This window comes from Xanthomonas sp. CFBP 7698 (assembly GCF_003600855.1).
Lineage (GTDB): Bacteria > Pseudomonadota > Gammaproteobacteria > Xanthomonadales > Xanthomonadaceae > Xanthomonas > Xanthomonas cannabis.
Window position 1 is genome coordinate 1 of record NZ_PRDN01000005.1, and the last position, 115,343, is coordinate 115,343.

Annotated in this window: 82 protein-coding genes, 2 pseudogenes and 1 riboswitch (1 of these 85 running past the window's edge); of the genes and pseudogenes, 52 read left to right on the top strand and 32 right to left on the bottom strand. The window is 66.5% G+C overall.

Going from position 1 to position 115,343, the window contains the following annotated elements:
- The first annotated feature begins 964 nt into the window (after window positions 1–964).
- From ttcA to XnspCFBP7698_RS17155, 3 genes and pseudogenes are all read left to right on the top strand, one after another.
- Window positions 965–1,882 (top strand): tRNA 2-thiocytidine(32) synthetase TtcA, encoded by a 918-nt coding sequence (gene ttcA, locus XnspCFBP7698_RS17135; RefSeq protein ID WP_123137635.1) that lies wholly within the window; start codon window positions 965–967, stop codon window positions 1,880–1,882.
- A 60-nt stretch (window positions 1,883–1,942) separates the two neighbouring features.
- Window positions 1,943–2,848, top strand: a complete 906-nt coding sequence (locus XnspCFBP7698_RS17140; protein WP_047694179.1) for a recombination-associated protein RdgC — start codon at window positions 1,943–1,945, stop codon at window positions 2,846–2,848.
- 883 nt (window positions 2,849–3,731) lie between these two features.
- Window positions 3,732–4,654 (top strand): annotated as a pseudogene (locus XnspCFBP7698_RS17155) (IS110 family transposase).
- 491 nt (window positions 4,655–5,145) lie between these two features.
- Here XnspCFBP7698_RS17155 and XnspCFBP7698_RS17160 read toward each other — a convergent pair.
- Complete coding sequence (locus XnspCFBP7698_RS17160) at window positions 5,146–6,960, bottom strand: GspE/PulE family protein (RefSeq protein ID WP_104581509.1); 1,815 nt, start codon at window positions 6,958–6,960, stop codon at window positions 5,146–5,148.
- 89 nt (window positions 6,961–7,049) lie between these two features.
- On the opposite strand from XnspCFBP7698_RS17160, the gene glyQ reads away from it, so the two are divergent.
- The 3 genes from glyQ to XnspCFBP7698_RS17175 all read left to right on the top strand — a co-directional run bounded on the left by glyQ (window position 7,050) and on the right by XnspCFBP7698_RS17175 (window position 12,073).
- A complete protein-coding gene (gene glyQ / locus XnspCFBP7698_RS17165) occupies window positions 7,050–7,958 on the top strand; it encodes a glycine--tRNA ligase subunit alpha (RefSeq protein WP_104581508.1) in 909 nt (302 codons plus the stop codon).
- Window positions 7,959–8,252: 294 nt separating this feature from the next.
- On the top strand, window positions 8,253–10,493 hold the full coding sequence (gene glyS, locus XnspCFBP7698_RS17170) for a glycine--tRNA ligase subunit beta (protein ID WP_104581507.1): 2,241 nt from the start codon (window positions 8,253–8,255) through the stop codon (window positions 10,491–10,493).
- Window positions 10,493–12,073 (top strand): sulfotransferase, encoded by a 1,581-nt coding sequence (locus XnspCFBP7698_RS17175; RefSeq protein ID WP_104581506.1) that lies wholly within the window; start codon window positions 10,493–10,495, stop codon window positions 12,071–12,073. Before glyS ends, XnspCFBP7698_RS17175 begins: the two co-directional genes overlap by 1 nt.
- Window positions 12,074–12,321: 248 nt before the next feature.
- Here XnspCFBP7698_RS17175 and XnspCFBP7698_RS17180 read toward each other — a convergent pair whose 3' ends face one another.
- Complete coding sequence (locus XnspCFBP7698_RS17180) at window positions 12,322–15,021, bottom strand: TonB-dependent receptor (protein WP_184375723.1); 2,700 nt, start codon at window positions 15,019–15,021, stop codon at window positions 12,322–12,324.
- Window positions 15,022–15,257: 236 nt separating this feature from the next.
- Between XnspCFBP7698_RS17180 and XnspCFBP7698_RS17185 the strand changes: the two genes are divergently transcribed.
- From XnspCFBP7698_RS17185 to XnspCFBP7698_RS17205, 5 genes are all read left to right on the top strand, one after another.
- Window positions 15,258–17,039 (top strand): autotransporter assembly complex family protein, encoded by a 1,782-nt coding sequence (locus XnspCFBP7698_RS17185; protein WP_104581505.1) that lies wholly within the window; start codon window positions 15,258–15,260, stop codon window positions 17,037–17,039.
- Window positions 17,036–20,893, top strand: coding sequence for a translocation/assembly module TamB domain-containing protein (locus tag XnspCFBP7698_RS17190; protein WP_104581504.1), 3,858 nt, complete (start codon window positions 17,036–17,038; stop codon window positions 20,891–20,893). Before XnspCFBP7698_RS17185 ends, XnspCFBP7698_RS17190 begins: the two co-directional genes overlap by 4 nt.
- A gap of 289 nt (window positions 20,894–21,182) precedes the next feature.
- Window positions 21,183–21,611, top strand: a complete 429-nt coding sequence (locus XnspCFBP7698_RS17195) for a hypothetical protein (protein ID WP_047697873.1) — start codon at window positions 21,183–21,185, stop codon at window positions 21,609–21,611.
- Window positions 21,612–21,621: 10 nt separating this feature from the next.
- On the top strand, window positions 21,622–22,071 hold the full coding sequence (locus XnspCFBP7698_RS17200; protein WP_199680217.1) for a 3-dehydroquinate dehydratase: 450 nt from the start codon (window positions 21,622–21,624) through the stop codon (window positions 22,069–22,071).
- Window positions 22,052–22,279: a hypothetical protein gene (locus XnspCFBP7698_RS17205; RefSeq protein WP_104581503.1), complete on the top strand. Its 228-nt coding sequence runs from the start codon at window positions 22,052–22,054 to the stop codon at window positions 22,277–22,279. Before XnspCFBP7698_RS17200 ends, XnspCFBP7698_RS17205 begins: the two co-directional genes overlap by 20 nt.
- Window positions 22,280–22,671: 392 nt before the next feature.
- Here the strand turns inward: XnspCFBP7698_RS17205 and XnspCFBP7698_RS17210 are convergent, their stop codons facing one another.
- On the bottom strand, window positions 22,672–24,402 hold the full coding sequence (locus XnspCFBP7698_RS17210) for a PQQ-binding-like beta-propeller repeat protein (protein ID WP_146093275.1): 1,731 nt from the start codon (window positions 24,400–24,402) through the stop codon (window positions 22,672–22,674).
- 683 nt (window positions 24,403–25,085) lie between these two features.
- Entirely contained in the window at window positions 25,086–25,670 is a 585-nt protein-coding gene (locus tag XnspCFBP7698_RS17215) for a gluconokinase (protein WP_104581501.1), read from the bottom strand.
- 157 nt (window positions 25,671–25,827) lie between these two features.
- Here XnspCFBP7698_RS17215 and XnspCFBP7698_RS17220 point away from each other — a divergent pair, with 157 nt between their 5' ends.
- The 3 genes from XnspCFBP7698_RS17220 to XnspCFBP7698_RS17230 all read left to right on the top strand — a co-directional run bounded on the left by XnspCFBP7698_RS17220 (window position 25,828) and on the right by XnspCFBP7698_RS17230 (window position 34,142).
- Entirely contained in the window at window positions 25,828–27,210 is a 1,383-nt protein-coding gene (locus XnspCFBP7698_RS17220) for an MFS transporter (protein WP_104581500.1), read from the top strand.
- 2 nt (window positions 27,211–27,212) lie between these two features.
- On the top strand, window positions 27,213–29,612 hold the full coding sequence (locus XnspCFBP7698_RS17225) for an NdvB protein (protein ID WP_104581499.1): 2,400 nt from the start codon (window positions 27,213–27,215) through the stop codon (window positions 29,610–29,612).
- 1,080 nt (window positions 29,613–30,692) lie between these two features.
- Complete coding sequence (locus XnspCFBP7698_RS17230; RefSeq protein ID WP_123137637.1) at window positions 30,693–34,142, top strand: PAS domain-containing hybrid sensor histidine kinase/response regulator; 3,450 nt, start codon at window positions 30,693–30,695, stop codon at window positions 34,140–34,142.
- 181 nt (window positions 34,143–34,323) lie between these two features.
- Here the strand turns inward: XnspCFBP7698_RS17230 and XnspCFBP7698_RS17235 are convergent, their stop codons facing one another.
- Both XnspCFBP7698_RS17235 and XnspCFBP7698_RS17240 read right to left on the bottom strand, forming a co-directional pair.
- Window positions 34,324–34,908, bottom strand: coding sequence for a manganese efflux pump MntP family protein (locus XnspCFBP7698_RS17235; RefSeq protein WP_123137638.1), 585 nt, complete (start codon window positions 34,906–34,908; stop codon window positions 34,324–34,326).
- A 46-nt stretch (window positions 34,909–34,954) separates the two neighbouring features.
- A riboswitch (yybP-ykoY riboswitch) is annotated at window positions 34,955–35,081 on the bottom strand.
- A 355-nt stretch (window positions 35,082–35,436) separates the two neighbouring features.
- Window positions 35,437–36,213, bottom strand: coding sequence for an IclR family transcriptional regulator (locus XnspCFBP7698_RS17240; protein WP_047697881.1), 777 nt, complete (start codon window positions 36,211–36,213; stop codon window positions 35,437–35,439).
- A 180-nt stretch (window positions 36,214–36,393) separates the two neighbouring features.
- On the opposite strand from XnspCFBP7698_RS17240, the gene fucP reads away from it, so the two are divergent.
- Window positions 36,394–37,695: an L-fucose:H+ symporter permease gene (fucP, locus tag XnspCFBP7698_RS17245; RefSeq protein WP_104581497.1), complete on the top strand. Its 1,302-nt coding sequence runs from the start codon at window positions 36,394–36,396 to the stop codon at window positions 37,693–37,695.
- Between the two features lie 2 nt (window positions 37,696–37,697).
- Window positions 37,698–38,057 (top strand): L-fucose mutarotase, encoded by a 360-nt coding sequence (locus XnspCFBP7698_RS17250; protein ID WP_166744534.1) that lies wholly within the window; start codon window positions 37,698–37,700, stop codon window positions 38,055–38,057.
- A gap of 826 nt (window positions 38,058–38,883) precedes the next feature.
- On the opposite strand, the gene XnspCFBP7698_RS17255 is transcribed toward XnspCFBP7698_RS17250, so the two are convergent.
- From XnspCFBP7698_RS17255 to XnspCFBP7698_RS17275, 5 genes are all read right to left on the bottom strand, one after another.
- On the bottom strand, window positions 38,884–40,206 hold the full coding sequence (locus tag XnspCFBP7698_RS17255; RefSeq protein WP_047697884.1) for an L-fuconate dehydratase: 1,323 nt from the start codon (window positions 40,204–40,206) through the stop codon (window positions 38,884–38,886).
- A 529-nt stretch (window positions 40,207–40,735) separates the two neighbouring features.
- Complete coding sequence (locus tag XnspCFBP7698_RS17260) at window positions 40,736–41,593, bottom strand: fumarylacetoacetate hydrolase family protein (protein ID WP_047697885.1); 858 nt, start codon at window positions 41,591–41,593, stop codon at window positions 40,736–40,738.
- A 167-nt stretch (window positions 41,594–41,760) separates the two neighbouring features.
- Window positions 41,761–42,531, bottom strand: a complete 771-nt coding sequence (locus tag XnspCFBP7698_RS17265) for an SDR family oxidoreductase (RefSeq protein ID WP_104581496.1) — start codon at window positions 42,529–42,531, stop codon at window positions 41,761–41,763.
- Entirely contained in the window at window positions 42,528–43,400 is an 873-nt protein-coding gene (locus XnspCFBP7698_RS17270) for an amidohydrolase family protein (protein WP_104581495.1), read from the bottom strand. The genes XnspCFBP7698_RS17265 and XnspCFBP7698_RS17270 overlap by 4 nt, the downstream gene beginning before the upstream one ends.
- Window positions 43,397–44,407 (bottom strand): aldo/keto reductase, encoded by a 1,011-nt coding sequence (locus XnspCFBP7698_RS17275; RefSeq protein WP_104581494.1) that lies wholly within the window; start codon window positions 44,405–44,407, stop codon window positions 43,397–43,399. The genes XnspCFBP7698_RS17270 and XnspCFBP7698_RS17275 overlap by 4 nt, the downstream gene beginning before the upstream one ends.
- A gap of 635 nt (window positions 44,408–45,042) precedes the next feature.
- On the opposite strand from XnspCFBP7698_RS17275, the gene XnspCFBP7698_RS17285 reads away from it, so the two are divergent.
- A complete protein-coding gene (locus tag XnspCFBP7698_RS17285; protein ID WP_104581492.1) occupies window positions 45,043–46,665 on the top strand; it encodes a family 43 glycosylhydrolase in 1,623 nt (540 codons plus the stop codon).
- 208 nt (window positions 46,666–46,873) lie between these two features.
- Here XnspCFBP7698_RS17285 and XnspCFBP7698_RS17290 read toward each other — a convergent pair whose 3' ends face one another.
- The 4 genes from XnspCFBP7698_RS17290 to acs all read right to left on the bottom strand — a co-directional run bounded on the left by XnspCFBP7698_RS17290 (window position 46,874) and on the right by acs (window position 51,261).
- Complete coding sequence (locus XnspCFBP7698_RS17290) at window positions 46,874–47,077, bottom strand: hypothetical protein (RefSeq protein WP_005922076.1); 204 nt, start codon at window positions 47,075–47,077, stop codon at window positions 46,874–46,876.
- Window positions 47,078–47,080: 3 nt separating this feature from the next.
- A complete protein-coding gene (locus tag XnspCFBP7698_RS17295; protein ID WP_184372400.1) occupies window positions 47,081–47,644 on the bottom strand; it encodes a TlpA disulfide reductase family protein in 564 nt (187 codons plus the stop codon).
- A gap of 708 nt (window positions 47,645–48,352) precedes the next feature.
- A complete protein-coding gene (locus tag XnspCFBP7698_RS17305; protein ID WP_039566073.1) occupies window positions 48,353–49,018 on the bottom strand; it encodes a response regulator transcription factor in 666 nt (221 codons plus the stop codon).
- 299 nt (window positions 49,019–49,317) lie between these two features.
- Window positions 49,318–51,261, bottom strand: coding sequence for an acetate--CoA ligase (gene acs, locus XnspCFBP7698_RS17310; protein ID WP_039404992.1), 1,944 nt, complete (start codon window positions 51,259–51,261; stop codon window positions 49,318–49,320).
- Between the two features lie 295 nt (window positions 51,262–51,556).
- Here acs and XnspCFBP7698_RS17315 point away from each other — a divergent pair, with 295 nt between their 5' ends.
- The 5 genes from XnspCFBP7698_RS17315 to XnspCFBP7698_RS17335 all read left to right on the top strand — a co-directional run bounded on the left by XnspCFBP7698_RS17315 (window position 51,557) and on the right by XnspCFBP7698_RS17335 (window position 56,662).
- Window positions 51,557–52,948, top strand: a complete 1,392-nt coding sequence (locus tag XnspCFBP7698_RS17315) for a DcaP family trimeric outer membrane transporter (protein ID WP_047697892.1) — start codon at window positions 51,557–51,559, stop codon at window positions 52,946–52,948.
- A gap of 69 nt (window positions 52,949–53,017) precedes the next feature.
- Window positions 53,018–53,335 (top strand): DUF485 domain-containing protein, encoded by a 318-nt coding sequence (locus tag XnspCFBP7698_RS17320; RefSeq protein ID WP_047697893.1) that lies wholly within the window; start codon window positions 53,018–53,020, stop codon window positions 53,333–53,335.
- On the top strand, window positions 53,332–55,059 hold the full coding sequence (locus tag XnspCFBP7698_RS17325; RefSeq protein WP_104581489.1) for a cation acetate symporter: 1,728 nt from the start codon (window positions 53,332–53,334) through the stop codon (window positions 55,057–55,059). The genes XnspCFBP7698_RS17320 and XnspCFBP7698_RS17325 overlap by 4 nt, the downstream gene beginning before the upstream one ends.
- A 389-nt stretch (window positions 55,060–55,448) precedes the next feature.
- Entirely contained in the window at window positions 55,449–56,228 is a 780-nt protein-coding gene (gene xth, locus XnspCFBP7698_RS17330) for an exodeoxyribonuclease III (protein ID WP_104581488.1), read from the top strand.
- The gene (locus XnspCFBP7698_RS17335; RefSeq protein WP_104581487.1) at window positions 56,225–56,662 is read left to right on the top strand and encodes a GFA family protein; all 438 of its coding nucleotides are present in this window, start codon (window positions 56,225–56,227) and stop codon (window positions 56,660–56,662) included. Before xth ends, XnspCFBP7698_RS17335 begins: the two co-directional genes overlap by 4 nt.
- Before the next feature lie 52 nt (window positions 56,663–56,714).
- Here XnspCFBP7698_RS17335 and XnspCFBP7698_RS17340 read toward each other — a convergent pair whose 3' ends face one another.
- Entirely contained in the window at window positions 56,715–56,966 is a 252-nt protein-coding gene (locus XnspCFBP7698_RS17340) for a GlsB/YeaQ/YmgE family stress response membrane protein (RefSeq protein ID WP_039404974.1), read from the bottom strand.
- Between the two features lie 126 nt (window positions 56,967–57,092).
- Here XnspCFBP7698_RS17340 and XnspCFBP7698_RS17345 point away from each other — a divergent pair, with 126 nt between their 5' ends.
- Complete coding sequence (locus XnspCFBP7698_RS17345; protein WP_104581486.1) at window positions 57,093–57,719, top strand: 4'-phosphopantetheinyl transferase superfamily protein; 627 nt, start codon at window positions 57,093–57,095, stop codon at window positions 57,717–57,719.
- Here XnspCFBP7698_RS17345 and XnspCFBP7698_RS17350 read toward each other — a convergent pair.
- Window positions 57,674–59,260, bottom strand: a complete 1,587-nt coding sequence (locus tag XnspCFBP7698_RS17350) for an alkaline phosphatase D family protein (protein ID WP_104581485.1) — start codon at window positions 59,258–59,260, stop codon at window positions 57,674–57,676. The genes XnspCFBP7698_RS17345 and XnspCFBP7698_RS17350 overlap by 46 nt on opposite strands.
- A 193-nt stretch (window positions 59,261–59,453) precedes the next feature.
- On the opposite strand from XnspCFBP7698_RS17350, the gene rsmG reads away from it, so the two are divergent.
- From rsmG to rpmG, 8 genes are all read left to right on the top strand, one after another.
- Window positions 59,454–60,092 (top strand): 16S rRNA (guanine(527)-N(7))-methyltransferase RsmG, encoded by a 639-nt coding sequence (rsmG, locus tag XnspCFBP7698_RS17355; protein ID WP_047697899.1) that lies wholly within the window; start codon window positions 59,454–59,456, stop codon window positions 60,090–60,092.
- 580 nt (window positions 60,093–60,672) lie between these two features.
- Window positions 60,673–62,487 (top strand): DUF885 family protein, encoded by a 1,815-nt coding sequence (locus tag XnspCFBP7698_RS17360; RefSeq protein WP_104581484.1) that lies wholly within the window; start codon window positions 60,673–60,675, stop codon window positions 62,485–62,487.
- A 515-nt stretch (window positions 62,488–63,002) separates the two neighbouring features.
- Window positions 63,003–63,386 carry a hypothetical protein gene (locus XnspCFBP7698_RS17365; RefSeq protein WP_039404961.1) on the top strand — a complete coding sequence of 128 codons (384 nt, stop codon included), beginning with the start codon at window positions 63,003–63,005 and terminating at the stop codon, window positions 63,384–63,386.
- Window positions 63,387–63,441: 55 nt separating this feature from the next.
- The gene (locus XnspCFBP7698_RS17370) at window positions 63,442–64,713 is read left to right on the top strand and encodes a TolC family protein (protein ID WP_104581483.1); all 1,272 of its coding nucleotides are present in this window, start codon (window positions 63,442–63,444) and stop codon (window positions 64,711–64,713) included.
- Window positions 64,714–64,904: 191 nt separating this feature from the next.
- On the top strand, window positions 64,905–66,176 hold the full coding sequence (locus tag XnspCFBP7698_RS17375; RefSeq protein WP_104581513.1) for an efflux RND transporter periplasmic adaptor subunit: 1,272 nt from the start codon (window positions 64,905–64,907) through the stop codon (window positions 66,174–66,176).
- A 176-nt stretch (window positions 66,177–66,352) separates the two neighbouring features.
- Entirely contained in the window at window positions 66,353–69,568 is a 3,216-nt protein-coding gene (locus XnspCFBP7698_RS17380) for a CusA/CzcA family heavy metal efflux RND transporter (RefSeq protein ID WP_104581512.1), read from the top strand.
- 478 nt (window positions 69,569–70,046) lie between these two features.
- Window positions 70,047–70,283, top strand: coding sequence for a 50S ribosomal protein L28 (gene rpmB, locus XnspCFBP7698_RS17385; protein ID WP_002809459.1), 237 nt, complete (start codon window positions 70,047–70,049; stop codon window positions 70,281–70,283).
- 13 nt (window positions 70,284–70,296) lie between these two features.
- Window positions 70,297–70,464: a 50S ribosomal protein L33 gene (rpmG, locus tag XnspCFBP7698_RS17390; RefSeq protein ID WP_002809462.1), complete on the top strand. Its 168-nt coding sequence runs from the start codon at window positions 70,297–70,299 to the stop codon at window positions 70,462–70,464.
- Between the two features lie 325 nt (window positions 70,465–70,789).
- On the opposite strand, the gene XnspCFBP7698_RS17395 is transcribed toward rpmG, so the two are convergent.
- The 3 genes from XnspCFBP7698_RS17395 to XnspCFBP7698_RS17405 all read right to left on the bottom strand — a co-directional run bounded on the left by XnspCFBP7698_RS17395 (window position 70,790) and on the right by XnspCFBP7698_RS17405 (window position 73,607).
- Complete coding sequence (locus XnspCFBP7698_RS17395; protein ID WP_104581482.1) at window positions 70,790–71,812, bottom strand: amidohydrolase family protein; 1,023 nt, start codon at window positions 71,810–71,812, stop codon at window positions 70,790–70,792.
- 75 nt (window positions 71,813–71,887) lie between these two features.
- A complete protein-coding gene (locus XnspCFBP7698_RS17400; RefSeq protein WP_047697904.1) occupies window positions 71,888–72,943 on the bottom strand; it encodes a 4-oxalomesaconate tautomerase in 1,056 nt (351 codons plus the stop codon).
- The gene (locus XnspCFBP7698_RS17405; RefSeq protein ID WP_047697905.1) at window positions 72,936–73,607 is read right to left on the bottom strand and encodes a 4-carboxy-4-hydroxy-2-oxoadipate aldolase/oxaloacetate decarboxylase; all 672 of its coding nucleotides are present in this window, start codon (window positions 73,605–73,607) and stop codon (window positions 72,936–72,938) included. Before XnspCFBP7698_RS17405 ends, XnspCFBP7698_RS17400 begins: the two co-directional genes overlap by 8 nt.
- Before the next feature lie 101 nt (window positions 73,608–73,708).
- On the opposite strand from XnspCFBP7698_RS17405, the gene XnspCFBP7698_RS17410 reads away from it, so the two are divergent.
- The 6 genes from XnspCFBP7698_RS17410 to XnspCFBP7698_RS17435 all read left to right on the top strand — a co-directional run bounded on the left by XnspCFBP7698_RS17410 (window position 73,709) and on the right by XnspCFBP7698_RS17435 (window position 82,240).
- The gene (locus tag XnspCFBP7698_RS17410) at window positions 73,709–75,019 is read left to right on the top strand and encodes a LysR family transcriptional regulator (protein ID WP_199680218.1); all 1,311 of its coding nucleotides are present in this window, start codon (window positions 73,709–73,711) and stop codon (window positions 75,017–75,019) included.
- A 13-nt stretch (window positions 75,020–75,032) separates the two neighbouring features.
- The gene (gene cls / locus XnspCFBP7698_RS17415) at window positions 75,033–76,451 is read left to right on the top strand and encodes a cardiolipin synthase (protein ID WP_047697907.1); all 1,419 of its coding nucleotides are present in this window, start codon (window positions 75,033–75,035) and stop codon (window positions 76,449–76,451) included.
- A gap of 226 nt (window positions 76,452–76,677) precedes the next feature.
- A complete protein-coding gene (locus tag XnspCFBP7698_RS17420) occupies window positions 76,678–78,114 on the top strand; it encodes an FAD/NAD(P)-binding protein (RefSeq protein WP_104581481.1) in 1,437 nt (478 codons plus the stop codon).
- A gap of 80 nt (window positions 78,115–78,194) precedes the next feature.
- Window positions 78,195–80,381, top strand: coding sequence for a DNA helicase II (uvrD, locus tag XnspCFBP7698_RS17425; protein ID WP_047697909.1), 2,187 nt, complete (start codon window positions 78,195–78,197; stop codon window positions 80,379–80,381).
- A 529-nt stretch (window positions 80,382–80,910) separates the two neighbouring features.
- Window positions 80,911–81,492 (top strand): sugar O-acetyltransferase, encoded by a 582-nt coding sequence (locus XnspCFBP7698_RS17430; RefSeq protein ID WP_104581480.1) that lies wholly within the window; start codon window positions 80,911–80,913, stop codon window positions 81,490–81,492.
- 301 nt (window positions 81,493–81,793) lie between these two features.
- Entirely contained in the window at window positions 81,794–82,240 is a 447-nt protein-coding gene (locus XnspCFBP7698_RS17435) for a universal stress protein (RefSeq protein ID WP_039405036.1), read from the top strand.
- Window positions 82,241–82,435: 195 nt separating this feature from the next.
- Here XnspCFBP7698_RS17435 and tagK read toward each other — a convergent pair.
- Together tagK and XnspCFBP7698_RS21440 are read right to left on the bottom strand one after the other, a co-directional pair.
- Window positions 82,436–83,094 (bottom strand): annotated as a pseudogene (gene tagK, locus XnspCFBP7698_RS17440) (transcriptional regulator TagK).
- Between the two features lie 34 nt (window positions 83,095–83,128).
- The gene (locus XnspCFBP7698_RS21440) at window positions 83,129–83,398 is read right to left on the bottom strand and encodes a hypothetical protein (protein WP_146093273.1); all 270 of its coding nucleotides are present in this window, start codon (window positions 83,396–83,398) and stop codon (window positions 83,129–83,131) included.
- A gap of 215 nt (window positions 83,399–83,613) precedes the next feature.
- Here XnspCFBP7698_RS21440 and XnspCFBP7698_RS17445 point away from each other — a divergent pair, with 215 nt between their 5' ends.
- The 4 genes from XnspCFBP7698_RS17445 (at window position 83,614) to XnspCFBP7698_RS17460 (ending at window position 89,126) form a co-directional block, all read left to right on the top strand.
- Window positions 83,614–84,627 (top strand): patatin-like phospholipase family protein, encoded by a 1,014-nt coding sequence (locus XnspCFBP7698_RS17445; RefSeq protein WP_104581479.1) that lies wholly within the window; start codon window positions 83,614–83,616, stop codon window positions 84,625–84,627.
- A 240-nt stretch (window positions 84,628–84,867) separates the two neighbouring features.
- Window positions 84,868–85,293, top strand: a complete 426-nt coding sequence (locus XnspCFBP7698_RS17450) for a hypothetical protein (RefSeq protein ID WP_052077110.1) — start codon at window positions 84,868–84,870, stop codon at window positions 85,291–85,293.
- 813 nt (window positions 85,294–86,106) lie between these two features.
- Entirely contained in the window at window positions 86,107–86,646 is a 540-nt protein-coding gene (gene ecfK / locus XnspCFBP7698_RS17455) for an ECF-type sigma factor EcfK (RefSeq protein ID WP_047697913.1), read from the top strand.
- Window positions 86,625–89,126, top strand: coding sequence for a serine/threonine-protein kinase (locus XnspCFBP7698_RS17460; protein WP_104581478.1), 2,502 nt, complete (start codon window positions 86,625–86,627; stop codon window positions 89,124–89,126). The genes ecfK and XnspCFBP7698_RS17460 overlap by 22 nt, the downstream gene beginning before the upstream one ends.
- 438 nt (window positions 89,127–89,564) lie before the next feature.
- Here the strand turns inward: XnspCFBP7698_RS17460 and XnspCFBP7698_RS17465 are convergent, their stop codons facing one another.
- On the bottom strand, window positions 89,565–89,855 hold the full coding sequence (locus XnspCFBP7698_RS17465) for a DUF2782 domain-containing protein (RefSeq protein ID WP_104581477.1): 291 nt from the start codon (window positions 89,853–89,855) through the stop codon (window positions 89,565–89,567).
- 77 nt (window positions 89,856–89,932) lie between these two features.
- Here XnspCFBP7698_RS17465 and polA point away from each other — a divergent pair, with 77 nt between their 5' ends.
- Window positions 89,933–92,713 (top strand): DNA polymerase I, encoded by a 2,781-nt coding sequence (gene polA, locus XnspCFBP7698_RS17470; protein WP_104581476.1) that lies wholly within the window; start codon window positions 89,933–89,935, stop codon window positions 92,711–92,713.
- Between the two features lie 582 nt (window positions 92,714–93,295).
- Here the strand turns inward: polA and hemF are convergent.
- The 4 genes from hemF to XnspCFBP7698_RS17495 form a co-directional block, all read right to left on the bottom strand.
- Window positions 93,296–94,195, bottom strand: coding sequence for an oxygen-dependent coproporphyrinogen oxidase (gene hemF, locus XnspCFBP7698_RS17475; RefSeq protein WP_104581475.1), 900 nt, complete (start codon window positions 94,193–94,195; stop codon window positions 93,296–93,298).
- Between the two features lie 1,112 nt (window positions 94,196–95,307).
- Window positions 95,308–95,874 carry a hypothetical protein gene (locus XnspCFBP7698_RS17485; protein ID WP_104581344.1) on the bottom strand — a complete coding sequence of 189 codons (567 nt, stop codon included), beginning with the start codon at window positions 95,872–95,874 and terminating at the stop codon, window positions 95,308–95,310.
- Window positions 95,871–96,587, bottom strand: coding sequence for a hypothetical protein (locus tag XnspCFBP7698_RS17490; protein ID WP_104581345.1), 717 nt, complete (start codon window positions 96,585–96,587; stop codon window positions 95,871–95,873). The genes XnspCFBP7698_RS17485 and XnspCFBP7698_RS17490 overlap by 4 nt, the downstream gene beginning before the upstream one ends.
- A gap of 546 nt (window positions 96,588–97,133) precedes the next feature.
- A complete protein-coding gene (locus XnspCFBP7698_RS17495; RefSeq protein ID WP_146093268.1) occupies window positions 97,134–99,494 on the bottom strand; it encodes a S9 family peptidase in 2,361 nt (786 codons plus the stop codon).
- An 818-nt stretch (window positions 99,495–100,312) separates the two neighbouring features.
- Here XnspCFBP7698_RS17495 and XnspCFBP7698_RS17500 point away from each other — a divergent pair.
- Complete coding sequence (locus XnspCFBP7698_RS17500; RefSeq protein WP_047697918.1) at window positions 100,313–101,656, top strand: AMP-binding protein; 1,344 nt, start codon at window positions 100,313–100,315, stop codon at window positions 101,654–101,656.
- A 95-nt stretch (window positions 101,657–101,751) separates the two neighbouring features.
- Here the strand turns inward: XnspCFBP7698_RS17500 and XnspCFBP7698_RS17505 are convergent, their stop codons facing one another.
- Both XnspCFBP7698_RS17505 and XnspCFBP7698_RS17510 read right to left on the bottom strand, forming a co-directional pair.
- Complete coding sequence (locus XnspCFBP7698_RS17505; protein WP_199680219.1) at window positions 101,752–102,759, bottom strand: pteridine-dependent deoxygenase; 1,008 nt, start codon at window positions 102,757–102,759, stop codon at window positions 101,752–101,754.
- Window positions 102,756–104,090: an FAD-dependent oxidoreductase gene (locus XnspCFBP7698_RS17510; protein ID WP_104581347.1), complete on the bottom strand. Its 1,335-nt coding sequence runs from the start codon at window positions 104,088–104,090 to the stop codon at window positions 102,756–102,758. Before XnspCFBP7698_RS17510 ends, XnspCFBP7698_RS17505 begins: the two co-directional genes overlap by 4 nt.
- 301 nt (window positions 104,091–104,391) lie before the next feature.
- Here XnspCFBP7698_RS17510 and xanC point away from each other — a divergent pair, with 301 nt between their 5' ends.
- The 9 genes from xanC to fabG all read left to right on the top strand — a co-directional run bounded on the left by xanC (window position 104,392) and on the right by fabG (window position 111,847).
- Entirely contained in the window at window positions 104,392–104,661 is a 270-nt protein-coding gene (xanC, locus tag XnspCFBP7698_RS17515; RefSeq protein WP_011260626.1) for a xanthomonadin biosynthesis acyl carrier protein XanC, read from the top strand.
- 28 nt (window positions 104,662–104,689) lie between these two features.
- On the top strand, window positions 104,690–105,373 hold the full coding sequence (locus XnspCFBP7698_RS17520; protein WP_179456880.1) for a ketosynthase: 684 nt from the start codon (window positions 104,690–104,692) through the stop codon (window positions 105,371–105,373).
- A gap of 53 nt (window positions 105,374–105,426) precedes the next feature.
- Window positions 105,427–106,176 carry a lysophospholipid acyltransferase family protein gene (locus XnspCFBP7698_RS17525; protein ID WP_104581348.1) on the top strand — a complete coding sequence of 250 codons (750 nt, stop codon included), beginning with the start codon at window positions 105,427–105,429 and terminating at the stop codon, window positions 106,174–106,176.
- Window positions 106,177–106,247: 71 nt separating this feature from the next.
- Window positions 106,248–106,475 (top strand): hypothetical protein, encoded by a 228-nt coding sequence (locus XnspCFBP7698_RS17530; RefSeq protein ID WP_233549022.1) that lies wholly within the window; start codon window positions 106,248–106,250, stop codon window positions 106,473–106,475.
- Complete coding sequence (locus XnspCFBP7698_RS17535) at window positions 106,472–107,446, top strand: acyltransferase (RefSeq protein ID WP_104581350.1); 975 nt, start codon at window positions 106,472–106,474, stop codon at window positions 107,444–107,446. The genes XnspCFBP7698_RS17530 and XnspCFBP7698_RS17535 overlap by 4 nt, the downstream gene beginning before the upstream one ends.
- Window positions 107,370–108,017 (top strand): LolA-related protein, encoded by a 648-nt coding sequence (locus tag XnspCFBP7698_RS17540; protein WP_104581398.1) that lies wholly within the window; start codon window positions 107,370–107,372, stop codon window positions 108,015–108,017. The genes XnspCFBP7698_RS17535 and XnspCFBP7698_RS17540 overlap by 77 nt, the downstream gene beginning before the upstream one ends.
- A 138-nt stretch (window positions 108,018–108,155) precedes the next feature.
- Window positions 108,156–110,522 carry an MMPL family transporter gene (locus tag XnspCFBP7698_RS17545; protein WP_104581399.1) on the top strand — a complete coding sequence of 789 codons (2,367 nt, stop codon included), beginning with the start codon at window positions 108,156–108,158 and terminating at the stop codon, window positions 110,520–110,522.
- A complete protein-coding gene (locus tag XnspCFBP7698_RS17550; RefSeq protein WP_104581400.1) occupies window positions 110,509–110,949 on the top strand; it encodes a phosphotransferase in 441 nt (146 codons plus the stop codon). The genes XnspCFBP7698_RS17545 and XnspCFBP7698_RS17550 overlap by 14 nt, the downstream gene beginning before the upstream one ends.
- 160 nt (window positions 110,950–111,109) lie before the next feature.
- Window positions 111,110–111,847, top strand: coding sequence for a 3-oxoacyl-ACP reductase FabG (gene fabG, locus XnspCFBP7698_RS17555; protein ID WP_104581351.1), 738 nt, complete (start codon window positions 111,110–111,112; stop codon window positions 111,845–111,847).
- A 542-nt stretch (window positions 111,848–112,389) separates the two neighbouring features.
- Here fabG and XnspCFBP7698_RS17565 read toward each other — a convergent pair.
- The 3 genes in view from XnspCFBP7698_RS17565 to XnspCFBP7698_RS17575 are tightly spaced (each overlapping or abutting the next) and all read right to left on the bottom strand, a layout consistent with a single transcriptional unit that may run on beyond the window.
- Window positions 112,390–114,012, bottom strand: coding sequence for an NAD(P)/FAD-dependent oxidoreductase (locus XnspCFBP7698_RS17565; protein WP_104581353.1), 1,623 nt, complete (start codon window positions 114,010–114,012; stop codon window positions 112,390–112,392).
- Window positions 114,009–114,830, bottom strand: coding sequence for a glycosyltransferase family 2 protein (locus XnspCFBP7698_RS17570; protein ID WP_039414444.1), 822 nt, complete (start codon window positions 114,828–114,830; stop codon window positions 114,009–114,011). The genes XnspCFBP7698_RS17565 and XnspCFBP7698_RS17570 overlap by 4 nt, the downstream gene beginning before the upstream one ends.
- Window positions 114,827–115,343: the 3' portion of a beta-ketoacyl synthase chain length factor gene (locus tag XnspCFBP7698_RS17575; RefSeq protein WP_104581354.1), read on the bottom strand. It continues 257 nt past the right edge of the window; only the last 517 of its 774 coding nucleotides appear in the window; its start codon lies off the right edge, out of view; it ends in the stop codon at window positions 114,827–114,829. The genes XnspCFBP7698_RS17570 and XnspCFBP7698_RS17575 overlap by 4 nt, the downstream gene beginning before the upstream one ends.

Below are 115,343 nucleotides of genomic sequence, written 5' to 3' on the forward strand. Positions count from 1 at the left end.
TCATAGACCTTGAACGCGAGCGGGTTGTCGGAGTCGCGGCCTTCGAAGCCGATCTTGCCGATGCCGGGGAAATACTCTTTGGCGCCGATGTAGACGGTGTTGCTCATGGGGTGGAACTCCTGCAAGGAGGCGAGGGAAGGCAAGGGTGTTGCAAACGAGTGGCCAGTCGCACAGCGCGGCAGTCGCCCATGTGCACTGCCGCTGCGCCAGCAGCGCGCGCGGCCGGCACCAAGGGGGACTGCGCGCGCAAGATCTGACTCACACCACGCAAAATGTTAGCGCTACCACAATTGCGACCGAAAAAAGCCGCGCGATGAAGCGAAGCTGGAGATTCCATGCCGATTCCGAGTGAAGCGGTCTGCCCGACTTTACCCAGCCCGGCGCCGAAAGGCTTGCTGCGCTGCGAGATACGTAGTTTGGCGTGGCGGCTAGGTGTGGTGCTGGCCGGTTGTGGGTTGGCCGTGGCGTACGGCCCTCACCCGCCCTTCGGGCACCCTCTCCCGCATGCGGGAGAGGGAATCGCCGAGCGGGGGAGCTGCTGGGGTGAAAGGAAGCTGCCACGAAAGGGAATCGCCAGGAGAAGGAACCGCTGGGCGAGGGATAGCCAGGAGAGGGATCGCCAGGAGAGGGAGCTGCCGGGGGGAGAGGGAGTTGCCAGGAGAGGGAGCCCAGAGAGGGAGCAGCCCGGAGAGGGAGCTTCCAGGAGAGGGAGCTTCCAGGAGGGGGAGCTGCCACGAGAGGGAATTGCCACGAGAGGAACCGCCGGGGTGAGGGAGCTGCTGGGGCGTAGGGAGCTGCTGGGAGAGTGCCGCCCGGAGAGCGCCGGTGGGAGGCGTCCCCCAGAAACAAGGGCTTGCTCCCTTCCCCCGTTTACGGGGGAAGGTGCCCGAAGGGCGGATGGGGGCAGCCACCCCTGACCTCACGACCCAATCCCAATCCCCCCGGCAGCTACAATGGCCGGCTTATGACCGCTGTCCTGCCGCTGCCGCAACCCCTGGCCGACCCCGCGCCGCGCAACCCGCGCCAGCGGCCGATGCCCGAACAGCTGCGCCTGGGCAAACGCCTACAACGCCAGGTGGGCCAGACGATTGCCGACTTCGGCATGATCGAAGCCGGCGACAGGGTCATGGTCTGCCTGTCCGGCGGCAAGGACAGCTACACCCTGCTGGACATGCTGTTGCACCTGCAGCGCAAGGCGCCGGTGCCGTTCACGCTGGTGGCAGTCAACCTGGACCAGAAGCAGCCGGATTTCCCCGCCCACGTGCTGCCCACCTATCTGCGCGCGCTGGGGGTGCCGTTCGACATCGTCGAGCAGGACACCTATTCGGTGGTCAGCCGGGTGATTCCGGCCGGCAAGACCATGTGTTCGCTGTGCTCGCGGTTGCGTCGTGGCGCGCTGTATGCCTACGCGCAGGCACATGGCGTGACCAAGATCGCGCTCGGCCATCACCGCGACGACATCGTCGCCACGTTTTTCATGAACCTGTTTCACCACGCACGCCTGGCGGCGATGGCGCCCAAGTTGCGCAGCGACGACGGCGCGCATGTAGTGATCCGCCCGTTGGCCTACGTGCGCGAGGCCGACATCGCCGACTACGCGCAGGCGCGGCAGTTTCCGATCATTCCCTGCAACCTGTGCGGCAGCCAGGAAAACCTGCAGCGCCAGCAGGTCGGCCGCATGTTGCAGCAATGGGATCGCGAGCAACCCGGGCGGGTCGATCAGATCGCGCGCGCGCTGGGCGATGTGCGCCCCGAGCAACTGGCCGACCGCCGCCTGTTCGATTTCCTGAGCCTGGGCCGCGCGCCCGGGGCCGCTGCGGCCGTGCCCGACGCCAGTGACGATTGGCTGGCCGCCAGCGACACCCCACACAACAGCGACTGACGCGCCCGCCCGGTCGCCGTCGGTCTTCCACCTCCACGTTTGTCTTCATCGGTCTTACGCATGTTCTTTCGCAATCTCACGTTGTTCCGTTTCCCGACCACGCTCGATTTTTCTGAAATCGAAACGCTGCTGCCGCCAGTGCAGCTCAAGCCGGTCGGCCCGCTGGAAATGAACTCGCGCGGTTTCATTTCGCCGTTCGGCCGCGATGAGCAGGAAGTGCTTTCGCACCGCCTGGAAGACTTCCTGTGGCTCACCGTCGGTGGCGAGGACAAGATCCTGCCCGGCGCGGTGGTCAACGATCTGCTCGAGCGCAAGGTCGCCGAGATCGAGGAAAAGGAAGGCCGTCGCCCCGGCGGCAAGGCCCGCAAACGCCTCAAGGACGACCTGATCCATGAGCTGCTGCCGCGTGCCTTCGTCAAGAGCTCGCGCACCGACGCCATCCTGGATCTGCAGCACGGTTACATCGCGGTCAACACCTCCAGCCGCAAGAGCGGCGAGAACGTGATGAGCGAGATCCGCGGCGCGCTCGGCAGCTTCCCGGCGCTGCCGCTCAATGCCGAAGTCGCCCCGCGCGCCATCCTCACCGGCTGGATCGCCGGCGAGCCCTTGCCAGAAGGCCTGAGCCTGGGCGAAGAATGCGAAATGAAGGACCCGATCGAAGGCGGCGCGGTGGTCAAGTGCCAGCATCAGGAACTGCGCGGCGACGAGATCGACAAGCACCTGGAAGCCGGCAAGCAGGTCACCAAGCTGGCGCTGGTGCTGGATGACAACCTCTCATTCGTGCTCGGCGACGACCTGGTGATCCGCAAGCTCAAGTTCCTTGACGGCGCGCTGGATCAGCTCGAACACAGCGAAGACGACGGCGCGCGCGCCGAACTTGACGCACGCTTTACGCTGATGAGCGCCGAAATCCGCCGGCTGTTCCTGTTGCTGGAAACCGCGCTGAAGCTCAGCAAGGCGGAGTAACCAGGTTTCGAACTTGTGGCGGCATTTGGCAGGCGCGAGTCGATGCGTGCGTCAAAAGCGCGGTGAGTCGAGTGCGCGGTGCCCTCACCGCTCGCGGGACACGCCGTTAACCCATCCATGGGGGCTCGATGGCGGCATCCATGCCGCCATCGAGCCCGCAATCGGCGAGGACATCGCACCAGAAATTTGGCTGGTGGTTTTACTGAAGAGCGAAGACACCGCGTCGCCGATCCGCTGATCGCTGTTCTGAAAACTCTGCGCACCGACCATCTCGACTGGTCCTTGCCCGCCCACCGTCGCGGGACCTTGAGCGGCCTGGATGCCGCGCCAGAGCCTCCATGGACGGATTCACGGCGTGTCCCGCGATGGTGGGCGGGCAAGGGCCCCGCAGCAAACGCGCAGCCTCGGTCGAGTGCGCGGCGCCCTCACCGCTCGCGGGACACGCCGTTAACCTATCCATGGGGGCTCGATGGCGGCATCCATGCCGCCATCGAGCCCGCAATCGGCGAGGACACCGCACCAGAAATTTGGCTGGTGGTTTTACTGAAGAGCGAAGACACCGCGTCGCCGATCCGCCGATCGCTGTTCTGAAAACTCTGCGCACCGACCATCTCGACTGGTCCTTGCCCGCCCACCGTCGCGGGACCTTGAGCGGCATGGATGCCGCGCCAGAGCCTTATCTGTTCGGAATGTGGCAGCGTAGGTGTCGAGAGCCGGCGTGGGCTGCCGTATGAGCCTGGATCTGAGCGATCGCCTTGGAGCTTGGCACCCACGCCGGAATCTCCCTTGTTTCGCCCGAACAGTTGCCCGAGGTGACACTCGAAACGATAAGACTGGGCAGGCGAGGGAGCTCTCGACATTTCCAGCCTAGCGGAGATCTCCCATGAGCGGAATCGGGATCGATGTGTGCAAGAAGTCCCTGGATGCGGCTGTCTTTCAAGGTGAGGCCCGCCAGTTCAGTAACACGGCAAGCGGGCACTGCAAGCTCGTCCACTGGCTGAGGACACTGCCAGTTAGGCAGGTGGTGCTGGAGGCGACCGGTGGCTACGAGCTGGCCGCGCTGGACGCGCTGCATCAGGCGGGAATCCCGGTGGCACGCGCCAATGCGTCTCGGGCGCGTCACTTGGCCAACGGCTTGGGACTGGCAAAAACCGATCGGCTGGACGCGGGCATGCTGGCGTGTATGGCCGAGAAGATGGAGCTTCATCCCTATGTTCCACTGCCGCCGTGGCAGCGTCATCTGGGCGAGCATGTCCGCGCCCGCCGCCAGCTCATCGATCTGCTGAAGACGGCCAAACAGCAGCTGTTGCAGGTGGCGGACAAACCGCTACGCAAGCTGCTGCAGGCCAACGTGAACCAGCTCGTGCGCAGTGTGGCGCGGCTGGATGAACTGATCGCCGGGCAGCTAAAGACGCTGCTCATCGAGCAACCGCACCTGGCGGCGTTGAAGACGCTCAAAGGGGTCGGTCCGGTATTGCTGGCCGTGTTGGCGTGCCGGTTGCCGGAGCTTGGGACGCTCAACGGAAAGCAGATCTCCCGATTGGTGGGGGTTGCCCCGCTATCGCGCGACAGTGGCAAGATGCGTGGGAAACGAGGGATCGGCGGAGGCCGTGCCGATATCCGGCAAGCGCTGTACATGGCGGCGATGTCCTCGGCGCGTCACGAGCCTCGCCTGCGTGATTTTTATAGAGCGTTGCGGACACGCGGCAAGAAGGCAAGGTCGCGATCGTGGCGGTGATGCGCAAGATGCTGGTCATCCTCAATGCGCGCGTGCGCGATGAAAGAGCCGCCACGCAGCCAGCCTGAGCATGCTCGACGGCCATGAGCAGACGCAAAAGCGTGCCGGCCAGCAGCCGCCACCTATGGATGAACACGTCTGAAGGAAACCGATCAGAGCTCGCGGATCGAGATCCTGATCAACACAGTTGCTCCAGGGACGGATTCACGGCGTGTCCCGCGAGCGGTGAGGGCACCGCGCACTCGACATCCTTGCGTTTTCTGCAGGGTCCTTGCGCCCACCATCGCGGGACACGCTGCAAGTGCGTTCCTGTAGCTCTGGCGCGGCAACCATGCCGCTCAAGGTCCCGCGACGGTGAGCGGGCAAGGACCGATGGAGATGGTCGGTGTGTCAGTGCAGGCGACAGGTGACGTTCGCTGGCTATATCACTGGGCGCGGCCAGCTTGCAGCACCCAAACGCGAAGCCGCACCGTCTTCGCACAATGCCCAGCTTTTATAAAACCGCTGCCCAACTGTCTGGTGCGGTGGCCTCGCCGCTCCCTCGGCCACAGTGGCTTCGCTACTCCCGGGGCGGCAATACCGACAGCACTTCTTCCACCGTGGTCAGCCCGGCGGCGACCTTTTCCAGCCCGGTGCGCCGCAGCGTACGCAGGCCTTCGCCGCGGGCGGCGTGGCTGAAGCTGGCCAATTCGGTGTCCGGGCGGATCAGGGTGCGCAGGCGGGGAGTGACCGGCAACAGTTCGTACAGGCCCACCCGGCCTAGGTAGCCGGTGCGGCGGCATTCCAGGCAGCCGACCGGTGCGTGCACGTTGAGTGGTTCCGGCAGCGCTTCGCCGGGCTCGCGGATGGCTGCCCAGTCGGCGTCGCTGAGCGTGTGCGGGCGCTTGCAGTGCACGCACAGGGTGCGCACCAGCCGCTGCGCGAGCACGCCGTTGAGCGTGGAGGCCACCAGGTAGTGCGGTACTCCCAGGTCCAGCAGGCGGGTGATCGCCGAGGCGGCATCGTTGGTGTGCAGCGTGGACAGCACCAGATGCCCGGTGAGCGAAGCCTGCACCGCCATCTGCGCGGTTTCCAGGTCGCGGATTTCGCCGATCATGATGATGTCCGGGTCCTGCCGCAGCAGCGTGCGCACGCCACTGGCGAAATCCAGGTCGATGTTCTGCTGCACCTGCATCTGGTTGAATTCCGGCGCGATCATTTCGATCGGGTCTTCCACGCTGCACACGTTCACGTCCGGCGTGGCCAGGCGCTTGAGCGTGGAATACAGCGTGGTGGTCTTGCCCGAGCCGGTGGGGCCGGTGACCAGCACGATGCCATGCGGGCGCTCTACCAGCGCGCTCCAGCCGGCGGCCTCCTCGGGGCTGAAGCCGAGCTGCTCGATGCTCTTGAACGCCGAATCCGGGTCGAAGATGCGCATCACGCATTTCTCGCCGAAGGCGGTGGGCATCGTGGACAAACGCATTTCCACCTCGCGCCCGCCCGGCGAGCGGGTCTTGATGCGGCCGTCCTGCGGGCGGCGGCGTTCGGCCAGGTCCATACGGCCGAGCACCTTGATGCGGCTAACCACGGCGGTCATCACCGAGGGCGGCACTTCCAGCACCTTGTGCAGCACGCCGTCGATGCGGAAGCGCATGCGCCCGGCCTCGCGGCGCGGTTCCAGGTGGATGTCGCTGGCCCGCTGCTCGTAGGCGTATTGCAGCAGCCAGTCGACGATATGCACGATGTGGTGATCGTCGGCATTGACGTCGCCGGCGCGGCCCAGTTCCACCAGCTGCTCGAAGCTGGGCAGGCCCGCATTGGACTCGGTGCTGCGCGCATCGCCGCGCGCGCCGCGCACCGACTGGGTCACGCCGAAGAACTCCATCGTGTAGCGATGCAGGTCCAGCGGGTTGATCAGCGCCAGCTCGATGCGGCGTCGGCTCAAGTGCTGCACGTCGGCCAGCCATTCCAGCGCCAGCGGCTCGCTGGTGGCGATCAGCACGCGCTCGGCATCCAGCGCCAGCGGCAGGATGCGGTGGCGGCGCGCATACGCGTGCGAGACCACGCCGGTGACGGCGGCCACATCGATGCGGGTGGGATCGATACGCAGGTAACGCAGGCCGGTGCGGGTCGCCAGCCACTCGGTGAGCCGTTCCAGGCCGAGTTCACCGGCCGGTGGCTGCGCGGCGTGCAGCTTGAGGTTGGCCAGCAGCACCAGCGGATGCACGTCGCTGGCGTTGCGCGCGCCGGCCGCGGAGAACTGCACGCGCTCGTGCTCGTGCGCCACCACCATGCCATCGGCCAGCAACGCGGCGGCCACCGAGTCGAACATCAGCCGGCCGCGCGGCAGCAATGCCACTGCGTTATCCGGATCGGCGGTGCGCCGCTGTTCCATGCTGGTTGTCCCCTGCCGCAATCGCCCGCGGCGAAGCGCTGCGGGTGGGCCGGTATACTAGCGCACCCCTTTCGCACGGCCCTTGCTGCATGTCCGATTCCCCCCGCGTTCCAATCACGTTCCAGGGCCTGATCCAGACCCTCAACCAGTACTGGGCCGACCAGGGCTGCGTGCTGATCCAGCCGTTGGACCTGGAAGTGGGCGCGGGCACGTTCCACCCGGCCACCTTCCTGCGCGCGCTGGGACCGGAGCCGTGGAATGCGGCGTATGTGCAGCCTTCGCGCCGTCCCACCGATGGCCGCTACGGCGAGAATCCCAACCGCCTGCAGCGCTATTACCAGTACCAGGTGGCGATGAAGCCCAACCCGGACAACATCCAGGACCTGTACCTGGGCTCGCTCAAGGCGCTGGGCATCGACCCGCTGGTGCATGACCTGCGCTTTGTCGAAGACAACTGGGAATCGCCCACGCTCGGTGCCTGGGGCCTGGGCTGGGAAGTCTGGCTCAACGGCATGGAGGTGACCCAGTTCACCTACTTCCAGCAGGCTGGCGGGCTGGAGTGCAAGCCGGTGCTGGGCGAGATCACCTACGGGCTGGAACGGCTGTGCATGTACCTGCAGAGCTGCGACAACGTCTACGACCTGGTATGGACCTACGGCCCGGATGGCGCCGCGGTGACGTATGGCGATGTGTACCACCAGAACGAGGTGGAGCAGAGCACCTACAACTTCGAGCACGCCAATGTGGCCGAGCTGTTTCACCGTTTCGATGCCTGCGAAGCCGAGGCCAGGCACCTGGTCGAGGTCGGCCTGCCGTTGCCGGCGTATGAGCAGGTGACCAAGGCCAGCCACGCCTTCAACCTGCTGGATGCACGCCGCGCGATCAGCGTCACCGAGCGCCAGCGCTACATCCTGCGCGTGCGCACGCTGGCGCAAGGCGTGGCGCAGGCGTATTACGCGCAGCGCGAGAAGCTGGGGTTCCCCGGGGTGAAGAAGTAACGAGAGCCCCTCTCCCACCGGGAGAGGGGTTGGGGTGAGGGTACGGGGCGTAGCCCTCATGCACCCAAACTCCACAGAGCTTCGCCCGTACCCTCATCCGCCCCTTCGGGACACCTTCTCCCAAGGGGAGAAGGAAGCAATAAGCCCCTCTCCTGCGGGAGAGGGGTTGGGGTGAGGGTACGGGGCGCAGCCCTCACGCACCCAAACTCCATAGAGCTTCGCCCGTACCCTCATCCGCCCCTTCGGGGCACCTTCTCCCGACGGGAGAAGGGAATACGCAAAGGTCCATGTCACATGAGCGAACAACTTCCCCTGCTGATCGAACTGGGCACCGAAGAGCTGCCGGTCAAGGCGCTGCCGGGCCTGGCGCAGGCTTTCTTCGACGGTGTGCTGGCCGGGCTGGAAAAGCGCGGCGTTGCCATCACCCGTGGCGATGCCAAGCCGCTATCTACCCCGCGCCGGCTGGCGGTGTTGTTGCCGGGCGTGGCGGCCGAGCAGCCTGAGCAGCGCTCCGAAGTGCTTGGGCCGTATCTCACTATCGCGCTGGATGCCGAAGGCCAACCGACCAAGGCGCTGGCCGGATTTGCGGCAAAGGCCGGCATCGACTGGACCGCGCTGGAGCGCACCAGCGACGCCAAGGGCGAGCGCTTCGTGCACCGCGCGGTGACGCCGGGCGCGCGCACTGCCGACCTGTTGCCCGACATCCTGCGCGAAGCCATCGCTGCCATGCCGATCCCCAAGCCGATGCGCTGGGGCGCGCACGAGTACGCCTTTGCCCGGCCGGTGCAGTGGCTGGTGCTGTTGTTCGGTAATGAGGTGATTCCGGCCGAATTGCTGGGCGTGCGCGGCGATCGCATCACGCGCGGCCACCGCTTCATGCATGAAGGAGCGGTGTCGTTGGCCGCGCCGGGCGAGTACGTCGCGGCGCTACGCGCCGCGCATGTGCTGGTGGACGCCGACGCGCGCCGCTCCCGCATCGTTGAAGAAGTGCAAGCGGCCGCCAAACAGGCCGGCGGCAGTGCGCGCATCAGCGATGACAACCTGGAGCAGGTGGTCAACCTGGTCGAATGGCCGTCGGCGGTGTTGTGCAGTTTCGAACGCGATTTCCTGGCGGTGCCGCAGGAAGCGCTGATCGAGACCATGGAGATCAACCAGAAGTTCTTCCCGGTGCTGGACGACGGCGGCAAGTTGACCGAGCAGTTCATCGGCATCGCCAATATCGTCTCCAAGGATGTGGCCGAAGTGGCCAAGGGCTACGAGCGCGTGATCCGCCCGCGCTTTGCCGATGCCAAGTTCTTCTTCGACGAGGACCTCAAGCAGGGCCTGGAAGCGATGGGCGCAGGCCTGGCCACTGTCACGTATCAGGCCAAGCTCGGCAGCGTGGCCGACAAGGTCGCGCGCGTGGCGGCGCTGGCCGAAGTCATCGCCCCGCAGGTGGGCGCCGATCCGGTGCAGGCGCGGCGTGCCGCGCAACTGGCCAAGAACGATCTGCAGTCGCGCATGGTCAATGAATTCCCGGAATTGCAGGGCATTGCCGGCCGCCATTACGCCAAGGCCGCTGGCGAGCCGAGCGAGATTTCGCTGGCCATCGACGAGGCCTACCAACCACGGTTTGCCGGCGACGATATCGCACTGTCGCCGTTGGGCAAGGTGCTGGCGATCGCCGAGCGTCTGGATACTTTGGCCGGTGGGTTTGCGGCGGGTCTGAAGCCGACCGGTAACAAGGATCCGTTTGCGCTGCGGCGTAACGCGTTGGGGTTGGCGCGGACGGTGATTGAGTCGGGGTTTGACTTTGACCTCAAGAAATTGCTTACCGAGGCCAGAAATCAGATCAATCTGCAGGCAAGCGCCCGCCACTTACTCAAGACAGAAGCTGCGCTAGCAAAGGTCAGAGAAGCCGGCGCCACAGTGCCGCAACCTATCGAAAAAGATGCAAAAAGTGCGTTGGCGCAGACCAGCCAAGACGATGAAATCTTCGACTTCATCCTCGACCGCCTACGCGGCTACTACGCGGACAAAGGCGTGCCAGCAACGCATTTCAATGCCGTCGCTGGCTTGTTCTCGGTCGCGCCCGAGGGCGCTCCTACACCGCTGGGCGTAGGAGCGCACCTGGGCGCGACCCACGGCTCCCTCTACGACTTCGACCGCCGCATCGACGCCATCGGCATCTTCGCCACCTTGCCCGAAGCCGAAGCCCTGGCCGCCGCCAACAAGCGCATCCGCAACATCCTGCGCAAGGTCGAGGGCGAGATTCCCGGCGACATCGACACCAGCCTGCTGCGCGAACCGGCCGAAGAAGCCCTGGCCGAAGCGGTAGAAGCGGCCATCGGCGACACCGGCGATGCGCTGCATCGCCACGATTACGTCGCCGTGCTCGCCCGCCTGGCCCGCCTGCGCCCGCAGGTCGATGCCTTCTTCGACGGCGTCATGGTCAATGCCGAAGACCCGCAACTGCGTGCCAACCGCCTGGCCCTGCTCAAGAAGCTCGGCGACCGTCTCGGCAGCGTTGCCGCCATCGAGCATCTGTCCAGCTGATGGCAGCGTCCGCCGGCGCGGCGCACTGGCAGACCGCGCAGGCCGCGTTGGCACGGCGCGACCTGGCTGTGGCGGCGTCTGCCTTGCAGGCGCTGCTGGCGGTTGAGCCAACACATGTGGCGGCACGCGTGCTGCTGGCCGGCACCGTGTTGGCCAATGGCAGGATGCGCGAGGCGGTCACGCAACTCCGGTTGGCCGCACGCGATGTCGGCGACGATGTGACGATGCGTTGCCGTGTGGCGCAGGCCTTGTTGCGCGTGGGCGAGCACCGCGAACTGCACGCGCTGCTGCGGCATCCATCTGTGACGCAGTGTCGTGACGGTGCGACCTTGGCCTTGCTCGCGCACGTACACCAATCCTTGGGCGAACACGTCGACGCATTGGCGATGATGCAGCGCGCGCAGGGGTGTGGTTTTGATGGCCCTGACTTCCGATTCTTTCTTGCGGTGCAACTGCAATTCAATAATCGCCTCGACGATGCAGCGCAGGCGCTGGATCACGCCTTGGCACTGAAGCCTGGTTACGGGCGCGCTGCGCTGACACGTGCGCGCCTGCGCCGCCAAACCGTCAGCAGCCACCATGTCGATCAATTGCGTCAGCAGCTGCAGTTAGCCAAACCCGATGGCGAAGACCGCGCCGGGGTGGCGTTTGCGCTGTACAAGGAGCTGGAAGATCTCGGCCAGAACGATGCCGCCTGGGACGCGCTGGCCCACGGCAACGCAGTGATGCATGCGCGCTTGCGCCACGATGCTGACGCCGAAGCAACGCTATACGCGCAGTTGGGCGCGTTGGCCGAACAAGGTGTCTTCGCCGCGCAGGAATCTGCCAACGTACACGGCCCACAGCCGATCTTTGTGTTGGGCCTGCCACGCTCGGGCACCACGGTGCTGGAGCGGATGCTGGGCAACCATTCGCAGATCGTCTCGGCCGGCGAATTGAACGATTTCGGCCATCAGCTGCGTTGGGGCGCAGACCAGGCCGGCCGCAGCCTGCTGGATGCGCGCCTGCTGCAGGCGCTTCCCACCCTGGACTACGCCCAGATCGGCGCACGGTATCTTGAACAGACCCAGTGGCGTGCCGGAGCGGCGCGCTGGTACATCGATAAATTGCCGGCCAATGCGGTGGCGATCGGCGCAATCGCACGCGCATTGCCGGGCGCGTTGATCGTGCATCTGGTGCGCGAGCCGATGGCGGTGTGCTTCTCCAATTACCGCGCGCTGTTCGGCGATTCGTACGCCTACAGCTACGACCTGCACACGCTGGCGCGTCACTACCAGGCGTATCACGCGTTGATGGCGCAATGGCGCGCGGCATTGCCGGGCCGGGTGATCGATGTGGACTACGCGCAGATGGTGCGTGATCCATCCAGGGTGCTGGAGCAGTTGATGACGCAGTGCGGATTGGACATCGAGCCTGGGCAAATCGACATCACCCGCAATGCCGCCGCATCGGCAACGCTCAGCAGCGTGCAGGTGCGCGAAGGCGTGCACGGGCGCAACGTGGAAGAGTGGCGGCGCTATGCCACGCAGCTGGAGCCGTTGCGGCAGGCGTTGTTGCAGGCAGGCCTGATCGCGACATAGGCCTGCTTCAGCGGGGCCGAATACAGCGGATGAAGTGCTGCACCTGAAGATCCACGCGCCTTAACTTGCTTGCGCGCCCGGCGCGCGATGCTTCGGTATGCAGCAGGCAACCTGGCGGCGCCACCCGTATAACGTCTCGAACGCAGCTGCTGCAGGCATCCAAGCAACGGGGCCGGGACCCATCTCGCGAACCCAAAACGCCAGCGGCAGCCGTCATGGCTGCCGCTGGCGGTACGCAATGCAACGACTCACTGCGCGCCGAAGCGCCAGTTCAATTCCAGCATGTAGGAACGGCCGAACCCGGTGTAGTTGAAGATGTTGTAGTACGGGTAATCGGTGTAGGTACGATCACGTGGCGGACGGGTGTCGGCGAGATTGTTGACGGTGGCTGTCAGCGAGATGTCGTCGTTGATCGCATAGTCCAGTGTTGCGTTGACCGTGGTCCAGGCGCCGACCTTGCGTGCGCCCTCCACCGCATAGCCATCGGTGCTCTGCTGTGCGGTGAAGTTAGGGGTACGGCCGTAGCGCTGGCCGAACAAGGTGGTGGTCCATGCATTCTTCTGCCAGGTGATCGAGGCATTGGTGATGCTGCGGAACTCGGAAGAGAAGAACGGTTCGCTCAGCAGGTCGCGTACCGGGTCTTGCGGGAATTGCTGGCTTTCGTGCTTGAGCGTCAGGTTGTACTGCGCGTCGAACACAAACAGGCCCCAGGATTCGGTGGCCAGGTTGTAGGTCGCCTTGGTCAGTACGCCGGAGATTTCCTCGTTGGAGATGTTGACCGGATTGATACGGATGTTGCTCAGGCGATTGGGGACCGGCGCATCGGTGGCCGTGCGGTCGATACGCGACAGCGCGTCCACGCAGGTTGGCGAGTTGATGTCCAGCGCGCCGAGCCGGCAGGCCGATTCGTTCTGCAGTAATGCATCGGTGCTAAGGTCGCTGACCTTGTCGTCGATCTTGATGTTGTAGTAATCGGCATTGACGCTGAAGCGTGCGCTCGGCGACCACACCACACCGGCACCCCAGGACTTTGCGGTGATCGACTTCAGATCCGCATTGCCGGACCGACGGCCCTGGATGCTGCTGCCGGCATAGGTGCAGTCGGAGATCGGCACGCCGGGTTCTTCGACCGCGCAACGGTAATAATCATTGACGCTCTGGAAGAAGCCGCTGTCGCCAGCGAACGAGAACGCCATGTCCGGTGCCTTGAAGGCAGTGGCGTAGTTGCCGCGGAACAGCAGCGAATCGATTGGGCGGAATTCCAGCGCGGCCTTGTAGGTGAACTTGGAATCGCCGCCGCCGCCCTGGTTCTTGTAGTCGTCGTAGCGGCCGGACAGATTGGCGGTCAACGTGCTCAGGATCGGCACGCGCATTTCGAAGGCCGCCGCCCAGTTCTCGCGCTTGCCGCTGCCCTGGGTGCCGGTCAGCTGGTAGAAATCGCCGGCAATGACACGTTGATCGGTTGGGTTGGTCCAGTATTGATTCCCTGCCTGCAACACGCCGGCAATGCCGACCGCACCGGCCGGCAGGTTGAACAATTCGGTGTTGGTCAGCTGCAGGTTGACGTTCTGGGTCCAGGTCCTGGACTTGGTGCGGATTTCATCGTTGAAGCTGCGGTACTGCGCCGGCGTCAATGCGCGATAGAAGTTGGCATCGTTGGGCGAGTAGATCGGGTAGCCGTAGTACTCGCCTTGCTGTGCGCCAAGGAACTGTTCGCGGAAGAAATCTTCGATGCGGTCCGCCAGCGGCCACTGCTGGCGGCTATCAATACGATATTCCGAGCGCGCGTAATACGCATCGTAGGTCCAGTTGCTGGCACCCAGGCCGCCTTTCAGGCCGAGCGCGATGTTGTAGGAATCGGCAGTCTGGCGGTTGTTGTTGAAATCGTTGTTGCCGGTTTCTTCTGGCGCGAAGGTGCGCTGATACCCCTCCAGTTGCTGGCTGTCCTGGTTGTAGAACAAGCCGCCGGTGTCGACTGAGCTCTGCCAGAAGCGAGGTCCGCTATTGACCTCGACCTTTGTGCGGTTGAGCAACAGGGTCGAGTACAGCTCGGCGTTGTCGTTGAACGCATAGCTCAGGTTGGCATAGCCGCTGGCGCTGCGCTCCTTGTTGAGGATGCTGGCATAGCCTGGTACTGCGCGGCTGCTGCAGAAGTTGCCACGGTTGGCGCGGTTGTCGTACTGCACCGAACCATTGAACAGCGGGCCCAACGCAGCGCAGTTGTCTGCGCCTGGATCGACATAGCTGGCCGGGGGGCCGGGGAGGCTGTGCAGCGCGATGCGTGAACCGTAACGCAGGGTCGGGTCCGGATTGTCGTTGGTGGAGTCGAAATCGCGGCGCTGGTAGCCGTAAATCGGGTCCTGGTTGTTGAGCTGCAGGCCCCACACGATGTTGGCGCCGCCGATCTCGTTGCCGCCGGTGAGCTGGAAGCGCTGGTTGTTGCCGCCACCGCCGTCGTAGGTGCCCATGCGGTAGTTCATCTGTACGCCGTCCATGCGCTTTTTCAGGATGATGTTGACCACGCCGGCAATTGCGCTGGAGCCGTAGATCGAGGACTGGTTACCGGGCGCTACGTCGATGCGCTCGACCATGCCCACCGGCACGCTGGCCAGATCGACGAAGTTGCTCTGGCCGTTGTAGAGCAACGGGTAGTCGGCCATCGGCCGCCCATCGATCAGCACCAGGGTGAAGCCGGGATCCAGGCCGAGCAGGCTCAGCGACTTGGCGCCAGCGGTGAAGCCGTTGCTGAACTGGCCGTCCTGCACCGAACCGGTGGCCATCGGTTGCGAGCGCAGCACGTCGTAGACGTCCTTGAAGCCACGACGCTGGATGTCCTGGGCGGTGATCGAGAAGACCGGCGTTGCAGTTTCGACCTGGGAACGGGGGATCAACGATCCCGTCACCGTGACCTTGTTCAATTCGGTCACTGCATCTTGATCCTGTGCCATCGCAAGCGACGGCATCGCCAGGGCAGTGCACACGGCGGTAACCAGCAAATGACGCTTCATGAAAACCTCTCTCCAAAGGTGTAGAACGGGCGCGCGGTGATCGGGGGACGCCGCACGCGATGGGTGTCAACGAAACGTTAACAACACCCCGACTCTAACCAGTCCATTGGGCGCCGTATAGTCGCGTTTGCTCAGATTTTTTGTCCCTTCACACCGAGGCTGGGTATCCTTGGCCGATGCTTAAAGTCGCGTTTGCTCTCTCCCTGCTGTGTACCCTGCTTGTTCCGCTGCCAGCGGTAGCTCGGGCAACCATCGACAAGATCGAAATCAAGGGCTTGGACGACGGCGACGACGCCGAGATGATCGAGAACATCGAGGTCTCCCTGTCTCTGTATGAGGCCGTGGGCAAGGAGCAGGGCGAGTCGCGATTGGAATATCTGCTGGCCCAGGCCGAGCGACAGACGCGCGAGGCGCTGGAGCCGTTCGGCTACTACTCGCCGACCATCGAGCTGGCGGCGCCGCGCAACGGCGACCGGGTCACGGTGGTGATCACGGTGGACCGCGGCGAGCCGGTGCGGGTGCGCACCTCGCATATCTCCATCACCGGCTGGGCCGAGCAGGACCGCTACCTGGGGCAAGACCTCAAGCAGTTCGAGCCGCGTGAAGGCCAGGTCTTCAGTCATCCGCAGTACGAGGCCAGCAAGGTGCGCATCACCCGGCGCCTGGCCGAGCGTGGCTATTTCGATGCCGATTTCACCCAGCGCCGGGTGGCAGTGACGCGCGCCGAACACGCCGCCGACATCGATCTGAACTGGGACAGCGGCCGCCGCTACGACATGGGCAAGGTGCGCTTCGACTACGACTACTTCCGAGACGGGCTGTTCGACCCGCTGGTGTACTGGGACGAGGGCAGCTACTACCACGAGGGCAAGCTGGACCGGCTGCGCGAGTCGCTGACCAAGCTGGATTACTTCAGCAGCATCGACATCCAGCCCAAGCCCGAGGAGGCCGACGCCGATGGCCGCGTGCCGGTGGACGTCAAGCTCACCCGTGCCAAGCGCACCGTCTACACCTCGGGCCTGAGCTACGGCAGCGAGAGCGGCGCCGGTGTGCGCGGCGGCGTGGAGCGGCGTTACGTCAACTCGCGCGGCCACAAGATGGACACGCAGTTGGACTACGCGCAGAACCGCAAGAGCCTGACCACCAGCTACCGGGTGCCGGCGTTCCGCTGGCTGGACGGCTGGTATACGGCCTCGGCGCGGTTGTATGACGAGCAGACTGAGTACATCGACCTGCGCAACGTCAAGCTCACCGGCAGCCGCAGCGGCCAGATCAACGAGCGCTGGAGCGCGATCGCCTCCATCAACGCCTTGCGCGAGCGCTGGCGCTTCAGCAGCGGCAACGACTTCGAAGGGGCGGTATACGAAACCTCCACTCTGATCTATCCGCAGTTGCAGGCCAACTACGTCAATGTCGATGATCGGCTGTTTCCGCGCAGCGGCGTGTCGGCGCAGATGTTCATCCGTGGCGGCGCCGAAGGGGCGGGCTCGGACACCAACTTCGGCCAGCTGTATGGGCAGCTGCGCTGGTTCCTCGGCGCCGGCGACAACGGGCGGGTGATCCTGCGCGGCGAAGGCGGCACCACCTGGACCAGCGATCTGGTCGCGATGCCGCCGAGCCTGCGCTTCTTCGCCGGTGGCGCCAACAGCATCCGCGGCTATGCATTCCGCGAAGTGGGGCCGCGCACGCCCAAGCCGGACGAATTCGCGCTGGGTGCCAAGAATGCGGTCACCGCCAGTGCCGAGTACGAGCATTACCTCAAGGGCGGGCCGTGGGGCGGGGCGGTGTTCGTCGACAGCGGCAGCGCGTTCGACAACACGCCCGACTGGCATACCGGTATCGGCTTCGGCTTGCGCTGGCGCTCGCCGGTGGGGCCGGTGCGCGTGGATATCGCGCACGGCCTGAACGACCCCGACTCGCAGTTCCAGCTGTATATCGATATCGGTGCCAACCTGTGAGTACACCCACGCCGCCTTCCGCGCCGCGCCGCGCACGCTTCTACCGCCGGCGCCGCTTCTGGGTGGGCTCGGGCCTGACCGTGCTGGGGCTGGTGCTGCTGGCCTTGATCGCGATCTATTGGTTGCTGCAGACCGTGGCCGGGCGCGATGTGTTGCTGGCCCAGGTGGTGGCGCGCCTGCCGGTGGGCGCCAGCTTTACCTACGGCACCGTCGAAGGCCCGGTGGCGGGTCCGTTGACCTTGCGCAACGTCGACTTCAAATATCAGGACATCCACTTCACCGCCGAGCGCGTGTACCTGGAGCCGGATCTGCGCCCACTGCTGGGGCGCAAGCTGCAATTGGACGCCGTGCAGGTGAGCAATGCCACCTTGAACCTCGGCAAGAGCGACGAGCCGTTCACCTTGCCCAGCTGGCCGGAGTCGCTGCCGCAGATCAACGTGCCGCTGGCGATCCAGGCCGACAAGATCGATGTGCAGAACCTGCGCATCACCCAGCTGCAGCAGCCGATGATCGTGCTGCACACCGTGCAGGGCGGCCTGGAAGTGGCCACCGGCGAGCTGCGCACGCGCGATCTGGTGGTCGACACCGACATGGGCGACTTCCGCCTGCATGGCGACTACATTCCCAACGACGATTACCACGCCGATCTCACCGCCACCGCAGTGCTGCCGGCCGCGCGCGGGCGTACGCCGGCCAGCCTGGGGCTGGTCGCACGCGGCGATCTGGACAAGATGGAAGTGGCCATCGCCGGCCGCGCGCCGGCACCACTGCAGGCCAGCATGGTGTTCACCGGTCGCGACGACCCGACCTGGGCGTTCAAGGCCGTCACCGAGGCGCTGGACACCTCGCTGCTGATTCCGGCTGCCGATGGCGCGCCCAGCGCGCCGGCCACACCCATCGCATTGAACCTGACAGCCTCCGGCAAGGGCGGCAACGCCGACCTGCAGGGCAGCATCAAACAGGGCGAGTTGAGCGCGACCCTGCAGCCGTCGCATATCAGCCTGGCCGATCAGGTACTGACCGTCGAACCGCTGGTGATCGACACCTTCGAAGGCCGCACCCAGCTGCGCGGCACCGCCGATTTCCGCGATACCCAGAATCCGAGTTTCCGGTTTGCCGTCAACGCCAGCGGCCTGCGCTTCACCCCGACGCCGGACCCAGCCACCCCGGATGCACCGCTGGTGCCGGTGGAGTTGAAAGAGGCGCGCCTGGGCGTTGCCGGCACCTTGAAGGCCTGGGCGGCGATCGGCCGCGCCACGCTGGAGCGCGACGGCCAACAGGCCGCGCTGGTGTTCGATAGCCGCGGCAACGATCAACGCGCGCAGCTCAAGCAGGTGCAGGCGAAAACGCCGGGCGGTTCGCTGGATCTCACCGGCGAGGTGGGCTGGACGCCGGAGCTGCAGTGGGACGTCACCGCGCAACTGGCCAAGTTCGATCCGGGCTATTTCGCGCCAGGATGGAACGGCAATCTCTCTGGCAAGGTCGCCTCCAAGGGCCGGCAGTTGCCGGCACCGGCCGGCGGTGTCTCGCCGGGCTTCGAGGCCACTGCAGACATCCCCAGCCTGACCGGCCAGCTGCGTCAACGCGCGCTGTCGGCCAATGGCAAGTTCGCACTGCGTGGCGAACAAGGCGAGGGTGAGTTGCAACTGGCGCTGGGCAATAGCCGCATCAACGCCAAGGGCAAGGTGGGCGACCAGCTCGACATCGCCGCGCAGCTGCAGCCCTTGCAGCTGGACGATGTGCTGCCGGGTGCCACCGGTGTGGTGCGCGGGCAGCTGCAGGTCAGCGGCAAGCGCGATGCGCCGGACATCACTGCCGACATCGCCGGCAATGGCTTGCGCTGGGACACCTATAGCGCGCAGAGCATCAGCCTGCGCGGCCGCCTGCCGTGGCGCGGCAGCGACGGGCAGCTGGCCTTGCAGGGCACTGCCATCGAGGCGGGCGTGGTGCTGGACAGCGTGCGCGTGCAGGCGCGCGGTGCGGTGGAAGCCTTGCGCCTGGATGCCGACATTGCCAACAGCATGGCCAGCGTCGCCTTGCAGGGCGATGTGCGCCGCAATGGCGAGCGCTGGCAGGGCCAGGTCGCCACGCTGCGGATCGCCCCGGCCAAGGGCGATGCCTGGGCGCTGCGCCAGCCGGCGCAGTTCAGCACCGATGGCGCTGCATTTACCTTGTCCGATACCTGCCTGGGCGCGGCCACCGGCGGCGCGCTGTGCGCCAGCGCCAACTGGCCGCGCGAGGGCATGGTGGTCCACGGAGACGCATTGCCGCTGGCGCTGGTGCAACCGTGGTTGCCCAAGCAGGAAGGCCGGCAGATCTATCTGCGTGGCGAGCTGTCGCTGGACGGCAGTTTCAAGCCGCGCGGCAACGCCTGGGAAGGCAGCCTGCGTATTGCCTCGCCGGAAGGCGGCATTCGCCTCGGCGAAACCCGTTACGCCGCGGTGGCCGGCAATCCCAATCGCGGCGAGTTGCTGCGCTACGACCAGTTCAGCGTGCAGGCCGATTTCACCCAGCAGCAGATCCAGGCCAAGCTCGGTATCGGCTTCCAGGGCGCGGGCTTTGTCGATGCCAAGTTCAACACCGGCTGGGATGCGTACGCACCGCTCAACGGCGAGCTGTATCTCAACATGTCGCGGCTGTACTGGCTGGAGCTGGTCGTGGCTGACGTGGTGCGGCCCAAGGGCCTGGTCGAAGGCCATGTGAGCCTGCGCGGCACCCGCGACAAACCGCTGCTGGGCGGCGACGCCACGCTGAGCGATTTCACCGCCGAATACCCGTCGATGGGCTTGACCCTCAGCGAAGGCAAGGGGCGCTTCGACGCGCTGCCGGATGGCTCGGCCAAGATCACCGCATCGGCCAAGTCCGGCGAGGGCACGCTCAACATCGATGGCGGGCTGTCGTGGTTCGGTACCAGCACGCCGCTGCTGCTCAATATCCGCGGCGAAAACGTGCTGGCCTACAACACCAGCGAGTTGCGCATCATTGCCAATCCGGACATGCAGTTCGGCATCACCGACAACACGATGCAGCTGCGCGGCAAGGTCACCGTGCCCGAAGCCGACATCGATCTGGAACGGCTGGACCGCGGCACCTCGGTGTCCGAAGACGTGGTGGTGCTGGACCCGGTGGACCCGGAAGAAACGCCGGCCTCGCCGCTGGATATGGACCTGGCCATCGTGCTCGGCGACAAGGTCAACATGAGCGGCTTCGGCCTGAAGGGCGGGCTGAGCGGGCAGATGCAGATCCGCGCACGCCCGGGCCGCGAAATGACGGCCAACGGCGGGCTGGATGTGCGTGGTCGCTACAAGGCCTATGGCCAGGACCTGACCATCAGCCGCGGCCAGCTGACCTGGAACAACAACATCGTCTCCGACCCGCGCGTGAGCCTGCGCGCCGAACGCAAGATCGGCGATGTCACCGCCGGTATCGACGTCAGCGGACGTGCCGAATCGCCGCGTGCGGATGTCTGGTCGGAACCGGCGATGTCGCAATCGGAGGCGCTGTCGTACCTGGTGCTCGGCCGCGGCCTGTCCACCGCCAGCAGCGACGAAACCCAGCAGGTCAGCGCCGCCTCGGCGGCACTCTCGGCCGGCAGCAGCCTGATCGCCTCGCAGATCGGCGCCAAGCTCGGCCTGGACGAAGCCGGCGTCAGCGAATCCAGCACCCTCGGCGGCTCGGTCGTCGGCTTCGGCAAATACCTCTCGCCCAAACTCTACGTCGGCTACGGCGTCTCGATGGTCGGCAGCGGCTCGGTACTGACGCTGAAATACCTGCTCAGCCGCGGCTTCGATATCGAGGCCGAATCGAGCACGGTGGAGACCAAGGGATCGGTGAACTGGCGGCGGGAAAAATAGCAGTCAATCGCGCACCAGTGCATCACGTGGTGTGCGTGGCGCCGCATGTGTCAGGTCGAGACCTGACACATGCAGATATCAGGGATGTGCGGCCATGCGTGAGGCATCGCCAGGTTGAGCGCTGCAGTTTTATCTACAACCTCTTCAGCCGCGTTGTCGGGCGCGGCGCACCGGCATCGCGCAGGCATTACGCACTTTTTATGCCGGCGCCCTGGCATGCGAATGGCTCCTTTATGCCGCGCAGGCCTACCTTGGCACTCCCGCACTGTGGTGCGTTGAGCCAAACACGATGTGTATCCTGATTTTGCGTGGGCCTCAGGCTGACCCGGCGCAGTTGGCGCCGATGCAGTTGCCTGAGTGTGCTGGCCGCGCGTTGCGCACGCTGGCGTGTGCCGATGTGGATAGTTTGATCGCCGAGTTGCATGCGGCCGGTGGCGATGCCGAGGTGGAGCTGGTGTTGCTGGATTCGGGCGATCTGCCCTTGTCCGAGCGCAGTTGCGCGCGGGCCTTGCGGGCAGCCGTGGATGCGTTGCCCACGCCGTATATCGAGCTGCATACAGATGCCGATCAGGAGCTGGAGCCGTGGCTGCATGCGCAGCACGCGCCGCTGGCGGTAGTGATCACGCCGCACGATGCGCCGCGTGCGTATGCGATGTCGCTCGGCATTGCCGCGCGCTGTCTGCCATCGCTGCACGCGCCGTTGCGCGTTGCTGCCTGAGGAGCGCGCCATGTCGATCATGATCGTGCGTGGGCCGGAGGCATCGCTGCCGCTGGTGCGTGGGCCGCAGCCGTTGCCGCGGGCCGTCATTCGCCAGCTGGTGCAATGCGCCGGCGATGCGGGCAAGACCGTGGCATTGCGGGCCTGTGAGTCGGAGCAGGAACTGCTGGATGCCTTGCGCGTGGCGGGGCAGGCGCGGATGGAGATCGCGTTGATCGATCCGGGCAGTTGCGTGGACAGTGCGCGTCTGCACCGTGTGCTGGGCGCATTGCCGTATCCGTTCGTGGAGACCCACGACGACAGTGCGGACCGGCCGGAGCGGTGCTTGCCACCGGGGTTTGCGCCCTGCATTGCAACCGTGCGCGGCTACTGCGCGCAGAGTTATCTGCTCGGGCTGGAAATCGCGCTGGAGCATCTGGGCTGCACGGAGATCCAGGGCGATGTCCATGTCGGGACCTGAGCCGCGCCAGCTGCATTACTTTGCCGACTACGAAGGCTATTGCGATGGCCGGCCGGTGGTGTGGGGTCAATTGACGCACAGCGTGGACATGCCTGCCGATGGCGAGCTGGATGCAGCGGGATTGGTGTGCGCGCTGCGCCGTCGGGCGGCCGAGGCGCATGGGTTGGAGGCGGGGCAGATCCGGCTATGCCAGGTGACCCGCCTGTAGCGGCCCTGCCGCTACAACAGCGCGGTCGGACGGTGCGCCGATGCTTCGGCCGGCAGCCGCATGTGACCTGCGTTGGATGCGGATCAGAGGCGCGGCGTCGTTGCCTTGGCCGATCGGTATGCAAGGCGTGCGCATCGCATCGCCTGGAGGAATGAGCGTCCACACAGCAGCGGCAATTCAAAGACAGTGCCGCTGCGCTGCGGCCAATTGCACCGGATGTTAGCTCGAATGTACCTCGCTATGGCCATGCCCGAGTAGCAAGACATGCAGCATGCTCCCGCGTATCGAGCGCGAGGATCACGACAACTGCAGACACAACGACGCCACCCGAAGGTGGCGCCGTTGTCATGCCGTGCTGCGCGTCAGGCAGCGCAGAGCATCCATGTTGACCCCTACTTGCCTGCAGGGGCGTCCGGCACGAACTTGATCAACTGGTTAGCGGTGGCTGCGACGCCGAAGTTGTTGCGCGCATAGCCGGAGCCCCAGTACAGCGCACCGTCCACGATCGATGGTGCGCTCATCACCGAGCCGGTCGCCTTGTAGTTCCACAGGGTGGCGCCGGTGTCGCTGTCCAGGGCCACCATGTTGCCTGCCATCGAGCCGGCAAACACCAGGTTGGGCGACACGCTCATGGGGCCCTGGGCACCCGCCGGCACGACCGGGTTGACGGGGTTCAGGCCCGTCGCCTTGACCTGCCACAGGATCCGGCCGGTGGCCGCATCCAACGCTGCCCACGAACCGCCGTTATGGCTGACGGTATTGCCCGGCGCCAGCGTGTAGGGGGTATTCAAATTGTTGTTGATCCCCACATACACGCGCGACTTGTAGGGGTCGAACGCCGCGCCCCACTCGATGCCGCCGGTGGTGCCACCGGGGCCGACCTGCGTGGACCACACCTTGGCGCCGGTCTTGGCGTCGAAGGCCCAGTAGATGCCGCTCTTCTGGCCGGCGCCGACCAATTGCTGCAGCTTGCCATCGCGCTGGACGGAGAACAGGTTGATGCCTGCGCCACCGAAATCGTAGTCGGGCCCGGTCAGGTTGGTCGCCTGGGTATTCGGGCACAGGCCATTGGTGGGAGCGAGGATGCAGGACAGGTTCCAGGCGTCATACCCCTGGTTCCGGTTTGCCCAGACCAGCTTGCCGGTGTCCAGATTCAGCGAGACCACCGAGTCGACATAGTTATCCGGCGCCATGCAGTTGAGTTCATCCTGCACCGTCAGCTCGCTGCCACGGTACGAACGTGCGTTGGACACGCAGTTCCCCACGCTGGCAGGAATGTTGTAGTTGTTGCCGGTGCCGAAGTAGATGCGGCGTGCGATGGGATCGATGGCGACCTGGCCCCATGTCGACGCGCCGGTATAGCCCTCGGGTGCGTTGTAGAACTGCCACACCTTCTTGCCGGTAGCGAGGTCCAGTGCCACGACGCTGCCGCGGAACGAGAACCGATGGGTCGGATCAAGACTCTCGTAGTCCCTGGACGACACGCCCAGGTACACGCGGTTTCCGTAGACCACAGGGGACGAGGTGATCTGGGCCTGCGAATTGGTTTCCACCTCGCTCTTCCACAGCAACTTGCCGGTCTTCTTGTCCAAGGCCAGCACGGTGCCGCCAGCCATGTCGCCCAGGATGATGCTCTTGGGGGTAATGGCCGGGGTGGTCCGCGACAGCGACGTGCTCTTGCCGGTGTAGTCGGACAGCTTGGCCTGCCAGTTCGGCTTGCCGGTCTGGGTATCGACGCTGTACAGCGTGCCGCCCCAGTCGGGGACATACAGCGTGCCGCCCTCGATGCTGGGCGTTGCCGAGATGTCGCCGGTGGTGGTCAGGGTCCACGCCGGCTTGAGCGAGGAGACGGTGCTGCGATTGATCTTCCACTCGCCTGGCGCGAAGCGCTGGTTCAAATAACCACCGCCGGCAATCGGCCAACTGGTGGGACTGGCGAAGGGAAGTGCATTGCCGAAGCTGCGCCAGACCTCGCCGGAGCGCGCGAACGCCTGCGTATCCAGCGACGACACGGGCGCCTGCGCGGTTGTGGCGCCAGATTGGGCGAAAGCCACTGCGCTGGCGAGCAGGCAAGGGATGAGCGTCAAACTGCGTAAGCGCAAACGGCGATTGGGATTTGTCATCACGGCGTGTCCATTGATGGAAGGAAGCGCTGGATCCCCCCGGATCTGCTGGATGAAGATCGCCGATTGCGGCGACCGTGCAACACGGCCTTGGTCGCTGCATTCAGAGAGTGGTCGGGTCTGCTTGGATCTGGTCGTACCAGCTCGCAAAATTTGCGTTCAACGCGTGCGTTAATCGCACAAATGGTGATGATTCATCACTATTCAGTGTGTGTGCGATAGAAAAAATGATTCAGCCAGAAAGCGCCGGATGTCCCTGCAAATCAGCGGTTTGCAAAAAGTAACCAGGAAATGTTGCGCCACCTTGTGCGGTGAATCGACATGGCGGTGACGCCGCGAGCGCTGCGCGCTGCGCAGCGTTCTCTGGTGGCGGTGGTGGTGGCATTGCCATGCAGCACTGCACGCGTTGCGCGTTCTGATTGATCGAACGCAACGTACGCTGCGGTGAGGGGTAAGCCCACTCCCCTCTGGCGAATGGCACTGCCTGCGCGCCGTTGTCACGCGTGCCTTGGGGCACTCGCCGCCGGCGTGCGTCGAACACGTAGAGGTAAGGGGCGATGCCGCTGTGTCGTCCGCACCCACGTGGCTTGGCCTGCATCCCCATCCGGTGCTGCGCGCCGTCCTGTTCCCACGTGAGCGGGAGACGCCCGGGCGTGCGTTGCCGGGCTGCGTTAGCTGGTGCGTCAGGCGTTTTGAGGCGAGGGTGCGGCGTTGTGCACCGCAGTGGGGGCGATCAGCGCTAGCTGCGTGATCGCATCCTGCACCACCTCCGCCACCGTGGCGTCCACATCCACCGACACCACGTCGGCTTCGTCCAGCGGCAGCTCCAGGCTCTGCAGCTGGCTGTCGAGCAGGCTGGGCGGCATGAAGTGGCCGGCGCGCGCGCTCAGGCGTGCGGCAATCACGTGCGGGGCCGCATGCAGGAACACGAAGCGCATGGGTATGCCGCTGCCGCGCAGCAATTGCCGGTGCGTACTGCGTAAACCCGAGAACGCCAGCACCACCGATTCGCCGGCATGCACGCAGTCGCGCAGGGTGGCGGCCAGTAGTTCCACCCAGGGCAGGCGCATGGCATCGGTGAGCGGTTGGCCGGCGGCCATCTGTGCGCGTGCGGCCACGCTGTGGTAGTCGTCGGCATCCAGAAAGCGGTAGCCGTAATGCGCGGCGAGCGCCTGCGCGATGGTGGTCTTGCCGCTGCCCGACACGCCCATCACGACGATGGCCAGGGGCGAAGCGGACGCGGGCGTGGCGGGAACGGCGGTGTCCATCACGTCAGGTTATATCTCCGGATCGATTCGGCATTTGAGCGGATTTCACGTTGGCGACAGCCGATGCGTGGTGTAGCGTCGGCGCTCCTTGCCAGGTGAGCGGGCACCCAGCGTAACGGCGTGCCCGGCCGGGTACAACGCATGCGAAGGTCTGCCGATGACGTCACCCCCCGCAACGTCTCCTGCATCGGCGCCCCTGCGCTGGCGCGAAAAGCTCGGCTACGGCGCCGGCGATCTGGGCCTGAATCTTTACTGGGCCAACATCTCGGCGTTTCTGCTGATCTTCTACACCGACACCATGCACCTGCCGGCTGCGGCAGTCGGCACGATGATTTTGTTGACCAAGATCGCCGATGCGATCGCCGACCCGGCCATGGGCGCCATCGCCGACCGCACCCGCAGCCGCTGGGGCAAGTTCCGCCCGTATCTGTTGTGGGGCGCGGTGCCGATGGCAGCGACCGGCGTGCTTGCCTACACCACCCCGGAGCTGGATCAACACGGGCGCATGGTGTGGGCCACGCTCAGCTTCCTGGCGATGATGCTGGCCTACACGGTGGTGAGCATTCCGTACTCGGCGTTGTCGGGCGTGATCACCGCCGACAGCAAGCAGCGCACCGGTCTGATCAGCCTGCGGTTCATCGGTGCATTTGCGGGCACCACGCTGGTCAATTACTTCACGATGGACCTGGTGCGCTGGTTCGGCAGTGGCAACGATGCGCTGGGCTGGCAGCGCACGATGATGCTGTATGGCGCCATCGCGGTGGCGCTGTTCGTCGGCGTGGCCCTGACCACGCGCGAGCGCGTGCAGCCACCGCCGCAGCAACGCACGCCGGTACGCCGCGACATCGCCGACCTGTTGCAGAACAAGCCGTGGTGCGTGCTGTTCGTGCTGTCGCTGATCATCATGATCACCATCACCATGCGCGGCGGTGCGGGCGTGTACTACCTCAAGTATTACGTGCAGCGCCCGGATCTGGTCGGCTTGTTCCTGGGCTGCTATTCGGTGGCGTTGGGTGTGGGCGCGGCGATCACGCCGCTGCTGACCCGGCACTGGGACAAGCGCCAGCTGATGTGCGGGCTGATGGTGATGGTCGGCCTGCTGAGCTGTGCGATGTTCTTCGTGCCTGCCGATGCGGTGTGGGCCATCTTTGCGTTGAACATGCTGATCGGCCTGGCACTGGGGCCGAAATCGCCGCTGGCGTTTTCGATGTATGCCGACAGCGCCGATTACACCGAATGGTGTACCGGCCGGCGTGCCACCGCGATGACGTTTGCGGCGGCCACGTTTTCGCAGAAGCTTGGCGGCGCGCTGGCCTCGGCCGGCATCGCCTGGGTGCTGGCCGGCATGGGCTATGTGGCCAACAGCGCGCAGTCCACCGGCTCGTTGACCGGCATCGTGCTGCTGCTGACGGTCATCCCCGGCGCAGTGGCGCTGCTGGCGGCCTGGACCATGCGTTTCTATCCGCTGGATGACGGCTTGCTGCGCCGCATCCAGCACGAACTGGCCGCGCGCAAGCGCGACGAACCGGAGCACCCCTGACCGTGTCTGCACTGCCCACTGCTGCGTCCGACGATCTGTCCACCTTGCTGGCGCCCAGCGCCGACGGCGCGCGCTACGCGCTCTACAGCCCCACGGCCATGCCCAATGCCGGCGGGTTCCTGTGGAACCGCCGCATGATGTTGCAGCTCACCTGTCGCGGCTATGCCACCGGCCAGTTCATGCAGCCGGAGCCGTCCAAGTACGCGCATGCACCGGTGCTGGAAGCGCGCAACTTCATGATGCCGGAGCAGCCGTATTACGCGCATCATCCCGGGCGCTTTTTCTATCTCAAGGATGAAGACACTGGCGCGTTGTATTCGGTGCCGCACGAGCCGGTGCGCGCGCAGCCGCAGGCATTCGAATTCTCCGCGGGCAAGCACGATGTGCGCTGGCGCGTGCAGCACGACGACATCGTGGTGGAGCTATGCGTGGCCCTGCCCACCGACGATGCGGTGGAGCTGTGGGAATGCCGCGTACACAACGCTTCCGGGCGTGCGCGCAGGCTGAGCCTGTATGTGTATTTCCCGGTTGGCTACATGTCGTGGATGCATCAGTCCGGCGGCTACGAGCCGGCGCTGGGCGGCATCGTCTGCCGTAGCGTGGCGCCGTACCAGAAGGTGGACGACTACTTTCGCCAGCGCGATTTCAAGGACTGCACCTTCCTGTTGCACGAACAACCGCCGGTGGCCTGGGACGCGCAGCAGTTAGCCTTCGAAGGCGAAGGCGGGTTGCATGCGCCCTCCGCCATCCAGGCCGAGCAGCTGGGCAACAGCGACGCGCATTACGAAACCCCGGCGGCGGCGCTGCAGTACCGCCTGCGCCTGGAAGCGGATGCGGCGAGCGTGTACCGCTTCGCGTTCGGGCCGGCCAAGGACGATGCAGAAATCGCCGCGCTGCGTGCGCGCTATCTGTCGGAAGCAGGCTTTGCGCAAGCGGCACGTGAGTATGCGCAGTACCTGCAGGCCGGCCATGGCTGCGTGCAGATCGTCACGCCGGATGCGGCGCTGGACAACCTGGTCAACCACTGGTTGCCGCGGCAGGTGTTCTACCACGGCGACGTCAATCGCCTGACCACCGATCCGCAGACGCGCAATTATCTGCAGGACCATATGGGCATGGCCTACCTGCAGCCGGCCACCGCGCGTGCGGCGTTGCTGCACGCGCTGTCGCAGCAGGAACCCAGCGGTGCGATGCCGGACGGCATCCTGCTGGTGGAAGGCGCCGAGCTCAAATACATCAACCAGGTACCGCATACCGATCACTGCGTGTGGTTGCCGATCTTCCTGAGCGCGTATCTGGCCGAAACCAATGATGCCAGCGTGCTGGAGGCACTGGTACGCACGCAGGATGGCCAGGCGCTGAGCGTGGCCGAGCGGCTGGATGCGGCCATGCAGTGGCTGCTGGACGCACGCGATGCACGCGGGTTGAGCTTCATCGCCCAGGGTGACTGGAACGACCCGATGAACATGGTCGGCTGGCGCGGCAAGGGTGTGTCCGGCTGGCTGACCGTGGCCACCGCGTATGCGCTGCGGCTGTGGTCGGACATCTGCGCTGCGCACGGACGCAGCGCGCAGGCGGAGAGGTTTGGCCAGGCGGTGGGCGCGGTCAATGCCGACGCCAATCGCGAGCTGTGGGACGGCAACTGGTATGCACGCGGCATCACCGACGACGGTGTGCGCTTCGGCATCGCCGACGACGTGGAGGGGCGCATCTATCTCAATCCGCAGAGTTTCGCGCTGCTGGCCGGCACTGCGGATGCACAGCAACGCGCGGCGCTGCTGGAGGCCGTGCGAGAGCAGCTGCACACCCCGTATGGCCCGGTGATGCTGGCGCCGGCGTACACGCACATGCGCGACGACGTGGGGCGGCTGACCCAGAAGTGGCCGGGCGCGGCAGAGAACGGCGCGGTCTACAACCACGCGGTGGCGTTCTATCTGTACAGCCTGTACCAGATCGGCGAGGCCGACCGCGCGTGGGAGATCCTGCGCGCGATGTTGCCGGGCCCGACGCGCGAGGACGTGCTGCAGCGCGGCCATCTGCCGGTGTCGCTGCCCAACTATTACCGCGGTGCCTGGCATCAGTATCCGCGCACCGCCGGGCGGTCGAGCCAGTTGTTCAACACCGGCACGGTGGCCTGGGTGTATCGCTGCGTGCTGGAGGGTCTGTTCGGGTTGGTCGGCGAGGGCGATGCGCTGGCGATCCGTCCGCAGCTGCCGTCGCACTGGCCGCAGGCGCAGGTCACGCGCCAGTTCCGGGGCGCGCAGTTCGAGGTGCAGCTGCAGCGCGAAGCCGGACGCGTGGCGACGGAGGTGCTGGTGGATGGCGTGGTCAGCGCGGACCAGCGCGTGCACGCGGTGACCGCCGGCCGGGTGTATCGGGTGCAGGTGCGGCTGCCGGGCTGAGCGGCCCTCACCCGCCCTCCGGGCACCCTCTCCCGCAGGCGGGAGAGGGGAGCGGCCAACACCGGGTGGCCGCTGCATCATCGGCTGATCGCGACAACGGCGCAGCGCCGCCCGACCGTAACGCTGCATCGTCGCCGACCGTAACGGTGCATGCCGCCCGACCGTGCACGCTCTGGTCAGCCATGAGGCAGACGCCCCCTGCCGGCCGCCTGACCTGGTGGGCCGGAGATGCAACAGGCCAGTGCATGGCACACCGCACTGCGGTCCCTTCTCCCGCCTGCGGGGGAAGGTGCCCGACGGGCGGATGGGGGGCGTCTGACCTTCAGCCCGATGCCTCTGGCCAGCTTGGTGGGCCGGAGATGCGACAGGCGATTGCATGGCACACCGCAACCGCGGTCCCTTCTCCCGCCTGCGGGGGAAGGTGCCCGAAGGGCGGATGGGGGGCGTTTGACCTTCAGACCGATGCCCCCCTGACCAGCTTGGTGGGTCGGAGATGCGATAGGCCAGTGCATGGCACACCGCAACCGCGGTCCCTTCTCCCGCCTGCGGGGGAAGGTGCCCGAAGGGCGGATGGGGGGGCGTCTGACCTTCAGCTCGATGCCTCTGACCAGCTTGGTGGGCCGGAGATGCGACAGGCCACTGCATGGCACACCGCAACCGCGGTTCCTTCTCCCGCTTGCGGGGGAAGGTGCCCGAAGGGCGGATGGGGGGCGTCTGACCTGCAGCCCGATGCCCCTAACCAGCTTGGTGGGCCAGAGATGCGACACGCCAGTGCATGGCACATCGCAACCGCGGTCCCTTCTCCCGCCTGCGGGGGAAGGTGCCCGAAGGGCGGATGGGGGGCGTTTAACCTTCAGCCCGATGCCCCTGGTCAGCGGCTGACTCAAAGGCGCGGCGTCCCGGCAGCGCGAAACGCGTGCAACGCCTACATCACGCCACCACGCCTCCTGCAAGACGGCAGGAACTGCCCGAGGTGGCTGTAGGGCTTCGCCCTCCGCCAAACAGTCCGGCACGATTCCCCAATCTCCAATCCCACTGCGTAAACTCCCAGGCTCGCATCGCGCCGCCTGGGAACGCCCCTTGGTATCAAGCTGGATCCTGCTGCTGGTCTCCGTGGGCTATGCCGCGTTGCTGTTCGGCGTGGCGTGGTGGGGCGACCGCCGGCCGATGTATCCGGAGCGGCCATGGCTGCGGCCGGCGGTCTATAGCCTGGCACTGGCGGTGTACTGCTCGTCGTGGACCTTCTATGGCGCAGTCGGCTCGGCGGTGCGCAACGGCATCGGCTATCTGCCGATCTATCTGGGGCCGTTGCTGTTGCTGCTGTTCGGCTGGCGCATCATCGAGCGACTGGCGCTGATCGCACGCGCCGAAAACACCGTGTCCATCGCCGATTTCATTTCCTCGCGCTATGGCCGCTCGCGGCGGCTGGCGGCGTTGGTGGCGGTGATCGCACTGGTCGGCATCGTGCCGTACCTGGCGCTGCAGTACAAAGCGGTCGCAATGAGCCTGGAGGTGCTGACCGGGCATAGCAGCGCCGGGCGCGGCATCTTCGCCGACCCGGCGTTGTACGTGGCGCTGCTGATGGCCTTGTTCGCCACACTTTTCGGCACCCGCCAGGTGGATGCCACCGAGCACCATCACGGCATGATGCTGGCGATCGCACTGGAGTCGGTGATCAAGCTGATCGCCATCGTGGCGGTGGGCCTGTTTGCCTGGCTGTGGTTGAGCGACCACCAGCTGCATATCGCCGATTCGGCGCGCACCCTGTTCGAGCACACGCCATCGGTGGGGTTCATTTCGCAGACGCTGCTGAGCTTTCTGGCGGTGATCTGCCTGCCGCGGCAGTTCCATGTGGCAGTGGTGGAATGCAGCGATGTCGGCGATATCCGTCGCGCGCGCTGGTTGTTCGGGGCGTACCTGGTGATCATCTCGGCGATGGTGGTGCCGATCGCCTCGGCCGGCATCGCGCTGTTCGGCAAGGGCAGTGCGGTGGTGGACGATGCGGTGGTGCTGGCGCTGCCGCTGAGCCAGGGCAACACGGTGCTGGCGTTGGTGGCCTACGTGGGTGGTTTTTCGGCGGCCACCGGCATGGTGATCGTAGCCAGCATCGCCCTGGCCACCATGGTCAGCAACGATCTGGTGATGCCGGTGCTGCTGCGCCGCCGCGTCAGCGCCAACGCGCGTGCGGCAGTGGCCTCGCGCGTGCTGTGGATCCGCCGCGTCGCCATTTTGCTGCTGGCGCTGGTCGCCTATGGCTACCACCGCAGCGTGGCCAACGACACCACGCTGGCCGCGTATGGGTTGATGGCGTTTGCAGCGGTGGCGCAGTTTGCGCCGGGCGTGATCGGCGGGCTGTACTGGCGCGGCGCCAGCCGCAAGGGCGTGGAGACCGGCATGGTGCTGGGCTTCATGACCTGGATCTATACGCTGCTGCTGCCGGCCGCCACGCGTGCGGGCTGGTTGCAGCCGGAGTGGTTGGTGGACGGGCCATTCGGCATTGCGTGGCTGCAGCCGCAGCAGTTGTTCGGCATGCGCGGCTGGGACCCGCTGGCGCACGGCACGTTCTGGTCGTTGCTGATCAACGTCGGCGCGATGATGCTGGTTTCGGCGCGTTGGCGCCCCGGGGTGGACGAGCGGCTGCGTGCCGCGCCCTTCCTGGACCCGTATGCGCAGCGTCCGACGGTGGCCGGCGAATGGCCGGGGCATGTGCGGGTGGGCGACCTGCAGGCATTGGCCGAGCGCGTGGTGGGCGAGCGGCATGCGCGCCGTGCGTTCGTGGAGCAGGCGCAGTTGCTGGAGCGCGAGCTGCAGCCGACCGTGGTGGCCGACCGCGCCTGGGTGCAGTTCACCGAGCGCCTGCTGGCAGCCTCCATCGGTGCCGCCTCCGCGCGGCTGGTGCTGACCAGCCTGTTGCGTGGTTCGGGCATGGAGCTGGGTGAAGTGGTGGCGGTACTGGACGAGGCCGGCCAGGAGCTGCGCTTCAACCGCGAGATCCTGTCCACCACGCTGGAAAACATCAGTGCCGCGGTCAGCGTGGTCGACCCGGACATGCGCCTGACCGCGTGGAACCGGCGCTACCAGCAGTTGTTCGGGTACCCCGACGGCATGTTGTATGTGGGCCGCCCGGTGGCCGACCTGATCCGCTACAACGCCGAGCGCGGCGAGCTGGGCGAAGGCGATATCGAAGACCAGATCGACCGCCGTATCCGCCATATGCGCGCCGGCTCACCGCATGTGTTCGAACGCACCCGCAGCGACGGCAAGGTGATCGAAATGCGAGGCCAGGCGCTGCCCGGCGGCGGCTATGTCACCAGTTACAACGACATCACCGACTACAAGCGCGCCGAGCGCGCGCTGCTGGACGCCAACGAGAATCTGGAACAACGCGTGGCCGATCGCTCGCGCGAGGCCGAGCTGGCGCAGCAATCCAAGACCCGCTTTCTGGCCGCCATCAGCCACGATGTGTTGCAGCCGCTCAACGCCGCACGCCTGTTCGCCTCCGCGCTGCGCGAGAGCCACCAGAACAACGAAGAACAACGCCATCTGGCCGAACGCGTGGATGCCTCGCTGCGTGCGGCCGAAGAATTGCTCGATGGTCTGCTCGATGTCTCGCGGCTGGATGCCGGCGGGCTGCGGCCAACGGTGGAAGATTTCGATGCCAGCGCACTGATGCACGAACTGGCCGCGCAGTACGCACCGGTGGCCGCCAGCCGTGGCCTGCGCCTGCAGGTGCACAGCCGCACGATCTGGGTGCGTAGCGACCGCCGGCTGCTGCGCCGGGTGATGCAGAACTTCCTGGCCAATGCGCTGCGTTACACGCGCCAGGGACGCATCGTGCTGGGCATGCGCGGGCGCGGGCAGCAGGTGGAGCTGCAGGTGTGGGACACCGGCCCGGGCATTCCCGAACATCACATGCGGCAGATCTTCGAAGAGTTCCGCCGCTACCAGCAGCCGTTCGACTGGGGCGAGCAGGGCCTGGGATTGGGCTTGTCGATCTGCCAACGCATCTCGCGCCTGCTCGACCACGACTTGAGCGCGCGCAGCCAGGTCGGCCGCGGCAGCATGTTCTCGATCCTGCTGCCGCGCGTGGCGGCGGTACCGGTGGCGCCGCTGTTGCCGGTGCCGGCCACGCGCGCGTTGCCCAGTGGCGATTCATTGGCCGGCTTGCGCGTGCTGTGCGTGGACAACGACCGCGAAATCCTCGACGGCATGCGCGCGCTGCTCGGCCGCTGGCAGGTGGAAGTCATCACCGCCAGTACCGTGGACCAGGCGCTGGAGCGTGCGCGCGAACAACCGGACCTGATGCTGGTGGACTATCACCTGCACGACCGCCTGGATGGCCTGGACACGCTCGACGCCGTGCAGGCTGCGGCAACCGCACCGATCGCCGGCGCCTTGCTCACCGCCGACGGCCGCGACGAGCTCAAACAGCTTGCGCGCGAACGCGGCTACCGCCTGCTGACCAAGCCTGTAAAGCCGGCCTCGCTGCGCGCGTTTTTGAGTGCGTATCACGACGCGAAAACGCGCTGACGGGTGCATCCCTGCCATCACCGCGACATGCGGCGATGCAGTCGGCATCGAGTAAACATCCCACGATGCCGATCGCGCGCGGAGCGCATGCCATGCATCGTAGGAGCGCACCTGGGCGCGACGGGGCTTTCCCGGTAATGCCCGTCGCGCCCGGGTGCGCTCCTACGACAACTGCCTGCGCTTATGCAGCGCCGCTGAGGTGTTCGTAGAGGATCACGCTGCCGACGATCACCAGGATCACGCCGCCGAGGATCTCGGCGCGCTTGCCGATCAAGGCGCCCAGTGCACGCCCCAGCATGATGCCGGCGGTGACCATGCTGAAGGTGCACAGGCCCACCACCACCGCCACCACGCCGATGTGCACGTCGAGAAACGCCAGGCTGACGCCGACTGCCATCGCGTCGATGCTGGTGGCAAAGCCGGTGGTGGCCAAGGCCAGCAAACCGTGCCGCTTCGGCGTCTGGGAGGCTGCGTCTTCGGCATCGTCCGGTTCGTTGCGCAGGCCGGCCACGATCATGTGCACGCCCAACGCGCCCAACAGGCCGAAGGCGATCCAGTGATCGAAGGCCTGCAGATGGCTGGAGGCGGCACGGCCCAGCAGCCAGCCGATCACCGGGGTGATGGCTTCGATGCAGCCGAAGACCAGGCCGGCGCGCAATGCATCACGCCACTGCGGCTTGCGCATCGCCGCGCCCTTGCCGATGGCGGCGGCAAAGGCATCGGTGGACATCGCAAGACCGATCAACACAATGGAAACAGGAGACATCGACACGCTCGGGTTGGGCACGTTCACAACGGCATGCGCCCGCGCCAACCATCGTCAGGCACGCATGTCGTTGGTCTCGCCAAACCACACTGGTTGCCTGCACCACGGCGCAACGGCCGAGGATGTTGATGCAGGCGCTTTCGATGGACGAAAGCAGGCTACTCCCCAAGGGGCGCGCAGTGTAACAACGCAAAACGCGCTTTCGGGCGTTTTGCCCGCACGCGAAGGTCGGTCTGATCTTTATAGCCTTGGCTATCGTAGCGGCCGCTATGCTGGCTTCCTGCGGGGAATCACGCCGCTCGCCACTGCACGCAACAGCTTCGACGAGTACCGCGGAGGCGCTGCCCAGGCCACCGCAACGGACAGCCGCGTCGATCTGCCGCAGCCGCAGCTGAGGGCGTGCAATCACGGTCGTTCGAGTGCCATCGCAGGTACACGCGGCATTGCCCTGTCTTGTCGGTCACCCCATCGCCGGTGATCGCGCGCGTGCGACATCGCCACAAGCGCCAAGCCCGGTCTTGCCCCGATTCACCCGCCCAATGCGCGTGGCGGGTGATACATCAGCGCATCGGAAATCTCGGCCGTTGCCGCACACAGGGCTTGCAGCGCTGCGCGCGCGTTGACCAGCTCCGGGCGACGTTCGATGAAGGGCACCGTCAGCGTGTAGGTGGCGCTGCCGTGTTGCAGGATCGGGGCGGTGAGGTCGATCACGCCGACGACCGCTTCGCTGGCATGCATCGCATAGCCATCGCGACGTGTTTGCTGCACGTCCTTCAGGAACTGCGCGCGGTCGTAGGCAACCGCGCTGGCGTCCAGCGCCTCCAGCCAGCGCCCCTGCACATCGGCTTGCTGAAATGCGAACAGCACCAGGCCGGACGTGGAGTGGGCCAGCGGGCGACGATGCCCCGGGCGCACCACCAGGCCCAGGTCGCTGGGCACGTCCATCTGTGCGATCACCACGATCTGGTCGCCCGACGGCGCCACCAGATGGCAGGGCTGGCAGATCGCATCGGCCAGGCGCCGCATCACCGGCAGCGCGGCTTCGGTGACGTTCTGTACCTGCGGCTGCTGCATGCCGAGCATGAACAGCCGGTTGGTCAGCACATAGTCGCCCTCGGCGTCGCGCATCAGGTAGCCGCGTTCTTCCAGCACCTGCAGCATGCGGAAGATCTCCCCGCGCGAGCGCCCCACACCCTGCGAAATCGCCCCCATGCTCATCGGCCGCGCGTCACGCGCCAGCAGTTCCAGGATGTCCAGGCCCTTGTCCAGGGCCGGCGCGCGGTACTTGGCGGGTTCGGTGCTCATCCGTTTGCGGTTCCAGGGCAGGGTGCGGCGCGCCAGGGTACAGGCATCGCGGGCACGGGTCAGTGGGATGCTGCGCGTGCAAATATAAACAAAGATTTTATATTTGCATGGCGTTGGCGTGCGCAGTACGCTCGCTGGATTGCAACGCAAGCGCCACAGCCTTGGGAGGGGATCGGTCGCATGCATCACAGTGACATTGCCGCGTCACCGCGCGGCAACCTGGCGCGTACCGCCATGGTTCCCCTGTTGTTGATCGTCAGCCTGTTCTTTTTGTGGGGCATGGCCAACAACCTCAACGACATCCTGATCAAGCAGTTCAAGAAGGCCTTCGAACTGACCGACCTGCAGGCCGGGCTGGTGCAGAGCGCCTTTTACATGGGCTATTTCGTGTTCGCGATGCCAGCGGCGATGTTCATGCGCCGCTACAGCTACAAGGCTGCGGTGGTGCTGGGCCTGCTGCTGTATGCGTGCGGTGCGTTCTTGTTCTATCCGGCCGCTCAGGTGCATACCTACTGGCTGTTCCTGTTGGCCTTGTTCGTGATTGCCAGTGGCCTGGCGTTTCTGGAAACCACCGCCAATCCGCTGGTGACCGTGCTGGGCCCCGCCGACGGTGCGGCGCGACGGCTGAATCTTGCGCAGGCGTTCAACCCGCTTGGCTCGATCACCGGCGTGCTGGTGGGCCAGCACTTCATCTTCTCCGGCGTGGAGCACAGCCCGGCCGAACTGGCGGCGATGGCGCCAGCCGCGCGCGAGGCGTTCTTCGCCACCGAATCGGCCGCCGTGCAGATGCCGTACCTGATCATCGGCGTGGTGGTGGTGCTGTGGGCGATCCTGATCGCGCTGGTGCGCTTTCCCACCGGCGCCCCGGAGGCGGCCCCCGGCGAAGCTCCCAGGCGCGCCCGCTTTGGCGAATTGCTGCGTAACCGGCTGTTCGTGTTTTCGGTGGTGGCGCAGTTCTTTTACGTGGGCGCGCAGGTCGGCATCTGGAGCTACCTGATCCGCTACCTGCAGGATGCCGTGCCGGGCACGCCGGAAAAAACTGCAGCGACCTATCTGACCATTTCGCTGGTGCTGTTCATGGCCGGGCGGTTCGTGGGCACCGCGCTGCTGCGGTATCTGGCGCCGGCCAAATTGCTGGCGAGTTTTGCCACGATCAATCTGCTGCTGTGCGCAGTGGCCATCGCGCTGCCGGGCTGGACCGGGCTGTACGCACTGGTGGCCGCCAGCGTGTTCATGTCGGTGATGTTCCCGACCATCTTCGCGCTGGGGCTGGACGGCATGCATGACGACGCACGCAAGCTGGGGTCGTCGTTGCTGGTGATGTCCATCATCGGCGGCGCGTTGCTCACCGCGGTGATGGGCGGGGTGTCGGACATGGCCGGCATCCATTGGGCGATGGTGGTGCCGGGCGCATGCTTTGCGGTGATCCTGTTGTTCGCGCTGCGTGCCCGTCGCACGGCGCCCGTGATTGCAGGAGCCTGAGCATGCCGCGTCTTTGCTATGTGCTGGACCTGCACGACGATGCGGCGCTGATCGCCGACTACGAGCGCTGGCATCGGCCCGATGAGGTATGGCCGGAGGTCGTGGCCTCGCTGCAGCAGGCCGGCATCCGCGAGCTGGAGATCTTTCGCAGTGGCGACCGGCTGGTGATGCTGATGGAGGTCGGCGAGGACTACGACCCGGCGGCCAAGGCGGCGCGCGATGCGGGTGATCCGCGGATTCAAGCCTGGGAAGACCTGATGTGGCGGTTCCAGAAACCACTGCCGGGCAGCGCGCCTGGGGAGAAATGGCGCGAGGCGGGGCGGATCTTTGCATTGAGCGAGGCGATCCAGGCGCAGCGCTGAGCCCGCGCCCTCATCCGCCCTGCGGGCACCTTCTCCCGCAGGCGGGAGAAGGGCGGGCTCGGCGTTGGAACCGGCGCGGTGGTGCGTCTGCGCCATGCACCCCCATCTGTTTGGTGTCTGTAGTGGGCTGCGTGTCAGCCGTTCGTTGTTCCGTGCGCTGAGCCCGCGCCCTCATCCGCCCTGCGGGCACCTTCTCCCGCAGGCGGGAGAAGGGCGTGCTCGGCGTTGGCACCGGGGCGGTGGTGTGTCTGTGCCATGCACCCCCATCTGCTTGGTGTCTGTAGCGGGCTGCGTGTCAGCCGTTTGTTGTTCCGTGCGCTGAGCCCAGCCCTCATCCGCCCTGCGGGCACCTTCTCCCGCAGGCGGGAGAAGGGAGTGTTCGGCGTTGGCACTGGGGCGGTGGTGCGTCTGTGCCATGCATCCCTATCTGCTTGGTGTCTGTAGCGGGCTGCGTGTCAGCCGTTCGTTGTTCCGTACGCTGAGCCCGCGCCCTCATCCGCCCTGCGGGCACCTTCTCCCGCAGGCGGGAGAAGGGCGTGCTCGGCGTTGGCACCGGGGCGGTGGATCAGCTGCAGCTGGCGCAGCCGATCGGCCAAGATGCGTTTGCGCCATGCACTCCCACCTGCTTGGTGTCTGTAGCGGGCTGCGTGTCAGCCACCCGTTGTTCCGCCAGGCCCAAGACCTGGCCCCAGAAGCGCCGACCCGCAGCGCCAAGCCTGCTGAATCACCATCCCGCCCGGCCATGGCCGGCCTGCGCGTCTAGCCGCTGCTTCCTTCTCCCGCGTGCGGGAGAAGGTGCCCGAAGGGCGGATGAGGGGCCGTGGCCTCAGCCTTTCGCGCTGGCAGCCAGATCTTCGACCCAGAAGCGTCCGTCGGGGTAGCTGAATTCTGCAATCGAGGCAGCGTGCATTTCCGCGGAAAACCCAGGCGCTTCCGGGGCCAGATAACGGCCGTGCTGGATGCGCACCGGGTCCAGGAAGTGCTGGTGCAGATGGTCGACGAATTCGATCGCGCGGTCTTCCATCTGGCCGGTGATGGCGACGAAATCGGCCATCGCCAGGTGTTGCACCAGCTCGCACAGACCCACACCGCCGGCATGCGGAAACACGCGCACATTGAACTTGGCAGCCAGCAGCAGGATGGCGAGGTTTTCGTTGACCCCGCCGACGCGGGCGGCGTCGATCTGGATCAGGTCCACCGCGCCGGCCTGCAGCAGCTGCTTGAACACCACACGGTTCTGCGTGTGTTCGCCGGTGGACACCGGCACCGGGGTGATGCCCTGGCGGATGGCGGCGTGGCCGAGCACGTCGTCCGGGCTGGTGGGTTCCTCGATCCAGGCGATGTCGAATTCGGCCAGCTGGCGCATCCAGTCGATTGCCGGGCCCACGTCCCAACGTTGATTGGCATCGACCGCCATCGCGATGTCCGGGCCGATCGCTTCGCGCGCCAGGCGGCAGCGGCGGATGTCGTCCTGCACGTTGGCGCCGACCTTGAGCTTGATGGTGCGGAAGCCATCGGCCACCGCTTCCTTGGCCAGCCGCACCAGCTTCTCATCCGAGTAACCGAGCCAGCCTGGCGAGGTGGTGTAGGCCGGGTAGCCCTGCTCGATCAACTGCGCGATGCGTTGCGCACGCTGAGGCTGTGCAGCGCGCAGGATGGCCAATGCTTCGTCGCGGGTGAGCGCGTCGGTGAGGTAGCGGAAGTCGATGGTGTCGACCAGCTGCTCGGGCGTGAGTTCGGCAATGTAGCGCCACAGCGGTTTTTTCGCCGCGCGTGCAGCCAGGTCCCAGGCGGCGTTGATCACTGCGCCGATGGCCATGTGCATGACGCCCTTTTCCGGGCCCAGCCAGCGCAGCTGCGAATCGTTGGTGAGCCGGCGCGCGAACGCGCCGAGGTCGGCGATGACCTCATCCACGCGCAGGCCGACCACGTGTTCGGCCAGTGCGGCTACCGCAGCGGTCTGCACATCGTTGCCGCGGCCGATGGTGAACACCAGGCCGTAGCCGGCCAGGTCATCCGGCGCATCGGTGCGCAGCACGACATAGGCGGCGGAGTAATCCGGATCCGGATTCATCGCGTCCGACCCATCGAGCTCGCGCGAAGTGGGGAAGCGGACGTCGTGGGTCTCGAGGGCGATGATGGTGCTCATGAAAGTCCTGGCGATGGCAAGCGGGAAGTGAAAACGGGCGGAAAACAGATGGGTGCAAGAACGAAGGGTCAAGAAAACGACAGCAGTGAAGCGCGCTTGAGCCCCTCTCCCGCCGGGAGAGGGGATGGGGCAAGGATACGAACGCGTAGCGCTGGGGGTGTTGAGGCGCTGCAGTGACGCAGGCGTTTGCAACTCACCCCAATGAATCTATTGCACGACCAACTGCATTTTGCGATCGACGCGCTACAACGTTTAGACACTTAATGCGGCAGCAAACTCCGTGAGAGCAACGTGCGTGTGATGCGTGAGCACGAGCGTCGAAATATCAGGACCACATGACAAGTGGACTGACGTCGCGTTGCGCGCATCCGTGGCGACGTACCCTCACCCCAACCCCTCTCCCGAGGGGAGAGGGGCTTTGCTTTGCTGCACGATTCGTGTTGTGTGAGTACTTCGGCCTTCGCGTGAGAACATTCTGAGAGGTGGGACGCACTGCAATGCAGTACTCCCTCAGTCCTTCCAAAAAACCTCAACCCGCATCACGCGGATGCGCCACCACCGGCTGGCGCTGACGGCCCAGGCCTTCGATCTCCAGCTCCATCACGTCGCCCGGCTTGAGGTAGACCGGCGGCTTCTGGCCCAGGCCTACGCCCGGCGGGGTGCCGGTGCTGATCACATCGCCGGGCATCAGCGTCATGTAGCGGCTGATGTGGCTGACCAGTTCGGCCACGCCGAACACCATGGTGCGGGTGCTGCCGTTCTGATAGCGGTGGCCGTTGACCTCCAGCCACATCGACAGGTTCTGCGGGTCGGCGATTTCATCGCGGGTGACCAGCCACGGGCCGATCGGGCCGAAGGTATCGGCGCTCTTGCCCTTGACCCACTGGCCGCCGTGTTCGAGCTGGAATTCGCGCTCGGACAGGTCGTTGATCACCGCGTAGCCGGCCACATGGTTCAAGGCCTCGTCCACCGAGACATCGCGCGCCACGTCGCCGATCACCACGCCCAGCTCCACTTCCCAGTCGCTCTTGACCGAGCCGCGCGGGATGATGACGGTGTCGTTGGGGCCGCACACGGCGGTGGTGGCCTTCATGAACAGGATCGGCATCTTCGGCACTTCCATGCCCGATTCGGCGGCATGGTCGGCGTAGTTGAGCCCCACGCAGATGAACTTGCCGATGCGGCCCACCGCGGCGCCGTAACGCTGCTCGCCTTCGATCAGCGGCAGCGTGGTCACATCCAGCGCGCGCAGCTTTTCCAGGCCGGCGTTGGTGATGTGCTCGCCGGCCACATCGTCGATGACGCCGCTCAAATCGCGGATGCGGCCTTCGCTATCGATCAGGCCAGGGCGTTCGTGGCCTTCGGCGCCAACACGTACGAGTTTCATGCAGTCTTCCTTTGCAGGGGAGGAGTGGAGCGGCCGATCACACGGCGCGGACGGGTGCGGAAGGTGCGCTCGGAACAGGAATGCGGGTGATGCATGCTGCAGACAACGGTGACGCCAGGGATGAGGTGCGGCCCGGTGTCAGCGGACAGAGAGCGATCCCGCGCCTCTCAGTTCGACCAGCCGCCATCGATGATATGGGTCTGGCCGGTGGTGAACGACGATTCGTCCGAGGCCAGATACACCACCAGCTGCGCGATCTCGCGCGGGTCGCCCAGGCGGCCCATCGGTTGGCGGTCGGTGAAGCTCTTCCACACGGCCTGTTCGTCGCCGCCCAGGGCCTGCACGCGCTGCGCCAACGAGGGCGTCTTGATGGTGCCCGGGCAGATCGCGTTGCAACGCACGCCCTGCGCCACGTAGTCGGCGGCAATCGCCTTGCTCAGGCCGATCACGGCGGCCTTGGTCACGCCATAGACGAAGCGGTTGGGCACGCCCTTGATGCTGGAAGCCACCGAGGACATGTTGATGATGCTGCCGCGGCCGCGTTCGAGCATGCCCGGCAGGACCGCCTTGCAGGTGTAGTACATCGCATCGACATTGATCGAGAACGAGCGGCGCCACGCTGGCTCGTCGCAGTCGAGAATGCTGCCCTGGTGCACGTAACCGGCGCAGTTGAACAACACATCGAACGGGCCGTGCTCCGCGACCAGCGCAGCAATCGCCGAGGCATCGGTGACGTCCAGCAGCTGGGTGGTGATGGCGTCCGATTCGGCCGCCAGCGCCTGCAAGGCCGCGGCGTCGATGTCGGTAGCGATCACCTGCGCGCCGGCGCGTGCGCAGGCCAGCGCGCTTTCGCGGCCGATGCCGGCGCCAGCGGCGGTGATCAGGCAGCGCTTGCCGTGCAGGCGGGTGGTGGGTGTGGTGGGGATGGAGACTGTCATACCGAGAAGGTTCCGTGGGTGGGGGCCGCCGGCCGTGGCAGACGATAGAACGTGCGTGCGTTGTCGCCGAACACCGCATCGGCGTGGGCGGCGGCATGCCGGGTGACGAGCTGCTGTGCAAGATCGACCCAGTGCGCGTAATCGGCGCGCAGGGTCAGCACCGGCCAGTCGCTGCCCCATAGCAGGCGCTGCGCACCGAAGCGCGCGAACAGATGCGCGACATACGGCTCCAGTGCGTCGATGCCGGCGCCGCGGGCGGCTTCGGTGAGCAGGCCGGAAAGTTTGCAATGCACATTGGGATGCTGCGCCAATGCGGCCATGCCGGCGGCCCAGGCGACGAATTCGCCGGCCGCAATCTGCGGTTTGCCGCCGTGATCGACGACCACGCGCAATGCCGGATGCCGTTTCAGGCGCGCCTGCAAGGCCGGCACGTGTGCCGCGCGGATCAAGGCATCGAAGGCCAGATCGTGTTCCAGCATCGCATCGAAGGCGGCGTCCAACTCGGCGCCTGCCAGCCAGTGCACGTCGGCAATGTCCTGCACCATCGGGCGCAGGCCCTTGAGCAGGCCGCCGCCGGCGCGCACCAGCGCGCCGATGCGGGTGGCGGCGTCGGGCGCGGCAAAATCCACCCAGCCGACCACGCCCGCAATGCGCGGCGCATCATGCGCCAGCTCGAACAGGTAACAGGTTTCCGCTTCCGTTGCGGCGGCCTGCACCACGACCACGCTGCCAACGCCGGCCGCGTCCAGCGCAGCGCTGACATCGTGCGGTGCAAAGTCGCGATACAGCGGCGCAAGCTCGGGCGTCAGCCAGGCGTAGTCGCCACGCGCCAGATGCCAGAAATGCAGATGCGCATCGACGCGGTTCATGGCGTGGGCAGGTCCGTATCGAGCAGGCCGCCGTCGCGCAGGCGCTGCCATAGCGCAGGCGGAATGGTCGCCTGCAACCGTGCGGCGGCCGAGTGCACCTCGGCCACGGTGCGCATGCCGGCCACCACCGTGGTCACTGCCGGATGCGCCAGGGGGAACTGCAACGCAGCCGCGCCGATATCCACCCCGAACGCGGCGCAGGCGGCATACAGGCGCTGCGCATGCTGCAAGGTGGCGGTATCGACCGGGGCGTAGTTGTAGGTGGCGCCGGGGCCGCGTGCATCGCTGAGCAGGCCGGAGCTGTACGGCCCGGCCGACAGGATCGACACGCCGTGTTGCTGCGCCTGATCCAGCAGCGCGCGTGCGCCGTGCTGTTCCAGCAGGGTGTAGCGGCCGGCCAGCATCACGCAGTCGAGCGGAAACCGCGGCAGCACCTCCAGCGCCACGTCCTGCTCGTTGACGCCCAGGCCGATCGCCCCGCACGCACCCGACGCCTTCAACTCCGCCATGGCCGGCAAGGCCTCCTCCAAGGCCTGCTGCAGCACACGGGCGTGGTTGTCGCCGTGGGTCAGCGCGCCGATGTCGTGCAGCAGCAGCACGTCGATGTAGTCGGTGCCCAGGCGCTCCAGGCTGGAGGCGAAGGCGCGCCGCACGCCGTCGGCGCTGTAGTCGAACTCGGCGCGGCGCCCGGCCACCACAAAGCCGTCGCGGCCGGCAACGGCCTGGGCGTCGTCGTAGACGCAGCGGCCGACCTTGGTCGACAGCGTGTACGCATCACGCGGCACGCCGGCCAGGCCGCGGCCCAGGCGCGCTTCGCTCAAGCCGTAGCCGTAGTAGGGCGCGGTATCGAAATGGCGGATGCCGGCCTCGAACGCGCCCGCCACTGCAGCCAGTGCGTCGGCCTCGTCCACTTCGGCGTACAGATTGCCGATCGGCGCGGCGCCAAAGCCCAGCGCCGACAGCTGCACGTCGGTGCCCCCCAGGCGCTGCCGCGCGACGGCGCTCATGCGCACTGCTCCGAAAAGACGGCGCAGGCGGAACCGGAGTCTGGAAAGCAGCTGGGCATCGCGATGTCCACCAGCCGGCGGGTGCCCGGCTGTTCGCATATGAATATGGCAATCATCAATGAACAGATCACGCTGCAGTGCAGCATGGCAGGTGGGCTTGCAGGCAGTTGCCAGGGCGCCGCGAGCGGCGGGGCGCCCTGGGCCGGGCATCGCTTTCGTGTGGTTCCGGCCAGACGCGCGCGAGGTGTGGTTCGCTCGACCGGGCTAATGGCTCCGACACACCACAAGGCAGTTTCTGGATGCCTAGTGCAGGTGCAGTCCATCGATAAACCTCGCACAGCCTCCGGCCGGTGACGGTCCGACGAGCTCACGGTGCCGAACGCAATGACGCATCGCGCTGTCATGTGATTGCAGAAAGGAGCGTCATCCAGCCCACAACGCGCGTACACCTGCCTGCACAGCATGTGCGCGTGCATCCCGATGCCGCTGCGCAGTCCCGCTCGCTGCAACGCGCCACTGCCAGGCTATTTCAAAATCCGCATGCCGCATCACCAGTTCCTATAACGCAGGTTGCGCGGTTGCCCCAAGCCCGCGCGTAGGGCTAGATACCAGCCCTCATCCGATGAAGCGGGCACATGCCAGACACGACACGGCGAGACTTGTTTAAGGTGCTGGCCGCCGGCGCGCTGGTCGCGCCCTTGTCGGCTGCCGCGCAGGCGCCGTCCGCACCCTGCGCTCGCACCCCGCAGTGGGCGCGCGGCATCGAAGGGCAGCGCAAGGCGGACCTGGGCAACGGCACCTACCTCAACCCCATCGTGGCCGGCGATCACCCGGACCCCACCATCCTCAAGGATGGCGACGATTACTACATGACGTTTTCGTCGTTCTTTTCCTACCCGGGCATCGTGCTGTGGCACTCCACCGACCTGGTCAACTGGGCCCCGATCGGCCCGGCGCTGCATCAGGAACTGGGCACGATCTGGGCGCTGGACCTGTGCAAGCACGACAACCGCTACTTCATCTACATCCCGGCCAATCCGGACGACCACGGCTGGAAGATCTTCGTGATCTGGGCCGACGACATCCGCGGGCCGTGGAGCGCGCCGATCGATCTGGGCATCGCCGGCTGCATCGATCCCGGCCATGTGCTGGGCGAGGACGGCAAGCGCTACCTGTTCGTCAACGGCATCCGCAAGATCCGCCTGCGCGACGACGGCCTGGCCACCGACGGGCAACTCGAACCGGCCTACACACCATGGCGCTATCCCGACGACTGGATCGTGGAGAACTTCGCCCCCGAAGGCCCCAAGCTCACCTGGCACAACGGCTGGCTGTATCTGGTGACCGCTGTCGGCGGCACCGCCGGACCGGTGACCGGGCATATGGTGATCGCCGCGCGCTCGCGTTCGGTGCATGGGCCGTGGGAACACTGCCCGCGCAATCCGCTGGTGCGCACCTTGTCCGAGCAGGAGCCGTGGTGGTCGCGCGGGCATGCCACGCTGGTGGAGGGCCCGCGCGGCGATTGGTGGCTGGTCTATCACGGCTACGAAAACGGCTTCCGCACGCTGGGCCGGCAGACACTGCTGGAGCCGGTCGAGTGGACGGCCGATGGCTGGTTCCGCGCCATCGGTGGCGACCTGTCCAAGCCAATGCGCACACCCGCACGTGCAGCTGTCGGCGCTCGTGCCGCGGCCAGCGGTTTTGCATTGTCGGACGATTTTTCCAGCGACCGCTTCGGCACCCAGTGGAGCCTGCATGCGCCCAAGCCCGGCGAGCAGGCACGGGTGCGGCGTGCGAACAAGGCGCTGACGCTGGCCTGCGCGGGCACATCGCCCATCGACAGCGCGCCGCTCACCTGCGGCGTGCCCGATCGCGCCTACGTGGCCGAGGTGACGCTGGAGCTGGTCGGCACTGCCGAAGGCGGCATCGTGCTGTTCTACAACCACAAGGCCTTCGTCGGCATCGGCTTCACCGCCGACACCATGAAGACCTACGAATACTCCGAAGAACTGGTGTGGGCCCGTACACCCAACACCCACCGCCGCATCCGCGTGCGGCTGACCAACGATCACCACATCGTGCGCTTCGACTACTCCTTCGACGAGGGCCGGCAGTGGACGCGCCACCCCACCCGCATGGAAGTGTCCGGCTTTCACCACAACGTCTTTGGCGGGTTCCTGAGCCTGCAGCTGGGCATGTACGCCGCGCAGCAGGGCGAGGTGGTGTTGCGCGACTTCCGCTACCGCGCGCTGGGCTGACGGCGGACGGCTGGATCGGTGCCTAACAGGTGCCGCCTTGCTCGCGGTCAGCTGAGCGGTTGGTGCGCGGCGTCACCGCGGCAGCCAGCGTGCGCACGATGACAACGCGATGGTGGTCATCGAGGGTTGCGCGACGGTGGCCCGCATTGGCAGCGCAGCACCGCCATCGCACTGCAGAGGGCGGGGCCCGGATGGCCCCGCCGCTGACTCAGCCGCAGCAGTAGCAAACGTTGCCTTGTCCGAGATCGCCACCGAACTCCGGACACTCGGCCTTGCAGGCCCATGCACTACACGATTCGACTTTCGGCTGTGCGTTGTCCACGGCCATCACCTGGAAGGCACCGAATCCGGTGCTGGCCAGAAACGTGGCCGCCATCAACGCACTGCGCAAGCTTACCCAACGCTTTTTCATGCATTACTCCTTCACCGTTGCAAAAGCCGCTGGCGCATCCGTGCGGCGCAACGCGGCAACCAGGTCCTGCACCCGCTCCGTGGTATCGAACACGCCAAGATGGGAATGGCGAACGCGCCCGGCCCCATCGATGGCCATCAGCAGTGGCACGTTGCGCGCACGGAACAGCATCAGCGCGCGACGGTCGGTCAACGTGACCACCGGAAAATCGAACCCGTGCACATGCGCATAGCGCGCGGCCTGTGCCGCATCGCAATGGCAGACACCCAGCAGTTGCGGCCGCCCCGGTAGATTGGCCTGCAGCTCCCGTGCCGCGCGCAGCACCGTTGGCGCCGAACGCTGGCAATACGGGCAGGTGGTGGTGAAGAAGAACAGCACCTGTGCCGGGCCCTGCGGCGCACCCAGCAGGTGGCGCTGACCATCGCCATCGATCGCTTCGATCCGGGGCACGTACATGCCCTCGTAAGGGGTGCTGATGCGCGTCTGCAACCACTGCTGCTGCAGCCGCAGCTGCCGGTTCTGCCACGCCAGCACTGCAATCAATGCGCACGCCACCAACAGGCCCATCCAGAGCCACGGAAATCGTCGCGTCATGCCACCCCAACTCCAAAGCGTCCCTGGTGACCGAGCCTTGCCCAGGCATCAGCACATGGTCAATGGTGATATCGACAACTGCGATGTCGCACGGCGCGCAGCTGTGGAGACGATCACGCCGCTGCGCTTGGGCTTGCCACTGTGGAGCAACGTCGAGCAGCGTGTTTGCGCAAAACACCGCAGCAACCAGCCACGCACCAGGTGGCACGGGCGGCTGCCGCAGCGCCAGCTGCTGTGCACGGTGCATGGCATGCCCTGCACTGCGGCGCGTCGGTGCATGCCCGTCTCGGGAATCGATGGACACGCGTCACTGCCGCGCTGGCGGTGTCCTGCATCGTGTCGAGTGACTGGCAGATGCGGGCCCAGGCGTCGTGGTGCGCTTGCGCGCGACGGGGCTGTCTTGAGGATGCCGTCGCGCCAGCGCGCTGCCACAGCGGCGTGCGCGGTGTGGTGCCTGTTGTTGCGTGACCTGGCAGATGCAGGATCAGGCGTCGTCACGCGCGTGCGTGCGATGGGGCTGTATCGATGATGCCGTCGCGCCGGGGGTGCTCTCCTACAGCGGTGTGTCGGTGTGGTGCCTGTTGTTGCGTGACCTGGCAGATGCAGGGTCACGCGTAGGAGCGCACCTGGGCGCGACGGGGCTTTCCCCGTGACGCCCGACGCAGGCACGTGCCGCGCGGGTTACTCCTCTTCCGGCGGCAGCACGATGCCATCCGAATCGATGGCGAGCTTGCCCGCCATCAGCACCGCCTGGGTGCGGTTGGTGACGCCGAGCTTGCGCAGGATCGCGGTGACGTGTGCCTTGATGGTGGCTTCGGACACGCCCAGGTCGTAGGCGATCTGCTTGTTGAGACGGCCGGCGCCCAGCATCTGCAGCACGCGGAACTGCTGCGGGGTGAGATCGCGCAGGCGCTGGCCGACCTCACGTTCTTCGCTGTCGGTCGGCGGCAAGTTCTGCGCTTCTGCAGGAATCCAGCGTTCGCCATCGAGCACGGTGGCCAGGGCACGGCCAATGGTGTCCGAATCGGCGGACTTGGGGATGAAGCCGAACGCGCCATGGTCGATCGCACGCCGCATCACGGTGGGTTCTTCGCGTGCAGACACCACCACCACCGGCAACTGCGGATGCAGCGAACGCATATGCACCAGCGCGCTGAATCCCTGCGCGCCGGGCATGTTGAGATCCATCAACAGCAGATCGGCATCCGGCTGCGCATCGGCCAGCGTGTAGAGGGCATCGACATTGTCGGCCTCGAACAATTCCACCCCCGGCATCACCCGCTGCACTGCCCCGCGCAAGGCTTCGCGGAACAGGGGATGGTCGTCAGCGATCAGCAGGGTGGTCATGGTGGGGCCGGGAATCGGGAATCGGGAATTGGGAATCGCAAGAGCAAACGCTAAGAGCGACAGCGACAGCGACAGCAACAACGGTGAGAGATGGTACGTCGGGTGGCTAGGGAAAGCGGCGCGCAACAGCGGTTGACAGAGGCGGGCTAGAGACTGTTTTTACACTCCCCATGCCGCCTCTGCGCCGGGTGGCAGGGAACCACTCCAACGATTCCCCATTCTCGATTCCCTCCGTTCGCAGGGAACCGCTTCAACGATTCCCCACTCCCGATTCCCCATTTCCAACGCGCGTCAGCGCGTTAGCGCGTCAGCCTTTCATTGACCAACGAATCCACCACCGACGGATCGGCCAGGGTCGAGGTGTCGCCCAGCTGGTCCGGTGCGTTCTCGGCGATCTTGCGCAGGATGCGGCGCATGATCTTGCCCGAGCGGGTCTTGGGCAGGCCGGGGGCCCACTGCAGGTGGTCGGGCGAGGCGATCGGGCCGATCTCCTTGCGCACCCAGCTCACCAGCTCCTTGTGCAGGTCTTCGCTCGGGGTCTCGCCGGCGATCAAGGTGACGTAGGCGTAGATGCCCTGGCCCTTGACGTCGTGCGGGAAGCCGACCACGGCCGCTTCGGCCACCTTCGGGTGCGAGACCAGCGCGCTTTCCACTTCGGCGGTGCCGATGCGGTGGCCGGAGACGTTGATCACATCGTCCACGCGGCCGGTGATCCAGTAATAGCCATCGGCATCGCGGCGGCAGCCGTCGCCGGTGAAGTAGCTGCCCGGATAGGTGCGGAAGTAGGTGTCGATGAAGCGCTGGTGGTCGCCGTAGACGCTGCGCATCTGACCCGGCCACGAATCCAGCAGCACCAGATTGCCTTCGGTGGCGCCTTCCAGGATCTTGCCCTCGGCATCGACCAGCGCCGGCTGCACGCCGAAGAACGGCAGCGTGGCCGAGCCGGGCTTGAGATCGACCGCGCCGGCCAGCGGCGAGATCAGGATGCCGCCGGTTTCGGTCTGCCACCAAGTGTCCACGATCGGGCAGCGGCTGTCGCCGACCACCTCGTAGTACCAGCGCCAGGCTTCCGGATTGATCGGCTCGCCCACGCTGCCGAGCAGGCGCAGGCTCTTGCGCGAGGTCTTCTTGACCGGCGCCTCGCCGTCGCGCATCAGCGCGCGGATGGCGGTGGGCGCGGTGTAGAACAGCGTGACCTGGTGCTTGTCGATCACTTCCCAGAAGCGCGACACGCTGGGGTAATTCGGCACGCCTTCGAACATCAGCGCGGTGGCGCCGTTGGCGAGCGGGCCATACACGATGTAGCTGTGGCCGGTGACCCAGCCCACGTCGGCAGTGCACCAGTAGATGTCGTCCTCGCGCAGGTCGAACACCACTTCATGCGTGTAGCTGGCGAACAGCAGATAGCCGGCGGTGGTGTGCAGAACACCCTTGGGCTTGCCGGTGGAACCGGAGGTGTAGAGGATGAACAGCGGGTCTTCCGCATTCATGCGCTCTGGTTCGCACTCGGCCGGCTGGCCATCCACCACATCATGGAACCAGCGGTCGCGCGGTGCCTGCATCTCCACCGCGCCGCCGGTGTGGCGCACCACCAGCACGGTTTCGACGGTATTGGTGCCGGGGATCTTCAGCGCCGCATCCACGTTGGCCTTGAGCGGAATCTTCTTGCCGCCGCGCAGGCCCTCGTCGGCGGTGATGATCAGCTTGCTCTGGCAATCGATCACGCGGTCGGCGATCGAGTTGGCGGCAAAGCCGCCGAACACCACCGAATGCACCGCGCCGATACGCGCGCAGGCCAGCATGGCCACGGCGGCATCGACGATCATCGGCAGATAGATGGTGACCCGGTCGCCCTTCTTGACGCCCAGGTTGCGCAGCGCATTGCCCAGCTTGCAGACGCGCTCGTACAACTCGCGGTAGGTGACCGGGTAGGAGGCGGCATCCGGGCTGTCCGGCTCGAACAGCAGCGCGGTCTTGTCGCCGCGGGTGGCCAGCTGGCGGTCCAGGCAGTTGACGCTGGCGTTGAGCTCGCCGTCGCCGAACCAGCGGATATGGAAGTCGTCCAGCGCGAAGCTGACGTCCTTGACCTGGGTGGGCTGCTTGAACCAGTCCAGCCGCTGCGCGGCCTTGCCCCAGAACTGCTCGGGGTGCTCGATCGATTCGCGGTACAGCGTTGCGTACTGCTCGCCATTGACGCGTGCGCCCTTGGCGAACGCGGGATCGACGGGATAAACATCAGCCATGGCACCCTCACTTGCGATGATCTTGTCGGAAGAGGGCGCTGCGGCTGCCCTCGGTAGGCAATCAGTGTGCCGCATCCATTCTGTCCCGGCGGTCAACGGCGCCTTAGACCATGGTCGTAACCAGGTCAGTGCGCCAGTGCACATCCATTGCGGGCTCTGGTGCGACGATCGGTCACCTTGCGGAATGCTGCGTTGCAGCTACGACCAAAGGCGAATAGGCTGCAAACCGCGGACTGCCTCACGCTCCGCACAGCATCGCCATCAAGCGCGAGGCCTTCATCGGGGAGAGGGTTCCATGAAACACCGTACTGCACCGCTGGTGCGCCATCCATTGGCCGCCGCCTTGTTCGTGGCCAGCATCCTGCCGGGTGTGGCGTTTGCACAGACGCCGAAGGAAAAGGCGTTGGAAGCACGCATCGCCGAGCTCGAACGTCAGGTTCAACTGCTGGTGACCGCGCAGCAACAGCAGCAGGGCCAGATCGCACAGACGCAGACGCAGGTCAGCGAAGTGCGCACCCTGCAGGCGCAAGCGCCGGCAGCGGCGCCCGCGCCTGCGGTTCCGGCCGGCAAGCGGCCGATCCAGATCACCAGCATCACACCGAACGCAGCGGCGGGGACAACGTTCCGTTACGGTGGTTTCATCAAGGCCGACTTCATGACCACCCGCACCAGCGATGGTGCATTGCCCGAAGGCGCGGTGGGGCGGTACCTGTACATCCCGACCCAGACGCCGGTCGGCGGGCAGGCGTCGAGCACCGACACCGACTTCCATGCCAAGTTCTCGCGCTTCAACCTGGGCGTGGACACCGTCACCGAAAACGGCGACAAGCTCACCGGCTTCATCGAGCTGGACTTCTTCGGCAACGCGCTGGCCAACCAGGTCAACAACCTCTACGGCGGCACCCTGCGGCATGCCTACATGAGCTGGAACAACTGGCTGGCCGGCCAGACCTGGTCCAACTTCGTCGACTCCACGATCCTGCCGGAAGCGGCCGACATCGTCGGGCCGACCGACGGCGCGTTGTTCAGCCGCCAGACCCAGATCCGCTACACCCGTGGCGCCTTCAGCGTGTCGGCAGAAAACCCCGAAACGCTGACCACGCCCTACCAGGGCGGCAATACCATCCTGGCCTCGGACCACGGCGCCATGCCGGACCTGACCGCGCGCTACAACTGGAAGGGCACCTGGGGCACGTTCGGCCTGTCGGCCATCGCACGCCAGTACCGCACCCGCAGCGCGCTGACCAACGACACCGAGTTCGGCGGCGCCATCGCCGGCGGCGGCCGCTGGATCATCAATTCCAGCAACGACCTGCGCTATCAGCTCAGCTACGGCGAAGGCCTGGGGCGCTATCTGGGCCTGGGCAACGGCTCGGACGTGGAGCTGGATGTGGACGGCAACATCCACACCGTCAGCACCGTGGCCGGCTGGGTGGCGTGGCGCCACGACTACAGCGCCAAGCTGCGCAGCACCATCATGTATTCGCGGGTGGATTACGACCATAGCCTGGCCAACACCGGCGGGCTTGCCAGCAAGTCGCAGCAGAGCCTGCGTGCCAACGTCTTCTATTCGCCGCTGCCCAAGGTGGATGTGGGTGCAGAGCTGATGTACGGCCGCCGTGAAGCCGAAAACGGCGACTCCGGCGACATCTCGCGCCTGCAGTTCACCACCAAGTACAGCTTCTAAGGTTTACCCCGCCGGCCGCCCGCCACGCATGTGGGCGGGCCGTGCCGCCCGCACTCCAGGAGACAGACCATGACCGTCTCGAATGACGCACTGATCGCCAAGATCGATGCCAATCCGAAGTACCACGCGCTCAAACGCCAACGCAACACGCTGGGCTGGACGCTGACCGTGCTGATGTTGCTGGCCTACTACGGCTACATCGGCCTGATTGCCTTCGACAAGGAATTCCTTGCCAAGCCCATCGGCGACGGGGTGACCTCGATCGGCATTCCGATCGCGATCGGGGTGATGGTGTTCACCATCGTCATCACCGCCATCTACGTGCGTCGCGCCAACAACACCTACGACCAGCTGACCGCGCAGATCCTGGAGGACGCCCGCAAATGAGCAAGACTTCGCGCCTTCTCCTGATCCTGGCCGGCCTGCTGCCGGCAGGCATCGCGCTGGCCGCCGGCGGTGACATCGGTCAGGCCGACAAGCAGCCCACCAACTGGGTGGCGATCGGCATGTTCGGCTTCTTCGTGCTGGGCACCTTGTGGATCACCAAATGGGCAGCGGCCAAGACCAAATCGGCCGCTGACTTCTACACTGCCGGCGGCGGCATCACCGGCTTCCAGAACGGCCTGGCGATCGCCGGCGACTTCATGTCCGCGGCCTCGTTCCTGGGCATCACCGCCGCGGTGATGGCCAATGGCTACGACGGCCTGATCTATGCGATCGGCTTTCTGGTCGGCTGGCCCATCCTGACCTTCCTGATGGCCGAACGGCTGCGCAACCTCGGCAAGTACACCTTCGCCGACGTGGCCGGCTATCGCTTCGCGCCGACCGCGATCCGCAGCTTTGCCGCGTCGGGCACGCTGGTGGTGGTGCTGTTCTACCTGATTGCGCAGATGGTCGGTGCCGGTGCGCTGATCAAGCTGCTGTTCGGCCTGGACTACTGGGTGGCGGTGACCCTGGTCGGCGTGCTGATGATGGTCTACGTGCTGTTCGGCGGCATGACCGCCACCACCTGGGTGCAGATCATCAAGGCCGTGTTGCTGCTGACCGGCGTGACCTTCATGGCGGTGGCCATCATGTGGCACTTCAACTTCAGCTTCGAGGCGCTGTTTGCCGAGGGCGTGCGGGTGAAGACCGCGATTGCGGCCAACGGCGGTGCATCGCCGGAGGATGCCGCCAAAGCCGGCCTGTCGATCATGGGGCCGGGCGGTTTCGTGAAGGACCCGATCTCGGCGATCTCGTTCGGCATGGCGCTGATGTTCGGCACCGCCGGCCTGCCGCACATCCTGATGCGCTTCTTCACCGTTCCCGATGCCAAGCAGGCACGCAAGTCGGTGCTGTGGGCCACCACCTGGATCGGCTACTTCTACATCCTGATCTTCATCATCGGCTTCGGTGCGATCGCGCTGGTGCTGACCAACCCGCAGTTTGCGGACGTGGCCACCGGCACCATCCACGGCGGCAAGGGTGCAGCCAACATGGCGGCGGTGCTGGTCGGTAATGCGGTCGGCGGCAACGTGTTCATGGGCTTCATCTCGGCGGTGGCCTTCGCCACCATCCTGGCGGTGGTTGCGGGCCTGACCCTGTCCGGCGCGTCGGCGGTGTCGCACGACCTGTACGCCACGGTGATCAAGAAGGGCAATCCGGCACCGGGCTCGGAGCTGAAGGTCTCGCGCGCCACCACCCTGGTGCTGGGCGTGATCGCGGTGCTGCTGGGCATCGTGTTCGAGAAGCAGAACGTGGCCTTCATGGTGTCGCTGGCCTTTGCCATCGCCGCCTCGGCCAACTTCCCGGTGCTGATCCTGTCGCTGCTGTGGAAGAACTGCACCACGCGCGGCGCGGTGACCGGTGGCTTCCTGGGGCTGGTGTCCTCGCTGGTGCTTACCGTGCTGTCGCCGTCGGTATGGGTGGACACGCTGGGCAACGCGGCCGGTTCGGCGCCGTTCCCGTACACCTCGCCGGCGCTGTTCTCGATGATCATTGGCTTCGTCGGCATCTGGCTGTTCTCGATCCTGGATCGCAGCCCGCAGGCGGCCAACGAACGCGCCGCGTTCAAGGCGCAGCAGATCCGTGCCGAAACCGGCCTGGGTGCCAGTGGTGCCTCGGGCCACTGAGTGCGGCGTTGTACAGGTGATCGCAGACGCCGGCCTTGTGCCGGCGTCTTGCGTTTTGGCGATATCGCTGCGCGCCCGGTGCCGGCACGGCAGCCACGCTTGCAGCGCGACGCGCAGGCGCGCGGATGCGGCAGCCTTCATTGCTGCAACGACATACGCACGGTCTGGCGATGGAACCGCCCGGGGAGTGCGACCGCGTACGGCGGCGCCGGCTGACGTGGGCGATGCATCGCCGGAAGTGATGCGCCTCTCCGGCAGCGTCGCTGCGCCGATCGTGCAGGCGTAGCGCCTGCGCCCGGCCCCGACCAGCTCGGGACGTCTTTCGGCCCGGCCCTGAGGCACGCGCGGGCGGCGCGGTACCATTGGCGGTTTGGACCACGGCCCCCTCCATGAAAATCGCCTCCTGGAACGTCAACTCGCTCAACGTGCGCCTGCCGCACCTGCAACAGTGGCTCGGCGCGTTTGCGCCGGACGTGGTGGGCGTCCAGGAAACCAAGCTGGAAGATCACAAGTTCCCGGATGCGGCGCTGGCTGCCCTGGGCTACCGCAGCGTGTTCTGCGGCCAGAAGACCTACAACGGCGTGGCGATCCTGTCGCGCTCGCCGGCGCTGGACGTGCAGATGGGTATCCCCGGGTTCGACGACGTGCAGCAACGCGTGATCGCCGCCACCGTGGACGGCGTGCGCATCGTCAACCTGTACGTGGTCAATGGCCAGGACGTGGGCACCGAGAAATATGCCTACAAGCTGCGCTGGCTGGATGCGGTGCACGACTGGATCGCGCAGGAGCTGCAGCGGTATCCGCAGCTGGTGGTACTGGGCGACTTCAACATCGCCCCGGACGCGCGCGACGTGCACGATGCGGCGGTGTGGAACGAGCACCATATCCTCACCTCCACCGCCGAGCGCGCCGCGTTGCAAAAACTGCTGGCGCTGGGCCTGCACGATGCATTCCGGTTGCATCACGATGAAGCCGAGCAGTTCAGTTGGTGGGATTACCGCCAGGCCGGTTTCCGCCGCAACCTGGGCCTGCGCATCGACCTGACCCTGGTGTCGGAGGCCTTGCGCGCACGTGCCGTTGAATCGGGCATCGACCGCGAACCGCGCACCTGGGAGCGCCCCAGCGACCACGCGCCGGCCTGGGTGCGGCTGGCGGAGGCGGGCGCATGAGCGAGCGTCATCTGCGTCGCAGTACTCATAAGGTGGGCGATATCACGCTGGGTCCGGTGCACCGCTTGAGTTGCCATTGCGGCGCAGTGCAGATCGATCTGGAGTTGCCGCACGGCCTGCTCGACCCGCGCCGTTGCGATTGCTCGATGTGTCGCCGGCGTGGCGCCATCGTGGCCTCGGTCACCCTCGACGGCCTGCATGTGGTGCAAGGCCAGGACGCGCTGCGGCTGTATCAGTTCAACACCCATGCCGCCGCGCATTACTTCTGCGGCGTGTGCGGCATCTACACCCATCATCGGCGCCGTTCCAATCCCAACGAATACGGCTACAACGTCGGTTGCCTGGAAGGCGTCAATCCGTATGCGCTGAACATTGCGGTGCCGGTGGAAGACGGCATCAACCATCCTGCCGATCGCGCTGCCGGCGGTCGCTGAAACGACGACGCCCGGGCAGGCCCGGGCGTCGTGGCAACCGATGCTGCGCTGATCAGCGCACGCGGCCGCGGGTAAACAGGTTGACGATGGCCAGCAGGATCACCGCGCCCACCAGCGACCAGACGAAGGTCCACAGGGTGATGGCCTGGTTGATGCCACCGCCGAACAGAAAACCGGCAATCAGCGCACCCACGATGCCGACGACCACATTGAGAATGATGCCCTGCTGCGCATCGCGACGCATGATGATGCTGGCCAGCCACCCCACGATGCCGCCGACGATCAACCAGATGATGATGCCCATGTTGCCGATCTCCTCATGTCTGTGCACCGGACGTGGTGCATGGGCGCCATTGGACGCATCGCGCCGTGAAGCAGCTGTCGAGCGCGGCCGCCGGGCTGGCGAAGCAGTTGGGTTGGTGGGCGGCGCGTGACAGCGTACGCAAGCTGGCAGCACGGGCCGGTGCAGCTCTGGCTACGGCCGCACCGGCCCGGCGAACGCGGCGAGCCGCAGGCGCGGCAGCTGCTGGGTCCGGCATTGGGCCTGGATCCGGCGCAGGTGCCATTGCAACGTGACGCACGGGGCCGCCCGACCCTGCAGCCGGCCTTGCCGGACTGGGATACCGGCTGGAGCCACAGCGGCGATTACCTGCTGGTGGGGCTGGGGCAGGGCGTGCGGCTGGGCGTGGACCTGGAGCGGATCCGCCCGCGCCCGCGCCTGCTGGAGATCGCGCATCGCTTCTTCCACCCCGATGAACTGGCGCTGCTGGCCGCCTTGCCGGCGGACGCACAGCAGGCGCTGTTCTTTCGTCTGTGGTGCGCCAAGGAAGCCCTGCTCAAGGCGCATGGGCACGGCCTGTCGTTCGGCCTGCATCGGCTGGCCTACGCGCTGGCAGCCGATGGCGCCCTGCAGTTGCAGTGGTGCGACCCGGCGCTGGGCCAGGCCGCGCGCTGGCAGCTGCACGAATGGTGGGCCGCACCGCAGTGCCGCGCCGCGCTGGCGCTCTACCCTCACGCGGCCGTGCGAGGCCCCGCGCCATACGGCAGGATCGGCTGACGGAACTGTGCCACGCCATCCAGGTCGCGCAAGGTCACCGTCAGCACGCCGCTGGCGCCATCGATCTCCACCTCGCCGAAGAACTGGTACCCGGCCAACGGTGAGGTATTGGGTGCAGGCGGCGCCTTCTGGAACACCACCGTGGGGCCGAAGGTGGCATCCAGCGCGTTCGGTCCGAAGCTGCCGGCATTGAGCGGGCCGCCGACGAATTCCCAGAACGGCTCGAACTGCTGAAACGCGGCGCGGTCGGGGTGGTAGTAATGGGCTGCGCAGTAATGCACGTCGGCAGTGAGCCACACCGTGTTGCGGATGCGCGCACGGCTGATGAAGCGCAGCAGCGTGGCGATTTCCTGCTCACGGCCACGCGGCACGCCGGGGTCGCCATTGGCGATCGCTTCCCAGCGCGGGCGCCCGGTCGCATCTTCGCCATCGGGCACCTGCAGGCCGATCGGCATGTCGGCGGCAATCACCTTCCATTGCGCGCGCGAGCCGGCCAATTCGCGCTGCAACCACGCCAATTGCTCCGGCCCGAGAAACGCGGCATCGGGGCCGGGTTGCGGTTGCAGGTTGTCGCTGTTGGCGCCGCGGTAGCTGCGCATGTCCAGCACGAACACATCCAGCAACGGGCCGTACGCGATCTTGCGGTAGATGCGCCCGTTGCCATCGGCGCGCACGCCGCGCAGCGGTGCGTATTCCAGAAAGGCCTGGCGGGCGCGTCTGGCCAGCAGGTCGATGTCGCGTACTTCGTAGCGCGCATCCAGTTGCTTGCCGGACGACCAGTTGTTGGTGGTTTCGTGGTCGTCCCATTGCCAGAGCTGCGGCACCTCGGCGTTGAAACGGCGCACATGCTCATCGAGCAGGTTGTAACGGTAATTGCCGCGGAATTCGTCCAGCGTTTCGGCCACCTTGCTCTTGGCCGCAGTGGTGAGGTTGCGCCAGCGCTTGCCGTCTTCGACGGTGAGTTCGGCCGGAACCGGGCTGTCGGCGTAGATGGTGTCGCCGCTGTGCAGGAAGAAATCCGGGTTGCGTTCGCGCATGGCGCTGTAGATGCGCATGCCGCCGATGTCTGGATTGATGCCGAAGCCCTGGCCGACGGTGTCGCCGCTCCAGACAAAGCGCACGTCGCGCCGTGTCCGCGGCGCGCTGCGCAGATGCCCATGTACCGGCGCGCTCAGTACCCCGCTGTCGGCGTCTTCGAAGCGCACCCGGTAGAAGATGTCCTGATCACGCGGCAGGCCGCTCAGGTCCACGCGCGCAGTGAAATCGTGTGCAGCCACCGCCATCGGTCCATCCACCCGACGTGCCTGGCGCAGGCTGGGGCGCGTGTCCCATTCCACCCGCATCCGTGCCGGCCGATCTGCACGGCTCCATAGCATCGCGCGGTCTTCCAGCGCGTCGCCGCTCTGCACTCCGTCGGTGATCAGTGGGCGCCCGGAAGGCGCGGCCAGGGTGCGCGCGGACCAGCCGGCAGTGGCTGGCAGCAACAGGCCGGCACCCAATCCTTGCAGGAGGCGGCGGCGGGCGCGATCGGAGGCGGGCATGGCGTTCTCCAAAGCTATGGCAGCGGTGTCCATATAGCGCCGCTGTCTTACCGGCACGTGTCCATTGCGGTGGGTGCAGCGCGTGTGTCCAGCGTTGCCCAAGAGGTGTCGGCTTGGTCGGCCCGGACAACCCAGCAGCATCCTCGCCTGCACACGCGCGCCCGCACGGCACCCCAGCTGCGATAATCGCGCCATGAACGATGCCGCACTCGCCCCCGATGTCTCTGCCGCGCTCGAACGCGGCCTGCAGGCCCAATCCCTGGATGCGGCCTTCGCCGCACCGCTGCTGCGTTACCTTGCCCTGCTGGTGCGCTGGAACAAGACCTACAACCTCACCGCCGTGCGCGACCCGCGCGAGATGGTCACCCGCCACCTGCTCGATTCGCTGGCCATGCAGCCCTACATCGCCAGCGGCACCTTGGCCGACCTGGGCACCGGCCCCGGCCTGCCCGGCATTCCGCTGGCCATCACCCGCCCGCAACTGCAGGTGACCCTGGTGGAAAGCAACGGCAAGAAGGCGCGCTTCATGCGCGAGGCCCTGCGTCACCTGGAGCTGCGCAATGCGCGGGTGGCCGAATCGCGCGCCGAAGCACTGGACGAGCCGGCCGCCTACGACCACCTCACCGCGCGCGCGCTGGACACGCTGGCCGGCATCATCGATGTCGGCGGCCACCTGTTGCGCCCGGGCGGCAGCCTGCTGGCAATGAAGGGCGTCTATCCGCACGAGGAAATCGCCGCATTGCCTGCCGGCTGGACCATGAGCGAGGTGCATCCGCTGCAGGTGCCCGGCCTGGAGGGCGAGCGGCATCTGGTGGTGGTGCGCAAGGCCTGAGCCGAGGCGACGCCGATCGGCCTCAAGCGGCCCTCACCCCAGCCCTCTCCCGCAGGCGGGAGAGGGGGCAACACCGACCTCGCCAGTAATGTCAGTTGCTGCGCCCCGGCGGTAAAGACAACCAGAAACCTCGACACCGTCAGGTCCCTTCCCCCGCCTGCGGGGGAAGGTGCCCGCAGGGCGGATGGGGGCAGCGCCCGACACTCCGGCCAATCAGCGCAACAGCCCAAGCGCTCGCGCAAGTCGAAGGCTGAATGAGCACCGCCTCGCCAGTAACGTCAGTTGCTCCGCCCGGTGGAGAGACGTCAGTTGCCCCGCCCCGACGGAAAGACAACCAAACAACCCTCGACACCGTCAGGTCCCTTCCCCCGCCTGCGGGGGAAGGTGCCCGCAGGGCGGATGGGGGCAGCGCCCGACACTCCGGCCAATCAGCGCAACAGCCCCACATGCGCTCCAAGGCAGGCGAGGGAGCTCAACAGCCACCACAGGGCGCCAGCCCGCATTTGGGACTTCCGGCCCATGGCAGCGCGGGCGTGGGCTGCCATGATCGGGCGTTCGCTCCAGATCAGGCTTTCCGCACGTGACCTCTCCGCTCGCCGTCGCACTCTCGCTCGCCCTGCTGGGCACCTCGTTCGTCGCTTCCACGCAGGCCGCCACGCCGCCCGCGCCGGCCACGCTCACCGCCGAAGCGCCCGCCGATGCACGCTTCCGCGCGATCTACGAAAAAGAGTGGGCCTGGCGGCAGGCCGAAACCGGGCAGGCCGACGAAGACAGCGACACCACCGGTGACAACACGCATCTGCCGGACGTCAGCGCGGCCGCCCAGCAGGCGCGCCTGGCGGTGTGGGACGGCGTGCTCAAGCAGCTTGATGGCATCGACCCCAGGCAGCTCTCGCCGGCCAACCAGATCAACTTCGCCATCTACCGCCCACAGGTGGAAAACCTGGCCGCCGACGTGCGCCTGCGCCTGTACGAAATGCCGTTCAACTCCGATAGCTCGTTCTGGTCGAACCTGGGCTTCATGGCGCAGCGGCCGATGAAGACCGCTGCCGAATACCGCGCCTACATCGCGCGCCTGAACGATGTGCCGCGCTATTTCGACCAACAGATGGTCAACATGCGCGCCGGCCTGGCGCGTGGGTTCAGCGTGCCGCGCGCGGTGCTCGATGGGCGCGATGTCTCCATCGCCACCATCGCCGAGGTCAAGGACCCCACCGAGTCGACGTTCTACGCGCCATTCAAGCAGCTGCCTTCACAGATCCCCGCCGCCGAACAGGCGCAACTACGCGAACAAGCCAAGGCCGCGCTGAGCACGGCCGTCCTTCCGGCGTACAGCAAGTTGCTGGGCTTCTTCCGCAACGACTACATGCCCAATGCGCGCACGACGCTGGCGGCCGAAGCGTTGCCCGACGGCAAGGCCTTCTATCGCCAGCAGATCCGCGAATACACCACGCTGGAGCTGAGTCCTGAGCAGATCCACCAGATCGGCCTGGACGAAGTGGCGCGCATCCAATCGCAGATGAACGCGATCATCAAGCAGGTGGGTTTCAAGGGCAGCTTCGCGCAGTTCCTCACCTTCCTGCGCACCGACCCGCAGTTCTACGCCAAGACCCCGCAGGAGTTGCTCGATCGCGCGGCGTGGATCTCCAAGCGCGTGGACGGGCAGGTGGGCAAGTTCATCGGCACGCTGCCGCGCGGGCGCTTCACCATCAAGCCGGTGCCCGACGATATCGCCCCGTTCTGGACCGCCGGCCGCGGTGGCGCCACGACATATTGGGTCAATACCTACAACCTGCCATCGCGGCCGCTGTACAACCTGCCGGCGTTGACCTTGCATGAGTCCTCGCCCGGGCATTCGCTGCAGGGCTCGCTGGCGCTGGAGCAGGGCGAGCAGCCCGCGTTCCGCCGCGAAAACTATATCTCCGCCTACGGCGAAGGCTGGGCGCTGTACACCGAAAAGCTTGGCCAGGAGATGGGTATCTACGAGACGCCTTATGAAGAATTCGGTCGGCTCACCTACGAAATGTGGCGCGCCTGCCGGCTGGTCATCGACACCGGCGTGCACCACGACGGCTGGAGCCGCGCGCAGGCGCTGGCCTACCTGCGCGACCGCACCGCACTCAGCGAGCACGAAGTCACCACCGAGGTGGACCGCTACATCTCCTGGCCGGGCCAGGCGCTGAGCTACAAGCTGGGCGAGATCAGCATCGTCAAGCTGCGCGCCGAGGCCGAACAGCAACTGGGCGAGCGCTTCGACATCAAGGCTTTCCACGACGTGGTGCTGAAGCAGGGTTCTGTCACCCTGCCGGTGCTGGAGCAGCAGGTGCGCGCCTTCATCGCAGAGAGCAAGGCACGCCCGATCAAGTCCAAGCCAGCCGCTGCCAGCGCACCGTGATGTGCTGGTAACGGCGTCTGAGGGCATCACGTTGGAATCCCGCGAGCGGCGAGGGCACCGCGCACTCGACCGAGGCTGCGAGTTTGCTGCAGGGCCCTTGCCCGCCCACCATCGCAGGACACGCTGCAAGTACGTCCTTGTAAGCTCCGTGGCGGCATCCATGCCGCCAAGGGTCCCGCGACGGTAGGCGGGCAAGGACCAGTCGAGATGGTCGGTATGCATGGTTTTCAACGAGCAACCGGCAAGCCGCGACGTGCTCCTCGCTCTTCAACGAAACCACCAGCCAACTGTCTGGTGCGGTGTCCTTACCGATTGCGGGACCGTTGGCGGCATGGATGCCGCCACCGAGCCCCCATGGACGGGTTTACGGCGTGTCCCGCGAGCGGTGAGGGCACCGCGCACTCGACAGACCACGCTTTAAGAGCATCCGAGCAGAAAGAGCATCCAAGCCCCCCCCAACCACGCCACACCCGCATGCAATTGTGTAACCACCCTGGGCTCTATACGCTGCAGCCATGCTGCTGCGTCGCGCCCGCCTGTTGCACCCCTTGCTGCGCCTGATGGCGTTGGCAGTGCTGGCGCTGGGCGTGCTGGTGGCGCCGGTGGCCTGCGCGTTGGGCGATGTGCATGCGTTGGCGCACGACCAGATGCATCTGGAAGACACCGCGCCGCATGGCCATGATGGCGCCGACGAAGGCGATGCCGGCGAGCGCGATGGGGCCGGCCTGATGCACGCCCTGATGCATAGCGGCTACTGCCACGGCCAGAATCCGGCCGTCTTGCCGGCGCTGGCCTGGCTGCCGTTGTCCACGCACGCGCACGCCCGGCCCGTGGCCGTGTTTGCGCACTACCGCTCGCACCTGAGCGAGACCGGATTGCGTCCCCCGATCGCGGCCTGATGCCTCGCCGGCAGCTGCCGGCCTGTCCATCGATCCCGATTCCGGAGACACCCTCATGTGGTTGCGACTGACGGCGATTGCCGTCTTCGCGGTCGTGCCGTGCGCCATGGCGCAGGACGTATCGCCCAAACCCGTGCTGACCCTGGACGATGCCATCGCGCGCGTCGCCCTGCAGCACCCCGACCTGCGCCTGGCCGATGGCCAGCGTGCCGTCCTCACCGCCGAAGCCGAACGCGACGCGCTGCGTCCGCCGTTGCGCATCGGTGCCGAACTGGAAAATGTGTTCGGCAGCGGCCCGACCCGCGCGCTGGACCAGGCCGAACTCACCGTCACCCTGGCCGGCGTGCTGGAACGCGGCGGCAAACTGGATGCGCGGCGCACGCTGGCCCAGGCCCGTATCGATGCGCTGGCACCGCAACGGGCAATCGCGCGGCTGGACGTGCTGGCCGAGGTGGCGCGGCGTTACCTGGCCATCACCGCCGCCCGCCAGCGCCGCACCGTCGCGCTGGAGACCCTGGCGCAACGCCAGCGCACCGTGGCCGCCGCGCGTCAGCGGCTGCAGGCCGGCGCCTCGCCGGAGTCGGTGGTGTTGACCGCGCAGGCCTTGCAGGCACGTGCGGAGCTCGATCGCGACCGCGCGCAACTGGAAGAGGCGGCCGCACGCCGCCAGCTGGCGGTGCTGTGGGGGCAGCGTGCGCCGGACTTCGGCGATGTCACTGGCGACCCATTGCAGCTGCCGGCGATTCCCGAGTTCGAGGTGCTGGTGCAGCTGCTCGATGCCACCCCCGAACTGGCGCGCTTGAACGGCGAGCAGCGCGTGCGCGAGGCGCGGGTGCGGCTGGCACGCAGCCAGGCGCGCCCGGACCTGGACTGGCAGGTGGGCGTGCGCCGGCTCGAAGCCAACGACGCCACCGCGCTGCTGGGCAGCGTCTCGCTGGCGCTGGGCAGCGCCGCGCGCGCGCAACCGGACATCCGCGCCGCCGAAGCGGAGCTGTCGTTGCTGAACATCGAACGCCAATCGCAGGCACTGGGGCTGTACGCCACGCTGGCCGACGCGCATGGCCGCTACCGCGCCGCGCAGCTGGAAGTGGCGCGCATGCGTAGCGATGTGCTGCCCGCACTTGCGCGCGCCGATGCTGCGGCCGAGCGCGCGTACCGTGCCGGCGCCACCAGTTATCTGGATTGGGCGCAGCTGCAGGCGCAACGCAGCGATGCACGTCAGCAGCAACTGGCCGCCGCACTGGACGCGCAGACCGCGTTGATCGAGATCCAGCGCCTGACCGGGCAGCCGTTCGTGCTCGACAGCGCCGCGCAGGTGGGGCCATGAGCGCTGACGCCTTCTCATTTTTTCGCTCGGACTGCGTACGCACGGTTGCATCTGCTGCAACTGCAACTGCAGTCGCAACTGCATCATCCAGCGGCCGCGAAGCACTGCCCATGCCCGGCGCGCATGCAGTGCAAGCCATCTCCATTCGTTCGCCCGACGCACTGCATCGGCGCCAACCAGGACCCATTTCGATGACACGTTTTTTGATGGCGCCGCTCCTGTTGGCGCTGCTGCTGAGCGGCTGCGGCCGCAGTAGCGAAGAGTCTCACGACGACCACGCAGGGCATGCTGCCGAAGCTGATACCGATGCTGACGCACATGGCGAAGACGCACAAAAAGGCGCACACGGCGGGCGCCTGCTCAGCCAGGACGGCGACAGCGTGGAGTTGGCGATCGCCGAAGACGGTACACCGCCCACCTACCAGGCCTGGCTGTACCGCGATGGCAAACCGTTGCCGGCCACTGCGGGCAACGTGGAAGTGCATTTGAAGCGGCTTGGCGGCGTCGATGAAGTGCATCGGTTGCGGCCACGCGACGACGGCAGCCTGCTGGCCGACAACACCGTGGGCGAACCGCATTCGTTCGATGTGGACGTGCGCGCCACCGTGCAGGGCAAGACGCATCGCTGGCGCTATGCCAGCTATGAAGGCCGTACCACCATCGCTGCGAAAATCGCCCAGGATGCCGGCATTCGCATTGCGCCGGTGGGTGCTGGCAGCATCGCCGATCAACACGAGGTGCAGGGCCTGCTCACGCCCGCCGAAGGCGCGCAGGCGCAGGCCACCGCGCGTTTCCCCGGCCCGGTGCGCAGCCTGCGCGCCAATGTCGGCGACCAGGTCCGCGCAGGCCAGGTGCTGGCCACGGTGGAGAGCAATCTGAGCCTGACCACTTATTCGGTGAGCGCACCGATCGGTGGCACCGTGCTCGCCCGCAATGCCAGCCTGGGCAGCAACGCGGGCGAAGGCCAGACGCTGTTCGAAATCGCCGACCTGTCCACCTTGTGGGTGGATCTGCACATCTTCGGCGCCGACGCCGGTCACATCACCGCCGGCGCACCGGTGACGGTCACGCGCATCAGCGATGGCGTGGTGGCGCAGACCACGCTGGAGCGCGTGTTGCCGGGCACCGCCACGGCCAGCCAGAGCACGGTGGCGCGCGCGGTGCTGCGCAACAGCGATGGCTTGTGGCGGCCGGGCTCGGCGGTCAAGGCACGGGTCACGGTGGCGCAGCAACCGGCGGCGATGGTGGTGCCGACCGGTGCGTTGCAGCGGTTCCGCGATTGGGATGTGGTGTTCGTGCGGGTGGGCGATGTGTACGAAGCGCGGCCGGTGAAGCTGGGCGCGCGCGATGCGCAGCAGGTGGAAGTGGTGTCCGGCGTGGCGCCGGGCGACACGGTGGTGGTGGAGCAGAGCTACCTGGTGAAGGCCGACATCGAAAAGTCGGGGGCCTCGCATGATCATTGAACGCCGCGTCTCCAGCTTGCTGCTTCCTCGGCCGCACGCAGGTGCGTGCGAACAGCTCTTCCGCACTTCAGCGATACGTCTTTTCGGTCATCGACGCGGTTGCGGCGCAGGCACGCACGCACTGATCGGTGTGGCTGGGCACGCAGTTGCGCCTAGTGCGCGCGGAGGTGCGCGTCATGCTCACTAACATCATCCGGTTCGCCATCGCACAGCGCTGGTTGATGCTGGCCTTGACGGGCGTGTTGATTGCGATCGGCGCGTGGAGTTTTTCGCGCTTGCCGATCGATGCGACACCGGATATCACCAACGTGCAGGTGCAGGTCAACACCTCAGCGCCGGGCTATTCGCCGCTGGAATCCGAGCAGCGGGTGACGTTTCCGTTGGAGACGGTGCTGGCAGGACTGCCGGGGCTGGAGTCCACCCGATCGTTGTCGCGCTATGGCTTGTCGCAGGTGACGGCAGTGTTTGCCGATGGCACCGACTTGTATTTCGCACGGCAGCAGGTGGCCGAGCGCTTGCAGCAGGTCAAGTCGCAACTGCCGGCCGACCTGGAGCCGCAACTGGGGCCGATCGCCACCGGGCTGGGCGAGATCTTCATGTATACGGTCGAAGCCAAGCCGGATGCGCGCAAGCCCGATGGCAGTGCGTGGACCGCGACCGATCTGCGCACCTTGCAGGATTGGGTGGTGCGCCCGCAGCTGCGCAATGTGCCGGGCGTGACCGAGGTCAACACCATCGGCGGCTATGCGCGGCAGATCCATATCACCCCCGATCCGGCGCGCCTGGTCGCGCTGGGATTCACTCTGGACGACGTTGCCCAGGCAGTCGAGTCCAACAACCGCAACATCGGTGCCGGCTATATCGAGCGGAATGGCCAGCAGTTTCTGGTGCGCGTGCCGGGGCAGGTGGACGACATCGCGCAGATCGGCGCGATCGTGCTGGACCGACGCGAAGGCGTGCCGATCCGCGTGCGCGATGTGGCGCAGGTGGGCGAAGGACGCGAACTGCGCACCGGCGCCGCCACCCAGGACGGCAATGAAGTAGTGCTGGGCACGGTGTTCATGCTGGTGGGCGCCAACAGCCGCACCGTGGCGCAAGCCGCCGCACAGCGCCTGGACGTGGCCAACGCCAGCTTGCCGGCCGGTGTGCAGGCAGTGCCGGTGTACGACCGCACCGCACTGGTGGACCGAACCATCGTCACCGTCGCCAAGAACCTGATCGAAGGCGCGTTGCTGGTGATCGTGGTGTTGTTCCTGTTGCTGGGCAATGTCCGCGCAGCCCTGATCACGGCCGCAGTGATTCCGTTGGCGATGTTGTTCACCCTCACCGGCATGGTGCGCGGTGGCGTGTCCGGCAACCTGATGAGCCTGGGCGCGCTGGATTTCGGCTTGATCGTCGATGGCGCGGTGATCATCGTGGAGAACTGCCTGCGCCGTTTCGGCGACGCGCAATTGCGACTGGGGCGTGTGCTCGAGCGCGACGAGCGTTTCGAACTCACCGCCGAAGCCACCGCCGAGGTGATCCGCCCCAGCCTGTTCGGCCTGGGCATCATTACCGCGGTGTATCTGCCGGTGTTCGCGCTCACCGGCATCGAAGGCAAGATGTTCCACCCGATGGCGATCACCGTGGCGCTGGCACTGACCGGGGCGATGCTGTTGTCGCTGACCTTCGTGCCGGCAGCGATTGCGTTGCTGCTGGGCGGCAAGGTGGCCGAGCATGAAAACCGCGCAATGCGCTGGGCGCGCGGCGTGTATGCGCCATTGCTGGATCGCGCGCTGCGGCACGGGCGCTGGGTGGGCATCGCGGCGCTGGCAACGGTAGCGGCGTGCGCGGTGCTCGCCACGCGCCTGGGCAGCGAGTTCATCCCGAACCTGGATGAAGGCGATGTCGCGCTGCATGCCCTGCGGATTCCCGGCACCAGCCTGGAACAGGCCATCACCATGCAATCCACCCTGGAAAAACGCATCAAGCAGTTCCCGGAAGTGGCGCACGTGTTCGGCAAGCTCGGTACCGCCGAAGTGGCCACCGACCCGATGCCGCCGTCGGTCGCCGATACGTTCCTGATCATGCATCCGCGCGATCGATGGCCGGATCCGCGCAAGCCCAAGGCGCAGTTGCTGGCCGAGATCGAGCAAGCGGTCAAGCAATTGCCCGGCAACAACTACGAGTTCACCCAGCCGATCCAGATGCGCATGAACGAGCTGATTTCCGGCGTGCGTGCGGATGTGGCAATCAAGGTCTATGGCGACGATCTGGAGACATTGGTCAGGCTCGGGCAACGCGTGCAGGAAGTGGCCAGCGCAGTGCCGGGCGCGGCCGATGTGAGCCTGGAACAGGCCACCGGGCTGCCGATGCTGGCGGTGGTGCCCGACCGCGCCGCCCTGGCCGGCTACGGGCTCAATCCCGGCGTCGTGCAGGACACCGTTGCGGCCGCCGTGGGCGGGCAGGCGGCCGGGCAGTTGTTCGAGGGCGACCGCCGCTTCGACATCGTGGTGCGCGTGCCCGAAGGCCTGCGGCAGGACCCCACCGCGTTGGCGGACCTGCCGATCCCGTTGCGCGGCGATGGCGAGCGCGCCGATGCCGACGAATCCAGCCGCGCCGCCGGCTGGCGCAGTGGCGAACCGACCACCGTGCCGCTGCGTGAGGTGGCCAGGATCGAGACCGTGCTCGGCCCCAACCAGATCAATCGTGAAGACGGCAAACGCCGCATCGTGATCACCGCCAACGTGCGCGATCGCGATCTGGGCAGCTTTGTCGCCGAGGTGCAGCAGCGCGTGCGGGCGCAGGTCAAGCTGCCCACCGGCTACTGGATCGGCTACGGCGGCACCTTCGAGCAATTGATCTCCGCCAGCCAGCGCCTGGCCTGGGTGGTGCCGGGCACCTTGCTGCTGATCTTCGCGCTGCTGTACTGGTCGTTCGGTTCGCTGCGCGATGCGCTGGTGGTGTTCAGTGGCGTGCCGCTGGCGCTGACCGGCGGCGTGGTGGCATTGGCGCTACGCGGGCTGGCGTTGTCGATTTCCGCCGGTGTGGGCTTTATCGCGTTGTCGGGCGTGGCGGTGCTCAATGGCCTGGTGATGATCGCCTTCGTGCGCAGCCTGCGTGCCGAAGGCATGTCGCTGGAGCAGGCGCTGCGCGAAGGCGCGCTGTCGCGTTTGCGCCCGGTGTTGATGACCGCCCTGGTGGCTGCGCTGGGCTTCGTGCCGATGGCCTTCAACGTGGGCGCCGGCGCCGAAGTGCAGCGCCCGCTGGCCACGGTGGTGATTGGCGGCATCGTCTCGTCCACCCTGCTGACGTTGCTGGTGTTGCCGGTGTTGTATCGCTGGCTGCATCGGGACAAGGCCGGGCGTGTAGCACCAGCGGATGCCGCAGTGCCGCAACGGGGCGGAACGTGAGCGTGCCCCGCTCGCGCCGGGGCACCTCGGCGGCGCAGGGTGTGACCGGGCGGCGATGACGCGGCCGGGCGCGTGCCAATGCTGGTTCGGGGCCTGTCCCGGGAGTGCTGCGGCGTTTTCTGCTGCGGCCCGGGCGCGCGCAAGCGGCCGGTACATCGCTCGCTGCGTCTGCAGGAGAGGGCTGGCGGCGGCGACGGCAAGCGATGCGGCAGGCAGGCCGCATCGCAGGCAGCGTGCGCAAGGTGCCGCCGCACGCCACCGGCGTCTGGCCTAAGTGCTTGCAGCACAAGGGATTGCCGTGCATAATGCGCGGCTCGCTGTGCCCGGATCGTTCCGGACGGCGGCACCCAGCGCGATGTGGTGCCGGCCTCTTCCCAGCGTTAAGTGATTGATTCCCAACGTTGCGTGGCAGCCAAGCTGCTGTCGGGGCCGCCGTTTTCCTGGCTAAGGAAGACACCAAACTTTATCGAGGTGCGTAATGTCCCGCGTATGCCAAGTGTCCGGCAAGCGTGTGCAGACGGGTAACAACGTCTCCCACGCAAACAACAGAACCCGTCGTCGCTTCCTGCCCAACCTGCACGAGCGTCGCTTCTGGGTTGCCAGCGAAAACCGCTGGGTGAAGCTCCGTGTCTCCGCGCATGCATTGCGCACCATCGACAAGAACGGGATTGATGCCGTTCTGAAAGAGCTGCGTGCGCGCGGCGAAAAGGTCTGAGGAGTAAGCAGTCATGGCAAAAGGCAAGCGTGACAAGATCCGTATGATTTCCTCGGCCGCTACCGGCCACTTCTACACCACGGACAAGAACAAGAAGAACACTCCGGGGAAGATGGAAATGATGAAGTACGACCCGGTCGTGCGTAAGCACGTCATGTACAAGGAAGGCAAGATCAAGTAATCCACCGATTACGCGATCTGCATCCAAGCAAACACCCGCCGAAAGGCGGGTGTTTGCGTTTTGGGGAGTGCTGCGGGGGATGACGGCAACAATGGTTTAAATCCGCACACTTCCTGGGCCACTCCGCCTCGGCGGACTATATCCCCTCTCCTATGGGAGAGGGGTAGTGAGGGTACGGGGCGAAGCCACTCGCAGTGGTTGGAGTACCAGAGGCTTCGCACGTACCCTCATCCGGCCCTTCGGGCCACCTTCTCCCCCATAAAGGAGGACGATGTCCCGATGTGAGAAGGGAGCAATACGGCACGCGCGCCGTGCAACGCCGCAGTCAAAGCCCACGCGTCCGCAATTGCGCATCCAGCCGTGGGTACACCCGCCGCGCATTGCCTTCGAACACCTTGCGCTTGTCGGCTGCGGAAATCGCCAATGCATCGATGTAGCGTTTGGTGTCGTCGAAATAGTGGCCGGTCTGCGGGTCGATGCCGCGCACCGCGCCGACCATTTCCGAGCCGAACAGGATGTTGTCGATGTCGATGACCTCGAACAGCAGGTCGATGCCGGGCTGGTGATAAACACACGTGTCGAAGAACACATTGCGCATCACATGCGTGGACAGCGGTGGCTTGCCGAGCATGTCGGCCAGTCCGCGGAAGCGTCCCCAGTGATACGGCACCGCGCCACCGCCATGCGGGATGATGAAGCGCAAATCCGGGAAGTCGGTGAACAGGTCGCCTTCCAGAAACTGCATGAAGGCGGTGGTGTCGGCGTTGAGATAGTGCGCGCCGGTGGCGTGGAAATTGGCGTTGCAGCTGCCCGACACGTGCACCATTGCCGGCACGTCGAGCTCGACCATTTTTTCGAAGAATGGGTACCAGGCGCGGTCGGTCAGGGGCAGCCCGGTCCAGTGGCCGCCGGAAGGATCGGGATTGAGGTTGCAGCCGACAAACCCGAGCTCGGTGACACAGCGTTCCAGCTCGGCGATCGAGTGGGCGATCGACACCCCCGGCGACTGCGGCAACTGGCACACGCCGATGAAGGTGTGGGGATACAGCTGCACCACGCGGGCGATGAGGTCGTTGCAGTGGCGTGTCCACACCTGGCTCACCGCCTCGTCGCCGATATGATGCGCCATGGTGCTGGCACGTGGCGAAAAGATCGTCATGTCTGCGCCGCGTTCGCGGAGCAGGCGCAACTGATGTTGCTCGACGCTCTCGCGCAGCGCGTCATCGGAGATGGCCGGGTACACCGGCGCGGGCGCGCTGGCGTCGGTGTAGTGCGCAATCTGCGCCTTGCGAAACGCATCGTGCGCCGCGGGCGCGGTGGTGTAGTGGCCGTGGCAGTCGATGATCATGGCAATGCTCGTCGCGATGCGGAGAGAGGTAGTGGCACGCAGTCAACTGCTGCGCGCAGGGCAGGTCGGTGACGTTCACGCAAACAATTCACCATCGAACAGTTTGCGCGCAGTCCTGATCACCGCCGCGCGCACCACCGCGCCCTGTGCGTCGCACTCGATGAGGCAGTTGCTCATGCCACTGGGATGCTCCACCCCCACCTGCTGGCTGTCGCCGCCAGGCAGCTGCGCCAGCGCATGCGCAGGCGCGTCCGGCAGCAGGCAGGCGGTGGCGACGCTGACCGCGCCGAGCACGCCGATGGAGGCGTGGCAGCGGTGCGGAATGAACGAGCGCACGCAGATCGCGCCGCCGTCGCGCGGCGCGGCCACCAGCATCATCTTCGGCACCGTTGCAGCGCTGACATCGCCCAGCCGCATCAACGGGCCAGCCTGCAGGCGAATGGATTCCAACCGCGCCTTGAGCGACGCGTCTGCATCCAGGGTGGCGCGGTCTTCGTAGCCGCTGATTCCCACATCGCTGGCGCGCAACACCACGCAGGGCATGCCATTGTCGATCAGGGTGACCTCCACGCCGTCGATCGTGTCCAGCGCTCGCCCGCTGGGCAGCAGGGCGCCGCAGGAGGAGCCGGCGATGTCGGCAAACGCCAGCGCAATCGGCGCGGCGGTGCCGGGAACGCCATCGATGCGCGCTTCGCCGGCATAGCTGACCCGGCCGCCGGGCGTCTGCACGGTGGCCGTGGCCAGGGTGCCGGTGTTGCGCATGAAGATGCGCACCTCGGTTTCGCCATCGCGCGCCGGCAGCAGGCCGCGTTCCAGCGCGAATGGCGCGACACCGGCCAGCATGTTGCCGCAGTTCTGTGCGTCGCTGACCTGCGCCTGGTCCACGGCCACCTGCAGGAACAGATAATCCACGTCGGCATCGGCGCGGGCCGAACGCGACACCACGGCGACCTTGGACGTCAGCGGGTCGGCGCCGCCCATGCCATCGATCTGGCGCAGGTCCGGCGAGCCGTAGGCGCGCAGCAGGAAGGCATCGCGCGCGGCGCTGTCGGCAGGCAGGTCATCGGCCAGAAAGAAGCCACCCTTGGAGGTGCCGCCGCGCATCCACATCGCGCGCACCTGCTCAGACATAGCGCAGCCCCTTGGCTGCGAGGCGTTCGCGCATGGCGTAGATGTCCAGCCCCAGCTCGCCGCGCGCCAGGCGCTCGCGCTTGAGCAGTTCGCGCGCTTCGCGGGCCTGCGCTTCGGTCAGCACCTCGGCGGCGCGTTCGCGCGGCACCACGCACACGCCGTCATCGTCGGCCACCACCACATCGCCCGGCTGCACCAAGGCCCCGGCGCACACCAGTGGCACGTTGACCGATCCCAGCGTCTCCTTGATGGTGCCCTGCGCGCAGATGGCGCGGCTCCAGGCCGGGAACTGCATGGCGGTGAGGTCGCGCACGTCACGCACGCCGGCATCGATGATCAGTCCGCGGCAGCCACGCGCCTGGGCCGAGGTCGCCAGCAGATCGCCGAAGTAGCCGTCGCAGCAGTCGCTGGTGGGCGCCACCACCAGCACATCGCCTGGCTGCAGCTGTTCGATGGCCACATGCATCATCCAGTTGTCGCCGGGCGGCACCGACACGGTGACCGCGGTACCGGCGATGCGGCAGCCGCCGTAGATCGGGCGCAGCCGGTGATGCAGCAGGCCGGTGCGGCCTTGCGCTTCATGCACGGTGGCCACGCCGGCCTGCGCCAGCCCGTCCACGACGGCGATCGGGGTGCGCGCGATCTGGGTGACGACCTGGCTCATCCATCCATCCTCGTTAGTGCTGTGTCGAGTCTGAGCGGCGAGAGCGAGACAGCTCAAGATTCATTTGAGGTATGCGTATTGGTTTTGCTTATAGTTAGAGCATGCCGCCGATGCCCGAGCCGAACCTCCGCCATCTCCACGCCCTGGTCGTGGTGCATCGGCTGGGCAGCATCAGCGCGGCCGCCCCGCAGGTGAACCTGTCGCAGCCCGCCCTGACCCAGGCGGTGGCACGGCTGGAGCAGCAACTGGGGGTGCGGTTGTTCGACCGCCAGCCTGGCGGGATGGTGGCCACCGAGGCCACCCAGCTGGTGGTGCCGCGGGTCGAGCGTGCGCTGGCGCATCTTGGCCGCGGCATCCGGGTGGCGCGGCGTGCGCTGCGCTTGCCCGCCCGCCCGGGGCTGGAGCGGCGCGTGTCGCTGGGGCAGTTGCAGGCGTTGGTCGCCGTGGATGTGGCGGGCAGCTACTCGCTGGCGGCCGTGCAGGTGGGGGTGTCGCAACCGGCGGTGTATCGGGCGGTGCAGTCGCTGGCCGATGTGATCGAGGTGCCGCTGACCATGCGCCGCGGCAAGGCGATGCAGCCCACGCCGGTGGCCGAGCGGCTGCTGCGGCAGGTGCGCCTGGCGCTGGCCGAGGTACGCGCCGCGCTCGACGAGGTGGCGGCGCTGCGCTCGCAGCATGCCGGCCGGGTGGTGGTGGGGGTGATGCCGCTGGCACGGGCGATCCTGTTGCCGCAGGCGCTGGCGCGGTTTGCGCGCGCGCACCCGGCCGCGCGCATCAGCGTGGTCGAAGGGCCATATGCAGAATTGCTGGCACATCTGCGCGACGGCGGGCTGGATCTGCTGATCGGTGCGCTGCGCGAGCGGCTACCGGTCCGTGACGTGCTGCAGGAGCCGCTGTTCGACGACGAGCCGGTGATCGTGGCGCGCAGCGGGCACCCGCTGGCCGGGCAGTCGTATGCGTTTGCGCAGCTGCTCGACTACCCCTGGGTGATCGCCGCCGCCGGCACGCCGGTGCGCCAGCGTTGGGAGCGCATGTTCCGCGACCGCCAGCTGGAGCCGCCCGCGCTGCGTATCGAGTGCGGCGCGGAGCTGACCGTGCGCGGGCTGTTGCTGGAAGACGACTGGCTGACCCTGATGTCGCGCGACCAGTTCCTGTTCGAGCGCCGCGCCGGCCTGCTGGCCGAGATCGGCCGCGCCGGGCCGCAGCTGCGCCGGCAGATCGGCATCACCACGCGCAGCGACTGGCACCCCACCCGCGCGCAGACCGCCTTCGTGCAAACGCTGCGGCAGGTCTGCGCCGAGCGCATGCGGCCGGCAGCCTCGGAAGCGGGGCCCTTTCGCCATTGCGGACAGGCCGGTGGCGGCACGCCGTTGCGTTCACGTCCGGCCCGGTCAGAATCGGCTTCCTCATGAGAACGGAGCGCTGATGCTGCCCGACTGGTTGCAAGGGACCTGGCTGCTGGCGCTGGACTGGGTGATCCGGCTGGCCGCCCTGCTGTGGATTCCCGCCCGCACCACGCCGGGCGCGGCGCGCAGCTGGTTGCTGTTGATCGGCTTCGTGCCGGTGGTCGGCCTGCCGCTGTACCTGCTGTTCGGCCACCCGTGGCTGTCGCGCCTGCGCGTGGAACGGCAGGCCACCGCCTCGCAGGTGATCCGCGAACAGCAACTGCCCTTGCACGCATTGCGCTGGACACCGCAGGCGGACACCAGCAGTGCCGAGGTGGTGCCGCTGATCGAACGCCAGGGCGATTTCATGCCGACCCTGGGCAACGCGGTGGAGTTGCTGGACGACTACGCGCAGTCGCTGCAGGCGCTGATCGACGCGATCGATGCAGCAGAAAAGCGCGTGCATCTGCTGTATTACCTGATGTTCGACGATGCCGTTGGCGAGGCGGTGGTGGCCGCGCTGGAGCGCGCCAGTGCGCGTGGCGTGCGCTGTCGCGTGCTGCTCGATGCGGTGGGCGCCAAGCGTGGCCTGCGCCGCTATCGCAAGCGTCTGCTGGCCGGTGGCATCGAGGTGCTGGCGGTGCTGCCCGGTGGACTGCGCTGGCGCCGCAGCGGGCGCATGGATCTGCGCAACCACCGCAAGATCGCGGTGATCGACAATCAGGTGGGTTTTGTGGGCTCGCAGAATCTGGCCGATGCCGGCTTCGTCCACGGCGTGCCCAATCGCGAACTGGTGGCGCGCGTGCGCGGGCCGGTGGTCAACCATCTGGAAGCGGTCTTCGCCAGCGACTGGTTCACCGAAACCGGGCAGCGCCTGGACGTGTGGCCGGATGCGCCGGTGTGCCAGGCCAACATCGCCACCCAGCTGCTGCCCAGCGGGCCGGCGTATCCGTTCGAGAACGCGCGCGATGCCATCAACGCGGTGATCCACCTGGCGCGGCGCAAGGTGGTGCTGGTGACGCCGTATTTCGTGCCGGACGAAGCCTTGCTGAGCGCCTTGCGCATCGCCGCGGTATCGGGCGTGGACGTGCAACTGATCCTGTCGCAGAGCAACAACCAGCGTCTGGCGGCCTGGGCGCAGGAAGCCTACTTCGACGAGCTGCTGCGTTGCGGGGTGAAGATTGCGCTGTATCGCCCGCACTTTCTGCATGCCAAGCACCTGAGCATGGACGACGACATCGCGCTGGTCGGTTCGATCAACCTGGACATCCGCTCGTTTGCGCTCAACGCCGAGATCGGCATGCTCTGCTACGACCGCACCGTGGTGCAGCGGCTGCGCGAGATCGAACAGGACTATCTGGCCCACGCGCGCCAGCTGGAGCTGGAGCAGTGGCGCCGTCGCCCGGCCTGGCGCCGCAGCCGCGAAGGCATTGCGCGGCTGGCCGATGCGTTGATGTGAGGCGGGCACGGGCGCTGCGGGCTGTGCGCGACAGGGGCGATCGGCGGCGGGTCGTGGTCTTCCTGCATCTGCGGGCAGTAGCGGCGCGTACCGGGTCTGGAGCGTGGCCACGCGCGTGCCCGGCGGATGTGTCAGGCAGCAGGCGTGGCTGCTGCGGCCGGGCGTAGGTCGGGCCGGGTCGCGCAGCGGTCATCGGCGCGACGCAGGCATCGCCTACAATTGCCAGATGACTGAACTGCACAATCCCGGCGATGCGGTGATCGCCATCGTCGGTGGTGGCGCATCCGGTGTGCTGGTGGCAGTGCAGCTGCTGCAGCAGGCGACCACACCGATGCAGATCGTGTTGATCGAGCCGCATGCGGTGCTGGGCGAAGGCGTGGCGTATTCCACCACGCGCCCCGAACACCTGTTGAACGTACCGGCCGGCCGCATGAGTGCGCTGGCCGACGTGCCGCAGGATTTCGTCGACTACCTGCGCGCGCAGGGATGTTGCGCGGCGCTGGACGCTGCGCAGCTGCCGCAGCAATTTGTCGGGCGCAGGCATTACGCACCGTATCTACGCGACCGCCTGCAGGCAGCGCGTGCCGGCAGCCCTGCCACCCTGCGCGTGCACGCCGCACGCGTGCAGACCCTTCAACCCAGCGCCACCGGTGCGCTGTTGCAGCTGGACGACGGGCACACGGTACTGGCCGCTGCGGTGGTGCTGGCAGTGGGCAATGCGCTGCGTCCCTTGCCGCTGCGTGGCGCTACCGGCCTGTCGGCGGCGCAGCGGGTGGAAGCCTGGGACACCGGGGCGGTGGCCGCGCTGCCGCAGGATGCGGCCGTGTGCATCGTCGGCTCCGGGCTGAGCATGGCCGACACGGTGGTGACGCTGGCCGCACAGGCGCATCGCGGCGCAGTGCACGTGGTGTCGCGGCATGGCCTGTTGCCGCTGCCGCAGGCGCATGGCGCGGCGGCCGACTTCGACCCGCAGCCGCTGCTGGCACTGCCGTTGCGCGCGCGGCTGCGCCGGCTGCGGCAGCATGCGCGTGACGCACTGGCGCAGGGGCGGCCGTGGCAGAGCGTGATGGAGCGGATTCGTCCGTTGAGCCAGGCCTTGTGGCAGACGCTGTCGGTGGCCGATCAACGCCGTTTCCTGCGCCATGTGGTGCGCTACTGGGACGTGCATCGTCACCGCATCGCCGCGCCGGTGCATGCGCAGCTGCAGGCCATGCGCGCGCGCGGGCAATTGCAGCTGCATCGCGCGCGACTGGATGTGGCCTTCGAAGTGGGTGCCTGCGTGCGCGTGAGTGCCGGCGCCGCCAGTGCCGGGCACGCATTGCAGCTGGATGTGCAGGCGCTGGTCAATGCCACCGGTGTGGAAATGCGCGTGCAGGCCATGCGCAACCCCTTGCTGCAGCAATTGCTGGGGCAGGGCATTGCCGTGGCCGGCCCGCACGGGATCGGCGTGGATACCGCCGCCGATGGCAGCCTGATCGACGCCGACAGGCAGGCCAACCCACGGCTGCGGGTGATCGGCAGCCTGCGCATCGGCTCGCTGTGGGAGAGCCTGGCGGTGCCGGAGTTGCGCGAGCAGGCAGCGGCGATTGCGCGGGATGTGTTGGTAATGCTGGGCGTTGTTCCCTTCTCCCCTCGGGAGAAGGTGCCCCGCAGGGGCGGATGAGGGTACGGACGAAGCCTCGCAATCCCAACCCTTCATCGCAATCTCAGCCGCAGCGACGCCACAACCGGTAAAATACCGCGGTGGATGTCTCTCATTTGCTCGATCATTTAAACCCCGCCCAGCGCGAGGCCGTTTCCGCGCCGCCGGGGCATTACCTCGTGCTGGCCGGCGCCGGCTCCGGCAAGACGCGCGTGCTGATCCATCGCATCGCCTGGCTCAACGAAGTCCAGGGCGTGCCGAATCACGGCATCTTCGCGGTGACCTTCACCAACAAGGCCGCCGGCGAAATGCGTCACCGCACCGACCTGCAGCTGCGCAATGGCAGCCGCGGGATGTGGATCGGCACCTTCCACGGGCTGGCGCATCGCCTGCTGCGCCTGCACTGGCAGGACGCGCGCCTGCCGGAAGGGTTCCAGGTCATGGACAGCGACGACCAGCTGCGGCTGGTCAAGCGCGTGGTGCAGTCGCTGGAACTGGACGAAGGCAAATATCCGCCCAAGCAACTGAGCTGGTGGATCAACGAGCAGAAGGACGAGGGACGCCGTCCGCAGCATATCCAGCCCGAGCCCAACGACGATTGGACCGAGGTGCGCCGGCAGGTGTATGCGGCCTACCAGGAACGTTGCGACCGCTCCGGCCTGCTGGATTTTGCCGAGTTGCTGCTGCGCGCGCATGAGTTGCTGCGCGACACGCCGGCCCTGCTGGCGCATTACCGCGCGCGCTTTCGCGAGATCCTGGTCGACGAATTCCAGGACACCAACGCCATCCAGTACGCCTTCGTGCGGGTGCTGGCCGGCGAGTCCGGCAACGTGTTCGTGGTCGGCGACGACGACCAGGCCATCTATGGCTGGCGCGGTGCCAAGGTCGAAAACGTGCAGCGGTTCCTGAAGGATTTTCCCGGCGCGCAGACCGTGCGCCTGGAGCAGAACTACCGCTCCAGCGCCAATATCCTGGGTGCGGCCAATGCAGTGATCGCGCACAACCCCGACCGTATCGGCAAGCAGCTGTGGACCGACTCGGGCGATGGCGACCCGATCGATCTGTATGCGGCCTACAACGAAGTGGACGAAGCGCGCTATGTGGTCGAGCGCGCCCGGCAGTGGGTGCGCGATGGCGGCAGCTACGGCGAAGTGGCGGTGCTCTACCGCAGCAACGCGCAATCGCGCGCGCTGGAAGAGGCGCTGATTTCCGAACAGCTGCCCTACCGCGTGTATGGCGGCATGCGCTTCTTCGAGCGTGCGGAAATCAAGGACGCGCTGGCTTACCTGCGCCTGCTCACCAATCGCAGCGACGACGCCGCATTCGAGCGCGCAGTCAATACGCCCACGCGCGGCATTGGCGACCGCACGCTGGATGAAGTGCGCCGGCTGGCGCGCGCCAATGCCTTGTCGTTGTGGGAAGCGGCAATGCTGGCCACGCAGGAAAACAGCCTGGCCGCGCGTGCGCGCAATGCCTTGGCCACGTTCCTGAGCCTGGTCGGCCAGCTGCATGCCGAAACCGGGCAGATGGAATTGGCCGAACGCATCGACCACGTGCTGATGCGCTCGGGCCTGCGCGAGCACTGGGCCAAGGAAAGTCGCGGCGGGCTGGATTCGGAGTCGCGCACCGAGAACCTGGACGAACTGGTCTCGGTGGCTTCGCGCTTCACCCGCCCCGACGACGAAGACAGCCAGGGCATGACCGAACTGGTCGCGTTCCTGGCCTATGCCTCGCTGGAGGCCGGCGAAGGCCAGGCGCAGGCCGGCGAAGAAGGCGTGCAGCTGATGACGCTGCATTCGGCCAAGGGCCTGGAATTTCCGATCGTCTTCCTGGTCGGGCTGGAAGATGGCCTGTTTCCAAGCGCGCGCTCGCTCGAAGAGACCGGCCGGCTGGAAGAAGAGCGCCGCCTGGCCTACGTGGGCATCACCCGCGCGCGGCAGAAGCTGGTGCTGTGCTACGCCGAATCGCGCCGCATCCACGGCCAGGACAACTACAACGTGCCTTCGCGCTTCCTGCGCGAGATTCCACGCGATCTGTTGAACGAAGTGCGCCCAAAGGTGCAGGTCTCGCGCACCGCCTCGCTGGGCGCGGCGCGGGGCGGTCCGGTGCACGGCATCGTGGAGACGGCGCCGATCAAGCTCGGCGCCAACGTCGAGCACCCCAAGTTCGGCGGCGGTGTGGTCATCGATTACGAAGGGGCCGGTGCGCACGCCCGCGTGCAGGTGCAGTTCGACGAAGTCGGCGCCAAGTGGCTGGTGATGGCGTACGCCAATTTGACGGTGGTGTAATCGGGTGACGTCCATCGGCGCTGCGCCGTCCTTGAGGATGGCCGCCGGTTGCGCTGGAACACGCCGTAGCGGTCCTCGCACCGGCAGCGGGTAACGGCGCCGTTGTTGATGCGCTGCCAGCCGGCCGCTGCCATCTGCCACCTTCGTCGTGCCCCCATCTCGTCCCCTCTCCCGCAGGCGGGAGAGGGATAGCCTGCACGCGCGTGCGGGCTCCCGTGCACGCCGAGACATCAATACTGGCAAACACCCCGCATCGCTCCCTTCCCCCCGCAGGCGGGGGAAGGTGCCCGAAGGGCGGATGGGGGCAGCCGATCAGCCGGGCCAGGGCTTCCCGCATCCGTCGCCCGTAATGGCGGAGACAGAACGCTCAGCACGTCCCTGCGCATCAGTGATGTCGTTACGACGCGACAGCAAAACCCGGACAGTCGCCGTTGGTGGAGCTGGCAACCATTGGTGCATCGCTCGATGCATTCGCCGCGGCGTCCGTGCCACCCTGCAGGCCGACATCACTACCGTGGGACGCCAAACCATGCGGACCGAAAAACAGAAGATGCTGGCAGGCGAACTGTACAGCGCCACCGATGCGCAGCTGCAGGCCGATCAAGCGGCCGCGGCCGCGTGGATGCAGCGCTACAACGCGGCCGCAGTGCAGACGGCAGCACAGCGCCACGCACTGCTGCGCGAGCGCCTTGCCGACGTAGGCGACGGCGCCGTGATTCGTGCGCCGTTTCATTGCGATTACGGCTACAACATCCGCCTGGGCGCCGGGGTGTTCCTCAACTTCAACTGCGTGATCCTGGATATCTGCGAGGTGCACATCGGCGACGGCACGCAGATCGGCCCAGGCGTGCAGATCTACGCCGCCGATCACCCGCGCGATGCCGCCGGGCGTGCCAGCGGCCTGGAGTTCGGGCGGCCGATCCGCATCGGGCGCAATGTGTGGATCGGGGGCGGGGCGATCATCCTGCCCGGCGTGACCATCGGCGACGATGCGTTGATCGGCGCCGGTGCGGTGGTCACGCGCGATGTACCGGCAGGGGCGACCGCGGTCGGCAATCCGGGACGCCTGCGCGAGGTGCGCCCGGACCCGGATGCGGTTGCCACCGATTGAGCGCAGCGCGTGCCAAGTGGTGGTCTTCGTCGTCGATCACACAGGCGCCGCGCGCACCATGGAGACAGGAACAGCCGGGGCAAAGCGCTGGCGGCAACAGCGGTATTGCAACTGCAAGCTCACAAGCATCCAGCCACCCGCACGGCAACGCAATCGAAGCAACACTATCGGCAGCATCAACGCGTCCCCAGCACAGCCAGCAGCATCGCCGCACTGATCCGCATCAAGGCCCGTTCCACCCGCACATGCCACCGTGCGTTCACGCCCATCGGCAGCACTGCCACCCTTGCAGGAGGTCACCATGTACAAACGTATTCTCATCGCCATCGATGCATCCGAGCTGTCCCACCGTGGCTTGTTTCAAGGGTTGGAACTGGCCAAGGCCACCGGCGCCAAGGTCGACATCGTCACCGTGTCCGAGCCGTGGGCGATGGGCATGTACGATGCGATGGGCTGGAGCGTGGGTTACGAAGCAAGCCCGGAATACCGCACCGAGCGCGAAGCGGCGGCCGAAAAAATCCTGCGCCCGGCACTGGAACTGGCAGCGGCTGCCAACATCAAGGCGACCTCGCGACACGTGCTGGATCGCTTCGCCGCCGAAGGCATCGTGCAGACCGCCGAGGAATGCAAAAGCGACCTGATCATCATGACGTCGCACGGACGCCGCGGCATGCGCCGCATGCTGCTCGGCAGCCAGACCGTGGAAGTGCTCACGCACAGCACGATTCCGGTATTGGTGATTCGCTGAGGCACCGACGCGCTGCACTGCTGCACGCAACGCGCCCAGCGGCTTTGCCAGCAAGACGTTGTCTGCATCCGTGGTGCAACGCCATGTCCCGAGCTGTCACGCATAAGTTTCTCGTTCCACCGTAGGAGCGCACCCGGGCGCGAGGGCCTTCCCAGCAAACCCCTCGCGCGCAAGCCCATTCCTGCGGGCGGCAGCTCACGCGTCCAACGGCTCGCGCTGCAGTGTGGCGCCGGTTGCCGGCCGCGTCAGGCGGCGCAGCGCCTCGGCGTGCATCAGCGGTGCGCCATGCGCACCCGGCATGCGGTTGCGTAATGCGCTGACGGGCTGCGGTTGCAGGTCCTGGCGCAGTTCACGCATGAAGCGCCACATCGGCATGCAGTGGCCGCGGCGCGGTGCCGGCGCATGCGGCGTGGCGCGGCACAGGCGGCGCCACTGCATCGGCGGCATGCCGAAGCGTTGCTGGAACGCACGCTGGAACTGTCGCTCCGAGGCAAAGCCCATTTCGTACAGCAGCCAGGTCAGGCTGCACTCCGGGTACGCCTGAAGATAGCGATATGCGGTACGCAGGCGTTGCTCGCGGATATAGCTGGCCACCCCGCCACGCGATTGGAACAACCGGTACAACGAGGCGCGCGACAGCGCGAACGCCTGTTGCAACGACCCGGTACCAAGCTCCGCCTCGCCGATGTGCTGCTCGATGTAGGCCAGCAGATCGATCATCAGTGACGCGTGCGCCTTCGTGGCTGCGGGCGCTTGCGGAACGAAGGCGCTGTAGTAACTGATGCTCATGCGGTGCTGCCTGCGGCCCACTCCCCGGGGCCTGTCCCTGGATCAACCGAGAAAAGCATCGCCAACCCATCACGCGCCGTTCGTGAACCCAGCGTTGCGTCACGCATCGGTGCCATCGACCCCGAATCGGGCGGCCTCGCCTCGATGCATCGCGACGCTGGCGAGCCGGCTGAAGCCGGCCTGCGCGTTGGCCCGCCGCTGATGCAAGGTGTGCACCGCATCGAGATCGGCGCTGGTAACAGCCAGCACGTTCCTGTGCGAGGTCGCTGGTTCACCGAAGCAAAGGACGAGTCCTGCAGCAGACGTCGTCCGCCAGATGATGCCGAACTCACCACTGGCCAACCGCTTGCGGCAAAAGCGGCTGGACATCACAGGATCAACGTCGCGAGACGATTTGTCGGGTGACGGAAAACGGTGCTTCTAAGGTGATGCAACGGTAGACGAAACAGCCCTCGCACCCACGCCCGAGCACCTGCGAATTCATCCCGGCAGCCATCGGCATCGCGCGCCAGCCGGAGGGTCAGGCCGCTTCTTCGACGTCTTCGCTACATACCTTTTAAGACGGCGCTCCGCAGGAGACCTACATGTCGTTCAATATCATCAGCTGCGATGGCGGTGGAATCCGGGGCCTGATCACGGCGCTGCTGATCCAGGACCTGGATCAGCACAGCAATATCCTCAGTCACGTCGCTTGCTTTGCCGGCACGTCCACCGGCGGCCTGCTTGCTCTGGCATTGGTGCAAGACGTCCCGATCAGCAACATTATCGATATGTATATGACCAAGGGAGCAAGTATTTTCGAATCCAACGGTTGGCTTCTCGAGCAACAGGCCCAGGCGCAACAGCAAGGGGTAGATGCCGCGCTGGGAAGTGGGCCGGGCTTCTTCAGCAGTCAGTACAAGAATGATGGATTGATCCAGATCGCAAGTGCGCTGCTGGGCGCAACGCAGCTTGCAGATGCGAAGCGCCTCGTCGTCGTCAATGCCGCACGCCTGTGGGATGCAGGCAGTGGAAACTGGATGCCCGCAACGTTCTCCAATGGCGTGAACAATGCATATAGGCAGATCAGTATGGTCGACGCCGCATTGGCGACGTCTGCCGCGCCGACCTACTTTCCGCCTTATCGGATCGCCGGAACAAGCGACGACTATGGGTACTTCGCCGACGGCGGCGTCTTCGCCAACAATCCCGCCATGACCGCGGTGGCCGAAGCCATCGCCAGTGGCCTGGTGACCAACATCGGCGAAATCCAGCTGCTGTCGCTGGGAACCGGCAGCAGCCCGCAGGGAATTCCGGCGACTACCATCAGCAAGCCGCTCGACTGGGGCGCAACATCCTGGCTGTACCCCTGGGCCAGCGGCTCGGTTCCGGCAATGCCGTTGCTGAATCTGACCATGGACGCAACGGCCGAACTGGCAAGCATCCAGGCCGAACAGGTGCTGGCCGGCAACTTCAGGCGCGCCAACGTCGAGCTGCAACGCCCTTACGCACTGGATGACTGGAAGCATGTCGCGGATCTGGCCAGCCAGACCCAGGCTTACCTGCAGACAGATGCGTGGAAGCAGACCCGTGACTGGGTCGCCAGCCGCTGGACATAGGGCAGGTAACGGGGTCTTGCGCAGGCGCCGAGTGGAGCAAGCGGAGCGCCGCTGCGTGCTCAGGCCAACGCCGGTTCAGAACGTTTTTCCGCAGTCACTTACAACCTGCCGTGCGGGGTTTCCGGTCCAGGCGTTGACCTGGGAGCCGGACGCATCGGCATCGACATTCTCATCAGTTCCAGGTTGTAGCTGTGTTCCAGCCGGGACACCACTTGTTGATTTGCCATCAGGAGATAAACCATGAGCAGCACATCGCCACATCCGCATGATGAATCCGGTATCGAATGGACCGACGCCGTCAGTGATAAAGGCATTCCCTACCAGGTCGGGTTTCGCGGCAGCAGCCAGGAGACGGCGCAAGCCGATACTGCAGGAGAAGAAGCGAAGAAGGATTTCGGCATTGCGGTCGCTTGGCCGCTGACCGGCAACAACTGGACCGATACCACCGCCGAGGTCAAATCGATCGCTGCGATTCCCCGCTACAGTCTCGGAGCCTACGGCGGGACCTGGGCCTACATCCTGTATTTCAGCAACACCGAGCACTACGACTACTACTTCTACGACAAGACTGGCGATAGCTATCAGGTCAACACCTTTCGCAACGGCGATCACTACGTCCGGTACAACTCGAGTGATCCGGCGATTGCCTTCATCAAAGGCAGCTGATTGCCGGGCGTCGGCTAGGCGTCGGTCGCAACGCATCGATTGCGGCCGGTGCCAAAGGCAGCGCAATCCCTGCAGGTTCCGGGATATACGGTCGGGGGCTAGATCCACGCAGTAAGTCCTCTCCCATGGCAGCCATTGAAAAGTCGCATGCATCCAGGCGCCGCATCACCTGTGTTGCATGCTCTGGTGCCATTCACCACTGCACCTTCCAGCGAATCAGCGAATGTAGATTGCTACTGCAGGCGTTGATGGGCCGCAATCGAGTTCGCTTGTGACCTTGATTTAGTGAGTTTTGAGCAGGCGACAACGCCCACACGCTCTTAAGAAGATGGGCCGTTGGATCCGTCATCGTCCAGTACTTTCTCCAATCAGCAGGGAAGGACTGGAACGTGTGCGGGGTAACAGACGCTGTGGTGCGGCGCGGTACGCAAGTGTCAAGCCTCGGCCAATCGGATCCTAAGATGCGTCACCAGGATCGAACCTGCTGGCTCGGATCAGTCACCCGCTGGAAGGCAGGGCGATTCCCACCCAACTGGTGGGAATCTATGCAAGGGCAGGTGCCACAACCCGAAATCCGGCAAGACCTGCAATTGCCAAGATCAAGCGTGGGGCGGCTGGCGATTGAGCGCCGGAGCCTGCGTGGCCTTCATCCGCCAGGACCGACGCGAAGGCCGGCTTGCTGACTGCCGGATCGGGCCTCCCAACGTCTATGTGCCAGTGACGGCGCAAGCGAACCAAACCGTTCGGGCTTGAAGCGCCCGGCCGCTCGCCAATGCGGGATACTGCGCATCCACGCAGGCGAGATGGACTTCGATGCCCGAGCTGCCGATCACCGAGTTGTTGCAGGCCTGGCAGCGCGACGAGCCCGGGGCGGGCGACGCCTTGGCGCGGCAGGTCTATGAGGTGTTGCGGGCGACCGCCTTGCGCGAGCTGCGGCGCGATGCGCGTGCCGGCTTGCAGGCCACCGAGCTGGTGCATGAAGCCTGGCTGCGGCTGGAACAAGGCCAGCAGGCGTTCCGTTCGCGCACCCATTTCTATGCGGTGGCGGCCTTGCAGATGCGGCACCTGCTGGTGGATCTGGCGCGCCAGCAGGCCAGCGCCAAGAGGCTGGGGCAGGCCGTGACGCTGACCATCAGCCTGTCCGATGGCGCGGCGCGGCCGGAAGCGCTGATGCTGGTGGCCGATGCCTTCGACAAGTTGGCGCAGGTAGACGAGCGCAAGGCCCGCGCGTTCGCGTTGACCGAGCTGGTGGGATTCAGCGTGGCCGAAGCGGCCGATCAGCTGGAGGTGTCGGTGCCCACGCTGGAGCGCGATCTGCGCTTTGCGCGGGTGTGGCTGGCGGCGCAGCTGTGAGCGTGGCGGGCACCACCTGGCAACGGCTGGAGGCCTTGTTTCACCAGGCCTGCCTGTTGCCGGCCGCAGAGCGCGACGCCTTTGCGCGCGCGCAGGCTGGCGACGAGCCCGTGTTGCGCGACGAGTTGCTGGCGATGCTGGCGGTGGAATCGCAGGCCACCTTGCGCGTGCGCGCACCGCTCAAACAGGCGGCTGCGGCCTTGCACGCACCATTGCCGGAACTACCGGCGGGCACGCGCTTCGGCGCATGGGCGATCGACCGCCTGCTCGGCGCAGGCGGCATGGGCCAGGTGTACCTGGGCCACCGCGCCGACGGTGCCTACGAGCGCGAGGTAGCGATCAAGCTGGTGGCCGCCGACGCGCTGGATGCGCAGGGCCGGGCCTTGTTCGAATTCGAATGCCGCGTGCTGGCGCAGATGGTGCACCCGGCCATCGCGCAGATCCACGACGTGGGTACCGATGCGCAGGGCCGTCCGTATCTGGTGATGGAGTACCTGCGTGGCGAGCCCATCACCTGGTGGTGCGACGAACATCGGTTGTCGCTGCATGCACGCGTGCTGCTGATGCTGCGGGTGAGCGAGGCGGTGCAGCACGCGCACCAGAAGGGCGTGATCCATCGCGACCTCAAGCCCGGCAACGTGCTGGTGAGCGAGATCGACGGCCGGCCGATGCCGGGCGTGATCGACTTCGGCATCGCCATCGATGCGACCAACCCCGGCATTACGTCCGCGCATGGCCGCGGCACGCCCGGCTACATGAGCCCGGAGCAGGCGCGTGGTGTGCAGGACGTGGATGCGCGCAGCGATATCTATGCGCTGGGCGCGATGTTCTACGAGCTGAGCTGCGGGCTGGCGCCGGTAGCCGGCAGCGACGGCGTGCCGCAGCCACCCTCGCAACGGGTGGCGGCCGTGCCGGCCGATGCGCGTGCACGCATCTGCGCAGCACGCGCGACCACCCACGCGCAGCTACAGCAGCAGCTGCGCGATGGTCTGGATGCGATCGTGCTGCGTGCCCTGGCGCCGCAACCGGTGGCGCGCTATGCCTCGGTGTCGGCGCTGCTGGACGATCTGCACCGCTGGCTCGACGGCTACCCGCCGCGCGCCTTGCAGGCCGGCCGCTGGGTGCGGCTGCGCAAGTTCATTCGGCGCCATCGCAGCGGCGTGCTGGCCGGCGGCCTGGTGGCGGTTGCCTCGCTCGCCGGCCTCGGCGCCACGCTGTGGTCGTTGCAGCAGGCCGCGCGCGATGCGCAACGCGCGCGCGTCACCGGCGATTTCATGAGTTCGGTGTTGTCCAGCGTGGACCCCGGCGTGGCGCAGGATCTGGACAAGACGCTGATGCTGCGCGTGCTGGAGCAGGCCTCGCAGCGCGCCGCGCGCGAGCTGGCCAGCCAGCCGGATGCGCGCACCGATGTGGAGCTGACCTTGGGCCGCACCTTGATTGCACTGGCCAAGTACCCGCAGGCGGTGGAGCACCTGCGCACTGCGCAGACGCTGGCGCAGCAGAGCACCGGGGAGGGCAGCATGCCGGCATTGCAGGCGGCCTCCATGCTGGGCCAGGCGCTACGCGGTGCCGGTCAGCGCGAGGACGCCGCGCAGCTGCTGCGCCAGGGCATTGCGCAGGCGCAGCGTGGCGACGCGCAGCAGCAGACCATGGCCAACGACATGCGCGGATGGCTGGCCTGGACGCTGCGCGACCAGGGCCGCATTGCCGAGGCCATGACCGAAAGCCGGCATGCCTACGTGGCGGCGCTGGCCAACCCTGCCACGCGCCCGGGGCAGCGCATCAACGCGGGCAATGTCTACGCCGCCATGCTGGCCGAGGTCGGGCAACTGGCGCCGGCGATCACCCTGCAGCGCGCCCTGCTGCGCGAGCGCATCGCGCTCGACGGGCCCGAGCATCCGTTCACGCTGTCGATGCGCAACAGTCTGTCGATGTATCTGCTGATGCAGCGCGACTACGCCGGTGCAGAGGCCGAGCTGGCGCCGCTGCTGCAGGTCAGCCGCAAGCTCCATGGCGACAACGCCATCGACACGCTGACGGTGGAAGCCAACCTGGCCGGCGCATTGCGGCAGCAGGGCAAGGTGGCCGAGGCCGGCGTGCATTACCGGGCGGTGCTGGACCGCGCGCGCGCGGTGCTCGGCGACGACGCGCCCGAGACGATCGCCTTCCGCAGCAACCATGCGTTCTGGTTGCTGGACGCCGGGCAGGCAGCGCAATCGCTGGCCGAACAGCGCGCCACGCTGGCGGCTTCGCTGCGGGTGCTGGGCCGCGTACATCCGCAAACGGCAGAAATTCTGCGCGGCATGTCCGAAGCCGAGCGCACGCTGGGGCAGGCCGCCGCCGCGCGCGACCACGCGCAGCAGGCGGTGCAGATCAGCACCGGGCTTGATCGTGCGGGCTTCGAGCAACGCCCGCCCATCGCCGTGGCCTCGGCCACGCCGGTTCAACCGCAATCGCCCCCACCCCCGCTCCAGCCCTGAACGCAACGGTGCAGCGCTGAGCCACCAAGGATGGGTAGCCGATAAAGACGCTGTAGACGATGGCCGTGTGCAACACCCGGCTGCTTCCCTGCTGCAAGGCAGGGTGTCCGGCTGTCGACTCCCGGCTCACCTCACTGCGACCGGTGGCACCTCGGCCCGGCCTGCCAACCGGTCACAGCCCACCGGCATCGGCATGGACATTGCGGGCGCTGGCCTTCATCCAACTGCAATCTGCCCGCCAACCGCTGCGCGGCCGCTTGGCCATCACTGCTCCACATCCAACACGTCCAAGGTCGACGCCGCCAGCTGGCGTGACTGCCCATACCCCGGCGCATCCGCCTGCCATGCCGCGCTCAGCGACCTGCAACACCCCACCGACAGCCGGCACCGACACCAACTATGAGCCCGGTTCCATCAATCCCGATCCCGACTCCCGAATCACCAGCTATACAGCTGCCAATACACCTTGTTGACCTTGTCCTTCTCCGCGTCGGTATGCCCGTCATGGTCGCGGTCGTACAGGAAGTAGGGCGCGCCGCGCGCCGGGGTCACGCGCACCATTTCCAGCTGGCCGTTGACGCGGTATTCGTCCACCTTGTCGCCATTGCCCATGGTCTTGCTGGTGACATCGGCACCGGCCGGGATCCTGTCACCGCCAGCGCCGCCGGAGGTGGTGGCGCAGCCGCCAAGCAGCAGCAACGGCAGCAGCAAAAGACGTGCTCTCTTCATCGTTGTCATCCGTTCTAGGTCGCCGGCCAGTATGCGCTGGCACGGTGTGGCGTGGGCGTGCAGCGTAGAATTGGGCCATGAGCAGATTAGTCCTGATCGACGGGTCCAGTTACCTGTACCGCGCGTTCCACGCGCTTCCGCCGCTGACCAATGCCCAGGGCGAGCCCACTGGCGCCTTGTTCGGCGTGGTCAACATGCTGCGCGCCACCTTGAAGGAGCGCCCGGCCTACGTCGCGTTCGTGGTGGATGCGCCGGGCAAGACATTTCGTGATGACTTGTATGCCGACTACAAGGCCAACCGCCCATCGATGCCCGACGACCTGCGCGCGCAGGTGCAGCCGATGTGCGACATCGTGCATGCGCTGGGCATCGACATCCTGCGCATCGACGGCGTGGAAGCGGACGATGTGATCGGTACGCTGGCGCTGCAGGGCGCGGCCGACGGCTTGAGCGTCACCATCTCCACCAGCGACAAGGACTTTGCCCAGCTGGTGCGCCCGGGCATCGAACTGGTCAATACCATGAGCGGCAGCCGCATGGATTCGGACGAGGCGGTGATCGCCAAGTTCGGCGTGCGGCCCGACCAGATCGTCGATCTGCTCGCGTTGATGGGCGATGCCATCGACAACGTGCCGGGCGTGGACAAGTGCGGCCCCAAGACGGCTGCCAAATGGCTGGCGGAATACGACTCGCTCGATGGCGTCATCGCCAACGCCGACAAGATCAAGGGCAAGATCGGTGACAACCTGCGCGCCGCACTGCCGCGGCTACCGCTCAACCGTGAGCTGGTCACCATCAAGACCGATGTGGTGCTGGCCAGCGGCCCGCGTGCGCTGGACCTGCGTGAGCCCAATGCCGACGCCTTGGCCGTGCTGTACGCCCGCTACGGTTTCAGCCAGGCCTTACGCGAACTGGGCGGCGCGGCCGCAGCCGGGGCGCAGACCGAAGCGATGGCGGTGGCCCGCACCGAGCCCGGCCGCGCCCGCGGCACCGGGTTCGTGTCCGGCCCGGCCAGTGCGCCGGTGGACCTGGACCCGGCGCTGTCCGCCCCCGGCCAGTACGAGACCATCCTCACCCAGGAACAGCTCGACAGCTGGGTCGCGCGCCTGCGCACGGCCGGGCAGTTCGCCTTCGATACCGAAACCGACAGCCTGGACCCGCTGCAGGCCGACCTGATCGGGCTGAGTGTGGCCGCCGAGCCCGGCCAGGCGGCCTATCTGCCGTTGCGCCACAACTTCCCCGGTGCCCCGGCCCAGCTCGACCGGGCCCAGGCCCTGGCCCAACTGGCACCGCTGCTGACCGACCCTGCCGTGCGCAAGCTCGGCCAGCACGGCAAGTACGACCTGCACGTGATGCGCCGCCACGGTGTCTACCTGGCCGGCTATGCCGACGACACCCTGCTGGAAAGCTTCGTGCTCAATTCCGGCAGCGCCCGCCATGACATGGACAGCCTGGCCAAGCGCTACCTGGGCTACGACACCGTCAAGTACGAAGACGTTTGCGGCAAGGGTGCCAAGCAGATTCCCTTCGCCCATGTCAGCCTGGAAGATGCCACCCGCTACGCCGCCGAAGACGCCGACATCACCCTGCGCCTGCACCAGGTGCTGGGCAAGCGCCTGGCCGCCGAGCCCAGCCTCGAGCGCGTCTATCGCGAGATCGAGATGCCGCTGGTAGGCGTGCTGGCACGCATCGAAGCCAACGGCGTATGCGTGGACGCGGCCGAGCTGCGTCGCCAGAGCGCGGACCTGTCCAAGCGCATGCTCGCCGCCCAGCAGAAAGCCACCGAACTGGCCGGGCGCACCTTCAACCTGGATTCGCCCAAGCAACTGCAGGCGCTGCTGTTCGACGAGCTCAAGCTTCCCGCGGTGGTCAAGACGCCCAAGGGCCAGCCCTCGACGAATGAAGAAGCGCTGGAAGCCATCGCCGACCAGCACGAGCTGCCGCGGGTGATCCTGGAATACCGCGGGCTGACCAAGCTGCGCAGCACCTACACCGACAAGCTGCCGGAGATGATCCACCCGCAGTCCGGGCGTGTGCACACCAGCTACCACCAGGCCGGTGCCGCTACCGGGCGGCTGTCGTCGTCCGACCCCAACCTGCAGAACATCCCGATCCGCACCGAGGACGGCCGCCGCATCCGCCGCGCCTTCGTCGCGCCGGCCGGGCGCAAGCTGATCGCCTGCGACTACTCGCAGATCGAGCTGCGCATCATGGCGCACCTGTCCGGCGACCCCGGCCTGGTGGGCGCGTTCGAGTCCGGTGCCGACGTGCACCGCGCCACCGCCGCCGAGGTGTTCGGCCGCACCATCGACACCGTCAGCGGGGACGAGCGCCGCGCCGCCAAGGCGATCAACTTCGGCCTGATGTACGGCATGAGCGCGTTCGGCCTGGCCCGCCAGCTCGGCATCGGGCGCGGCGAGGCGCAGGACTACATCGCGCTGTACTTCAGCCGCTACCCGGGCGTGCGCGACTTCATGGAAACCACCCGCCAGCAGGCGCGCGACAAGGGCTACGTGGAAACCGTGTTCGGCCGCCGGCTGTATCTGGACTTCATCAACGCCGGCAGCCAGGGCCAGCGCGCCGGCGCCGAGCGCGCCGCCATCAACGCGCCGATGCAGGGCACCGCCGCAGACATCATCAAGCGCGCCATGGTCAGCGTGGACGGCTGGATCGCCGACCACGCGCAGCGCGCGCTGATGATCCTGCAGGTGCACGACGAACTGGTCTTCGAAGCAGATGCCGATTTCGTCGACACGCTGCTGCGCGAAGTCACCACGCGCATGGCCGCAGCGGCCGAACTACGCGTGCCGCTGGTGGTGGATTCGGGTGTTGGCGATAACTGGGACGAGGCGCACTGACGCGCCATAAGACGCTGATATGCTGAACGCACAGACCAGACATAAGCCGGTCAAACATAATGCGAATTCAGCAAGTTTGAGGGAATGAATAACCGCTAAATTCTACATTTTTTTAACAGTTATCTTCACGATCCATCAATGTAGAAAATGGTGTTATATCCCTCGACGGGCGCAACGCCTGTCGGCAGATCTCTCCCATCCCCTGGAGCAGATCTCGGAGCGGAAACTCCTCCCCAAGTTTCCGTTCCCTGGCCCCGCCGACCTCCCCCTGGTCTGCGGGGCTTTTTTATGTCCGCTGCTCAACAGCTTTCCAGCGCATGGCGCATCGCAACACACGAAATGGCTTTCGGCGCCGAGGTGCGATCAATTACAAATATAAATAGGCGCGATTAACTCGATTAATCAACACAGTGTTTCATTCTGCCAATTCAGGTTTGCATGAAGCGAGGATTCTGAATACGCCACTGAGTGGCGCTTGATTGGGCGATGGCGATAAGGCGCTGACTCTCCCCGTGGATCAGGATGTCAGCGCTTCCGTTAAACCCCCCGAAGCAGATCAGCTGGCCGCTCACGCGGCGGCTATCAGCCCAGCCAGTCGCGCGGGACCAGATAATCCAGCAGCCGTGCCTCGGCGCTGCCGGGCTCTGCGGTGTAGCCATACTCCCAGCGCACCCGGGGCGGCAGGCTCATCAGAATGCTTTCGGCACGCCCGCCGCTCTGCAGCCCGAACAGGGTGCCGCGATCGTAGACGAGGTTGAATTCCACGTAGCGGCCGCGGCGGTACAGCTGGAATTCGCGCTCGCGCTCGCCGAACGGCTCATCCTTGCGGCGCTGCACGATCGGCATATAGGCATCCAGGAAGCCGTTGCCGACCGCTTGCTGGTACGCAAAGTCGCGCTCGAAGTCCTGACCCAGATCGTCGAAGAACAGCCCGCCGACGCCGCGTGTCTCGTTGCGGTGGCGCAGGAAGAAGTATTCGTCGCACCAGCGCTTGTGCGCGGCATAGCGCTCCTCGCCGAAGGGGGCGCACAGCGCCTGGGCGACGCGGTGCCAGTGCTGCACGTCTTCGTCCACCGGATAGAACGGGGTCAGGTCGAAGCCGCCGCCAAACCAGGCGGCAACCACCTCACCATCGCGTTCGGCGCGGAAATAGCGGACGTTGGCATGCGTGGTGGGCACATGCGGGTTGTGCGGATGAAACACCAGCGACACGCCGCAGGCGCGCCAGGTGGCGCCGGCCAGTTCGGGGCGGTGCGCACTGGCCGAGGGCGGCAGGCGGGTACCCGAAACGTCGGAAAAGCCGATGCCGGCCTGCTCGAACACCGCGCCATCGCGCAGGATGCGGGTACGCCCGCCGCCGCCTTCCTCGCGTTGCCAGAGATCTTCGGAGAACCGCGCTTGCCCATCGGCTGCTTCCACCGCAGCGCAGATACGGTCCTGCAGGTCGGTCAGATAATCGCGTACACGGTCGAATTCGTTCATGGCGCAATTCTAAGCGGTGCATCGCGGCCGGTACGCCCACCCGAACGCGCCAGTTTGTCGCAGGGCGATGTGGAGAGTGGATGCCTGGCGGAGGAGGGAGGAGGGAAGAGGGAAGAGGGAAGAGGGAAGAGGGAAGAGGGAAGAGCAACTGATCTGCAGGTTGGCTGCAAGGCCCTTGCCCGCCCACCATCGCGGGACACGCCGCAAGTACATCCATGTAGCTCCTTGGCGGCATCCATGCCGCCAAGGGTCCCGCGACGGTGGGCGGGCAAGGACCAGTGGAGATGGTCGGTGTGCATGGATCTCAACCAGCGACTAGCAAGCTGGCGGCGCGGTGTCTTTGCTCTTCAACAAAACCACCAGCCAACTGTCTGGTGCGGTGTCCTCGCCGATTGCGGGACCGTTGGCGGCATGGATGCCGCCACCGAGCCCCCATGGACGGGTTGACGGCGTGTCCCGCGAGCGGTGAGGGCACCGCGCGCTCGACCAGACTGGAAGCTTGAAGATCGCCAAGCGCTCGCGATACGCGCGATACAGTCGTCCCTACCTGATGGCTCAATACTGGCAGATCAGGCGGAGAGCGGATCATCTGCCCCTTTGCTGCAGGGCCCTTGCCCGCCCACCATCGCAGGACACGCTGCAAGTACATCCATGTAGCTCCGTGGCGGCATCCATGCCGCCAAGGGTCCCGCGACAGTGGGCGGGCAAGGACCAGTGGAGATGGTCGGTGTGCGCGGTTGCAAGCAAGGCATGAGGTGCGTTGCTTGCTAACGGTGCGTCCGAAGAGTGCTAATGCAAGCCGTGCAATAGACAAGCTTTTAAGAAGGCAACCGACCAACACTCTGGTGCGGTGTCCTCGCCGATTGCGGGACCGTTGGCGNCGACCAGACTGGAAGCTTGAAGATCGCCAAGCGCTCGCGATACGCACGATGCTGTCGTCGCTACCTGATGGCTCAATACTGGCAGATCGGGCAGAGAATGGATCATCAGCGCCTTCGCTGCAGGACCACGGTCTGCGCCCAAGCGCGAGACGCTGGATGTCGAAGAGGTCATGCCCTGACCGTGGCCGGCAAGGAAATTCGCGGCTGGTGACCGACGCGCTGCTGCAGCCTCTACGCCTGGGCAAACTCCGCGCGAACGGCTGGCGTGCACAGCCGCCATGCCAATGCTGCGTGTACGCAGCCGATCGCCGCGACGCCCAGGCCGGTGAGGATGAACGCCATCTGCCGGGTTGCCTGCAAACGTGCCTGCATCTGTGGCCATTCCGGGCTCTGCAGCACATCGGCGGGTAGTAGCGTCTGCACGCCGTCGAACAACGGTCCGATCAATGCCAGCCCGCCGAAATTGAGCAAGCCGGTCACCACCAATACGATCACGAAACCGACCCTTGCCCATTCGCGCCGCTTTAGCAGCGCCCAGCTCAACCACGCGAAGGCGGCCGACAGCACCACGCCGGCGACAGACAATGACAGCGCATGGTCGATCAGCCATTGCCAGGAGTGTGGCAGGGTGATGCCTTCGGGCAGTCCTAACGATGCTGCATCCGGGGTCAGCGCGATCAGCACGATCTGCAACAGGTTGGCCAGCGCACTCACCACGCCCAGCAACAATGACACCCATGCCAGCGGCGAGACGAATCCGCCGTGCGGCTGCGGTGCTACGCGCCGTGCCGCGTTCATTGCAGGGAGGCGATATGCGCGGCGACCGCGGCCTGCCCCGGCGGGTCCAGCGCAGGCTGCAGCTGTGCGTACCAGCCGGGCAGGGCATCGGCCGGCAGGCACTGGCGCAGCAGCGGGGTGCTGCGCTCGAGAAAGGCCTCCAGGAACGGCAGGCCACGCACATACAGGAAATGACTGTCGGTGATCGACATGCCGGCATAGGCTTCGCGCAGCCACTCCAGGTGCGGCAAGGCATGTGCACCGTGGCCGGCGCGGGTCAGTGCGGTCAGGAAGCTGGTGCGTGCGGTGGCAGGCGAGGTCGATCGCTCCTGCGCGTTGAGATCGTCGAAGGTCAGCAGCCATTGCTCGCCGCGATCGATCTCGTTGCACATCACCGCCGTGGTGGCCAGCTGCAATGCGTTGTGTGCGCTCGGCTCCAACTCGTACAGCGCCAGCCAGTGGGGGTAGGCCTCGCGGTAGCGGTCCAGCGCGCTCAACGACAGGGCGCACAGGCGCTGCGCGTCCGCACCCAGGTGCAGCTGCGCCTGCGCAGCGTTGTAGGCGCCGACGTGGTCGCCGCGCTGAAACGCAGTCAATGCCGGCTGCAATGCGGGGTCGATCTCGGCCGCCGCCTCCGATGCGTGTTCGGCAGCGACGGGCACTGCGGCTGGTTCTATGCGCGGCGTCTTTGCCGCAGCGGTCTTGCGTCCAAACAAACGGTCCCACAGGCCCATCGTTTCTACCTTCCCTGCGCCACTGGTGAGTGGAAGCGCCGCCATGCCGGCGGCGCACCGGTCATTCGGCGGACCAGTAACGCGGCGCACGCGATGCGCCAGCGCGTTACCTATCCTGCGCCAAGCTTAGAGCCACTTGTGTAGCGACAGGTGAGTGCGAAGCAACCGAGCCGCGCACGTGGGGTTGCGTGCGCATTGCGGCCGGGAGTGCGCAGCCGCGGCGGCCGATAGTGGGACGGGGAAAGTTTGCACACGTGGCCAGGGCGGTTCGTCGCTGCCACGCGCCCGGAGCACTGAGAGTGCTTCGGAGCGACAAGCCTAAGTGCGTAGAGAGGCATCAGCGTGGCATCTGCCGACTTTATGCAAACCCGCCATACCCAGGTCTCGACGTCGGGGCTGGTGCTGCCAGCTGCCGTCAGGGGCCGCATAAGCGCCGGCGGTCAAGGCAGAAGATGGAGTCACCTTCTGGCCCCCAACACACGCAAACGAGGTTCTACGCGCGCGGTCAATATCCATTTCAAGACAGCACGCGCAGTTGTCAGCCGTTTACGGCTTCACCTGCTCGTTGAACAGCTTGAGGATGCGCTTGTACTCGTCCAGCCATGCATCGGCGCGGGTGAACCCGTGACGTTCCAGCGGGTACGGTGCCACCTGCCAGTTGTCCTTGTGCAGTTCGATCAGCTTTTGCGTCATGTCCACCGAGTCCTTGAAGAACACGTTGTCGTCGATCATGCCGTGGGCGATCAGCAGATGGTCGCGCAGGCCGTCGGCGTAGTTGATCGGCGAGGAGGTCTTGTACGCCTCCGGGTCGAGCTCGGGCGTGTTGAGGATGTTGGAGGTGTACTCGTGGTTGTACTGCATCCAGTCGCCCACCGGCCGCAGCGCCGCACCGGCCTTGAACGTGCCCGGGCTGCGGAACAACGCCATATAGGTCATGAAGCCGCCGTACGAACCGCCATAGATGCCGGCGCGTGCGCGATCGCCCTGTTTGGTGGCGACCAGCCAGTCCAGGCCGTCCAGATAGTCTTCCAGCTCCGGATGGCCCATGTTGCGATAGATCGCGGTGCGCCAGTCGCGGCCGTAGCCTTCGGAGGCGCGGTAGTCCAGGTCCAGCACGATGTAGCCCTGCTGCACCAGCAGGTTGTGGAACATCTGCTCGCGGAAATACGGCGTGTAGCGCTCGGACACGTTCTGCAGATAGCCGGCGCCATGCACGAACATCACGATCGGATACTGCTTGCCCGGCTCGGGATTTTTCGGCCCGTAATATTTGCCCCAGACCGTGCCGGCGCCATGCTTGGACGGCACCTGCACGTACTGCGGTGCAATCCATGGCTGCGCCTTGAATGCAGGCGTGCGCGTGTCGGTGAGCACGGTGGCCTGACCGCCGGTGGCCGGTACCACGGCCAGCTGCGTGGGCAGGTAACTGCCGGAGTAGCGCACCAGCAGCTGCTGGCCGTCCGGCGACAGGCTGAAGCCTTCCACGCCGTTCAATACGGTGACTTCGGTCAGCTGGTCGCTGCGCAGGTCGAGCTTGCACACCTCGTAGTCGCCCGGCCATTTCTGGTTGCACAGAAAGTACATGCCGTTGCCGTCGGCGCTGGGCACCGGCATCGACACCTCCCACTTGCCGCGTGTGCGCTGACGCGGTTTGCCGTTGCCTTCCACCGTGTACAGCTGCGAATAGCCCGATTCTTCCGACAGCAGCCACAGCGTGCGGTTGTCGGGCAGCCAGCCGAAATCGTTGAAGTCCCAGTTGATCCAGGCGCCATCGCTCAGGCGGTGACGCGGCTGCAGCCTGGCGTTGTCCAGGTCCACACTGGCGATCCAGCGATCCTTGTTGTCCACCGCGCGGATTTCCACCGCCACGTTGCGGCCGTCGTCGCTCCAGTGAACGGCAGGGCCGCGACCGTCGCCATCGCTTTCCACCCGCACGGCGCGGTTGCCCTTGAGCGCATCGCGCTTGGCGGCCTTGCGCAGTGCGGCGAGCGGATCGGTGGCGATGCCGGGCAATGCATCGAAGGACAGCTGCCGTGCGCTGCCTGCTGCCACATCGACCAGCCACAGCGTGTGCGCGGCCGGGGCGTTGCGGCCCACCCGGGTGCGCGCTTCCTGGAATTCCTCGTAACCGGATTCGGTCACGTACTTGGGCATCTTGCCGGCCTGGCCTTCGTCGGCGCTTTTGGCCTGCGTCACCACCAGCAGGTGCCGGCCATCCGGCGACAGGGCGCTGTCGACGATCTCGACCTCATCGCCCAGGTACACCGGCGCCGCCGCACGGGTGGCGTCTGCACGGCGCCAGGCATCTTCCTGGGTACGCAAGGCGTCGCGCTGCTCGCGGTCACGACGCAGCGTGGCGAGTGTGGCCAGTTGCTGTTCCCGCAGCACGTCGGCCTTGGGTGCGGCGTTGGGGTCGCGCTCGGCCTTGACCACGGCCACCTGCGCGGTGCCGCCGTCGGCACGCCAGTGGTACCAGTTGTTGCCCGCGCGCCAGATCGCGCCGCCATCGCTGGCGAACTGCGGACGCGATTCGAGCTCGTTGCTGCGGGTCAGCTGCGTCAGTGCGCCCGAGCGCAGGTCACGCAGAAAGATGTCGCCATTGCGTGCGAACAGCATGCGCTGACGGGTTGCGTCGTAACTGGGGTTGGCCGCATCCAGGCCGGCGCGGGCGGTGTCGGCCACACGTTCGGCAGTGCCGCCGCCGGTGCTCTGGCGATAGGTGTCGCGCACCGGGCTGCCATCGCGCTTGAGCAGGTATTGCACCTGTTTGCCGTCCCATTGCCACCAGGCCTGATCGACCGACGGCCCGATCCAGTCCGGGTCGGCCATGACCTGTTCGATGGTGAGCGGTGCGGCGGACTGCGCATGCGCGGTGGCGGCCAGCAGCAGAAGGGTCAACGGCAACAGTCTGGGCATCGGTAACAACGGGGCGCAACGGAAGAGCAGGCAAGCCTAGCAGCTTGCCTCTGCGGCACGCTTGGGCCACAGGTCATGCGTGGGCGGTGCCACGCCGCGGGCTGGGATGACGAGCGGGACTGTTGCGCCGCGGCAGATGGCGATGATCGATGCGGCGATCGTGGGCCGTGCAATGCGACGCTACGACGTCGCTGTGTGCCCGTCGATTGCGGTACCGGGATCGGGCTAAACGCTTCAGTCTGCCGGGCGCGCGTGCTTGCCTGTGCGGACCTGCGCTCGATCGCGTTTGTGCGGCGTCGCGTTGGCGCTGCGGCCGGCTGGCGCGGCGCGGCGGTTGCGTTCGAACATTGCACGCGCGTTTGCGCGTAAGCGGCGCGGCCATGCACGACGCTGGTGTCCAGCGGCAGAAAGCGGCGTGCGCGTGTCGCGTAGCGATGCCTGTTTGCGCCGATCGCGTTGCCGCAGCGATGGCTCGGTGCACGGGTAACCGATGCAAAACGGCCGCTGGCGGTCGGGTCAATGCGCGTGGTCAGTGCTTCAGGCGGCAGCCGCCAGGTGAGCGGGTGGTCGGCAAAGATGCCCCATCGGATGCGCCGACCGGCACCGCACTTGCGTGAGGTGCGGCGTCGCTGGTTGCAGCCAGCGCGCATCACGGCGGCAGCCCCGGTTGTGGTCCTGGGCCTTGCCGGCACCACGCATCTGGCAGCTGTTCCGCCGGGTGTGGCCGCGTCCCACTGCCGGAAACCTCCCGACTTGCCAGCAGCGCGGGTGGCCGCCAAGCTAGCGCGCTTTTGCGATTGTCGGTGCACATGTCCAGCCTGCCTGCTTCTGCCGTTTTCCATCCGATGGCCGTCGGCGCGCCTGACCGGCCGCTGGCGTGGCGCGCGGGGCAGTCGGTCGACCTGGCGACGTTCATCGCGCACGTGCACGGCCTGGCGCAGCAGCTGCCCGATGGCCAGCACGCGGTGAACCTGTGCGAAGACCGGTACCGCTTCATGGTCGCGTTCTACGCCTGCGCGCTGCGTGGGCAGGTGTCGCTGCTGCCATCCTCGCGCGCGCCGGCGGTGGTCGGCGAAGTGCAGGCCCGTCACGCCGATGCGTACTGTCTGGGCGATCTGGCGCTGGAGCTGGCGCCGCCGCGGTATTGGCAGCTGCCGGCCGAGCTGCCGCAGGCCGATGGCGCGGTGCCGCAGCTGGCCGACGACGCCCTGGTGGCGATCGGCTTTACCTCCGGCAGCACCGGCAGCCCGCAGCCCAATCCCAAGACCTGGGGCAGCTTCCTGACCAGTACGCGGCAGGATCTGGTTGCCCTGCAAAGCCTGTGGGCCGTGACCGACGCGGTGCCGCACGTGGTGGCCACGGTGCCGCCGCAACACATGTACGGCATGGAGCTGTCGGTGCTGCTGCCGATGGTGACCGAGCTGGCGGTGCATGCCGGCCGGCCGTTCTTCCCCGACGATGTGGCGCGCGCGCTTTCAGAGATTCCCGCGCCGCGCGTGCTGGTGACCACGCCGGTGCACCTGCGTGCATTGGTGGAATCGGGCGTGGCGCTGCCACCGCTGGCGGGCATCGTGTCGGCCACCGCGCCACTGACCCAGGACATTGCCGCCGCCGCCGAGGCGCGCTTTGGCGGAGAAGTCCGCGAGATGTTCGGCTCCACCGAAACCTGCGTGTTCGCCGTGCGCCGCACCGCGCTGGAAGCGGCATGGACACCGCTGCCCGGCGTGCGTCTTCAGGCCCAGGCCGCGGGCACCCTGGTGCATGCACCGCATCTGGCCACCCCGGTGATGCTGGCCGACATGATGGACGTGGCCAGTGATGGCACCTTCCAGGTGCGCGGGCGCCAGGCCGACTTGCTGGAGATTGCCGGCAAACGCGCCTCGCTGGCCGATCTCACCCGCCGCCTGCTCGCCATCCCCGGCGTGGTCGACGGCACCATCGTGCAACTGGCCCCGGATGCCGGCCAGGCGGTGGGCCGCATCGCCGCGCTGGTGGTGGCGCCGAGCCTGGACGAAGCCCAGATCCTGGCCGCATTGCGCGTCAGCGTCGACCCGGTGTTTCTGCCGCGCCGCCTGCGCAAACTCGCCGCCCTGCCGCGCAACGAAACCGGCAAACTGCCGCGCGATACCGTGCTGGGCTTGCTCAACGGCTGAGCGTTGCAGACGCGCGTGCAGCCAGCAAACGCTGCCTGTCGCTCATCCTTGGCAGTCGGGCGCCGCAGACAGGATCTGCGGCGGGCGTGGTTTACCTACCCGTGTACCCCATCGATCTCCACCGCCAGCTCGTCGCGGCAGATCACCGCGTGCAGCAGCAGGCGCGGGACCGCGTTACCGAAGCGTGCGTCCAGGGCCTGGGCGACCTTGGGCAGATCGTCCTGCTCGCGCACATAGACCTTCAGGCGGGTGCCGGCGCCGAACTGCGCGGGCAACGCGGGTGCGTGCTGACGCGCGGCGCCGAGCAGGGCATCGAAATTGGCAAAGGTCTCTTCCAGCTGCGCCAGCAATTGGCCGGTATGCATCGAGGCATGGCCGACCACCGCCGCGGTGCCTGACAGCAGCAGGGGCATGTCGCTGCCGGGTGGCGGCAGCATGGCGCGCGCGAAGCTCGGCGGCTGCGGGCCGTATTGGCGCGGGTAGTGGTAGGCGCTGACCTGGCGCGGGTTTTCCAGCGGGGTGCCGGCATCGGCGGCGGCCAGCCAGTAGATCTGGATGATGCGCTCGGCATCGCAGCGGCCCACCGCCGTGGCAGCGGGCAACTGCGCGGTGTCGAACGCTCCAAGCCCCCGCGCGCGGCCCACGCAGAACTGGCGATAGCGCTCGCGGTCGCCACTGCCAAGCGTGATCGCATCCAGGTAGTTCCAGATGCGCAGCAGGCGCGGTGTCGCGCTGCCGCTGACGAACGCGGTCATTTCCGCATATGCCTTAGCGGCGGCCTCTTCGATGTCGACATCCTGCTCGTCGATCTCGATCACGCCGAACTGCAGATGCCCATCGCTGGACCAGGCGATGTTGCCGTTGCGGCCACTGCGCACCGGCGCATCGGTCCGCCACACTTCCAACACGTCGGCCCGGTACGGCTGCAGCGGCACGCGCAGATAGCGCGGGTCGTCCAGGCCAGGCGCCGCGTCGCCGAATCCGAACACCGCCAGCACCCGCGGGTCGGCCAGCAATGCACTCGGGTCGGTCTGGTCGACATAATCGACCTGCAGGCGGGGATGGCGCAGCGGCTGCGCGGTCTGGGCCGGGGAAGCGGTCATTGAGGGTCTCGTTGCAAGGTGTCGCCGTCGAAACCGAGCTTGGCCTGGCGCCGTCGCAGGCGCCACGAGTGCCAGGCGCGCGGCATCATCGACAGTGTGGTGAGCGCATAGATGGCGCGGAACGCACGCAGGCGCAAGCGGACCTTGGGGCTGTCGAACACGTCGCCGGCCAGCATCGCCACCACCGCCTGTTCCAGCTGCCAGGTGTTCTGCGGCTGCGCGAACAGCGCGCGCATCGTCGGCGAGGTGAAGCGGTAGATGAACCATTTGAATTCGTCGATGCCGCGGTCCAGTTCACGCTGCAGCCTGCGCTGCAGCTTGGCCTCCTGCTGCGGCGCGCGCAGTGCGGCATCCACCATCGCCGCGCCGCGTTCGGCGCTGTGCATGGCCAGGAAGACGCCGGAGGAAAACATCGGGTCGACGAAGGTATAGGCATCGCCCAGCATCAGCCAGCGCGGCCCGGCCATGCGCGTGCATTCGTAGGCGTAGTTGCCGGTGGCATGCACCGGCGCCACCCGCTGCGCACCGGCCATGCGCGCGGCCACTTCGGGGTTGAGCGCCAGCGTGCGCATCAGAAACCCTTCGCTGTCGCCCTGACGGGTCTTCATGTACTCCGGATAGCAGACCGCGCCCACGCTCATGATGTCGTCGGGCAGCGGAATCAGCCACATCCAGCCATGCGCGTGCCGATAGATGCTGATGTTGCCGGCATCCTCGCCCGGCCGCCGGGCGACGCCGCGGAAATGGCTGAACAGCGCTGCGGATTGATGTTTGGCATTGGCGCGCTTGAGCTTGAGCCGGTTGCCCAGGAAGGTGTCGCGGCCGCTGGCATCGAGCAGGTAACGCGGGCGGAACTGCAGGCGCTGGCCGTCGGCGCTGCGTGCCTGCAGCACCGGTTGTTCGCCGTCCAGGTTCACCTGTTCGACGAGGACCTGCTCACGCGCATCCACGCCCACCGCGCGTGCGCGGTTGAACAGGACCTGGTCGAACTGCGCGCGCGGGACCTGGAAGGCGAAGTCGGCCTTGGCATCGAGCGCGTGCGAAAACCGAAACGTGTTGTAGCCGCCGGCGTCATTGGGAAAATCCGCGCCGCGCTTGAGCACGCCGATCTGGCGCACCTGTTCCAGCACGCCCAGCCGTTCGAGGATCGGCATGTTCATCGGCAGCAGCGATTCGCCGATATGAAAGCGCGGATGCTGCGCTTTTTCGAGCACGGTCACCGCCCAGCCGAGCTCGGCCAGTCTGATCGCTGCCGCACAGCCGGCCGGTCCGCCGCCAACGATCAGGACATCCGGACACTCCGGTCCGGGGGCCGGCCCGGCTGCCGGCATGGCGGTCGGGGTGGGGCGAACAACAGTGGAAGTCATCCTGGAACGAACCTGCAGCGGGCGAGCGTCAAGCAGTCATGATAGCCTGACCGGCGGCCCGGACACTGATGCGGGCCCATGCTGCACCCACTCAGGACCATGCAAGGACAGCGCGATCGCCGGATGCGACGCGGGCCGGGCGCTCGGAATCGACAGGTACGACCACGTACACTGACGAGGCGATGCGCCGCCCGCCCCGCCGATGGCCGCGCGCCGTCGCCTGCCTGCGCCGACTTTTGCCCGACCCTCACCCTGGAACTTCTGGATGTCCTCGCAAACCGCTGCCGAACGTGAACTGGCCGAACTCCTGGTCGAAAGCCTGAACCTGGAAGACGTCCAACCCGCCGACATCGATCCGGAGGCGCCGTTGTTCAATACCGGGCTGGGGCTGGATTCGATCGACGCGCTGGAACTGGCGCTGGCGATCAGCAAGCGCTACGGCTTCCAGCTGCGCTCGGACAACGACGAGAACCGTCGCATCTTCGCGTCGCTGCGCGCATTGTCGGCGCATGTCGAAGCCAACAAGACCGTCTGAGCTAGCGCCCGGCGACGCCCCGCCGTGGGTGCTCGGGCTGGGCGTGTTGCTGGCGGTGGCGTACTCGCCGCTGGCGCACTGGGCCAACGCCACCCACCGCCCTGAGCTGGCCGTCATTGCCGGTGGTTTGCTGGTGCTGATGGTGTTGATCGAACCGATGGTTGCGCGCCGGGCCTGGGCCTGGGCGCTGGCGGTGCTGACGTTGCTGGCCCTGAGCGCACTGTGGCACTCCCCGTATGCGATGCTGCTGCTGGCCGCGCCGCCGGTGGTGTTCACCGGCTGGATCGCCTGGTTCTTCGGCCGCAGCCTGCGCCGTGGGCGCACGCCCTTGATCACGCGCATTGTCGAAGGGCTGTATCGCCAGGCCGGCATGCCGATCACGCCGGAGCAATACCGCTACACGCGTCGTCTCACCCTGGCCTGGGCGCTGCTGCTGTGCGCGCTGACCCTGGTCAACCTGGTGCTGGGCCTGTGCGCCGAACCCAGCGGCGTGCTGGCGCAGCTGGGCTACGCCTCGCCGCTGCCGATCAGCGATGCGCGCGCCTCGCTGTTCGCCAATCTGCTCGCCTACGGCGTGGTTGGCGGGTTCTTCGTTGGGGAATATCTATTGCGCGGCCGCTGGTTTCCACAGCGTCCCTATCGTAATCTGCCAGACTTCTTGCGCCAGATGGCGCGGCTCGGGCCGGACTTCTGGCGCGATCTGCTGCGCTGAGTGCGTGGCCAGGGGCAGCGACGTACGTGCATATTTTCGGGGACAAGACAAAGATGCCGTTGGCAAGGATGCCGTCGCGCCTGGCGTGGGCCGTTTTCAACCTGTTGCAACTGGCCTTTACGCTGACGTTTACCGCTGGCGGCATCGTCTGTGCCCTGGTGCTGCTGGCGATCACGCGCGACGCCGACCGCCTGTTGCGCATGGGCGCCTGGATGTGGGCGCCGGTGCTGTTCCGCGGCGCGGGCGCCACCGTCGTCGTGGAAGGGCGCGAGCAGGTCGATTGGTCCAAGAACTATCTGTTCGTCAGCAACCACCAGTCGATCATCGACATCTGCGCGCTGTTCTACGCGCTGCCGGTACCGCTGCGCTTCTTGCTCAAGGAAGAAATGCTCAAGGTGCCGTTCGTGAACTGGTACGCGCGCGCCACCGGCATGCTGTTTCTGGACCGCGACAGCCGCCGGGCCGGCGCGCTGGTGCGCCGTCAGGCCGCCGCGCTGCTGCGCGAGGGCAAACAGTTGTGTCTGTTTCCGGAAGGCACGCGCAGCCGCAGCGGCGCATTATTGCCATTCAAGGCCGGGCTACTGCAGGCCGCTATCGATGCTGGCGTGCAGGTGGTTCCGGTGGCGCTGGACGGCTGCGGCAAGGTATTGCCGGTCGATGGTCTGTTCAGGGTACGCCCCGGCATCATTCGCGTGCGGATCGGTGCGCCGATCGCAGTGACCGGGCCGGATGCGCCGGACCGCCAACAATTGACCGAGCAGGCACACAAGGCCGTGGCTGCAATGCTTCAACCCAGGATCTGAGTTCTGCGCTTATGGATTTCGTCGTGCCGCATGATCATCCCTGCCTGCCCGGGCATTTCCCGGGTCGCCCCGTGGTACCCGGCGTGGTCGTGCTCGACCATGTGCTGCAGGCGGTGGAAGCGCTGCATGGTCCGCGCGCAGCCGCGCGCCTGCCGCAGGTGAAGTTCGTGCAGCCCTTGCTGCCCGGGCAGACCGCCTCGGTCACGCTGGAAGGCAATGGCCCGCGCTGGCGCTTTCGCGTGCAGCGTGAGCAGACACTGCTGGTCAGCGGCGAGCTGGTGGCGGAGGCGGCGGCATGAGCAAGCACTGGAAGCAGCGTCCGGAAGGTGGCGGGCGCTTTGCGTTGTGGCTGATCCGCGGCATCGCACGGCACGCCGGGCGTGCGGTGGGGCGCGCGCTGCTGTATCCGATCACGCTGTACTTCCTGCTGGTGCGTGCGCCCGAACGCGCCGCTTCGCGTGCCTATCTGGCGCGGGTGCTGGGTCGCCCGGCCACGTTGCGCGACGTGGCGCGGCATATCCACACCTTCGCCTCCACCATCCTGGATCGCGTGTACATGCTGTGCGGGCAGATGCAGCGCTTCCGCGTGGACATCACCGGGCTGGATCAGCTGCACACGCAGATGGATCGCGGCCGCGGCGTGCTGATCTTCGGTTCGCACCTGGGCAGCTTCGATGCGCTGCGTGTGCTGGCCACCGAGCGCCCCGACGTGCAGGTCAAGGTCGTGCTGGACAAGGCGCACAACCGTGCCATGACCGACCTGCTGGGTGCACTCAACCCGCAGCTGGCCGCCAACATCATCGACGCCGGCATGGATGCGACCTCGATCGTCATGGCGATCAAGGAAGCCACCGATGCCGGTGCGCTGGTGGCGCTGCTGATCGATCGCCCGCGCGAAGGCGACCCCGCGTTGCCGGCGATGTTCCTCGGCCGCAACGCGATGTTCCCGACCTCGCCCTGGCTGATCGCCGCCGCGCTCAAGGTGCCGGTGGTGCTGGCATTCGGCCTGTATCGCGGCGGCAATCACTACGAGCTGGCCTTCGAGACCTTCAGCGAAGGGCTGGACGTGCCGCGTCGTCAGCGCGCTCCCGTGCTGGCGGTGCTCATGCGCGATTACGCCGCCAGGCTGGAACATTACACACGCTACGCGCCGTACAACTGGTTCAACTTCTACGATTTCTGGAACACCCACCATGCCGATGTGCCGCACCCTGCCGTGGATGCTGATACTGCTGTTCAGCGCCGCACCGCTATGCGCCGCACCGCCTGAGACGCTGGACGTCGGCCAGGTGCTGCAGCGCCTGGCACGCCCCGCACCGGTCAGCACCGAATTCGTCGAACTGCGTGGCTCGGCCCTGCTGAAGACGCCATTGCGCGTGCAGGGCCACTACCGTCGCCCGGATGCGCAGACGCTGGTGCGCGAGGTCAGCGCGCCGTACCGCGAAACCACCACCTTGCAAGGCGACGAAGGCGTGCTGGAACGCGAAGGCAAACCGCCGCGACGTTTTTCGCTCCGCCGCGTGCCTGAGCTGGCGGGTCTGAAGTCCGGCTTCGGCGCGTTGCTGGCCGGCGACCGCGCACTGCTGGAACAGCAGTACCGCGTTAGCGGACAAGGCCGACCCCAAGCCTGGGCATTGACGCTGCAGCCCAGGGACGCCGCCGTTGCCAAGCAGGTGCGCGAACTGCGTCTGTACGGGCGTAACGAAGAGCTGCGGTGTATCGAAAGCGTGCCGGCCAAGGGCGACGTGCAGCGCACGCTGCTGTCTGGTGCGGCGCGCGAGGCGGCCAGCGTGACCGATGCCGCCGCGCTGACCACGCTGTGCCACGGTTCGGGCGCGTGACCGCGCGCGCGAGGGTTGCGTCGGTCGTCTGCAGAGAGATCACACCCTCAACCTTCGGCAAGCGTGTGCTGCCGCTGACCTCGCATGCCGCGCGCGTGGCGGGTGGACGTGTGGCCGCTGCAGCAGGACACGTACACCATGGCGTTTAAGTTGAACGCAAACCGCCGCATCGGCCTGGCGCTGCTGTGGCTGGCGTTGCTGGTGGTGGCCGGATTCTGGTTGAGCGAGACGCTCAAGGTCACCGGCGACCTGCGCAAGTTCATGCCCGCCCCGCGCACGCCGGCGCAGAAACTGCTGATCGAAGAACTGGGCGAAGGCCCGGGCTCGCGGCTGCTGCTGATCGCGTTGTCCAACAGCGACCCGGACACGCTGGCGAGGCAATCGCAGCAGCTACGCGAGGCATTGGTCGCGCAGCCGGCGTTGTTCGAGTTGGTCGCCAATGGCGGCACTGCCGGCCTGGATGCGATTCCCGAACGGTTGCTGCCCTATCGGTATCTGCTCAGCGACAGCTTCGACCAGGCACCGTTGGATGCATCGAGCCTGCAGGCGGCGTTGCAGGCGCGCGTGCAGGATCTGGGTTCACCGGCAGCGGCATTGGTGGAGCCGCTGCTGCCGCGCGACCCCACGCTGGAAGTGCTGCATCTGGCCGAAACCCTGCAGCCGGCAGCGGCGCCGCAGACGCGTAACGAGGTGTGGTTCGACCGGGCCGGCAGCTCGGCCTTGCTGCTGGTGCAGACGCGCGCGGCCGGGTTCGATCCCACTGGCCAGCAACTGGCCTACGACGCGGTGCAGGCGGCGTTTGCCAACGTCAGCAAGGGCACTGCCACGCGGCTGACCCTCACCGGGCCGGGCGCGTTCGCAGTGGAGATCACCGCGCGCACGCAAGGCGAGTCGCAGTGGATCGGCACGCTGGACACGGTGGGCCTGGTGCTGTTGCTGTTGATCGCCTACCGCAGCTGGAAGATTCCGGTGCTGGGCGTGTTGCCGTTGGCCAGTGCCGGGCTGGCTGGTCTGAGTGCCGTAGCGCTGCTGTTCGACGGCGTGCATGGCATTACCGTGGCCTTCGGGTTCACCCTGATCGGCGTGGTGCAGGATTACCCGATCCACCTGTTCAGTCATCAGCGGCCCGGCCTGGATCCGCGCGACAACGCGCGCCATCTGTGGCCCACGCTGGCTACCGGCGTGGTGTCGACCTGCATTGCCTATGTGACCTTCCTGTTTTCCGGCGTGGATGGCCTGCGGCAGCTGGCGGTATTCACCATCGCCGGGCTGGCGACTGCCGCCATCACCACACGCTGGTTGCTGCCGTGGTTGATCGACCCGGCGCCGCGTGACTACGCCGACTCGCGCGTGCTGGCGCTGCTGTGGCGTGGCATCGCGCGGCTGCCGCGCCCACGCCTCAGCCTGGCGGCGATCGCGGTGATCGGCATCGCGGTGATCGCCTTCGCCCCGGGGCAGTTCTGGCAGAACGATCTGTCCAAGCTCACCCCGGTGCCGCCCAAGGCCCTGGCCCAGGACACCCGGTTGCGTCAGGAACTGGGCGCCCCCGATGTGCGTTACGTGCTGGCGCTGCCGGCAGCCAGCGATGAGGCGGCGTTGCAGGCCAGCGAGCAGTTGCGCCCGCGCCTGGATGCGCTGGTGCGTGCTGGTGCGCTGATCGGTTACGACATGGCGGCACGCTATCTGCCCAGCGCCAGGACCCAGCATGCGCGTCAGGCCGCGTTGCCCGATGCCGCGCAGGCGCGCGCATTGACCGAGCAGGCCGTCGCCACCACGCCATTCCGCGGCGATGCGTTTGCGCCGTTCCTGCAGGACCTGGCCGCAGCCAAGCGCGCCGCACCGCTATTGCCGAAGGATCTGGCCGGCTCGCCGCTGGCCACGTCGGTCGGCGGGTTGCTGTTGGGCCGCGGCGATCGCAGCACCGCCCTGGTGTCGCTGACGGGCCTGCGCGATCCATCGGTGCTGGCCACCGGCTTGCAAGGCAGCGGCGCGCAGTTGCTGGATCTGAAGGACGCCTCCGAATCGCTGGTGGCGGCCTACCGTGGCCGCGTGCTGGGCGCCCTGGTACTGGCAGCGCTGTTGCTGGCGGTTACCGTGGCGGTCGCGCTGCGCAGTCCGCGCCGCATCGTGCGCGTGCTGTTGCCGATGGCGCTGACCACGGTGCTGATCCTGGCGATCCTGCGTGGCACCGGTGTGGAGCTCAACTTGTTCCACCTGATCGCGCTGATCCTGGCCGCCGGCCTGGGGCTGGATTACGCGCTGTTCTTCGATCATGCCGGTGACGATCATGCCGACCAGCTGCGCACGCTGCATGCCTTGATCGTGTGCAGCCTGATGACGTTGCTGGTGTTCGCACTGCTGGCTGCATCGAGCATCCCGGTGCTGCGCGCGATCGGCACCACAGTGGCGCTGGGCGTAATGTTCAATTTCATTCTCGCGCTGCTGGTCTCGCGTGAGCCGGCACTGGAGCGCAGGCGCGATGGAGAGCCGCATGCAGGGACGTGACGCAATTGCCGCCTTGATTCCGCACCAGGGCAGCATGTGCCTGTGGGAAGAGCTGGTCCAATGGAACGCGCAGCGCATCGTGCTGCGCAGTCATGCGCATCGCAGCGACGCGCATCCGTTACGCGCCAACGGGCGACTGCGCGCCGTGCATTTGTGCGAATACGGCGCGCAGGCCATGGCTGTGCATGGTGGCCTGCTGGGCCGTGCATCCGGCAAGCCGGTACGCCCGGGCATGCTGGTGGCGCTGCGTGGCGTTGAGCTGCATGTGACGTATCTGGACACGCTGCCGGATGCGATCGACTGCGACGCACAGGTGCTGATGCAGGGCGAGGACAGCCAGCAATACAGTTTTCGCCTGACCCACGGCGCGCAATTGCTTGCCGAAGGGCGTGCCACGGTGATGCTGGGCGCTGCACAGGCCCTGTAGGAGCGCGCTTGCGCGCGATGAAGCATCACCGCCAAAGCCTCATCGCGCGCGCTCCTGCCGAATGTGGGCGATCGATGCGGGCGCTCTATTCCTGCGCCTGCTGCCAGTCGTTAGGATGAGGCTCTTTCCGCCGTCTTTACGCGGCTTTATCGGGACTGTCATGAGCACATCCATTCCGCAGCGTCGTGCACTGGTGACCGGTGGCAGCGGCGATCTTGGCGGTGCGATCTGCCGCCAGCTGGCGGCGCAGGGGCGGCATGTCATCGTGCATGCCAATCGCAATCTTGCGCGCGCAGAAGCCGTGGTGGCCGCCATCGTGGCCGACGGGGGCCACGCGGAGGCGGTGGCGTTCGATGTGGCCGATGCGCAGGCTAGCGGTTCGGCGCTGGAGCAGTTGCTGGAAGCCGGGCCGATCCAGATCGTGGTCAACAACGCCGGCATCCATGACGACGCACCGATGGCGGGCATGAATGCGCAGCAGTGGCATCGCGTCATCGATGTCTCGCTGCACGGGTTCTTCAACGTCACCCAACCGTTGCTGCTGCCGATGGCGCGCACGCGCTGGGGCCGCATCGTCAGTGTGTCGTCGGTGGCGGCGGTGCTGGGCAATCGCGGGCAGACCAACTACGCCGCCGCCAAGGCGGCCTTGCATGGCGCGACCAAATCGTTGTCGCGCGAGATGGCCAGCCGCGGAATCGCGGTCAATGTCGTCGCGCCTGGCGTGATCGAAAGCGAGATGGTCGGCGAAAGTTTTGCGCCGGAGGTGATCAAGCAATTGGTACCCGCCGGGCGCGTGGGCAAACCCGACGAAGTCGCCGCGCTGGTCGCCTTCCTGTGTTCGGAATCTGCCGGTTACATCAATGGCCAGGTCATTGGCGTCAATGGTGGGATGGGCTGAGGGCGGCTGGCAAAACGCAGGCGCTTGGCGTTTGCCCACCATCGCAGGACACGCTGCAAGTACGTCCATGTAGCTCCGTGGCGGCATCCATGCCGCCACGGGTCCTACGACGGTGGACGGACAAGGCCAGTGAGGATGGTCGGTGCGCACAGGTTTCAAGCAGTCTGCAAGCTTGCGACGTGGCATCTTCGTTTTTCAACAAACCCACCAACCAACCGTCTGGCGTGGTGTCCTCACCGATTGCGGGACCGTGTGGCGGCATGGATGCCGCCACCGAGCCTCCACGGACGGATTCACGGCGTGTCCCGCGAGCGGTGAGGGCACCGCGCGCTCGACCAGACGTGAAGACAGCCAAGTGATCGCGACACGCACGATGCAGGCGTCGCTACCTGATTGCTTGATCCCGGCAGCAAGGCGCAGAGCGGATGGTCTGCGCCGTTGCTGCAAGGACCAGTCGAGATGGTCGGTCCGCAGGTTTTTCAATAAAGCGGCCGCCTAACTGTCCGCCAGAACTCACCGCGTATCGACGCGCTCGCTCAAGCTCACGCCGCGTCGGCGTACCACGTGGCCGTCAGGATCGGCGCGCCGCTGGCATTGGCGGTCAGCGCATCCAGGCCGTGGTCGGGCAGGTCCGGGTGGCGCTGGCGTGCCTGCTGCAGGATTTCGCGGGCCAGCACTGCCATCTGCGCCACGTTGGCGTGGATGCGTGCGACGAATGCGTCGTCGTCCAGGGTGTCGTTCAACGCGCCATTGAGTTCGTTGAACCAGCCGATCAGGTACTGATCCAGCAGGCGTCCTTCGCCGCCGGTGATGCCATGTTCGGTATTGCGCACGCCCCAGTGGTGCAGCACGCGTTGCATGGCCAGATTCATGTCGCGCGCGTAAAGGAAATCTGCCTTCATGCGCGAGAGCAGGCTCAGGTCGGCGATGCGCCCGGCGCAGAACAGCGGCGCCAGCAGCGACCAGTAGTAGGTGTAATCCCAGATCACCTTGACCGGCATGACCTGCTCGTCGCCGAACAGTGCGTACTGGTCCTGATACAGGGTCAGGGTGTTTTCGTAGAACGAGAAATACAGTTGCTGGTACAGCTCCACATACGGGCTGAGCGACTTGCCGGCGCGATCGCGGCCGATCAGTTCGCAGATGTAGGTGTTGGAGATGGCGATGAAGTCGCTGCCGGGCGAATAGAACGGGTCCAGGAACAACCCGGCCTCGCCGGTGAGCGCCCAGCGCTGCGATGAAAACACCTGCTTGCAACCGTAGGAGAACTTGCGCAGGAACAGGAAGTCCTGCAGCCGGTAGTCGGCCTTGTCGAGCGTGGCGGCCACCTGCGGTTGATGCAGGCGCAGCCAGTCCATGGCTTTGTCGTGGGTGTTCATCGTCTCCAGCGGATGCATGTCCGCATCGCAGACGATGCCCAGCGAATGCGCGCCCGAGGACAGCGGGATCAGCCAGAACCAGTAGCCCGGCCCGCACATGTGATTGGTCGAGCGCCAGCGATCGGGCGGGGTGCAGCGCTGCAACCAGCTGCTGTCCTGCGACCAGCCATTCGGGTCGATCAGCCCTTCCACGCGCCACCACACGGCGTTGGCGTTGTGCGCGTTGTCCTGCGCCAGGCCGAGCTTGCGCTTGAGCAGGCCGGCGCGTCCGCTGGCATCCACCACCCAGCGCGCGCTCAGCGTCGTCTGCACGCCCGCCTGTTCGTAACGCACCGCGTGATCGGCCTCGTCCCCGGACAATTCAACGCCCTTGACGCTGCAGCTGTCGAGAAAGGTGATGCCCTGCGCGCGGGCGCGTTCGCCGAGGAAATTCTCGAAGCGGCCACGGTCGATCTGCCACGAGGGTGTCGGCAGGATCTTGCTCACGCCCAGTTCGGTGCAGCGGTCGATGTCGTCGCGCTTGTCGGAGAAAAAGAAGCGGAAGCCGAACTTGCGGATCTGCTCCGTCTCCAGATGCTCGCGCAGGCCCAGCACATCGGCGAAATAATGCGCGCCGATTTCCACCGTGGATTCGCCGACCTTGAAGGCGGCCTCGCGCACCGGGTGCGCGCGGCGCTCCAGCACGGTGATCGCCAGCTCCGGATCGCGTTGCTTCAGTTGCAGGGCCAGGCTCAGGCCGGCCAGTCCACCACCGGTAATGACGACATCGGTACGCTGTGCATTCATGGGGACGGGTTGCTCTTGGTGACCGCCGGCACAGTAGCAAATTCGCCGTCGGCATCGTCAACGATCACCGGGTTGGCGCGCACGTTGCGGTATTCGCGCCAGATGTGCCCATACGTCCAGGCCTGGACGACCACGTGCGAGGTGATTTCCCACAGGTCGCGCACCAGCCGGAAGTGGCTCTTGCGGAAGGTGCCGGGCGCACTGCCGGCGTAGCGGGTTTCGATCGGCACCGCGACCACGCGCGCACCGGCCTGGCGCGCGGCCGAAATCAGCAACTGCGCTTCGAACACGAAGCCTTCGCCGGGCACGTCGGGCAGGGTGAACACCGAGGCTGGATAGAGCCGCTGCCCGCTCTGGCTGTCCACCAGCTGGAAGCCGCAGGCCCAGGCAATGCCCCAGTCGCCGAAGTCGTTGCCGATCCGGCGGATGGTGGGCTGGGTGGCGCGCTTGCGCATGCGTGCACCGACGATCACGCAGCCGGGATGGCGGTTGGCCGCCGCCAGCAGGCGCGGGAAGTCGGCGGCCTTGTGCTGGCCGTCGCCGTCCATGGTCATCACCGCACGCATGCCCATCTGCTGGGCGCGTGCAAACCCGCTGCGGAGCGCGGCGCCCTTGCCCCTGCGCTGCGGGTGGCGGATCAGGATGACCGGCAGGTCGGCGATGCAGTCGGCCGTGCCGTCGTCGGAGCCGTCGTCGATCACGATCACATGCGAGCAATAGGTCAGCGCATCGGTGACCACTTCGCGGATGCGCAATGCCTCGTTGAGGGCCGGCACCAGGATGGCGGTGTCTTCGCGGCTCAGGGGTACCCGGCTCATCGTTGCAGCTCCACGTGCAGCACGCGGCCAGGGCCGGCATGCAGTGCCACGGCCTTGCCAGCGCCGGCCAACAGCTCGAACAGCGGCAGCATCGGCGCCATTGCGTTGCCGGCGACATGCCGCGACAACGGTCCCTCGGCCGGCGAGGGCACGCCGTCGTCCAGCCGCGCCTGCAGTTGCGGCCTGCCGGCCTGGCCGGCACGGCCCAGCACCAGCGCGCCCCCGAGCAGGCCCTGGCTGGGCGAGATCCGGCCCAGCGGCCCGACCGAGCGCGCGTCGTAGCCGGCCAGCAGCACCGCATCCACGCCGTCGGTGAGCTGCACCAGCGCTTCCAGCAGGCCTTGCGCGAAGCTGGCCGCGTTGGCGCTGATCGCGGTGGTCGGGGTCATCGCACCGGCGCCGATGGTCCAGTAGCCGGCTGCGGCGTTGTGCACCGAGTTGTGGAACTTGGTCGGCGAGATGGCCAGCGGGTCGCTGGCCAGGGTGGTGCACATGTAATCGGTGATGGCCAGA

Excerpts from the sequence above, each read along its gene's own strand:
- acs (WP_039404992.1), bottom strand. The coding sequence starts at position 51,261 with ATGGCTGATGTTTATCCCGTCGATCCCGCGTTCGCCAAGGGCGCACGC.
- XnspCFBP7698_RS17510 (WP_104581347.1), bottom strand. The coding sequence starts at position 104,090 with ATGCCGGCAGCCGGGCCGGCCCCCGGACCGGAGTGTCCGGATGTCCTG.
- XnspCFBP7698_RS17255 (WP_047697884.1), bottom strand. The coding sequence starts at position 40,206 with ATGAGCACCATCATCGCCCTCGAGACCCACGACGTCCGCTTCCCCACT.
- XnspCFBP7698_RS17570 (WP_039414444.1), bottom strand. The coding sequence starts at position 114,830 with ATGAGCCGGGTACCCCTGAGCCGCGAAGACACCGCCATCCTGGTGCCG.
- XnspCFBP7698_RS17380 (WP_104581512.1), top strand. The coding sequence starts at position 66,353 with ATGCTCACTAACATCATCCGGTTCGCCATCGCACAGCGCTGGTTGATG.
- XnspCFBP7698_RS17295 (WP_184372400.1), bottom strand. The coding sequence starts at position 47,644 with ATGGGCCTGTTGGTGGCGTGCGCATTGATTGCAGTGCTGGCGTGGCAG.
- XnspCFBP7698_RS17180 (WP_184375723.1), bottom strand. The coding sequence starts at position 15,021 with ATGGCACAGGATCAAGATGCAGTGACCGAATTGAACAAGGTCACGGTG.
- XnspCFBP7698_RS17290 (WP_005922076.1), bottom strand. The coding sequence starts at position 47,077 with ATGAAAAAGCGTTGGGTAAGCTTGCGCAGTGCGTTGATGGCGGCCACG.
- XnspCFBP7698_RS17365 (WP_039404961.1), top strand. The coding sequence starts at position 63,003 with ATGCTGCTGCGTCGCGCCCGCCTGTTGCACCCCTTGCTGCGCCTGATG.
- XnspCFBP7698_RS17140 (WP_047694179.1), top strand. The coding sequence starts at position 1,943 with ATGTTCTTTCGCAATCTCACGTTGTTCCGTTTCCCGACCACGCTCGAT.
- cls (WP_047697907.1), top strand. The coding sequence starts at position 75,033 with ATGCTGCCCGACTGGTTGCAAGGGACCTGGCTGCTGGCGCTGGACTGG.
- rpmB (WP_002809459.1), top strand. The coding sequence starts at position 70,047 with ATGTCCCGCGTATGCCAAGTGTCCGGCAAGCGTGTGCAGACGGGTAAC.
- XnspCFBP7698_RS17565 (WP_104581353.1), bottom strand. The coding sequence starts at position 114,012 with ATGAATGCACAGCGTACCGATGTCGTCATTACCGGTGGTGGACTGGCC.
- XnspCFBP7698_RS17205 (WP_104581503.1), top strand. The coding sequence starts at position 22,052 with ATGTCCATGTCGGGACCTGAGCCGCGCCAGCTGCATTACTTTGCCGAC.
- XnspCFBP7698_RS17410 (WP_199680218.1), top strand. The coding sequence starts at position 73,709 with ATGCCGCCGATGCCCGAGCCGAACCTCCGCCATCTCCACGCCCTGGTC.
- XnspCFBP7698_RS17435 (WP_039405036.1), top strand. The coding sequence starts at position 81,794 with ATGTACAAACGTATTCTCATCGCCATCGATGCATCCGAGCTGTCCCAC.
- fucP (WP_104581497.1), top strand. The coding sequence starts at position 36,394 with ATGCATCACAGTGACATTGCCGCGTCACCGCGCGGCAACCTGGCGCGT.
- XnspCFBP7698_RS17305 (WP_039566073.1), bottom strand. The coding sequence starts at position 49,018 with ATGACCACCCTGCTGATCGCTGACGACCATCCCCTGTTCCGCGAAGCC.
- XnspCFBP7698_RS17420 (WP_104581481.1), top strand. The coding sequence starts at position 76,678 with ATGACTGAACTGCACAATCCCGGCGATGCGGTGATCGCCATCGTCGGT.
- XnspCFBP7698_RS17240 (WP_047697881.1), bottom strand. The coding sequence starts at position 36,213 with ATGAGCACCGAACCCGCCAAGTACCGCGCGCCGGCCCTGGACAAGGGC.
- XnspCFBP7698_RS17220 (WP_104581500.1), top strand. The coding sequence starts at position 25,828 with ATGACGTCACCCCCCGCAACGTCTCCTGCATCGGCGCCCCTGCGCTGG.
- hemF (WP_104581475.1), bottom strand. The coding sequence starts at position 94,195 with ATGAACGAATTCGACCGTGTACGCGATTATCTGACCGACCTGCAGGAC.
- XnspCFBP7698_RS17450 (WP_052077110.1), top strand. The coding sequence starts at position 84,868 with ATGAGCAGCACATCGCCACATCCGCATGATGAATCCGGTATCGAATGG.
- XnspCFBP7698_RS17405 (WP_047697905.1), bottom strand. The coding sequence starts at position 73,607 with ATGAGCCAGGTCGTCACCCAGATCGCGCGCACCCCGATCGCCGTCGTG.
- polA (WP_104581476.1), top strand. The coding sequence starts at position 89,933 with ATGAGCAGATTAGTCCTGATCGACGGGTCCAGTTACCTGTACCGCGCG.
- glyQ (WP_104581508.1), top strand. The coding sequence starts at position 7,050 with ATGTCCGATTCCCCCCGCGTTCCAATCACGTTCCAGGGCCTGATCCAG.
- XnspCFBP7698_RS17185 (WP_104581505.1), top strand. The coding sequence starts at position 15,258 with ATGCTTAAAGTCGCGTTTGCTCTCTCCCTGCTGTGTACCCTGCTTGTT.
- XnspCFBP7698_RS17325 (WP_104581489.1), top strand. The coding sequence starts at position 53,332 with ATGAGCAAGACTTCGCGCCTTCTCCTGATCCTGGCCGGCCTGCTGCCG.
- XnspCFBP7698_RS17550 (WP_104581400.1), top strand. The coding sequence starts at position 110,509 with ATGCAGGGACGTGACGCAATTGCCGCCTTGATTCCGCACCAGGGCAGC.
- XnspCFBP7698_RS17375 (WP_104581513.1), top strand. The coding sequence starts at position 64,905 with ATGACACGTTTTTTGATGGCGCCGCTCCTGTTGGCGCTGCTGCTGAGC.
- XnspCFBP7698_RS17400 (WP_047697904.1), bottom strand. The coding sequence starts at position 72,943 with ATGTCTGAGCAGGTGCGCGCGATGTGGATGCGCGGCGGCACCTCCAAG.
- XnspCFBP7698_RS21440 (WP_146093273.1), bottom strand. The coding sequence starts at position 83,398 with ATGTCCAGCCGCTTTTGCCGCAAGCGGTTGGCCAGTGGTGAGTTCGGC.
- XnspCFBP7698_RS17465 (WP_104581477.1), bottom strand. The coding sequence starts at position 89,855 with ATGAAGAGAGCACGTCTTTTGCTGCTGCCGTTGCTGCTGCTTGGCGGC.
- XnspCFBP7698_RS17315 (WP_047697892.1), top strand. The coding sequence starts at position 51,557 with ATGAAACACCGTACTGCACCGCTGGTGCGCCATCCATTGGCCGCCGCC.
- rsmG (WP_047697899.1), top strand. The coding sequence starts at position 59,454 with ATGAACGATGCCGCACTCGCCCCCGATGTCTCTGCCGCGCTCGAACGC.
- XnspCFBP7698_RS17285 (WP_104581492.1), top strand. The coding sequence starts at position 45,043 with ATGCCAGACACGACACGGCGAGACTTGTTTAAGGTGCTGGCCGCCGGC.
- XnspCFBP7698_RS17340 (WP_039404974.1), bottom strand. The coding sequence starts at position 56,966 with ATGGGCATCATCATCTGGTTGATCGTCGGCGGCATCGTGGGGTGGCTG.
- XnspCFBP7698_RS17320 (WP_047697893.1), top strand. The coding sequence starts at position 53,018 with ATGACCGTCTCGAATGACGCACTGATCGCCAAGATCGATGCCAATCCG.
- XnspCFBP7698_RS17210 (WP_146093275.1), bottom strand. The coding sequence starts at position 24,402 with ATGACAAATCCCAATCGCCGTTTGCGCTTACGCAGTTTGACGCTCATC.
- XnspCFBP7698_RS17490 (WP_104581345.1), bottom strand. The coding sequence starts at position 96,587 with ATGGGCCTGTGGGACCGTTTGTTTGGACGCAAGACCGCTGCGGCAAAG.
- XnspCFBP7698_RS17535 (WP_104581350.1), top strand. The coding sequence starts at position 106,472 with ATGAGCAAGCACTGGAAGCAGCGTCCGGAAGGTGGCGGGCGCTTTGCG.
- XnspCFBP7698_RS17540 (WP_104581398.1), top strand. The coding sequence starts at position 107,370 with ATGCCGATGTGCCGCACCCTGCCGTGGATGCTGATACTGCTGTTCAGC.
- XnspCFBP7698_RS17265 (WP_104581496.1), bottom strand. The coding sequence starts at position 42,531 with ATGACAGTCTCCATCCCCACCACACCCACCACCCGCCTGCACGGCAAG.
- XnspCFBP7698_RS17260 (WP_047697885.1), bottom strand. The coding sequence starts at position 41,593 with ATGAAACTCGTACGTGTTGGCGCCGAAGGCCACGAACGCCCTGGCCTG.
- XnspCFBP7698_RS17235 (WP_123137638.1), bottom strand. The coding sequence starts at position 34,908 with ATGTCTCCTGTTTCCATTGTGTTGATCGGTCTTGCGATGTCCACCGAT.
- XnspCFBP7698_RS17195 (WP_047697873.1), top strand. The coding sequence starts at position 21,183 with ATGTGTATCCTGATTTTGCGTGGGCCTCAGGCTGACCCGGCGCAGTTG.
- XnspCFBP7698_RS17350 (WP_104581485.1), bottom strand. The coding sequence starts at position 59,260 with ATGCCCGCCTCCGATCGCGCCCGCCGCCGCCTCCTGCAAGGATTGGGT.
- XnspCFBP7698_RS17430 (WP_104581480.1), top strand. The coding sequence starts at position 80,911 with ATGCGGACCGAAAAACAGAAGATGCTGGCAGGCGAACTGTACAGCGCC.
- XnspCFBP7698_RS17175 (WP_104581506.1), top strand. The coding sequence starts at position 10,493 with ATGGCAGCGTCCGCCGGCGCGGCGCACTGGCAGACCGCGCAGGCCGCG.
- XnspCFBP7698_RS17200 (WP_199680217.1), top strand. The coding sequence starts at position 21,622 with ATGTCGATCATGATCGTGCGTGGGCCGGAGGCATCGCTGCCGCTGGTG.
- XnspCFBP7698_RS17275 (WP_104581494.1), bottom strand. The coding sequence starts at position 44,407 with ATGAGCGCCGTCGCGCGGCAGCGCCTGGGGGGCACCGACGTGCAGCTG.
- XnspCFBP7698_RS17485 (WP_104581344.1), bottom strand. The coding sequence starts at position 95,874 with ATGAACGCGGCACGGCGCGTAGCACCGCAGCCGCACGGCGGATTCGTC.
- XnspCFBP7698_RS17335 (WP_104581487.1), top strand. The coding sequence starts at position 56,225 with ATGAGCGAGCGTCATCTGCGTCGCAGTACTCATAAGGTGGGCGATATC.
- rpmG (WP_002809462.1), top strand. The coding sequence starts at position 70,297 with ATGGCAAAAGGCAAGCGTGACAAGATCCGTATGATTTCCTCGGCCGCT.
- XnspCFBP7698_RS17525 (WP_104581348.1), top strand. The coding sequence starts at position 105,427 with ATGCCGTTGGCAAGGATGCCGTCGCGCCTGGCGTGGGCCGTTTTCAAC.
- XnspCFBP7698_RS17215 (WP_104581501.1), bottom strand. The coding sequence starts at position 25,670 with ATGGACACCGCCGTTCCCGCCACGCCCGCGTCCGCTTCGCCCCTGGCC.
- XnspCFBP7698_RS17370 (WP_104581483.1), top strand. The coding sequence starts at position 63,442 with ATGTGGTTGCGACTGACGGCGATTGCCGTCTTCGCGGTCGTGCCGTGC.
- glyS (WP_104581507.1), top strand. The coding sequence starts at position 8,253 with ATGAGCGAACAACTTCCCCTGCTGATCGAACTGGGCACCGAAGAGCTG.
- ecfK (WP_047697913.1), top strand. The coding sequence starts at position 86,107 with ATGCCCGAGCTGCCGATCACCGAGTTGTTGCAGGCCTGGCAGCGCGAC.
- XnspCFBP7698_RS17250 (WP_166744534.1), top strand. The coding sequence starts at position 37,698 with ATGCCGCGTCTTTGCTATGTGCTGGACCTGCACGACGATGCGGCGCTG.
- XnspCFBP7698_RS17545 (WP_104581399.1), top strand. The coding sequence starts at position 108,156 with ATGGCGTTTAAGTTGAACGCAAACCGCCGCATCGGCCTGGCGCTGCTG.
- XnspCFBP7698_RS17445 (WP_104581479.1), top strand. The coding sequence starts at position 83,614 with ATGTCGTTCAATATCATCAGCTGCGATGGCGGTGGAATCCGGGGCCTG.
- XnspCFBP7698_RS17505 (WP_199680219.1), bottom strand. The coding sequence starts at position 102,759 with ATGACCGCTTCCCCGGCCCAGACCGCGCAGCCGCTGCGCCATCCCCGC.
- xanC (WP_011260626.1), top strand. The coding sequence starts at position 104,392 with ATGTCCTCGCAAACCGCTGCCGAACGTGAACTGGCCGAACTCCTGGTC.
- fabG (WP_104581351.1), top strand. The coding sequence starts at position 111,110 with ATGAGCACATCCATTCCGCAGCGTCGTGCACTGGTGACCGGTGGCAGC.
- XnspCFBP7698_RS17270 (WP_104581495.1), bottom strand. The coding sequence starts at position 43,400 with ATGAACCGCGTCGATGCGCATCTGCATTTCTGGCATCTGGCGCGTGGC.
- XnspCFBP7698_RS17395 (WP_104581482.1), bottom strand. The coding sequence starts at position 71,812 with ATGATCATCGACTGCCACGGCCACTACACCACCGCGCCCGCGGCGCAC.
- ttcA (WP_123137635.1), top strand. The coding sequence starts at position 965 with ATGACCGCTGTCCTGCCGCTGCCGCAACCCCTGGCCGACCCCGCGCCG.
- XnspCFBP7698_RS17160 (WP_104581509.1), bottom strand. The coding sequence starts at position 6,960 with ATGGAACAGCGGCGCACCGCCGATCCGGATAACGCAGTGGCATTGCTG.
- XnspCFBP7698_RS17500 (WP_047697918.1), top strand. The coding sequence starts at position 100,313 with ATGTCCAGCCTGCCTGCTTCTGCCGTTTTCCATCCGATGGCCGTCGGC.
- xth (WP_104581488.1), top strand. The coding sequence starts at position 55,449 with ATGAAAATCGCCTCCTGGAACGTCAACTCGCTCAACGTGCGCCTGCCG.